The organism is Paenibacillus antarcticus (assembly GCF_001637225.1).
Lineage (GTDB): Bacteria > Bacillota > Bacilli > Paenibacillales > Paenibacillaceae > Paenibacillus_AQ > Paenibacillus_AQ antarcticus.
On the sequence record NZ_LVJI01000015.1, the window covers coordinates 173,014 to 288,356 of the forward strand.

At 39.7% G+C, this 115,343-nt stretch carries 133 protein-coding genes, 4 tRNA genes and 1 pseudogene (2 of these 138 only partly in view); 26 read left to right on the forward strand and 112 right to left on the reverse strand.

Going from position 1 to position 115,343, the window contains the following annotated elements; translation table 11 throughout:
• Together PBAT_RS10790 and PBAT_RS10795 are read right to left on the reverse strand one after the other, a co-directional pair.
• Window positions 1–578: the 5' portion of a hypothetical protein gene (locus PBAT_RS10790; RefSeq protein WP_068649363.1), read on the reverse strand. The gene continues 256 nt to the left of window position 1, outside the view; only the first 578 of its 834 coding nucleotides appear in the window; its start codon is at window positions 576–578; its stop codon lies beyond the left edge, outside the window.
• 136 nt (window positions 579–714) lie between these two features.
• Complete coding sequence (locus PBAT_RS10795; protein WP_068649365.1) at window positions 715–2,721, reverse strand: sensor domain-containing diguanylate cyclase; 2,007 nt, start codon at window positions 2,719–2,721, stop codon at window positions 715–717.
• A gap of 471 nt (window positions 2,722–3,192) precedes the next feature.
• Between PBAT_RS10795 and rpsD the strand changes: the two genes are divergently transcribed.
• Entirely contained in the window at window positions 3,193–3,792 is a 600-nt protein-coding gene (gene rpsD / locus PBAT_RS10800) for a 30S ribosomal protein S4 (protein WP_068649368.1), read from the forward strand.
• Between the two features lie 298 nt (window positions 3,793–4,090).
• Window positions 4,091–7,189, forward strand: coding sequence for a transglycosylase domain-containing protein (locus tag PBAT_RS10805; protein ID WP_068649370.1), 3,099 nt, complete (start codon window positions 4,091–4,093; stop codon window positions 7,187–7,189).
• A gap of 239 nt (window positions 7,190–7,428) precedes the next feature.
• Here PBAT_RS10805 and acsA read toward each other — a convergent pair whose 3' ends face one another.
• Window positions 7,429–9,156, reverse strand: coding sequence for an acetate--CoA ligase (gene acsA / locus PBAT_RS10810; RefSeq protein ID WP_068649372.1), 1,728 nt, complete (start codon window positions 9,154–9,156; stop codon window positions 7,429–7,431).
• 248 nt (window positions 9,157–9,404) lie between these two features.
• On the opposite strand from acsA, the gene PBAT_RS10815 reads away from it, so the two are divergent.
• Window positions 9,405–10,037: a GNAT family N-acetyltransferase gene (locus PBAT_RS10815; RefSeq protein ID WP_068649374.1), complete on the forward strand. Its 633-nt coding sequence runs from the start codon at window positions 9,405–9,407 to the stop codon at window positions 10,035–10,037.
• Between the two features lie 110 nt (window positions 10,038–10,147).
• Here the strand turns inward: PBAT_RS10815 and PBAT_RS10820 are convergent, their stop codons facing one another.
• The 4 genes from PBAT_RS10820 to PBAT_RS10835 all read right to left on the reverse strand — a co-directional run bounded on the left by PBAT_RS10820 (window position 10,148) and on the right by PBAT_RS10835 (window position 13,081).
• Window positions 10,148–10,855: a 5'-methylthioadenosine/adenosylhomocysteine nucleosidase gene (locus tag PBAT_RS10820; RefSeq protein ID WP_420848754.1), complete on the reverse strand. Its 708-nt coding sequence runs from the start codon at window positions 10,853–10,855 to the stop codon at window positions 10,148–10,150.
• A 222-nt stretch (window positions 10,856–11,077) separates the two neighbouring features.
• Complete coding sequence (gene ccpA / locus PBAT_RS10825; RefSeq protein WP_068589558.1) at window positions 11,078–12,091, reverse strand: catabolite control protein A; 1,014 nt, start codon at window positions 12,089–12,091, stop codon at window positions 11,078–11,080.
• 99 nt (window positions 12,092–12,190) lie between these two features.
• Window positions 12,191–12,532, reverse strand: coding sequence for a bacillithiol system redox-active protein YtxJ (gene ytxJ, locus PBAT_RS10830; protein WP_068649376.1), 342 nt, complete (start codon window positions 12,530–12,532; stop codon window positions 12,191–12,193).
• A 90-nt stretch (window positions 12,533–12,622) separates the two neighbouring features.
• Window positions 12,623–13,081, reverse strand: coding sequence for a hypothetical protein (locus PBAT_RS10835; protein ID WP_068649378.1), 459 nt, complete (start codon window positions 13,079–13,081; stop codon window positions 12,623–12,625).
• 253 nt (window positions 13,082–13,334) lie between these two features.
• Between PBAT_RS10835 and PBAT_RS10840 the strand changes: the two genes are divergently transcribed.
• Window positions 13,335–13,859 (forward strand): type 1 glutamine amidotransferase domain-containing protein, encoded by a 525-nt coding sequence (locus PBAT_RS10840; RefSeq protein WP_068649380.1) that lies wholly within the window; start codon window positions 13,335–13,337, stop codon window positions 13,857–13,859.
• 87 nt (window positions 13,860–13,946) lie between these two features.
• On the opposite strand, the gene ptsP is transcribed toward PBAT_RS10840, so the two are convergent.
• From ptsP to PBAT_RS10865, 5 genes are all read right to left on the reverse strand, one after another.
• The gene (gene ptsP / locus PBAT_RS10845) at window positions 13,947–15,701 is read right to left on the reverse strand and encodes a phosphoenolpyruvate--protein phosphotransferase (protein ID WP_068649382.1); all 1,755 of its coding nucleotides are present in this window, start codon (window positions 15,699–15,701) and stop codon (window positions 13,947–13,949) included.
• Window positions 15,698–17,584: a glucose PTS transporter subunit IIA gene (locus tag PBAT_RS10850; RefSeq protein ID WP_068649384.1), complete on the reverse strand. Its 1,887-nt coding sequence runs from the start codon at window positions 17,582–17,584 to the stop codon at window positions 15,698–15,700. Before PBAT_RS10850 ends, ptsP begins: the two co-directional genes overlap by 4 nt.
• Window positions 17,585–17,725: 141 nt before the next feature.
• Window positions 17,726–18,154 carry a CoA-binding protein gene (locus tag PBAT_RS10855; protein WP_068649386.1) on the reverse strand — a complete coding sequence of 143 codons (429 nt, stop codon included), beginning with the start codon at window positions 18,152–18,154 and terminating at the stop codon, window positions 17,726–17,728.
• A gap of 143 nt (window positions 18,155–18,297) precedes the next feature.
• Window positions 18,298–19,596: a 3-phosphoshikimate 1-carboxyvinyltransferase gene (aroA, locus tag PBAT_RS10860; RefSeq protein WP_068649388.1), complete on the reverse strand. Its 1,299-nt coding sequence runs from the start codon at window positions 19,594–19,596 to the stop codon at window positions 18,298–18,300.
• A gap of 58 nt (window positions 19,597–19,654) precedes the next feature.
• The gene (locus tag PBAT_RS10865; RefSeq protein ID WP_246168271.1) at window positions 19,655–20,167 is read right to left on the reverse strand and encodes a shikimate kinase; all 513 of its coding nucleotides are present in this window, start codon (window positions 20,165–20,167) and stop codon (window positions 19,655–19,657) included.
• A gap of 187 nt (window positions 20,168–20,354) precedes the next feature.
• On the opposite strand from PBAT_RS10865, the gene PBAT_RS10870 reads away from it, so the two are divergent.
• A complete protein-coding gene (locus tag PBAT_RS10870) occupies window positions 20,355–20,672 on the forward strand; it encodes a hypothetical protein (protein ID WP_068649390.1) in 318 nt (105 codons plus the stop codon).
• Here PBAT_RS10870 and gndA read toward each other — a convergent pair.
• The 3 genes from gndA to PBAT_RS10885 all read right to left on the reverse strand — a co-directional run bounded on the left by gndA (window position 20,653) and on the right by PBAT_RS10885 (window position 24,792).
• Complete coding sequence (gene gndA / locus PBAT_RS10875; RefSeq protein WP_068649392.1) at window positions 20,653–22,065, reverse strand: NADP-dependent phosphogluconate dehydrogenase; 1,413 nt, start codon at window positions 22,063–22,065, stop codon at window positions 20,653–20,655. The genes PBAT_RS10870 and gndA overlap by 20 nt on opposite strands.
• Window positions 22,066–22,433: 368 nt before the next feature.
• Window positions 22,434–23,030, reverse strand: a complete 597-nt coding sequence (locus tag PBAT_RS10880) for a hypothetical protein (protein WP_068649394.1) — start codon at window positions 23,028–23,030, stop codon at window positions 22,434–22,436.
• A 469-nt stretch (window positions 23,031–23,499) separates the two neighbouring features.
• On the reverse strand, window positions 23,500–24,792 hold the full coding sequence (locus PBAT_RS10885; protein WP_338045645.1) for an MFS transporter: 1,293 nt from the start codon (window positions 24,790–24,792) through the stop codon (window positions 23,500–23,502).
• Window positions 24,793–24,965: 173 nt separating this feature from the next.
• Here PBAT_RS10885 and PBAT_RS10890 point away from each other — a divergent pair, with 173 nt between their 5' ends.
• A complete protein-coding gene (locus PBAT_RS10890; protein ID WP_068649398.1) occupies window positions 24,966–26,441 on the forward strand; it encodes an aminotransferase class I/II-fold pyridoxal phosphate-dependent enzyme in 1,476 nt (491 codons plus the stop codon).
• An 89-nt stretch (window positions 26,442–26,530) separates the two neighbouring features.
• On the opposite strand, the gene PBAT_RS10895 is transcribed toward PBAT_RS10890, so the two are convergent.
• From PBAT_RS10895 to PBAT_RS10905, 3 genes are all read right to left on the reverse strand, one after another.
• Window positions 26,531–26,851, reverse strand: coding sequence for a DUF1292 domain-containing protein (locus tag PBAT_RS10895; protein ID WP_068589520.1), 321 nt, complete (start codon window positions 26,849–26,851; stop codon window positions 26,531–26,533).
• Between the two features lie 107 nt (window positions 26,852–26,958).
• The gene (locus PBAT_RS10900; RefSeq protein WP_068649400.1) at window positions 26,959–27,513 is read right to left on the reverse strand and encodes a copper amine oxidase; all 555 of its coding nucleotides are present in this window, start codon (window positions 27,511–27,513) and stop codon (window positions 26,959–26,961) included.
• Window positions 27,514–27,651: 138 nt separating this feature from the next.
• The gene (locus PBAT_RS10905; RefSeq protein WP_068649402.1) at window positions 27,652–27,843 is read right to left on the reverse strand and encodes a hypothetical protein; all 192 of its coding nucleotides are present in this window, start codon (window positions 27,841–27,843) and stop codon (window positions 27,652–27,654) included.
• Between the two features lie 166 nt (window positions 27,844–28,009).
• Here PBAT_RS10905 and PBAT_RS10910 point away from each other — a divergent pair, with 166 nt between their 5' ends.
• Window positions 28,010–28,747, forward strand: coding sequence for an MBL fold metallo-hydrolase (locus tag PBAT_RS10910; RefSeq protein WP_068649404.1), 738 nt, complete (start codon window positions 28,010–28,012; stop codon window positions 28,745–28,747).
• A 56-nt stretch (window positions 28,748–28,803) separates the two neighbouring features.
• Here PBAT_RS10910 and PBAT_RS10915 read toward each other — a convergent pair whose 3' ends face one another.
• From PBAT_RS10915 to PBAT_RS25255, 3 genes are all read right to left on the reverse strand, one after another.
• Window positions 28,804–29,043, reverse strand: a complete 240-nt coding sequence (locus PBAT_RS10915; protein WP_068537595.1) for a DUF3892 domain-containing protein — start codon at window positions 29,041–29,043, stop codon at window positions 28,804–28,806.
• Between the two features lie 80 nt (window positions 29,044–29,123).
• Window positions 29,124–29,567 carry a GNAT family N-acetyltransferase gene (locus PBAT_RS10920; protein WP_068649406.1) on the reverse strand — a complete coding sequence of 148 codons (444 nt, stop codon included), beginning with the start codon at window positions 29,565–29,567 and terminating at the stop codon, window positions 29,124–29,126.
• Between the two features lie 472 nt (window positions 29,568–30,039).
• Window positions 30,040–30,234: a hypothetical protein gene (locus PBAT_RS25255; RefSeq protein WP_149466372.1), complete on the reverse strand. Its 195-nt coding sequence runs from the start codon at window positions 30,232–30,234 to the stop codon at window positions 30,040–30,042.
• A 340-nt stretch (window positions 30,235–30,574) separates the two neighbouring features.
• Between PBAT_RS25255 and PBAT_RS25575 the strand changes: the two genes are divergently transcribed.
• A complete protein-coding gene (locus PBAT_RS25575) occupies window positions 30,575–30,748 on the forward strand; it encodes a hypothetical protein (protein ID WP_169810104.1) in 174 nt (57 codons plus the stop codon).
• 87 nt (window positions 30,749–30,835) lie between these two features.
• Here the strand turns inward: PBAT_RS25575 and PBAT_RS25580 are convergent, their stop codons facing one another.
• Together PBAT_RS25580 and PBAT_RS24745 are read right to left on the reverse strand one after the other, a co-directional pair.
• Entirely contained in the window at window positions 30,836–31,006 is a 171-nt protein-coding gene (locus PBAT_RS25580; RefSeq protein WP_169810105.1) for a hypothetical protein, read from the reverse strand.
• Between the two features lie 719 nt (window positions 31,007–31,725).
• On the reverse strand, window positions 31,726–31,920 hold the full coding sequence (locus PBAT_RS24745) for a phosphoadenosine phosphosulfate reductase family protein (RefSeq protein WP_276326550.1): 195 nt from the start codon (window positions 31,918–31,920) through the stop codon (window positions 31,726–31,728).
• 341 nt (window positions 31,921–32,261) lie between these two features.
• Between PBAT_RS24745 and PBAT_RS24750 the strand changes: the two genes are divergently transcribed.
• Complete coding sequence (locus PBAT_RS24750; protein WP_169810106.1) at window positions 32,262–32,549, forward strand: tyrosine-type recombinase/integrase; 288 nt, start codon at window positions 32,262–32,264, stop codon at window positions 32,547–32,549.
• A 587-nt stretch (window positions 32,550–33,136) separates the two neighbouring features.
• Here PBAT_RS24750 and PBAT_RS25585 read toward each other — a convergent pair.
• Both PBAT_RS25585 and PBAT_RS10930 read right to left on the reverse strand, forming a co-directional pair.
• Window positions 33,137–33,298 (reverse strand): hypothetical protein, encoded by a 162-nt coding sequence (locus PBAT_RS25585; RefSeq protein ID WP_169810102.1) that lies wholly within the window; start codon window positions 33,296–33,298, stop codon window positions 33,137–33,139.
• A gap of 188 nt (window positions 33,299–33,486) precedes the next feature.
• Window positions 33,487–34,656, reverse strand: a complete 1,170-nt coding sequence (locus PBAT_RS10930) for a hypothetical protein (RefSeq protein ID WP_068649410.1) — start codon at window positions 34,654–34,656, stop codon at window positions 33,487–33,489.
• Between the two features lie 334 nt (window positions 34,657–34,990).
• Here PBAT_RS10930 and PBAT_RS10935 point away from each other — a divergent pair, with 334 nt between their 5' ends.
• The gene (locus PBAT_RS10935) at window positions 34,991–35,386 is read left to right on the forward strand and encodes a YhjD family protein (protein WP_476739346.1); all 396 of its coding nucleotides are present in this window, start codon (window positions 34,991–34,993) and stop codon (window positions 35,384–35,386) included.
• A 624-nt stretch (window positions 35,387–36,010) separates the two neighbouring features.
• On the opposite strand, the gene PBAT_RS25590 is transcribed toward PBAT_RS10935, so the two are convergent.
• Complete coding sequence (locus tag PBAT_RS25590; RefSeq protein WP_169810107.1) at window positions 36,011–36,148, reverse strand: hypothetical protein; 138 nt, start codon at window positions 36,146–36,148, stop codon at window positions 36,011–36,013.
• A 503-nt stretch (window positions 36,149–36,651) separates the two neighbouring features.
• Here PBAT_RS25590 and PBAT_RS10940 point away from each other — a divergent pair.
• Both PBAT_RS10940 and PBAT_RS10945 read left to right on the forward strand, forming a co-directional pair.
• Window positions 36,652–36,855 (forward strand): hypothetical protein, encoded by a 204-nt coding sequence (locus PBAT_RS10940; protein ID WP_068649412.1) that lies wholly within the window; start codon window positions 36,652–36,654, stop codon window positions 36,853–36,855.
• Window positions 36,856–36,926: 71 nt separating this feature from the next.
• Window positions 36,927–37,790 (forward strand): ATP-dependent DNA ligase, encoded by an 864-nt coding sequence (locus PBAT_RS10945; RefSeq protein WP_068649413.1) that lies wholly within the window; start codon window positions 36,927–36,929, stop codon window positions 37,788–37,790.
• 107 nt (window positions 37,791–37,897) lie between these two features.
• Here PBAT_RS10945 and PBAT_RS10950 read toward each other — a convergent pair whose 3' ends face one another.
• Window positions 37,898–38,236: a hypothetical protein gene (locus PBAT_RS10950; protein WP_149466373.1), complete on the reverse strand. Its 339-nt coding sequence runs from the start codon at window positions 38,234–38,236 to the stop codon at window positions 37,898–37,900.
• Between the two features lie 33 nt (window positions 38,237–38,269).
• Complete coding sequence (locus PBAT_RS10955; RefSeq protein WP_068649416.1) at window positions 38,270–38,851, reverse strand: hypothetical protein; 582 nt, start codon at window positions 38,849–38,851, stop codon at window positions 38,270–38,272.
• A gap of 211 nt (window positions 38,852–39,062) precedes the next feature.
• Here PBAT_RS10955 and PBAT_RS25260 point away from each other — a divergent pair, with 211 nt between their 5' ends.
• A complete protein-coding gene (locus tag PBAT_RS25260) occupies window positions 39,063–39,209 on the forward strand; it encodes a hypothetical protein (RefSeq protein WP_157091314.1) in 147 nt (48 codons plus the stop codon).
• Between the two features lie 57 nt (window positions 39,210–39,266).
• Here PBAT_RS25260 and PBAT_RS10960 read toward each other — a convergent pair whose 3' ends face one another.
• The 36 genes from PBAT_RS10960 to PBAT_RS11125 all read right to left on the reverse strand — a co-directional run bounded on the left by PBAT_RS10960 (window position 39,267) and on the right by PBAT_RS11125 (window position 63,047).
• Window positions 39,267–40,055, reverse strand: coding sequence for a peptidoglycan recognition protein family protein (locus tag PBAT_RS10960; protein ID WP_068649418.1), 789 nt, complete (start codon window positions 40,053–40,055; stop codon window positions 39,267–39,269).
• Entirely contained in the window at window positions 40,052–40,459 is a 408-nt protein-coding gene (locus PBAT_RS10965) for a phage holin family protein (RefSeq protein WP_420848755.1), read from the reverse strand. The genes PBAT_RS10960 and PBAT_RS10965 overlap by 4 nt, the downstream gene beginning before the upstream one ends.
• A gap of 104 nt (window positions 40,460–40,563) precedes the next feature.
• A complete protein-coding gene (locus tag PBAT_RS25265) occupies window positions 40,564–40,710 on the reverse strand; it encodes a hypothetical protein (protein ID WP_157091315.1) in 147 nt (48 codons plus the stop codon).
• A gap of 1 nt (window position 40,711) precedes the next feature.
• Complete coding sequence (locus PBAT_RS10970) at window positions 40,712–41,047, reverse strand: hypothetical protein (protein ID WP_068649420.1); 336 nt, start codon at window positions 41,045–41,047, stop codon at window positions 40,712–40,714.
• A gap of 19 nt (window positions 41,048–41,066) precedes the next feature.
• On the reverse strand, window positions 41,067–42,455 hold the full coding sequence (locus PBAT_RS10975; protein ID WP_068649422.1) for a tail fiber protein: 1,389 nt from the start codon (window positions 42,453–42,455) through the stop codon (window positions 41,067–41,069).
• Window positions 42,448–43,002 carry a putative phage tail protein gene (locus PBAT_RS10980; protein WP_068649424.1) on the reverse strand — a complete coding sequence of 185 codons (555 nt, stop codon included), beginning with the start codon at window positions 43,000–43,002 and terminating at the stop codon, window positions 42,448–42,450. Before PBAT_RS10980 ends, PBAT_RS10975 begins: the two co-directional genes overlap by 8 nt.
• A complete protein-coding gene (locus tag PBAT_RS10985; protein ID WP_068649427.1) occupies window positions 42,999–44,057 on the reverse strand; it encodes a baseplate J/gp47 family protein in 1,059 nt (352 codons plus the stop codon). The genes PBAT_RS10980 and PBAT_RS10985 overlap by 4 nt, the downstream gene beginning before the upstream one ends.
• Window positions 44,050–44,463, reverse strand: a complete 414-nt coding sequence (locus tag PBAT_RS10990) for a DUF2634 domain-containing protein (protein ID WP_068649429.1) — start codon at window positions 44,461–44,463, stop codon at window positions 44,050–44,052. The genes PBAT_RS10985 and PBAT_RS10990 overlap by 8 nt, the downstream gene beginning before the upstream one ends.
• Window positions 44,460–44,798, reverse strand: coding sequence for a DUF2577 domain-containing protein (locus tag PBAT_RS10995; RefSeq protein WP_068649431.1), 339 nt, complete (start codon window positions 44,796–44,798; stop codon window positions 44,460–44,462). The genes PBAT_RS10990 and PBAT_RS10995 overlap by 4 nt, the downstream gene beginning before the upstream one ends.
• The gene (locus tag PBAT_RS11000) at window positions 44,798–45,763 is read right to left on the reverse strand and encodes an XkdQ/YqbQ family protein (protein ID WP_068649433.1); all 966 of its coding nucleotides are present in this window, start codon (window positions 45,761–45,763) and stop codon (window positions 44,798–44,800) included. Before PBAT_RS11000 ends, PBAT_RS10995 begins: the two co-directional genes overlap by 1 nt.
• A 4-nt stretch (window positions 45,764–45,767) precedes the next feature.
• Window positions 45,768–46,445, reverse strand: a complete 678-nt coding sequence (locus PBAT_RS11005; protein WP_068649435.1) for a LysM peptidoglycan-binding domain-containing protein — start codon at window positions 46,443–46,445, stop codon at window positions 45,768–45,770.
• Window positions 46,445–48,499 (reverse strand): phage tail tape measure protein, encoded by a 2,055-nt coding sequence (locus PBAT_RS11010; RefSeq protein WP_068649437.1) that lies wholly within the window; start codon window positions 48,497–48,499, stop codon window positions 46,445–46,447. Before PBAT_RS11010 ends, PBAT_RS11005 begins: the two co-directional genes overlap by 1 nt.
• Window positions 48,500–48,572: 73 nt before the next feature.
• Window positions 48,573–48,923, reverse strand: a complete 351-nt coding sequence (locus PBAT_RS11015) for a hypothetical protein (RefSeq protein ID WP_068649439.1) — start codon at window positions 48,921–48,923, stop codon at window positions 48,573–48,575.
• A 249-nt stretch (window positions 48,924–49,172) separates the two neighbouring features.
• Complete coding sequence (locus PBAT_RS11020) at window positions 49,173–49,595, reverse strand: phage tail assembly chaperone (RefSeq protein ID WP_068649441.1); 423 nt, start codon at window positions 49,593–49,595, stop codon at window positions 49,173–49,175.
• 15 nt (window positions 49,596–49,610) lie between these two features.
• Window positions 49,611–50,075, reverse strand: coding sequence for a phage tail tube protein (locus tag PBAT_RS11025; RefSeq protein WP_068601679.1), 465 nt, complete (start codon window positions 50,073–50,075; stop codon window positions 49,611–49,613).
• A 1-nt stretch (window position 50,076) separates the two neighbouring features.
• Window positions 50,077–51,393, reverse strand: a complete 1,317-nt coding sequence (locus PBAT_RS11030) for a phage tail sheath family protein (protein ID WP_068649443.1) — start codon at window positions 51,391–51,393, stop codon at window positions 50,077–50,079.
• A 1-nt stretch (window position 51,394) separates the two neighbouring features.
• The gene (locus PBAT_RS11035; protein ID WP_068649446.1) at window positions 51,395–51,577 is read right to left on the reverse strand and encodes a hypothetical protein; all 183 of its coding nucleotides are present in this window, start codon (window positions 51,575–51,577) and stop codon (window positions 51,395–51,397) included.
• Window positions 51,570–52,004, reverse strand: coding sequence for a phage tail terminator family protein (locus tag PBAT_RS11040; protein WP_246168272.1), 435 nt, complete (start codon window positions 52,002–52,004; stop codon window positions 51,570–51,572). The genes PBAT_RS11035 and PBAT_RS11040 overlap by 8 nt, the downstream gene beginning before the upstream one ends.
• A 4-nt stretch (window positions 52,005–52,008) precedes the next feature.
• A complete protein-coding gene (locus PBAT_RS11045; RefSeq protein WP_246168273.1) occupies window positions 52,009–52,482 on the reverse strand; it encodes an HK97 gp10 family phage protein in 474 nt (157 codons plus the stop codon).
• On the reverse strand, window positions 52,427–52,675 hold the full coding sequence (locus PBAT_RS11050) for a hypothetical protein (RefSeq protein WP_068649450.1): 249 nt from the start codon (window positions 52,673–52,675) through the stop codon (window positions 52,427–52,429). The genes PBAT_RS11045 and PBAT_RS11050 overlap by 56 nt, the downstream gene beginning before the upstream one ends.
• Window positions 52,672–53,028, reverse strand: coding sequence for an ABC transporter ATP-binding protein (locus tag PBAT_RS11055; RefSeq protein ID WP_068649452.1), 357 nt, complete (start codon window positions 53,026–53,028; stop codon window positions 52,672–52,674). Before PBAT_RS11055 ends, PBAT_RS11050 begins: the two co-directional genes overlap by 4 nt.
• 4 nt (window positions 53,029–53,032) lie before the next feature.
• On the reverse strand, window positions 53,033–53,413 hold the full coding sequence (locus PBAT_RS11060; protein ID WP_068649454.1) for a DNA-packaging protein: 381 nt from the start codon (window positions 53,411–53,413) through the stop codon (window positions 53,033–53,035).
• Window positions 53,400–53,612, reverse strand: a complete 213-nt coding sequence (locus tag PBAT_RS11065; protein ID WP_068649456.1) for a hypothetical protein — start codon at window positions 53,610–53,612, stop codon at window positions 53,400–53,402. The genes PBAT_RS11060 and PBAT_RS11065 overlap by 14 nt, the downstream gene beginning before the upstream one ends.
• Before the next feature lie 10 nt (window positions 53,613–53,622).
• A complete protein-coding gene (locus PBAT_RS11070; RefSeq protein WP_068649458.1) occupies window positions 53,623–54,576 on the reverse strand; it encodes a major capsid protein in 954 nt (317 codons plus the stop codon).
• A 27-nt stretch (window positions 54,577–54,603) separates the two neighbouring features.
• On the reverse strand, window positions 54,604–55,242 hold the full coding sequence (locus PBAT_RS11075; protein ID WP_068649460.1) for a phage scaffolding protein: 639 nt from the start codon (window positions 55,240–55,242) through the stop codon (window positions 54,604–54,606).
• Window positions 55,243–55,417: 175 nt separating this feature from the next.
• The gene (locus PBAT_RS11080; protein WP_068649462.1) at window positions 55,418–55,666 is read right to left on the reverse strand and encodes a hypothetical protein; all 249 of its coding nucleotides are present in this window, start codon (window positions 55,664–55,666) and stop codon (window positions 55,418–55,420) included.
• Complete coding sequence (locus PBAT_RS11085; RefSeq protein WP_068649464.1) at window positions 55,659–57,203, reverse strand: minor capsid protein; 1,545 nt, start codon at window positions 57,201–57,203, stop codon at window positions 55,659–55,661. Before PBAT_RS11085 ends, PBAT_RS11080 begins: the two co-directional genes overlap by 8 nt.
• A complete protein-coding gene (locus PBAT_RS11090) occupies window positions 57,200–58,636 on the reverse strand; it encodes a phage portal protein (RefSeq protein ID WP_068649467.1) in 1,437 nt (478 codons plus the stop codon). The genes PBAT_RS11085 and PBAT_RS11090 overlap by 4 nt, the downstream gene beginning before the upstream one ends.
• Before the next feature lie 18 nt (window positions 58,637–58,654).
• Window positions 58,655–59,926: a PBSX family phage terminase large subunit gene (locus tag PBAT_RS11095; RefSeq protein ID WP_068649469.1), complete on the reverse strand. Its 1,272-nt coding sequence runs from the start codon at window positions 59,924–59,926 to the stop codon at window positions 58,655–58,657.
• Window positions 59,926–60,669 (reverse strand): phage terminase small subunit, encoded by a 744-nt coding sequence (terS, locus tag PBAT_RS11100; RefSeq protein ID WP_068649471.1) that lies wholly within the window; start codon window positions 60,667–60,669, stop codon window positions 59,926–59,928. The genes PBAT_RS11095 and terS overlap by 1 nt, the downstream gene beginning before the upstream one ends.
• Window positions 60,670–60,767: 98 nt before the next feature.
• Window positions 60,768–60,902 (reverse strand): hypothetical protein, encoded by a 135-nt coding sequence (locus PBAT_RS26230; RefSeq protein WP_276326553.1) that lies wholly within the window; start codon window positions 60,900–60,902, stop codon window positions 60,768–60,770.
• A 14-nt stretch (window positions 60,903–60,916) separates the two neighbouring features.
• A complete protein-coding gene (locus PBAT_RS11105; protein WP_068649473.1) occupies window positions 60,917–61,561 on the reverse strand; it encodes a DUF4760 domain-containing protein in 645 nt (214 codons plus the stop codon).
• Window positions 61,562–61,867: 306 nt separating this feature from the next.
• The gene (locus PBAT_RS11110; RefSeq protein WP_157091316.1) at window positions 61,868–62,236 is read right to left on the reverse strand and encodes a hypothetical protein; all 369 of its coding nucleotides are present in this window, start codon (window positions 62,234–62,236) and stop codon (window positions 61,868–61,870) included.
• A gap of 13 nt (window positions 62,237–62,249) precedes the next feature.
• Window positions 62,250–62,456: a hypothetical protein gene (locus tag PBAT_RS11115; protein ID WP_068649477.1), complete on the reverse strand. Its 207-nt coding sequence runs from the start codon at window positions 62,454–62,456 to the stop codon at window positions 62,250–62,252.
• Window positions 62,453–62,701, reverse strand: a complete 249-nt coding sequence (locus tag PBAT_RS11120) for a hypothetical protein (RefSeq protein WP_068649479.1) — start codon at window positions 62,699–62,701, stop codon at window positions 62,453–62,455. Before PBAT_RS11120 ends, PBAT_RS11115 begins: the two co-directional genes overlap by 4 nt.
• Window positions 62,694–63,047, reverse strand: coding sequence for a hypothetical protein (locus PBAT_RS11125; RefSeq protein ID WP_068649481.1), 354 nt, complete (start codon window positions 63,045–63,047; stop codon window positions 62,694–62,696). The genes PBAT_RS11120 and PBAT_RS11125 overlap by 8 nt, the downstream gene beginning before the upstream one ends.
• 81 nt (window positions 63,048–63,128) lie before the next feature.
• Between PBAT_RS11125 and PBAT_RS11130 the strand changes: the two genes are divergently transcribed.
• Window positions 63,129–63,332: a DUF6199 family natural product biosynthesis protein gene (locus tag PBAT_RS11130; RefSeq protein WP_068649483.1), complete on the forward strand. Its 204-nt coding sequence runs from the start codon at window positions 63,129–63,131 to the stop codon at window positions 63,330–63,332.
• 383 nt (window positions 63,333–63,715) lie between these two features.
• Here the strand turns inward: PBAT_RS11130 and PBAT_RS11135 are convergent, their stop codons facing one another.
• The 12 genes from PBAT_RS11135 to PBAT_RS11190 form a co-directional block, all read right to left on the reverse strand.
• Window positions 63,716–63,895: a hypothetical protein gene (locus PBAT_RS11135; protein ID WP_068649485.1), complete on the reverse strand. Its 180-nt coding sequence runs from the start codon at window positions 63,893–63,895 to the stop codon at window positions 63,716–63,718.
• Between the two features lies 1 nt (window position 63,896).
• The gene (locus PBAT_RS11140) at window positions 63,897–64,256 is read right to left on the reverse strand and encodes a hypothetical protein (protein WP_068649487.1); all 360 of its coding nucleotides are present in this window, start codon (window positions 64,254–64,256) and stop codon (window positions 63,897–63,899) included.
• 38 nt (window positions 64,257–64,294) lie between these two features.
• Window positions 64,295–65,608: a replicative DNA helicase gene (gene dnaB / locus PBAT_RS11145; RefSeq protein WP_068649489.1), complete on the reverse strand. Its 1,314-nt coding sequence runs from the start codon at window positions 65,606–65,608 to the stop codon at window positions 64,295–64,297.
• The gene (locus PBAT_RS11150) at window positions 65,601–65,915 is read right to left on the reverse strand and encodes a replicative helicase loader/inhibitor (protein WP_084402973.1); all 315 of its coding nucleotides are present in this window, start codon (window positions 65,913–65,915) and stop codon (window positions 65,601–65,603) included. Before PBAT_RS11150 ends, dnaB begins: the two co-directional genes overlap by 8 nt.
• On the reverse strand, window positions 65,845–66,918 hold the full coding sequence (locus tag PBAT_RS11155) for a replication protein (RefSeq protein WP_068649493.1): 1,074 nt from the start codon (window positions 66,916–66,918) through the stop codon (window positions 65,845–65,847). Before PBAT_RS11155 ends, PBAT_RS11150 begins: the two co-directional genes overlap by 71 nt.
• Before the next feature lie 47 nt (window positions 66,919–66,965).
• Complete coding sequence (locus PBAT_RS11160; protein WP_068649495.1) at window positions 66,966–67,280, reverse strand: hypothetical protein; 315 nt, start codon at window positions 67,278–67,280, stop codon at window positions 66,966–66,968.
• On the reverse strand, window positions 67,277–67,591 hold the full coding sequence (locus PBAT_RS11165) for a hypothetical protein (RefSeq protein ID WP_068649497.1): 315 nt from the start codon (window positions 67,589–67,591) through the stop codon (window positions 67,277–67,279). The genes PBAT_RS11160 and PBAT_RS11165 overlap by 4 nt, the downstream gene beginning before the upstream one ends.
• A gap of 96 nt (window positions 67,592–67,687) precedes the next feature.
• A complete protein-coding gene (locus PBAT_RS11170; protein WP_068649499.1) occupies window positions 67,688–68,158 on the reverse strand; it encodes a helix-turn-helix domain-containing protein in 471 nt (156 codons plus the stop codon).
• A 40-nt stretch (window positions 68,159–68,198) separates the two neighbouring features.
• Entirely contained in the window at window positions 68,199–68,852 is a 654-nt protein-coding gene (locus PBAT_RS11175; protein WP_068649501.1) for a hypothetical protein, read from the reverse strand.
• Between the two features lie 102 nt (window positions 68,853–68,954).
• Window positions 68,955–69,734: an ORF6C domain-containing protein gene (locus tag PBAT_RS11180; RefSeq protein WP_068649503.1), complete on the reverse strand. Its 780-nt coding sequence runs from the start codon at window positions 69,732–69,734 to the stop codon at window positions 68,955–68,957.
• A 73-nt stretch (window positions 69,735–69,807) separates the two neighbouring features.
• On the reverse strand, window positions 69,808–69,990 hold the full coding sequence (locus PBAT_RS11185; RefSeq protein ID WP_068649505.1) for a helix-turn-helix domain-containing protein: 183 nt from the start codon (window positions 69,988–69,990) through the stop codon (window positions 69,808–69,810).
• A 273-nt stretch (window positions 69,991–70,263) separates the two neighbouring features.
• A complete protein-coding gene (locus PBAT_RS11190; RefSeq protein WP_068649507.1) occupies window positions 70,264–70,455 on the reverse strand; it encodes a helix-turn-helix transcriptional regulator in 192 nt (63 codons plus the stop codon).
• 120 nt (window positions 70,456–70,575) lie between these two features.
• Here PBAT_RS11190 and PBAT_RS11195 point away from each other — a divergent pair, with 120 nt between their 5' ends.
• From PBAT_RS11195 to PBAT_RS11215, 4 genes are all read left to right on the forward strand, one after another.
• Window positions 70,576–70,953, forward strand: a complete 378-nt coding sequence (locus PBAT_RS11195) for a helix-turn-helix domain-containing protein (RefSeq protein ID WP_068649509.1) — start codon at window positions 70,576–70,578, stop codon at window positions 70,951–70,953.
• A gap of 17 nt (window positions 70,954–70,970) precedes the next feature.
• Window positions 70,971–71,669: an ImmA/IrrE family metallo-endopeptidase gene (locus tag PBAT_RS11200; protein WP_068649511.1), complete on the forward strand. Its 699-nt coding sequence runs from the start codon at window positions 70,971–70,973 to the stop codon at window positions 71,667–71,669.
• 793 nt (window positions 71,670–72,462) lie between these two features.
• Window positions 72,463–73,077, forward strand: coding sequence for a helix-turn-helix domain-containing protein (locus tag PBAT_RS11210; protein ID WP_068649515.1), 615 nt, complete (start codon window positions 72,463–72,465; stop codon window positions 73,075–73,077).
• Between the two features lie 151 nt (window positions 73,078–73,228).
• Window positions 73,229–74,587: a site-specific integrase gene (locus tag PBAT_RS11215; RefSeq protein WP_068649517.1), complete on the forward strand. Its 1,359-nt coding sequence runs from the start codon at window positions 73,229–73,231 to the stop codon at window positions 74,585–74,587.
• 169 nt (window positions 74,588–74,756) lie between these two features.
• On the opposite strand, the gene PBAT_RS11220 is transcribed toward PBAT_RS11215, so the two are convergent.
• Window positions 74,757–74,828: transfer RNA gene (locus PBAT_RS11220), tRNA-Val, on the reverse strand.
• A gap of 400 nt (window positions 74,829–75,228) precedes the next feature.
• Here PBAT_RS11220 and PBAT_RS11225 point away from each other — a divergent pair.
• Window positions 75,229–75,672: pseudogene (locus tag PBAT_RS11225) on the forward strand (carboxymuconolactone decarboxylase family protein).
• Between the two features lie 70 nt (window positions 75,673–75,742).
• On the opposite strand, the gene PBAT_RS11230 reads toward PBAT_RS11225, so the two are convergent.
• The gene (locus PBAT_RS11230) at window positions 75,743–76,153 is read right to left on the reverse strand and encodes a hypothetical protein (protein ID WP_068649519.1); all 411 of its coding nucleotides are present in this window, start codon (window positions 76,151–76,153) and stop codon (window positions 75,743–75,745) included.
• Between the two features lie 150 nt (window positions 76,154–76,303).
• Complete coding sequence (locus PBAT_RS11235) at window positions 76,304–77,239, reverse strand: copper amine oxidase N-terminal domain-containing protein (protein ID WP_068649521.1); 936 nt, start codon at window positions 77,237–77,239, stop codon at window positions 76,304–76,306.
• Window positions 77,240–77,460: 221 nt separating this feature from the next.
• On the opposite strand from PBAT_RS11235, the gene PBAT_RS11240 reads away from it, so the two are divergent.
• Complete coding sequence (locus tag PBAT_RS11240) at window positions 77,461–77,712, forward strand: hypothetical protein (RefSeq protein WP_068649523.1); 252 nt, start codon at window positions 77,461–77,463, stop codon at window positions 77,710–77,712.
• A 382-nt stretch (window positions 77,713–78,094) separates the two neighbouring features.
• Here the strand turns inward: PBAT_RS11240 and PBAT_RS11245 are convergent, their stop codons facing one another.
• Window positions 78,095–78,952: a DMT family transporter gene (locus PBAT_RS11245; RefSeq protein WP_246168274.1), complete on the reverse strand. Its 858-nt coding sequence runs from the start codon at window positions 78,950–78,952 to the stop codon at window positions 78,095–78,097.
• 22 nt (window positions 78,953–78,974) lie between these two features.
• Entirely contained in the window at window positions 78,975–79,937 is a 963-nt protein-coding gene (locus tag PBAT_RS11250; RefSeq protein WP_068649525.1) for a metallophosphoesterase family protein, read from the reverse strand.
• 341 nt (window positions 79,938–80,278) lie between these two features.
• On the opposite strand from PBAT_RS11250, the gene PBAT_RS11255 reads away from it, so the two are divergent.
• Window positions 80,279–81,055: a DeoR/GlpR family DNA-binding transcription regulator gene (locus PBAT_RS11255; RefSeq protein WP_068649527.1), complete on the forward strand. Its 777-nt coding sequence runs from the start codon at window positions 80,279–80,281 to the stop codon at window positions 81,053–81,055.
• A gap of 190 nt (window positions 81,056–81,245) precedes the next feature.
• Window positions 81,246–81,422, forward strand: coding sequence for a YjfB family protein (locus tag PBAT_RS24760; protein ID WP_084402975.1), 177 nt, complete (start codon window positions 81,246–81,248; stop codon window positions 81,420–81,422).
• 151 nt (window positions 81,423–81,573) lie between these two features.
• On the opposite strand, the gene PBAT_RS11260 is transcribed toward PBAT_RS24760, so the two are convergent.
• The 12 genes from PBAT_RS11260 to PBAT_RS24765 form a co-directional block, all read right to left on the reverse strand.
• The gene (locus tag PBAT_RS11260; protein ID WP_068649529.1) at window positions 81,574–81,795 is read right to left on the reverse strand and encodes a DUF5342 family protein; all 222 of its coding nucleotides are present in this window, start codon (window positions 81,793–81,795) and stop codon (window positions 81,574–81,576) included.
• Between the two features lie 364 nt (window positions 81,796–82,159).
• On the reverse strand, window positions 82,160–82,633 hold the full coding sequence (locus PBAT_RS11265) for a NanQ anomerase/TabA/YiaL family protein (RefSeq protein ID WP_068649531.1): 474 nt from the start codon (window positions 82,631–82,633) through the stop codon (window positions 82,160–82,162).
• Between the two features lie 41 nt (window positions 82,634–82,674).
• Window positions 82,675–83,529: a MurR/RpiR family transcriptional regulator gene (locus PBAT_RS11270; protein WP_068649534.1), complete on the reverse strand. Its 855-nt coding sequence runs from the start codon at window positions 83,527–83,529 to the stop codon at window positions 82,675–82,677.
• A gap of 30 nt (window positions 83,530–83,559) precedes the next feature.
• Window positions 83,560–84,435: an ROK family protein gene (locus tag PBAT_RS11275; protein WP_068649536.1), complete on the reverse strand. Its 876-nt coding sequence runs from the start codon at window positions 84,433–84,435 to the stop codon at window positions 83,560–83,562.
• Between the two features lie 51 nt (window positions 84,436–84,486).
• Entirely contained in the window at window positions 84,487–85,176 is a 690-nt protein-coding gene (locus PBAT_RS11280; RefSeq protein ID WP_068649539.1) for an N-acetylmannosamine-6-phosphate 2-epimerase, read from the reverse strand.
• 29 nt (window positions 85,177–85,205) lie between these two features.
• Complete coding sequence (locus PBAT_RS11285; RefSeq protein ID WP_084402977.1) at window positions 85,206–86,048, reverse strand: carbohydrate ABC transporter permease; 843 nt, start codon at window positions 86,046–86,048, stop codon at window positions 85,206–85,208.
• A 12-nt stretch (window positions 86,049–86,060) separates the two neighbouring features.
• Window positions 86,061–86,939 carry a carbohydrate ABC transporter permease gene (locus PBAT_RS11290; RefSeq protein ID WP_068649541.1) on the reverse strand — a complete coding sequence of 293 codons (879 nt, stop codon included), beginning with the start codon at window positions 86,937–86,939 and terminating at the stop codon, window positions 86,061–86,063.
• An 82-nt stretch (window positions 86,940–87,021) separates the two neighbouring features.
• Window positions 87,022–88,431, reverse strand: a complete 1,410-nt coding sequence (locus PBAT_RS11295; protein WP_068649543.1) for an ABC transporter substrate-binding protein — start codon at window positions 88,429–88,431, stop codon at window positions 87,022–87,024.
• Between the two features lie 14 nt (window positions 88,432–88,445).
• Window positions 88,446–89,087 (reverse strand): GDSL-type esterase/lipase family protein, encoded by a 642-nt coding sequence (locus tag PBAT_RS11300; RefSeq protein ID WP_068649647.1) that lies wholly within the window; start codon window positions 89,085–89,087, stop codon window positions 88,446–88,448.
• A 5-nt stretch (window positions 89,088–89,092) separates the two neighbouring features.
• On the reverse strand, window positions 89,093–90,004 hold the full coding sequence (locus tag PBAT_RS11305; protein ID WP_068649546.1) for a dihydrodipicolinate synthase family protein: 912 nt from the start codon (window positions 90,002–90,004) through the stop codon (window positions 89,093–89,095).
• Window positions 90,005–90,497: 493 nt separating this feature from the next.
• Window positions 90,498–90,590, reverse strand: coding sequence for a YjcZ family sporulation protein (locus PBAT_RS25765; RefSeq protein ID WP_246169257.1), 93 nt, complete (start codon window positions 90,588–90,590; stop codon window positions 90,498–90,500).
• A gap of 150 nt (window positions 90,591–90,740) precedes the next feature.
• Complete coding sequence (locus PBAT_RS24765) at window positions 90,741–90,848, reverse strand: sporulation protein YjcZ (protein WP_084402979.1); 108 nt, start codon at window positions 90,846–90,848, stop codon at window positions 90,741–90,743.
• 104 nt (window positions 90,849–90,952) lie between these two features.
• Here PBAT_RS24765 and PBAT_RS11310 point away from each other — a divergent pair, with 104 nt between their 5' ends.
• The gene (locus PBAT_RS11310) at window positions 90,953–91,669 is read left to right on the forward strand and encodes a hypothetical protein (protein ID WP_068649548.1); all 717 of its coding nucleotides are present in this window, start codon (window positions 90,953–90,955) and stop codon (window positions 91,667–91,669) included.
• A 104-nt stretch (window positions 91,670–91,773) separates the two neighbouring features.
• Here the strand turns inward: PBAT_RS11310 and PBAT_RS24770 are convergent, their stop codons facing one another.
• The gene (locus tag PBAT_RS24770) at window positions 91,774–91,869 is read right to left on the reverse strand and encodes a sporulation protein YjcZ (RefSeq protein WP_082867609.1); all 96 of its coding nucleotides are present in this window, start codon (window positions 91,867–91,869) and stop codon (window positions 91,774–91,776) included.
• A gap of 94 nt (window positions 91,870–91,963) precedes the next feature.
• Window positions 91,964–92,410: a NucA/NucB deoxyribonuclease domain-containing protein gene (locus PBAT_RS11315; RefSeq protein WP_276326554.1), complete on the reverse strand. Its 447-nt coding sequence runs from the start codon at window positions 92,408–92,410 to the stop codon at window positions 91,964–91,966.
• A 244-nt stretch (window positions 92,411–92,654) separates the two neighbouring features.
• On the opposite strand from PBAT_RS11315, the gene PBAT_RS11320 reads away from it, so the two are divergent.
• The gene (locus tag PBAT_RS11320; protein ID WP_068649553.1) at window positions 92,655–93,737 is read left to right on the forward strand and encodes an AI-2E family transporter; all 1,083 of its coding nucleotides are present in this window, start codon (window positions 92,655–92,657) and stop codon (window positions 93,735–93,737) included.
• On the opposite strand, the gene PBAT_RS11325 is transcribed toward PBAT_RS11320, so the two are convergent.
• From PBAT_RS11325 to PBAT_RS11335, 3 genes are all read right to left on the reverse strand, one after another.
• Window positions 93,692–94,396 (reverse strand): uracil-DNA glycosylase, encoded by a 705-nt coding sequence (locus tag PBAT_RS11325; protein WP_068649555.1) that lies wholly within the window; start codon window positions 94,394–94,396, stop codon window positions 93,692–93,694. The genes PBAT_RS11320 and PBAT_RS11325 overlap by 46 nt on opposite strands.
• Window positions 94,397–94,645: 249 nt before the next feature.
• Complete coding sequence (locus PBAT_RS11330) at window positions 94,646–95,545, reverse strand: hypothetical protein (RefSeq protein ID WP_068649558.1); 900 nt, start codon at window positions 95,543–95,545, stop codon at window positions 94,646–94,648.
• A gap of 93 nt (window positions 95,546–95,638) precedes the next feature.
• A complete protein-coding gene (locus tag PBAT_RS11335) occupies window positions 95,639–96,463 on the reverse strand; it encodes an AraC family transcriptional regulator (protein ID WP_068649560.1) in 825 nt (274 codons plus the stop codon).
• A gap of 172 nt (window positions 96,464–96,635) precedes the next feature.
• Here PBAT_RS11335 and lacZ point away from each other — a divergent pair, with 172 nt between their 5' ends.
• The gene (gene lacZ / locus PBAT_RS11340; protein WP_068649563.1) at window positions 96,636–99,743 is read left to right on the forward strand and encodes a beta-galactosidase, LacZ type; all 3,108 of its coding nucleotides are present in this window, start codon (window positions 96,636–96,638) and stop codon (window positions 99,741–99,743) included.
• A gap of 241 nt (window positions 99,744–99,984) precedes the next feature.
• On the opposite strand, the gene PBAT_RS11345 is transcribed toward lacZ, so the two are convergent.
• From PBAT_RS11345 to PBAT_RS11370, 6 genes are all read right to left on the reverse strand, one after another.
• Window positions 99,985–100,070, reverse strand: a tRNA-Leu gene (locus PBAT_RS11345).
• A 195-nt stretch (window positions 100,071–100,265) separates the two neighbouring features.
• Window positions 100,266–101,612: a glycoside hydrolase family 30 protein gene (locus PBAT_RS11350; protein WP_068649565.1), complete on the reverse strand. Its 1,347-nt coding sequence runs from the start codon at window positions 101,610–101,612 to the stop codon at window positions 100,266–100,268.
• A gap of 103 nt (window positions 101,613–101,715) precedes the next feature.
• Window positions 101,716–103,362 carry a type 2 periplasmic-binding domain-containing protein gene (locus PBAT_RS11355; RefSeq protein ID WP_068649567.1) on the reverse strand — a complete coding sequence of 549 codons (1,647 nt, stop codon included), beginning with the start codon at window positions 103,360–103,362 and terminating at the stop codon, window positions 101,716–101,718.
• A gap of 222 nt (window positions 103,363–103,584) precedes the next feature.
• The gene (locus PBAT_RS11360) at window positions 103,585–104,472 is read right to left on the reverse strand and encodes a carbohydrate ABC transporter permease (protein ID WP_068649569.1); all 888 of its coding nucleotides are present in this window, start codon (window positions 104,470–104,472) and stop codon (window positions 103,585–103,587) included.
• A gap of 15 nt (window positions 104,473–104,487) precedes the next feature.
• Window positions 104,488–105,411, reverse strand: coding sequence for an ABC transporter permease (locus tag PBAT_RS11365; protein WP_068649649.1), 924 nt, complete (start codon window positions 105,409–105,411; stop codon window positions 104,488–104,490).
• Window positions 105,412–105,580: 169 nt separating this feature from the next.
• A complete protein-coding gene (locus tag PBAT_RS11370) occupies window positions 105,581–106,591 on the reverse strand; it encodes a LacI family DNA-binding transcriptional regulator (protein WP_068649651.1) in 1,011 nt (336 codons plus the stop codon).
• A 198-nt stretch (window positions 106,592–106,789) separates the two neighbouring features.
• Between PBAT_RS11370 and PBAT_RS11375 the strand changes: the two genes are divergently transcribed.
• The gene (locus PBAT_RS11375) at window positions 106,790–107,557 is read left to right on the forward strand and encodes a VCBS repeat-containing protein (protein ID WP_246168275.1); all 768 of its coding nucleotides are present in this window, start codon (window positions 106,790–106,792) and stop codon (window positions 107,555–107,557) included.
• A gap of 71 nt (window positions 107,558–107,628) precedes the next feature.
• On the opposite strand, the gene PBAT_RS11380 is transcribed toward PBAT_RS11375, so the two are convergent.
• The 8 genes from PBAT_RS11380 to carA all read right to left on the reverse strand — a co-directional run.
• Window positions 107,629–109,086, reverse strand: coding sequence for a SulP family inorganic anion transporter (locus PBAT_RS11380; protein WP_068649571.1), 1,458 nt, complete (start codon window positions 109,084–109,086; stop codon window positions 107,629–107,631).
• Window positions 109,087–109,195: 109 nt separating this feature from the next.
• Window positions 109,196–109,269, reverse strand: a tRNA-Ile gene (locus PBAT_RS11385).
• 42 nt (window positions 109,270–109,311) lie between these two features.
• A tRNA-Met gene (locus tag PBAT_RS11390) sits at window positions 109,312–109,388 on the reverse strand.
• A 74-nt stretch (window positions 109,389–109,462) separates the two neighbouring features.
• Window positions 109,463–109,627, reverse strand: a complete 165-nt coding sequence (locus PBAT_RS25600; RefSeq protein WP_169810110.1) for a hypothetical protein — start codon at window positions 109,625–109,627, stop codon at window positions 109,463–109,465.
• Between the two features lie 172 nt (window positions 109,628–109,799).
• On the reverse strand, window positions 109,800–110,441 hold the full coding sequence (gene pyrE / locus PBAT_RS11395) for an orotate phosphoribosyltransferase (RefSeq protein WP_068649573.1): 642 nt from the start codon (window positions 110,439–110,441) through the stop codon (window positions 109,800–109,802).
• Window positions 110,434–111,174, reverse strand: coding sequence for an orotidine-5'-phosphate decarboxylase (pyrF, locus tag PBAT_RS11400; RefSeq protein WP_068649575.1), 741 nt, complete (start codon window positions 111,172–111,174; stop codon window positions 110,434–110,436). The genes pyrE and pyrF overlap by 8 nt, the downstream gene beginning before the upstream one ends.
• Window positions 111,175–111,191: 17 nt before the next feature.
• Window positions 111,192–114,410: a carbamoyl-phosphate synthase large subunit gene (gene carB / locus PBAT_RS11405; protein ID WP_068649577.1), complete on the reverse strand. Its 3,219-nt coding sequence runs from the start codon at window positions 114,408–114,410 to the stop codon at window positions 111,192–111,194.
• Window positions 114,403–115,343 carry the 3' portion of a glutamine-hydrolyzing carbamoyl-phosphate synthase small subunit gene (gene carA / locus PBAT_RS11410; protein ID WP_068649579.1) on the reverse strand. 199 nt of this gene lie beyond the right edge of the window, so 941 of the gene's 1,140 nt are visible here — the last part of the coding sequence; the start codon falls outside the window, past its right edge — the gene reads right to left on this strand; its stop codon occupies window positions 114,403–114,405. The genes carB and carA overlap by 8 nt, the downstream gene beginning before the upstream one ends.

Here is a 115,343-nt window from a genome sequence, read left to right on the forward strand (position 1 = left end):
CGTAAACCATCCATTTCTCTGCTTAGTTGCTTGACTAACCATTTATGTGCATCTTCTGAATTCAGTTCAATTCGAAGAACTCTAGTCCCTCTAGATGCACCCACTTCCTCTGTAATGGTCTTAGTTAATCCGCTAATCTCTTCTAACTGATCTAATGGATTAAACCTGACTAGAGCTTGAACCGCCTGTTTACCGGCATTTGAGGTGTGAATCCAACCCCCATTCATACGTCGGAAATCTGCGGAAATTGGATTTGAACTATTTTTCTCTTTTTTAACCACAGATACACTTGCCTTCGTTGCCGTTTGTACAGGTAATGTACTTTGCATAGCCAATTCATCATGATTTGTTAATTGTCCTTCATACGAGAAATGTTGTTCAAACTGACGCTGTTCATTCCTTCTTAACGCAGCTTTTCCTACAAAGGAAAATGCCTCACTACCAGCTAAACCACTTACTGAGACTTGAAACTGCTCTTCAGGAGACGCATTCGCCGAGAATAAGTTGCATCCAGATAATAAGCAACATAATGCTACAACAGATATCCAAGACCTCAATTTCAAAACACCATATGTCATCTTTATATGCTCCTCATACGTATATTTCCTCAAGTCAGACTTCTCTAAATAATGACCACTTCACTTTCACTTTATCGTTCCCTATCTCATCTGGAATATAAAAAAGATTCTATTAAATCACAAAAAAAAGCACCTTTTATAATCCAGGTGCTTTCGTTATACTTTTATCTTCAATTTGAATTTGATTACGTCCATTGTTCTTAGCTCGATAAAGTGCCATATCTGCCAAGTAAAATAATGAATCAACACTTACTTGATCATCCAACCAGTTCCATTCAGATATACCACAGGACACGGTTACAGAAGGAGATGTTTCTTCTTCCACACGTCTTCGAATTCGTTCTCCAACAACAATCGCTTGCTTCACCCCAAATTGAGGTAAGTAGATAGCAAGTTCCTCTCCACCCCAACGAGCAGCTAGATCACTTTGCCGAATTGACGTTCTGATAATTTCACTGACCTGCTTCAGGATTCTATCTCCTTGCTGATGCCCGTGCATATCATTCACTTGTTTGAATTGGTCGATATCCACCACGATCAACGATCCACAGAAATCATGTGTCTGCCTCTCATGTATCACTTCATCAAGATAACGTCTAACATAAAGATCTGTTAATACATCTCGGTTCGCCATTCGTTTAACCTCGGCGTGTAGCAAGGCATTACTCACTGAAAGTGCAATATGACTAGATAATGTTTGAAGTAATCTGTAATTATCATATGTGAAATAATGTGATTTCCGGTGTGACAATAGTATGGCTCCCATTACTTCTCCTTTTACAGTTAGCGGAGCTGCAATAAGTGATTCCGATCCGGAGTATTCCATAAATTTAGAGGGAATCCTCATGTTCACGGTGTAACCTGATAAAATAACCGGTTCTCCTTTTCCATATACCAAACCACCAAAGCCATAATCCTTCTCAAATACTTCTTTTTCCAAAGCAGGTAGGTTACTAGATACGACCTCTAATCCATCCAGCTTCTTATTAAACTGAAGAATACAACAAAAGTCTGCTTTAAATATATTCAAAAGTTCTTCATTTGAAAATTGATAAATTTCAGATAAACGAAGACTTTGATTCACACGTTGTGTTAGCTCATTGATCAATCGCAACTCTTGTATAAGCAAGTTCGACTGCTCATATAACTTAGATTTCTCAAAGGCGTTACCCGCAGTATCGACTAATGTCGTCACTAATTGTAAATCAACTTCATTCAAGAAATCTTTGTCTGCAAGCAAGTAAAACACGCCATAAACTCCCTGTGTACCTCCAAATGGAAATCCTATTTCTAGCTTGTCCTCACCATTCTCCTGTTTCGTTTCCTGAATCGTCAATTTCCCATCCATAAAGGTACGTACTCTGACATCATCTTTCCACGTTTGTAGAATGAGTGGTTTGACATGTGGATTGTCACTCTGATGATCTTGTGACATGAACAATTGTAGTGATGCGGTAGGGTACAGAAAAGCTATACTATCCAACACTTCCGTTAATATCATATCGACATCAATTTGATCATGCATGCGTTCTACAATTTGAAACAAGATAGCTGTACGAGCTGCCTCATCGTTAGCCTTTTTTTGTTCACTCATCATATCTTCCACAAATATATATTCAAATCTTTTGTAGAAACAATTCTGAAAGAGAATCGACATAGAAGAAGCAATTTCCACGCCTCCGCTTTCAACTTTTTGCCTTGGAAGAACACACACCATAATAGCGTAGAGTTCCTGACATCCCCTTGTGAACAAAGGAAACAAACAAATCGTATGCTTTTCATTATAAGAACTCAGTTCCGAATTCCAATCTGCGATAACTTTTATTTTATCTTTTAAGCATTCGTCCAAAAGCTGTGGAGCTTCATTCTTCAGATAATCCGAAATTGTAACATCCCCTGTAACCCAAGAACCATCAAATCCGAGAATTGTCCACATTGAATATTCCATCGTAGGCAGTGAAGATGATAAATGCTGCCAATCCAAGAAACTTTTTGCCAAAAGATGATAGATATAAGGAAAATCATATGTCGTAATGTCCAAATTGCTCATCCAGAAATTGACTGATTCTAAGGAGTCTTTCTCCGGTTTACTACTCTTAAGAAACTTCTCATGCTTCGAAACGTTACTTTGAAATTCTGACATAAAAATATTGCTCCTTTACACTGTTTTGAAAAGGTCATCTGTATGTCACTTTTATGATCCGCGAATAACAAGCAACCCAACAATAAAATACGTCTAAAGACATAAGTTAAAAGAACTAGTATCAATAACCATATTCTACTCTTTTCACGCTATATTTGCACCTACATTTCATGTTTTCCTCTAATTTCTTAGGTCCTAAGCCCTATCGACAAAATAAGACCTTTTTCGAAACGCATAAGACTTGACTTTCACCCACATTATCATATAGAATCAATTGTTGAACAAGCGATTTTTTGTTCGAGAGAATTTGGGCGTAACGTTGTGTCACCCTCACGTACTTTGTTACTGATTAGACAGCGGCTGAACTCTCTATCAGTTGTGTTTTGGGCCCATGAGCCGCAGCACATTAAACAAAATACGGCACAAATAGAACCCTACTGAAATTTCAATTATAAAGGAGTCTACTATACAATGGCACGTTACACTGGTCCTAAATTTAAACTAAGTCGCCGTCTAGGCATCTCACTAAGTGGTACAGGTAAAGATTTGAAACGCCCTTTCCCTCCGGGACAACATGGCGCTAACCAACGCAGAAAAATCAGCAACTACGGTATGCAGTTGCTTGAGAAGCAAAAATTGCGTCACATGTACGGTTTGGGTGAGAAACAGTTTAAAACACTTTTCAATAAAGCTCAAAAAATGCAAGGTATCGCTGGTGAGAACTTCATGTTCCAACTAGAAAGCCGTTTGGACAACTTGGTTTACCGTCTAGGTTTTGCGAATTCCCGTGCAGGAGCTCGTCAATTGGTATCTCACGGTCATATCACAGTTAACGGTAAGAAAGTTAATATTGCTTCTTACATGTTGAATACTGGTGATGTTATCGGTCTTCGTGAAAGAAGTCGTAGTCTTTCTTCTATCAAGGAAGCTCTTGAGAACCGTAGCCACCTTCAAGCGTACTTGGAATTCAATGATACTGCTTTAGAAGGTAAATTCATTCGTTTCCCTGAACGTTCTGAATTGTCACAAGATATCGATGAGAAGCAAATCGTCGAATTCTACAACCGTTAAGATCTAGTTCAGACAAGCCTGGAACTCATGTTCCAGGCTTTTTTTCTGCGAGAAATAACTGCCATTTCACTTCTTGTCGCTAATACTCCGTATTTCCCCCTATTTCATAAACACATCTAATATTTCGCATAATATTACAACAGTCCCCTTTCACATCATGATATAATATAGAGATGTGTACACTACACACTCTCAAATAAGTCGTACTTTAGCGCTATTATAGGCCTCGTGGGATAAAGCGATTCAAATGTCGCTTTTTATGCTATAATAGTTCCGTTAAAAGGAGGCACTAATACGAATGGTTGATACAAATAAAAAGGCATCCAAAAAAGAGCTCCGTTCGAAAAAATCGATTGGACGTATATTAGGAACTACACTGCTTTGGATAACTGTCTTCATCTTCATGGGAGCACTGTTTGTCACTGGCGCAGGGTTCGGCTATGTTTCTTCTATCGTTCATGATGAACCCATACGAACAAGAGCTGAGATCTTGCAGAAGATGAGTCAGAATTCTATTACCGGATTCGCCTATTTCAATGATGGTCAAGCGATTGGTCAACTACGTACAGATGAGGATCGAAGGCCCGTGGAGTACGACAAAATTCCTGCAATTGTCAAAGAAGCGGTTATCGCTATTGAAGATAACAATTTCTTTACGCACATGGGGGTAGATGTGAGCGGTACACTACGTGCTGTTAAGCAAAGAGTGCTCAACGAATCTGTACAAACAGGTGGAAGTACGCTTACACAGCAGCTTGCCAGACGAGTATTCCTAAATCTTGATAGGACCGATAACCGTAAAATCAAAGAAATACTTCTCTCTTTAAGGCTCGAGCGTATTATGACCAAAGATCAAATATTTGCAGCATATCTAAATAAGGTACCTTTCGGTAACGGCGCAAATGGTTACAATGTCTATGGTATCAAAGCTGCTGCCAAGGGAATATTTAATATTGGCGACTTAAACAAAATAAATATTGCTCAAGCAGCCTATTTAGCAGGCCTGCCGCAACTCCCATCCAAATACTCCGCTTTTAATGGGAAAGGTGAATTCAATCCAACAGCATTCAAACGTGCAATGGATCGACAAAATTTAGTATTACGCCGTATGCTTGAAGAGAATAAAATTACGAACGGTCAATATAATGAAGCTCTTGCGTTCGACATCAAGTCATCTCTAGCACCTCAGACCGCAAAAGCCTATTCCACCTTTCCTTATCTTATGATGGAAACAGAACGAAAAGCGGCAGAAATCCTGATGAAGTTAAATGCACCTTCTTCCGAGGAAATTGATCAAGCTGCGAAAGCGAATGACGAGCTTTTAGAAGAAGCTAGGCTCCAATTGACGACCGGTGGCTATCGAATTTATACTACTATAAATAAGAGTGTGTACAATTCGATGCGTGCGATTGCCGAGAACGACGAAAACTTCAGTCCTGATAGCAAGACTAAAGGGATGGAGCAAACAGCAGCTATAATGTTAGATAACAAAACCGGCGCCATTCTAGGAATGATTGAAGGACGTGACTTCTACGAGGAGCAAATGAACTATGCTACACAAATGATACGCCAACCAGGATCGGCAATGAAACCGATCGCAGCTTATCTACCAGCACTTGATTCAGGAGCTATTCAACCTGCTAGTATCGTGGATGACGCACCCATTATTTTAAAAGATTATGAAAAAGGGTTCCATATTCCTAAGAACTCATCGGGTGGGTACGAAGGTCTCATCACCGCTCGTTATGCACTCAATAAGTCCAAGAATACAATTGCATTGAAATTATTTAATAATGTCATAACTATTGATAAAGCATGGGAATTTACTAAGAAACTTGGAATTACAACACTTGAAAAAGAGGATTATGGTGCAACGACTGGCGTGCTCGGTGGCTTAGCACATGGCGTGTCTGTTGAAGAACTGACGAATGCTTATAGTTCAATTGCTAACCAGGGAACATTTCTTGATGCTTATATGATTGAGAAAATTACGGATTCCAATGGTGTGATCGTCTATCAGCACACACCAGAACCTATCAAAGCTTTCTCTGAACAAACCGCTTATCTCATGACAGACATGTTGCGGACTGTTATTACTGAAGGTACCGCAAGTACTGTTAAGAAGAATTATAAACATTGGAAAGAGGTTCCCATTGTAGGTAAGACAGGTTCGACGCAGAACTATGCTGACGTATGGTTTGTAGGTTATTCTCCAGATATTACTCTTGGAGTCTGGGATGGCTACAAAGTGTCTAAAAACGTGTTAGAAGGCGACCAGCGAAAGAATGCACAAAATATATGGACACTCATCATGAATGAGATGATAACGAAGAAACCAGAGCTATTTGTCACCAACACGTTCGAAAGACCTACAGGAATTACAACAAAAACAGTGTCAGCATACAGTGGTAAACTTCCAACTTCACTAACCAATAAGTTTGTGACGGACTTGTTTAACGCTAAATATGTTCCTAAAGAAAGTGACGATGGGATCGCTAAGGCTAAATATATTACGTACAATGGCGTGAATTATATTCCTCAGGATACTACGCCTGAAGATATGTTAAAAGAAACAGTTGTCATTAAACGCGAACATCCTATTCAAGACTTAATTAAAGAACTTCAAGCCGCATTTACCATTATGAAAAAGCATGAATCCTTAGAATATTATTTACCTAAAGACGCAACAAGTGATATGCCAACACTAATCGATCCAAGAGTAGATGATGGTAACATACCTACATCACCAAGAGATGTTATCTTCTCCCTTGATAATGGATCGGCCAAGATTAACTTTAGTCGTAGTGGTTCACAGGATGTCGTGGGTTATCGTCTTTACCGGTCATTAAATGGTAGTAACTTTGTATATCAAGGAGCTCCTATACTTAGTGATGACCCTAAGGTATTCACAAGTAAAGTCTCCACAAGTGGTATTTATGACTTTTACGTTACAGCAGTTGATGTAGCTGGTAAAGAATCGCCACCGAGTGCGATTGTTGGAACCGGTGGTTACCAACCACCTACTGAACCCGATGGCACCATTACGATCCCTGGAGAAGTGATTCCTCCAGGTGAGACGGATCAAGGTACTCCAATTGATCCACCGGTTGATGAGACTACCCAATCGGCGCCTACAGCCCCTGGGCAGCCCGCTATGTCAGCTACAGAGAATGGTATTCAGTTGAACTGGGCTACTAACAGTAATGATATCGTAGACCAATATAATATCTATTACAGTATGGATCAGAATGGCTATTATGAACAGTTAGGTTCAAGCCAATCAACTTCATATTTATTCAATACCAATGTCCCTATCTCGGGTTGGTTCCGTGTAACAGCTAACAATAATATCGGAGAATCCGCACCCTCTTCATCGACCTATTTCGAGAGAAAATAAACTGCTGATCACTCTATCAGGCAGCACAATTGGACTGTCCCTAGAATAGATTAGTTTTCCGATGAGACACTTATTTCTTCAATGACAATCACTGATCACAACAAATAGCAGGTAAAGGGATTACCCTTTACCTGCTATTTTCATCCAACATAAAAGGGGTATCCCAACCATTTTATCAATGGACTTTTGGGACACCCCTTTTTATTTTTTATTACTTAATCATATAGATGATTGCTAATCTAATCCTCAATCGTAGATAGATCCCCTGTTGGAAGATTAAGCTCCCATGCCTTCAGCACGCGACGCATAATTTTACCAGAACGGGTCTTAGGCAACTTCTCCTTGAATTCAATTTCTCTTGGAGCAGCATGTGCAGATAATCCCTCTTTAACAAAACGATAGATATCTTCTTTCAATTCAGGTGATTCAACATATCCTTCCCGAAGTGAAATGAATGCCTTAATAATTTCTCCTCGTATCGCATCTGGTTTACCAATAACGCCAGCTTCAGCTACAGCAGGATGTTCCAGAAGTTTACTTTCCACTTCAAATGGTCCTATGCGCTCCCCTGAAGAGTTAATCACGTCATCAATTCTTCCTTGGAACCAGAAATAACCTTCATCATCCATATAAGCGGAGTCGCCTGAGATGTACCAGCCCGACACTCGGAAATATTCTTCATATTTATCAGGATTATTCCATATGCGATTCATCATGGATGGCCATGGTGCTTTAATCGCTAAATTACCCATAGTATATGGTGGTACTGTATTTCCTTTGTCATCTTTGATCGTAGCTTCTATCCCAGGAAGAGGCCGCCCCATGGAACCCGGTTTAATTGCCATCCCTGGATAATTACATATCATCTGAGCTCCAGTTTCAGTCATCCACCATGTATCATGAATCCGTTGCCCATAAGTCTTATATCCCCAGCGCACAACTTCAGGATTCAAAGGCTCTCCAACAGAGAGTACATGTCGAAGACTGCTTAGATCATATTGCGATATAACCTCATCTCCTGCACCCATCAGCATTCTAAAGGCAGTTGGAGCACTATACCACACCGTTACTTTATATTTTGCAATGGTTGAGTACCAATCTTGCGGACTGAATCTTCCACCACGAATGACATTCGTCACCCCATGAAGCCATGGAGCAAAAATACCATAACAAGTACCCGTTATCCAACCCGGATCTGCCGTACACCAATAAACATCATCCTCACGTAAATCAAGTACTACTTTGCCTGAAAAGTAATGTTGAATCATAGCATTCTGAACATGATACACACCTTTTGGTTTACCCGTAGAACCTGAAGTATAATGTATGATGAGTCCATCATCACGATCCAACCATTCGAGCTCTAACTCTTCCGACGCTAATTCCATTTCATTATGATAACTAATCAAAGAGTCATCCTGATCCTCTAATTCTCCTACAACAATGATATGCTTTAAATCTGGTGACTCCGATTTGGAAATTCTACTTAATAGCTGCGGAGTGGTAATCAAAGCTACCGCGCTACTATCCACCAAGCGATCCTTAACCGCTGTCTCCATGAAAGCTTCAAATAAAGGACCTACCACCGCGCCTATCTTAAGAATCCCAAGTAAACAAATATATAACTCTGGACTACGAGCCATAAATATGAAAACACGATCCCCTTTGCCAACGCCTTGTTTACGAAGAATATTCCCGAACTGATTTGACTTATCTCTTAATTGTTTAAAAGTATATGACTCTTCTCGCTTAGCGTCACTGTATATAAGCGCAACTTTATCTCCTCGTCCTGCCTCAACATGTTGATCAATAGCTTCGTATGCCATATTACACTTACCTGTTTCATACCATGTAAAGTGACGTTCAACATCTTCCCAATTAAAGTCTTTGTAAGTTTGCTCATAATCATCCATATTGGTTAAACTGTTAACACTAGGTAGTAACTCATTATTATGATTGATTTCCATCCGCCTATATCCCTCCGATAGTTAGCTCTTAAGCTATACTTAAAAAAACGCTTACAATAATCGCTATTTATTGTCGTAAAGGATCGCATATCTAGTAAACTTCTGTCATAATAACAATTATATTAGCAATATTATTTGTGACTAAATTATGTCAAAATGATTATAGCATAGGTTTTAAATCCCTGTCATCACTTTTCATTTAATTATTTATTTGTTATAAGTAGATATATTAGGAAGGAGACACTGCTATGGATCACATTAAACACTACCAAATTCAATCTATCCCCTTTCTTGAGCGTAGCCTCATCATTGAAGGTCCTGTTCCTGCCGAGACTCTATCACAATTCACCCTACACCCTGATCTTGATGCCTTTCGTCGTCCCAAAGAACAACACGAGGCTTTAATTGAAATTGCCGGCCTACCAGAAGGACGGATTATCATCACCCGTGATGAACATACTATTGTTGGATATGTCACATTTCATTATGCAGATGAGCAGGAACGTTGGTCGCAAGAACATATGACTGATTTAATAGAGCTTGGTGCCATTGAAGTAGCTGACGAGTACCGTTCAATAGGTCTTGGTCAAAGAATGATTAAAACCGCCTTTGAGGATAATCAAATGGAACAATATATCGTATTTACTACAGAATATTATTGGCATTGGGACCTCAAGGGCAGCGGTCTTAGTGTGTGGGATTATCGTAAGATGATGGAACGACTGATGAAGATCGTTGACATGGAATGGTATGCTACAGACGATCCAGAAATATGCTCTCATCCAGCCAACTGTCTCATGGTACGAATGGGAAGGGATGTTCCTCTATCTTCAAAAGAACAATTCGATCATATCCGATTTCAACAACGGTTTATGTATTGATCGCCTTGATGTTTTCTGAATAATAAAAAGCCCTCATTCTTCCAACTAGTTCAGCGTTTACTGGCGCTAAATCATAGTCAGAAGAGTAAGGGCTTTTATGAAAAATACTTTTAAATGTGACTAATCATATACTCTAGAATAGCATGTGATCGTTGCGATGATTCAATGGTAAACTCAGCAAAATTGACATGTGCCGATCCATCCGCCTTATCAGACATCGAACGAATAATGACAAACGGAACACCGTTCATGTAGCACACTTGTGCAACCGAAGCACCTTCCATCTCCACACAAGCGCCATCCAGTTCTTCACGTAGCGAAGCAACCATCTCTCTACTTGCAATAAATTGATCTCCAGATAGCACTTTCCCCAGCTTGTAGTTACCATTTCCGACTTCACGACAAGCCAGTTCAGCTAGATCTACTAATTGTTTATTCGCGGGAAATGCGGATATCTCTTGATAGGGAATGACACCACGAGGGTAACCAAGTGCAGACACATCCATATCATGCTGAATACATTCAGTAGAGATGACAATATCACCAATATTCAAATCAGGATGAACAGCTCCCGCTACACCGGTAAACAATACTTTAGAAACTCCGAAATGATCAATTAGGATCTGTGTCGTGACAGCTGCATTTACTTTACCGACACCAGACTTACATACAACGACGGATCTACCTTGAAAAGTCCCTGTAACATAACGTATACCCGTTTTAGTTATTTCCTCACTTTGGTCCATTCCAGCTAGTAACAACTCTATTTCTTCATCCATCGCACCAATCAACCCTATAGTTAATTCATTTGTGATCAATTCTATGAACCTCCCTTTTATGATTATCTTATTTACTCCTACTGTGCTAGAACATTCTTAAATCAAGAAGAAACGGCTACCCCGTCCCTTAAGGGCGAAGTATCCGTCTCTTCGAAAATATAAGAAGTAGCGCGTATCAAGTCAACCACATACTTTTATATATTTTTAAAAAAAGCCCCATATCGGAGCTTTCAATCAAACCAATGATATGATGTTACAATCTTAGTCCTCATTAACATGACTAACGGAGAGTCGGAGAATTGTTTCATGTGGTAGAATAACCCGTGGGTTATCAACATTCTCTTTCTTCATTAGTTTTGTCAAAAGACGCATGGCCACAGCACCCAAATCATACATGGGTTGAGCGACTGTTGTCAGTTGCGGTCGTACCATCGATGCCATATGAATGTTATCTACACTGATAATAGAGAAATCATCTGGCACTTTAAGTCCTTCATCTTGGATACTATGTATCGCCCCAATGGCCATCTCATCTGTTGCAGCAAAGATTGCAGTCGGTTTCTTTCTAAGACCAAGAAAGTACTTCATAGCCTCTACACCAGATTCATAACGGTAATTACCGATGCGAACCCAATCTTCCCGATAATCGATTCCTGCCTTTTCTAACGCACGCTTGTAACCCTGGAAACGGGAAAATCCATTTGCTGGATCCTGTAGTGTTCCACTAATCATCCCAATTTCACGGTGCCCATGTCGAATCAACGTGTTCACAGCATCAAACGCAGCAGCTTCATGGTCAATATCAACTGAAGGATAGTTACCGTTCACATCACTAGTCGCACAGAGTACAACGGGTACTGCAGATGTCTGGAAAGCCTGAATATGTTCTTCTGTTACAGTTCCGCCCATGAACAACAATCCATCGACCTGCTTCTCCAACAATGTATTAATAACACGTATTTCTTTTTCTTTCTTCTTGTCCGCATTACATAGAATGATATTGTAATGGTACATGTTAGCAATATCCTCTATACCTCGAGCAATTTCAGCGAAAATTGAATTAGAAATATCAGGAATTACAACGCCAACCGTTGTAGTCTTCTTACTGGCGAGGCCTCTCGCCACAGCATTAGGACGATATCCTAAACGTTCAATTGCCTCATATACTTTCTTCCGGGTCTGTGGCTTAACGTTGGGGTTGTTATTGACAACCCTAGATACCGTAGCCATAGATACGCCTGCCTCACGTGCCACATCGTAAATGGTTACTGTCAATTTCTTTCGCTCCATTATAAATAAATTTTCATTCGTTCAACCTAATATTATTAATATTACGACAATTTAATGCTTTACGCAATGATGGCGCTTCATCGACTATAATAACTCATCTTTTAGAATACGAGATGTAATATAAGAATGGGATGTATTCCATATCGAATTACGATCACTCACTAGAATAACTTGGGGTGATGCATGTTCGATACCGATCAGTTCAGCAGCTTCAAGTGAAACAGGCCGATCTTCGACGACATAAATCATTCGATAATCTATGGACTCATTAGGCTCATCCTCCAAATAGGATGTTACCTGCTGAAAAGCAGCTGCACTAATAGGACAACGAGTGCTATGTTTGAATAGAAATAGAGGTCTATCATGTGAAGCTTCCAATGCAGCCTTTAACTGTTCAATAGTAGTCAGTCTTGTCATTGTAGCCATTCGATATACATCCTCCTCTAACGTGGTATTCTTTCACTATCGTAACAAAAACAGACGAAAAAAGCCAATATTCTACATGAAATACACTTATTATTCATGGGAATGAACCTTGTCTCGATCAAGTTCTACTAAAAGACTCGAAAGTTGACTTAATCGTTGACGAAGATCCTCTATCCAGATACGATCTTGTATACTCTCCGCATGTTGGAACAAATCAAGTAATAGATTGATCCGATCATTTATAGCAGCTTTCATTGCATTCTCCATATCTACTGAAGAGGAATCACACGTCTCTTGCATGAACACATCGTAGATAATTTGTGATATCTCATTCACTTCTGTGAAAGATCTCTTACTCTTACTCTTACTTGACTCTTTTCCAAGATCTCTCACATAATTCGTCAATACAGATTTAACAGGTGGAAAAAGATGATACGCAGAACACGCTTCACATGCACGCATGGGTACATGAAGAATTTGTACTTTACCTGCTAGAATTGTACGCAACTCTAGTCTCATCCAAGAACCGCAATGACATTGTCTATCCATTATTAACACCTCATATATTTCTATATATATCTTGAGAAAATAATAAATAAGTTGCTATTCATGTATTCGACCATAGATTGATTAAATCCTGCATATAAAGGCAGAACACCCTTGATGCAAATAATTCCAAATGCATGGATGGTTCACTATGATTGAGGGTAACCTTTTTGTTAGAATAGATAAGGGTCCGCCTTAAGTTCATTCTATCTAAGGGTGGAATATTTGAAATACTAAAAAAATGGAGTGATTATACATGAGACTTTCCGGTAAAAAAGTAATTGCTCTGGTTAGCGAGGACTTTGAGGATTTGGAATTATGGTATCCAATCTATCGATTACGCGAAGAAGGAGCCGAAGTACATCTTGTAGCTGAGGAAAAAGAAACGACCTATATCGGCAAATATGGGGTCCCTGCGAAAAGTGACTACTCCTTTGAAGAAGTAAATAGCCAGCACTATGATGGTATTCTTGTTCCAGGAGGCTGGTCTCCTGATAAATTACGCCGTTACACCAAAGTTTTAGAACTTATTCGTGAAATGAATGCAGACCGTAAACCCATAGGACAAATCTGTCATGCGGGTTGGGTTCTCATATCGGCCCGCATACTCAATGGCGTAACTGTAACATCAACGCCAGGTATAAGGGACGATATGGAGAATGCGGGTGCGATTTGGAAAGATGAAGCCGTTGTCGTTGACGGGCATATAATATCTGCTCGTAGACCTCCTGATCTTCCGCCGTATGGCAAAGCATTTTGTGATGCTTTAGCAGGTGAATAGGATTCATTGTATTGAGAAATAAAATTAGAACAGCCTCCTTTTATTCCACATGGGATATAAAAGGAGGCTGTTCTTTTATAAATATAATTATGGCTGTTCTATAGCCATAGAACGACTACTTCTGTGAGAATGATGGTAATCATTCAGCAACTGTTCAATCTCTGTATTCGTATGCATCTTTAGACATTCTTTAGCTATAAGCTTATCTTCTTCAGCAGATGTATTTAGAAGGCGATGTTTGATTCTAAGCAATGATTGTGGCGACATACTGAGTTCATGGACTCCGAGTTCGATCCATAAAGGAATAGACCTCTCGTCACCAGCCATTTCACCACACACACTTACTGGGATTCCTGCATGTCTTGCAGCTTCGACAGTTGACCGAAGCATACGCAAGATCGCTGGATGATAGGGATGGTACATATGAGCAATTTGTTCATTCATCCGATCAACCGCCAACACATATTGCACAAGATCATTGGTACCAATACTAAAGAAGTCACTTTCTTCTGCTAGCAAATCAGCGATCGCTACCGCTGCGGGTACCTCAATCATAATACCAACCTGAATATCACGGTTATAAGGAATTCCTCTTTCGTCTAATTCAGTCATCGCTTCACGAAGAAGTTCATTTGCTCCTCGCACTTCTTCAACCGATGAAATCATAGGATACATAATCTTCACATGACCATAATGACTTGCTCGCAAAATCGCACTCAGCTGAGTTTTGAATAGTTCCTTACGGTCTAGACTAATTCGAATGGCGCGATACCCAAGGAATGGGTTATCTTCTTCAGGAAGAGAGAAATAATCTAAATGCTTGTCCCCTCCGATATCCAATGTACGAATGACAACCGAACCGTCCCCCATCTTCTCTGCAACATGGCGATATACCTCGAACTGCTCATTTTCACTTGGGAACGTGACACGATCCATATATAAGAACTCAGTCCGAAATAGTCCTACCCCTACAGCTCCATATTTCAAAGCCATGTCCATTTCTTTGACAGAGCTGATGTTGGAAGAAAGATTAATTTGGATACCATCTTTAGTCACAGCTTCCACGGAGGCTAGAAGTTGCAGTTGCTCTTTTTTGTGCTGTTGTTTGGTGCGTATCTCACAGTAATGAGCTATCGTTGATTCGTTGGGATGAATGTACACATGACCATTGTCACCATCTACAATGAGCATATCACCTGTCTGAATGGGTGCTTTAAGATTATTCTCTAATCCACATACAAGTGGGATACCCATGGCTCGCGACATAATGGCGGAATGAGAAGTCTTCCCTCCGATAAGTGTGGCGATACCTAGTACATGTGAAGGGTTCAAATGCACAAGCTGAGATGGAGATAACTCCTTAGCAACTAAAATATAGGGTTGTGTATCCACGGGCAACGTAATCTCAGGAGCGCCAAGTAGATGTTTTAACAATCGATTTCCTACATCCTTAATGTCCAAAGCACGCTCTTTCATATACTCATCATCCAGTAGATCGAACATCGTTACAAAGTGGTCAATTGCTTCTTTTACGGCAACCTCAGCTGCTTTATATTGACGTTCGATGATACCTTGAATTTCATTCATAAATACCGGATCTTCCAATATAGCAAGATGGGCATCAAAAATACTTGATTCTTCTTCACCCACAACCTCTTTGAACTCATTTCTTATGAACTCAATTTCATGCTTAGAAGTACGTATTCCTTCGTACAGTCTTTCAAATTCTTTAGCTAGATCTATGGCTTCCAATCGAGATTCAGGCAAATCCCATTCCCAACTTGGAAGAACAAATGCTTTACCTATTGCGACCCCTGCTGCCGCTCCGATGCCTTGTATCATGATTCATGCCCTCCAACGTTCCTGTCGTGTAATACAACAGACATCACGGATGCCTGCCCTTTCTTAACGCCTTTAAAAGGAGCAAAGCTCCATGATTTCACTAGTTGCGGATTGGTAATGACCATCGGAGTGGCCAAAGATGCTGCATGCTTGCGAATATATGCTAAATTAAATTTGATGAGTAACTGACCCGGAACTACTACATCCCCCTCTTTAACTAAGGCTTGGAAATCTCCGCCAGTCAGTTGGGATGTATCAATTCCGATATGAAGAAGAACTTCAAGCCCTTCAGGAGTCGATATCCCAATGGCATGCATCGTCGGATATATGTGAAGAATCGTTCCAAAGACCGGCGAGACTAATTCGTCTTTTTCAAGTATAAAAGCTACACCGTCGCCTACTAGCTTGGCTGCAAATATATGATCTGGCACCTCAGCAATGGGCAACATACGTCCCTGCACTGGCGCACAGAATAACACTTGAGGCAAGTCCCTCTGCATAAGCTTATTAACTTCCTCACGAATTAATTCTGAATACGTTCCAAACACAACTTGAACATTGCCACCGCCCAACTTCATCGAACCTGCGGAACCTAGAAGTTTAAGTGCGCTGGTATCAATAAGCCTATCGTTCTTCACCGTAAGACGAAGACGAGTAACACAAGATTCTAACCGCACAACATTTTCCTTACCCCCAAGAGCTTCCAGTATAAGTGGCGCCTGATAAGGAATATTACCCGCCCAATCTTCTAATGTTGATCCTTCTTCGCGTCCCGGTGTTGGGATCCCAAATCTGTGAATGGCCCATCTAAATAACACGTAATATACCACGCCATACGCTAATCCAATAGGGATCAGCATCCATGCGTTATGTGATAAATGAAAATTGAGGATATAATCAATGACCCCCGCAGAATAAGAAAATCCATGATGAATGTCTAACGCATACGTTATCCACATCGCTAGTCCGGACAATATGACGTGAACAATAAACATATAAGGAGCAACAAACAAAAATGCAAACTCAATTTGCTCTGATACACCTGTGACGAAACACACTAAGGCTGCTGTTAGAAACGTCTTTTTAATTTTAGGCTTAAGGTCCTCACGCGCCTCGTGAATGATAGCTAAAGCAATACCCGGCAATGCAAACATCATGATTGGAAATAACCCTGCCATAAATGAGCCCGCTGTGGGATCGCCTGCGAAATACCTTGGCAAATCTCCTTGCACTATACTTCCATCTGGCGTAGTAAAGGTACCCAATTGGAACCAAAACACGTTATTCAATAAATGATGCAGACCAAATGCGGTAAGAATACGATATATCATCCCATATAAAAAGAGTCCAAACCCACCTAAATGAAGCATCAATTGCGTAAGTTCATCAAGACCACGTTGTAAAAAGGGCGCAATCCCTAGCATAAACCATGAGAATACAGCGGACAATAATCCCATAATTAGCAAAACAAATCGTGATCCACCAAAGAACTGAACCACTTCCGGAAGCTTGATATGTTTAAATCGATTGTATAATCCACCAGCCATCATACCAAAAAGAATTCCGATTAACGTAGATGGCTGAATGCTCCCATCACTAAAATGCCTTGTGACCTGATCGTAAATAAACATGCCGGACAGCGCAGCAAGCCCTGCCGGTCCCGCTTGATTAGCAAGTCCCCAAGCTACTCCTACCGCAAAAAAGTAGGGTAGGAAGTAGAAAATCCCTTGACCTGCCCATGTACTAACATCACCAATGGATGGAAGTCCCCAAACGTCCCAAGGCAGACTACCTACACTAAGCAGAATCGCCGCTGCAGGCAACACCATCGTAGGGAGCATGACCGCTCTTCCGAGCTGCTGTAAAGAACCCAACCAATTCAAGGTGACACTCCCCTTTCTCCACACGATCAACTGCAAATGATTCTTCATTCATCGTTGATCCTATGTACACTAAATCGTAAGCCTTGATTGTCATTTTGTCAAAAACAAAAAGAAGACCTCGAAAGGTCGTCTTATTTCCGATTATGAATTCCTTAAGGAAATAGCATCTTCAACTTTAATACATCGATCCATAATCGCAATCATATCATTCTCTTTAGCGATCAGAGCGGCTTCTTCGCTAATAATCCCCTGTTGAAGCCATAGCACCTCAGCACCAATCTCTGCTGCTTCACGTGCTACCTGAGCACAATACTCACTACGACGAAATACGTTTACAATATCTATTTTGTCTGGAATGTCATGAAGTGACGCATAACATATTTCACCAAGGATTTCAGTCCCACTAGCAGCAGGATTAACTGGAATAATACGATATCCTCTTTGTTGCATCGTATAGGCAACAATATACGAGATACGATCTGACTTATCAGACAGACCAACAATCGCAATATTTCCAGCCTGTTTCAGTATTTGACCTATTTGTTCCTGTGTTGGGTTCATAAATGACATGTTTCATCCCCATTTCTTTAATAGGTTGTTCAAAAAGTCATCATTTGATCACGAAGTATACCAAGAAGCTTATTCGGCCTCATAAGCATGCACCTCGGTGCTGAAAATTTGACTTTTTGAACACGCACTTTAGGCCTATTGGTCTATAAAGAATCTACCCATTCCACCTGTGCTCCAAGTGCCTTCATATGATCAAAAAACTGCGGGTACGATTTAGCTACATGATGAGCATCCTTAATACGAATAGGTTGTTTAGATCTCAATCCCACGATACTCAAAGCCATAATCACGCGATGATCATAGTGTGCATTAATCTCCACACCACCTTCAACTCCTTCAGGACGTCCATGTACAATAATCTCAGCCTGACGTTCCTCTACATTAGCACCCGCTTTACGAAGCTCCGCCAAGTAGTCTGTGATACGGTCACATTCTTTATACCTTAAGTTCTCAACATTATAGAATCGTGATGTTCCTTCAGCAAATACAGCTGCTGCAACCATAGCTAGTACCGCATCCGTTGCTGCATCTCCGTCAAACTCTATAGCTTTTAATGTTCCATTACCTTGTACATGAACGATATCATTCTCATGGGTAAGTGGAACTTCCATCATCTTCAATACATCTACAATTGCACGTTCACCTTGCTTACTTGTAGCAGATAAACGTTCTACAATTACATCAGATTGTGTGACAGCCGCTGCTGCTAGTATTGCTGCTGACCCTGGATAATCGCCTTGGACCGTGTATGTCTTCGCTTCATAAGATTGTCTACCGGGAACCCGGAACACCATATAGTCCTCACTAGCATGAATAACAATTCCTGCCTGTTCAAGAACTTCGAGTGTCTGTCCAACAACTACTTTAGACTTCAAATCGCCTAAAACTTCGATTTCACTGTCTTCTTCCAACAGTGGCGTTAGAAATAGTAACGCACTTAGATATTGAGAGCTAACCTCACCAGATACCTTGATCTTGCCACCGATTGGATGTCCTCCACGAATGGTAATCGGCAATCGTCCATCATTGTGTTCGACCTCAACTCCCAATTGCGACAAGGCTACGATTAGATCATCATGAGGTCTTTTACCTAGAGAATCTGGATATGTATTCACAAAAGTAACATCTGAACAGAGCGATGCAATTCCCATCAAGAAACGTAGAACAGCGCCTGCATTACCAACATTCAATTCTTTAACATCTTTTGGATGTTTGCCAAACCCTGTAATAATAGCTTTCTCATCATCTTCGATAAGTGTCGCACCAAGGTCCTGAATACAGCGTCGCATAGCATCACTATCTTCACTGTGAGCCGGGAAATACACAGTGCTCGTCCCTTCAGCTAAAGCAGCTACAAGTAAGTACCGAGTTGTATAGTTCTTAGAAGACAAAGCCCCAATGTTCCCTTGTAGCTTGGGGGTTGGATTAACGATAACATCCATGATTAAATTTGCTCCTTTACTTTCATATATTCCGAATAGTCCACCATTAGAAACAGGCTTAGACGCGGTAATGTGTTAAAATCATTTCGCTCACTTGTTCCGCAGAAAATAACGATGTGTTCACTGTGTAATCAGCGAAAAGGTAAGCATTCTTCCGTTCTTCAAGAATCGTACGTATTCTTTCTTCTGAATTTCCAGCTAGTAAAGGTCTCAGTCCATCGCCTTGTACCCTTGAAGCAATGTCTTCTGCTTCAGCTGTCAAAGCAACAACCCATCCTCCGCGCTTCATCAACTCGCAATTCTCTTGATTCAGTACAGCTCCCCCACCGGTCGCTATCACCTGACCCGTACCCGAGAGGACTTGCTGTAATATCGCTGTCTCCGCATTGCGAAAGTACGCCTCACCCTGATTGGTGAATATGGATGCGATACTGCTACCTTCGTGTTCCTCCAATGCTGCGTCGAGATCTACCAGATCATATTCTAGATGGTGTGCAAGCCATTTACCTACGGTAGATTTGCCCGTCCCCATCATCCCAATCAGGATTATATTTTGTTGTGATTGGCTCAAAATTTCACCCTCAGTTCTGCCTTATATCTTGTACTAGAAGACTTTCTATTGACTCATTGTTCCAATCATACCACAGCCCTAAAAGTTTCGACAATGATACATATAGAGAAGATTCTATTTCTGCTAGAGTTCCATATACTAGAATAAGAATGAACAGTTAAATAGATGAATAGAGGTGAGTTGAACCATGCATGATTCCCAGAGTCATTCGAGCGCAAGCTTAAGACGAATTGAAGAAATCTGTGATGTGCGCCATATGTTATGTCGCGATGATATCATGTGGGTTCTTCATTATGTACAACAAAAAGTGGCTCAAGGTGATCCAGCACTGCTGGAACTCCCTAAGCCACGTTTACTTCGTAATTTCCAATACTTCGGAGAAGTCAGCCTGTTACTTCTTAAACGACCTGGACTAAATTATCTTGAACAAGATAATATTCGTCAATGTCTCATGGAAGCCATGCATGGCCTAATTCCCGCGAAACCTATTCTTCCATCCAGTTAAAGTGAAAACTACCTTCTTTATCTAAACGTTTGAATGTGTGTGCGCCGAAGTAATCACGTTGTGCCTGAAGAAGATTGGCTGGCAATCTCTCTGTACGATAGCTATCGTAGTAAGCAAGAGCACTTGCAAATCCAGGTACTGGAACGCCTTGATTCACTGCTGCTACTACGGTTTGACGCCATGCACCTTGATAGTTCTCCAAAATATCTTTGAAGAATGGATCAAGCAACAAATTCTTCAACTCAGCGTTGTTCTCGTATGCATCCGTAATGTTCTGCAAGAATCGGGAACGAATGATACATCCACCACGCCAGATTTTTGCAAGGCTACCATACTTCAAGTCCCATCCATACTCATCAGAAGCTGCACGTAATTGTGCGAAACCTTGAGCATAAGATACGATTTTACTCGTAAACAAAGCTTTGCGAACATTCTCGATGAACTCAGCTTTATCCCCTTGGAAAGGTTCAGTTGCAGGTCCGTTTAGAATTTTGCTAGCTTCTACACGTTCTTCTTTCATAGCAGACAAGAAACGTGAGAATACAGATTCAGTAATCATGGACAATGGCACACCAAGATCAAGTGAGCTTTGGCTTGTCCATTTCCCTGTACCCTTTTGTCCAGCAGAATCAAGAATAACATCAACCATTGCCTTACCTGTTTCGGAATCATATTTCGAGAAAATATCAGCAGTGATTTCAATCAAATAACTGTCCAATTCCCCTTTGTTCCATTCCGTGAAGATTTCTTGCAATTCCTTAGCATCAAGATGTAAGACATCTTTCAAGAGCTGGTAAGCTTCACAGATAAGTTGCATGTCACCATACTCAATACCGTTATGCACCATCTTGACATAGTGTCCAGCACCGTCTGGTCCAATATATGTACTACAAGATTCGCCATCTACTTTAGCAGAAATCGCTGTTAGGATCGGTTCAACAAGAAGGTATGCACTCTCTTGTCCACCTGGCATGATTGAAGGACCTTTCAAAGCTCCCTCTTCCCCACCGGATACACCTGCTCCAATGAAACGGAAACCTTTATCTTCAAGGTCTTTACTACGACGAACTGTATCAGGGAAATAAGCATTCCCTCCATCGATGATGATGTCACCTTGATCAAGATATGGTAACAACTGCTCAATCGTTGCGTCAGTAGCTTTACCTGCTTGTACCATGATTAGAATTTTACGAGGCAGTTCAAGTGATGCCACAAATTCCTCAACGGAAAAAGATCCGGTCAAATTTTTACCTTCAGCTTCTTTCAGAAGGTCATGTGTTTTCTCTGGAGAGCGATTATATACTGAGACTGAAAAGCCTCTACTCTCGATGTTTAGAGCCAAATTTTTGCCCATTACAGCAAGGCCAATGACACCTATTTGTTGTTTTGCCATTTGGTTTTTCATCCTTTGCTCCATTTATTTTTAAACAATTTCACTCATACCCACTCTATATATTAACGTGTTTACGCAAAGAAGTGAACCCCTGTTCCTAATTCTCAAGTAGAAACGGCTATGCCATCCTTTTCAAAGACGGTACCCGTTTCAGCGGAAATATAAGGAATAGAGTATCAATATAGAATGAACTAAAGACGATACCCTTTCATGAATTTCTTAAGAAATGATTGAATATGGGAGCACAAACTTTAGTTCAATCTATCAAGTGAAAATTATACTTTCTTATATTTCAACATGATAAAACACCTCGCAACGACCGAGGTGTTCATCTCAGATGTTTTTCTTATTGTAAACAAAAGACGTATTTACCATTCAAGTCTCATAAGTTCACGACTTAATTCACGGAGTCGTTCTTTACAAAGTTCAATTTCTACAGTATCGTTGGCCTCCATCGCCTCATAAAGTTTATCTAATTCTTCATCCACTTCGATTCTTCGCAATTGTATGCGTAAATCCCCTTCCAACGAATAGAACATCTTAGACATTTCTTGTTCGGTAAAATAAGTTCCCTTCTGAAATAGCACCCGTTGTTGAAAGCCCGAAATTTCCACCAATCGGATCACTTCCCCAAATAGTATATTTTCTATGAGAATCTGTCTGTCTTTAAATCGTTTCACAATCGCATGTCCTCTTGTATCTTCAATTAATTTCTCCATCCAATCAGCAAGCTTAGCGTCACGTATGATGTAATCGCCTACCATCTTATATCCGCTTCGCGTTCTTATAAACCTTAGCTTAACTAATTTCCGTCCGGTTCTAACTGAAATAATAAAGAGTGTTTCATTTTCACTCCAATATAAGGAATACCCTTCTTGAATCAACTCTTTGATCAAGTCTTGAATATGTCGCCGATTAAATCGAAGCTCCAGATTACAGTACTCTACTTCATAGCTCTTGTTCAAGGCACTCCCTCCTAAACTGGATATTATAACAAATGGTATTAGAATGATGCCGCGAATACTAAGGGATCATTTGCTTGATATATTTTATACTTTATCTTATGTAACGGTAACTTGGTTTATTGACTATTTTTACCCTTAATAAATTCTGGATAAACCTGTCCAGCACGAAAAAGAGGAAGATCCTGTAACTTGATCCCCAAATAGGTTAGTTATATTATGATATTCTGAAACGAATTGAACGAGCACCTAGTCCTAATAAATTACAGTTTGCTAAGCAATTAAATTCTGATCCTTCAACGATTTAAACTTAGTACCCGATTATTTCTACTGAACTTCGGATCATCTTGATCCTAAAGGAACGCTTAATACCGATACGACCCCAGATGATCCATTCTTTAGAACGCTGAGGATGACTTAAAGTCATCCATACCACATTGGAACAACTCTTACCTGTGTATAAAATGTCCTTTTAGGAAATCACCTTTATCTTTGGCTGTGATTTACGGGTTAATAACAAATGAACGACAAACAGAATAACCATGACCACGCTACTTGCTATGAATGGGGCTTCGTGCCCCATAACATCCCATAACCTTCCCGATACAATTGGCCCTACGACCATCCCAGATCCTTGTAACGTCAGGAAAAACCCCCATACAGCTCCGCGTTCACCCTTAGGTACCAAATGAGATACATACGTATTCCATCCCGGTAAAATAAAAGCATAACTAATCCCAATAAGAGCTACAAATGTAAATACAAGTGGTACGGAGTGTACCATTGAGAATATAGAAATCGATACTGCTGCAAGTAGAAACCCACAATGCAAGAATGGTGCTGTACCGAATCGGTCAATTAATTTCCCACAAGGTATAAGTGCGATCACTGTAATCCCCCCTCCAGCGATCAACAAAAGACTATACATATTCGGTGAGAATCCTAGCTCATTCTGAACATAGAGGGTAATTACGGGGGTTAATATCCCAATGACAAACGACTGTAAAAATAGAGCTGGATAGACGAGCCAACTCACATTCAATGTATGTTTCACTTCATATAATGTTTTCTTCACACTTTTTATTAACAGTACAATCTTAGCCTTGATCAACAAGAATATATTTGCGTGGCGTACCACTTCCACCGTCGTATGCAGATTAGCACTCTTCGCCTTTCCTGGGAGAAGTAACGCAACGAGTACTAGCACGATACCACAACCTATAAGTACTAGAAATGATGTGTGATAATTAGATCCTGTCCGTTGCATAAGAAAATTCATCGCAATAGGACCTGCACCTATCCCCATTAATGAAGCCATCTCAAGTGCTCCTATCGCCGTACCATTGCTGTTATTTGGACCCGATATTTCCGTTACCCCTGTCATCGCACAAGGCCAAAGTGGAGATGTACCAATTCCTAGAATTAAGCAAGCAATAGCGAGCCATACTGGTGCAGAGGTGAAGGCAATAATCACAACGGCGATGACTGTCATCAATAACGCACCTGACATGATCTTCTTATAACCTAAACGTTCTGCTAACCATCCGAAGGGACTTCTAAAGAGGTTATCCCCAACATATTGCAGTGAGAAAGCTACACCCACGCTCCACGCCGTTAATCCAAGTGAGTTCTTCATGTAGATAGGCAATAACGAAACTAACAATGACCCCTTCATGAACTCAACTAAAAAAATAATGAGCATAAGCTCAATAAAAAAAGGTGATCTCAATTGACGATTGGAGACTTCTTTCGAACTTAGTGTCAAGATTATCCCATCCTCTTCTAAATGAAACGTTCAATTATACCCTTCATAATCTAGCTTTATTATAGATTACCCAATTACTTATGCATTTTACCACTTTATCAAAAGCTTGCAATCCCGTCCTGATTTGCTATACTCAACTTTGTATTTTAATACAGGAAGGTTGTGAGTGATTCATGAACCATAGCAACACGCCCCTTTTCACAGCACTTAAGAATCATGCTGCTAGCAATCCCGTACAGTTCCATATTCCTGGACATAAGAAAGGTCGAGGAGCAGATGAAGAGTTTCGGCAATTCATAGGGGATAACGCCCTTTCCATAGACTTAATTAATATTGCTCCATTAGACGACCTACATCAACCCACAGGCGTAATAGAAGAAGCGCAGGCACTTGCTGCCGATGCCTTCGGAGCTGATTATACCTATTTTAGTGTCCAAGGTACAAGCGGTGCTATTATGACCATGATCTTATCTATATGTTCTCCTGGAGACAAGATCATCGTTCCACGAAATGTACATAAATCTATCATGTCTGCTATCATTTTTTCAGGAGCTAAACCTGTATTTGTCTCACCAGCTCGCGATGAGAATCTCGGTATTGACCATGGTATCACAACAACGTCTGTACGCAGAGCTCTTGATCGTCACCCGGATGCCAAGGCTGTCCTTGTGATTAACCCGACTTATTATGGATTATGTGCAGATTTAAAGGAGATTGTTGAACTTGCTCATAGTAGACATGTTCCTGTGCTTGTAGATGAAGCTCATGGTGTTTTGATTCATTTCCATGAGGATCTTCCGATGTCCGCTATGGAAGCTGGTGCTGATATGGCTGCCACAAGTGTGCATAAATTAGGTGGATCCATGACTCAAAGCTCAGTTCTTAATCTGAATATAAAGAATGGATTCGTAAATCCACAGCGCGTTCAGACCATTATCAGCATGTTGACTACAACCTCAACATCCTATATTTTACTGGCATCATTAGATACTTCTAGACGTAATCTTGCACTGCATGGACATGATATCGCGCAGACGGCCATTGATTTAGCACAATATGCACGTGAAGAAATTAATAAGATGGACGGGCTCTACTGTGTCGGCAAAGAAATTCTTGGTGGAGAAGCAACACATAATATTGACCCTACCAAGCTTACGATCCACGTTCGTCATCTCGGAATCACTGGATATGATACGGAGAACTGGTTGCGCGAACATTATAATCTAGAAGTTGAAATGAGCGATATGTACAATATTCTCTGTCTTGTTACACCAGGCGATAAGGAAGATACCATTGAAATTCTTATTAAAGCATTACGTGAATTATCTGACACCTATTTCTTAGTCAATCAAGCTCACGAATTGATTGTTAAAATCCCTGAGATCCCTCAACTATCTCTTACACCTAGAGAAGCATTCTATGGAGATACAGAAGTCGTTCCATTTAGGGAATCTGCTGGACGAATCATCGCAGAATTTATTTATGTCTATCCGCCAGGGATCCCCATTCTTCTTCCCGGAGAAGTAATATCCCAAGATAACATCGATTACATCATTGATCATGTCGAAGTAGGTCTCCCTGTAAAAGGGCCTGAAGATCGTTACATTCACAATGTTAAAGTAATCGTCGAAACCGATGCCATATTCTAAACTAATCATCCATTAAGATCATAAAAAAGCAGCTTCCCTACCTACTTAAGGTATGAAAGCTGCTTTTTCTTTTAAATATCAGATAGAATCTATTCCTGCGATGCTGCGAGCAGCACATTATATACTTCTTCCACAGCTTTCCACTCTTCTTCATCTTCGATATTATAAAGAACCATTTCCTCGTTCTCTTCTTCCATACGCAGAATAATTCCGTCTGCTTCAGGATTTTCGCGTTCGAGTAATAGAGCATAGACCTTCTCGCCTACATCAAAAGTCTCTACAAGAACCATTTCAACGTCGTTGCCTTGCTCGTCAGTCAAAGTCAGGACAAACTCCTCTTCCTCACTACCATTTTCATGATCATGACCGCAGCCGCAATCTTCGCCGTGTACGTGTTTATCTTCGCTCATATAAATACCTCGTTTCCAGTTGAATTTTAATACCTTTGGTATCGTAACATGGAAGGCTTTTTAGGTCAATTTCAGCAATCATATTCAATGTAAATCATACCGTTACATTAATTTAAAGCTGTAATGACTTTTTGAGAGACCAATTCGAATTCCGAATTTTTAGACAATTTAATAAAGAATCCTATCGTATATTTACCTGACGTTTTGAAATCGTATGTAAAATCATCCGTACGGAACCAGAAATTATCCTTCGAATCACTTTCTAATTCCTGGGTCTGAATATCCTTCTGGACACCTGATGGATCAGTGATCGCCACTTTCACTGCTACAACGGAGTCAACTAAATTATCCACTTGACTAAATACGTTGAATTTCAGCTTCCCTTTGTTCACATTGCCAAATATGGTATCGCCCTTGAATAAAAATATATGTACATTCGGTTTCAGGAATTTAACTTGATTATTCGTTGGGATCCAGTTCACAAGTCCTTCAAACGAACGAATCGGTACGTAGGTCTTACCATCTATGATATAACCACCTTCTTGAACTTCGTGCCCATTCACCCAAAGGCGGACTTTCTCATTAACTGAATCGGCAAACAATAAAGATCCTCCCATAAGGGACAAGACAAGTGTACTCATTACAATTTTTTTCCACCTCATAATTATACGCTCCCTCCATACTATTCCATTCATGCTGACTTAAATATATACTACAAATAAATCGGCAAGTTGCGGTCTACCGGGTCCATATGCCAAATAAAACCTGCAGAATGCAATTCCGCAGGTTTTTCTTAATTATTACGCACTCGGCTTGGTTAGAATACAAGGGATTCCCTTTCCACTTGCGCCCGGAACTCTCATTCTTTCTCTGTAATCTATACCGTCTGCACAAGGTGTCTTACACACTTCACATACTTGCGATGTCACAAGTTTCATTTCTCTTCTTACCTTCTCGGTTTTAGGTTGAACGGGTTTTTTAGATTTAACCACCATGTCACCTCATTTGCAGATGTGTATCTTCACAGTATTGTATGAGGATTCCATGCATTGGGAACTCTGGTCTTATATAAATTTAGGGAAAGAAACCTGTTGGTCGATCATAATGAATGATATATTTAAAACCAGAAAGTTAACTTAAGTCAGGAGGTTATTTATCTTGGGCCTACAGCTTCAGATGTTAGGAACCGGAAGTGCATTTGCTAAAAATTACTACAATAATAATGCGTTACTATATGATGGAACTTTTACTCTCTTAATTGATTGTGGCGTAACCGCTCCACATGCACTTCACCGTCTAGGTATGTCTTTTAACGATATAGATGCCGTATTAATAACCCATATTCATGCAGATCATGTTGGTGGACTTGAAGAACTAGCCTTCAAGACCAAATTCACTTTCAAACGAAAAATGATTCTATATATAACAGAAGAACTCGCTCATTCGCTATGGGAACACACGTTAAAGGGTGGATTATATCAAGAAGGTGAAATATCCTCATTAGATGACATATTTGAAGTACGCTTCCTTCAACCGTTGAATCCTCAATCCCTAACGGAACTTATTACAGTAGAGCTATTACCCACAAACCATATCCCAGGTAAAGCAAGCTACTCTTTGTACATAAATGAAAGCATCTTTTATAGTTCTGACATGACATTTGAACCCTCTTTACTGCTAAATCTGGTACAAGAGCGCGGTTGTAGAACTATTTTTCATGAATGCCAATTAAGCGGTCCTGGAGAAGTTCATACCACGCTTCAAGAACTTCTAACACTCCCTGAAGATATCCAGAAGATTACCTATTTGATGCATTACGCGGATGATAAGGACGATTATCTTCATCAGACGGGTGATCTGACTTTCTTAGAACAAAATCTGATCTATGAACTATAAAAAAGCCAGCGGTTGATTCCCATGTGGGGTCAACCGCTGGCTTGTGGAGTCTATATTTATTCAAAAATAGGAAGTTGATCTAAGTTGTTGGATGGATCCCCATCCGCATCTCCACGAATATATGTTTCTCCATCTCTACCTTTAAATGCATTAACGCCGGCAATCGTTCCTGCCTGTACTTCCTGAAGGGCTTGTTCATATGCCAACACACGACCTGATGATGTCTGAAATGCCGTCAGATCACCATCTCCGTTCTTCTGTACTGCAACAAACTGTTCACGTTCTGATGTTCCCATATCGATCGCTCCTTTTGTTTCATATAATGACTTTCGGGGCATTCGAGTAGGTTACCCAGCATGTGATATTTTAATTCAAATTAAAGTTCTTTTTTCATGCGAACGTGTAGAATTCCCGCATCATCGAATGGTTCCTTCGAGATTACTTCATACCCCTGCTTCGCGTAAAAAGGTTCTGCTTGGCATTGCGCATCAAGAATGGAATAACGCAATCCAAGTTCCCTTGCTAGCTTCTCCATCGCAATGAGTAATACTCTACCGAAGCCCTTCGTGCGGTATTCTTTTGTAACGGCAATACGTTGCATTTTGGCGGTCTCTTCATTGTAGTAAATGATTCTACCCGTCGCGACATAATCCCCATTATCATAAATTAACACGTGATGCACATCAGGACTAATCTTATCATATTCGTCAATTTCAAGAGTTTCGGGTACCTGTTGTTCGTTCACAAATACCTTCTTTCGAATATTCAGTCCATACTGCAGCTGTTCCTCTGTGGTGACATGAATGATCTCTGCAGCCATTGTGTTACCTCACTTTCGTATCATCAATCTAGTCTATCTTCTAACCGAATTATTATACAAAAAAAACTTTTTGATGTATAGTTTTGATAATTGCACTGTTGTTCATATTCATCATAAAGGGGCCAAACATTTAATGAAAGCAACGATTATTATTGGTGTTATCATGACCGCTGTCCTCATTTACTCTTTCTTCTATGTCACCAAGAAAGGCTACTCCCGTAAATGGGATGAAGAGGAATAATCCAAGTACATACGAGTTAAGATTCATAAAAAAGCACAACAAAGCCCCTAAGACAAAGACCGTTCGTCAAAGGGGTTATTCAAGCTCTTTTCATTAATATGATGTTCATCGATCGTTTAGGGTGGAGAAATCTCATTCGTTGAGTATACCTGCTCGTTTACATCTTGAGAATATATATCCCGCATAACAGGCGTGGTAGAAGAGTCCATCCTTTGGATTTGATACGTGGACTTATCCTGCTCTATCGAGCACCCCACTAGAAGTACAAGTAGACACACTCCTGCTATCAAGCCAATTGTCTTGTTCCGCATTCGTGCCACTTCCTTTATTGGTTGATACTATATTCTCATTGTAGACGTTTTTACTTATTTTAAACCTGCAATGATTCTGAATGCTGGACAGTTCCTTCTCCGATTCTTTCTTCATTATCGTGGAATAGTTCCATTTCATCCACTGCGCATGCCATGTATTACTCTCAATAACATAAACACTACATCGACAATGTCCTTCCTTCGTCTCGGTGAATGTGTAATAACTTCAAACTCTTCTATTGGAACAATCACTTTTTGGAAACCACATAATTTGTAATTTCGCTACCACCATCATGAAATGTACAAAATCCATGTTACTCTAGCCTTTACACTCGTTTTAGGTAGGGTTTTCTTCGTCATTTCGGCTCCTTATTGTAAGAAATTGTGGGCTGAAATTACTTTATAATCATTCATCCTAGAGGTATAATTATCGTATTAACTGAATGAGGAAAAAAATGAAACAATCAGCTCTCCATCAATGGCATAAAGAACATAATAAACGAATAGCAGAATATCATATAAACCATGGAATGAATATACAACGCGGTGAAAATGGCTCCAGTTTGTTAGCTAGGTGGGAAAGATTTTTTTATAACAATGTCATTTCTCCTTTAAAGAATGTAAAATAATACCCATTGACTGAACTGTCCTCTTGGAACAGTTCATTTTTTTGTTTCGCAATTTGTGTCTACTGCGTTTTATCTTCGTACTGCTCATTAAGCTTTAGTCTTAAAAGTGATAGTGGTAGTAAACTCAACTTGAAATACTTCTCCACATTTTCCGCAATCCATCGGGAATTGACCTTCCATGTCCCCTGTTTCGATATAATCAAGACTATCCTCATGAATAAAATTACAATGCGGACATTCAATTAGTTTATCTTTCATCGTAAAGCCCTCCTTCGTATAATGTGTCTTATGCGTCATTGACCTTGCTATGTCTCGACCGAATATACTTAACGCAAGTGGGGGCCGTATCAGGGTATATCATCACAATGACATTCACACTCTTTGCAAATTTTTCAATTTCACACCCGAGAATCTGATATTTTGGCGTTACCGCATAATCTTTATCACAACTATCACAAGTAACTTGGTGGTCGCCTTCTGAGTTTGCTTGTCTCGGAAACTTAGTTAGGTTAGGCCATGGCCTACTGTGCCTCTGCTAGAGTAGATAAATCACTTGTCTAAGTAGAAGTAGACAGTTGGACTAGCTTAATTAGCTCTTTCATCCGTCATCTCTCCTTATACCCTATAATTTGGTATAATATATCCGAGGTGAAAATGATGAATGGTAAACTATTTGTTACTATAATGGTTATTGTTTTACTGATAATTGGCGCTTGTTCTTTATATATAGCCCAACTTATTAATTCCGTTTAATGCACTCTCCTGTGGTAGGTATGGGTTATATATTCAATACAGGGTGTAACCTACTCGCATAATCCATACTGACTGGAGCATAAAGGCATATCTTCGTACTTAATCACTTTTAATAGGTCCCGTTTCTTTCCATCATATGCAGTCTTTGACCATTCAATTTGGTTATTGATCCAAGCCCATCCTTATTTGCGTAAAATGATACTCCATTACGTTTTGAGACCTATTTAACGATCTCCTCTCAAAGAGCAATTCTTGCAACTTCTTTCCGGATATCTTCGGGCTATTTCAGCATTTTCCGCATTAATAGTGTTGATGCACGTCATACATCCTACATGTCCTTTGGCTTCTTTGTAGAGCGCATTAGATTCAATTCCTCGCTTATCGTACATCGCAAACACCTCTTTAACCTTCCAATTCACTAGCGGTCGCTAGATTCCATATCCCTCTGGAATTACTTCTCTAACAGGTGATTTCGCTCGCATAACTCTCTTGAGCTCTCACGCCTTACTTACTAAAGAAAACTAGGACACAAAGAATTAAGTATCATCAAAATGATACGCTTGGGACTTCTATCAATGATCTCTCAAAAGAGATTATAGTTCTGTATACGATGAACCAAGGAAGTGGAGATTATTAAATTGGGGAGCCATAATAGATGGCTTTAGACGCGACGAGCTTGTTGATCTGTAGTGGCCAGACGTAGAAATAAGTAGGAATAGTAATATGGCAAACCATATTACCATTCCTACCCATATAGATAGTGGAACCGCTACACAGAAAGACACGGTATGAAAAGAAAAAGATACGATTCCATGACTTACGGCATAGTTACGTCACCCTACTCATTGAAGCGAAAGCATCTATGAAAGGAATTCAAAAGAAAATGGGGCATGCCAAGGAGAAAACTACATCTAATATATATGCTCACGTCACAAAAAAACTCAGTAGAGATACTGCTGATAAATTTAATAAGTTCTCCCCGCAAAACATACAACAGCTGGATACTACAAAAAATCCCGTCCCCAATCCGTCCCCAAGTTCAAAATAAAAGGTAACTCAACCGTATTTTAAGACCTACAAAAACAAGAAAAACCCTTGATCTACAAGGGCTTTCGGAGATGATCTGTACTGGATTCGAACCAGTGACCCCTACCCTGTCAAGGTAGGTTTTGTCTTATAACTTATTAGTCCAAAGTCATTTTCATCCTTGTATATATAGGGTTTGTAGATTTTAATTATGTTCTGTTATGATGATTTGTTGTGAATTCGCGGCAAGTTTTGCGGCAGATTCGCGGCAATATTATATAGGGTTATTCGCCGCAAACAGCACGTCTTTTTACCAGTCATTTTGCTTGCAATCAGTTGCAACCTTTTTTGGTTAAAAAGTAACAAGGTCTTTCTTCGCCCTTACCGCCTTGATGTGAACTAAGAATGAAAAATTCCAACGGGCTCAAAGTTGAGCCGGTTAATACTTCCTCTTAACCTTTGATATTCCTCAATAAATTTTTTGATCCTTTCCGATCATCACTGCTACCATACAACTGTCTACCAGTAACCGCCCGCCTTGATTGATAACTTGTAGTTGGTTTTATAATTGCTTTTTTCGTTAATTACGCTTGTCCAACAAGGGAAGGCTTACCCTTCCACTAATTCATATTTGTTGCCTGTCATTATTTCGGTCCAAATAAGTTTGCACCGATCTGGAATATCAGTCTCGCTTAGTACAATTTCTACCTCTTCTCCATCAATAATCCTGAAATGAGAACGAGTTATAAATTTTTGTTCTTTCTTTCTCACCCTCATCCCTCCTAATTAATACGTTGGATTATTCTGCATATCCATAGTACTCGAACCTTAACCAATTTCGTTTAAATAACATTTATTGAACAAACCTTGAATTTTACGATTGGACTGTTAGCAAATTTTCAACTTTTACTCATAAGTAAATTATAATGCTTACCTTTTTAGATCCAGTTACTTAAAATTCAACTATCATTCTCAGATGCAAAAATTTTATTCAACCAATCTGCATGTTTGTATCCAAAAATTCTATCCTCCCCTGCCGTTAATGGGTCTAGCCAATCAGCTTTCTCCTTTGCCCAAGCAATATATGCCTGCAGACTTTGCTTTTCCTCATTATTTGCTGCTAAGTTAGATCTGATCATCTCTTCAATAAATTCCCTAATTATTTTAGCTGATTTATGATCCTGGGCCTTTTCTTCAAGCTCACTAGTTTTATTCAACTCATGCTCCTTGAGTTTCTGCAATTCATATTTTGCAATTCTTTTTTCTTCTCTGATTCTTTCTTGCTTATCGTGGTATTCATTAAATTTTTTTATATTATCAGCAGTTATAAATATCACTCCAATAATTTCGCCGATAATACTTTCTATTTTTCTCTTTGGTGTATCGTTCCACTTCTGCCGCGGTGCATGCCATGTATCTATAAAAAGTGTCAGTTCACCCGAATAAACATAGTCATACTCAGGAATCCAAGAATATCTCCCCTTTTCTGCGTCTAGCAATTCTTTTGCTGTTTTTATATGCTCTATCCTTTTCGTGTTCTCATTAATCTCAAATTTGACTTCTACTTTTTCAATAATCACATTAATAGCACTTTCAGTAATCTTTATTGTTCCCTCCCATTGTTCTACAGTTTTTAATATGGTATCAAGAATTATTAAGGCTCTCCCAAATTGTTCATCCGATGTTTTAATATACGACCTTCTAAATTTCTTCTTTTCTAATTTTTTTTTTGCTAGTATTTCTTGAATTAATAAATGAGGGTTTTCAAGTTTATCCGGAACGACTAAGATTGAACAGTATTCTTCAATATCATTATTTATGTAATCGCAAGATCGAAAATGTGAAAAATCCATTTTTTTATTTAATTTACGAATCCTATTAAAAAAACCATCATCATAAGAAACCACACTCGTATCAGCTCCAGTGTATTCGGGTAAACAAGGCTTATCTATTACTTTTCCTAAACGTAGTTGAAGCCAGTATCCGGGAGATGGAGTAGGAACATTCAATTTTTCGAGTTGTACTTTTATATCTTGATTAGATACACCATATTTTCCAGCAACTTTTGTCATTGGTTCATTCCATACTTCTTCAAACAAAGTAATGCGATTATATTCAATCACTCTCATAACAGATCTCCTCTTAATAATATAAATTATTGATAGAAGGCTTACCTTATATTTTTAGATTTTTTAAAAATAGCTTCACGTATTCTAATATTTCATGGTTAAGAAATCGTTTACCAAATATCCAATAATATTCCCATAAAACATCTCTCCTCATATTTTAATGCTACATAATTATTCGAGAAAAATTAATGATTTCCTGTATGGAATTTTAATTATTTGTCTTAAAATAGTATTTTAGATAACGTAAGCAAGCCTATTGGTGCCTAATGATAGAAGACCCGATTCCATGTTATAAGATTGATAACGTCCGCCGAATACGAAAAAAAGTTCCCGTATCGACGATGATCTAGATCTAATAAAGTCGTACATCGTTCATCCGCTTATCCTAACTACGTTTGAGAGGGATCATAAGATTATTAAAGACTTTGATATATTGAAGACTCCTGACCCTTACCTTGAAGTTATTGAACAAGCCATGGACTCAGTTACGAAAGATTTGGCGGTGATTAGAAAGGGTTTTAAGGATCGTGGAATAAAGGTCTATGATGGACACCAGATGACCAACGGCGTGCATGCAGAGTATCTGTGCAGGGGATATCACGGAAAGATGCATCTACAATGGGGACTAATCAAAGCAGAGGTATTTGTATTAATGAGGAAACACTTAGGGCTTGATGTGACTAAATATATACCTAACCCCGACATGCGAAGTAATTTCGCCGAAAAATGACCACTTTGGCGTTATACCTTTGTGGTATTTTAGTTGTCTTCTGGCTATAGATTCTAATAATAAAAACCAGAAAACGACTCTTTCCCCTCTATACAGTTTGCATGATAATAAATGATGGACAGTCTAATGGCACGTAGAACACCCTGCCATAACCACATCAAAAATACCCGTCAGTCCATTAGACTGACGGGTATAACGAAAGGAGGCATGAGTGAAGTATACCCAGATCGGCTAGAGTTTGTTACCAATAGGACGAACATAACCAAGGTTACTGCAGTAGAGGCTTACCGTAACCTCAGCAGTCTCTCCCGTAGTAATTCCTCAAATTTCAATGGAGTACACCTTACTATATGTGGAACTATAAAATAAAGATTGGGTTTAATGATAAAGAAGATTCAGCCCTTCCTGCCTCAGTGGTCTTTTTGTGCTCAGGAAAAATTTCCTTATCTATAACAAAAAAATACCCCACCTACCTATTAAGGTTGATGGGGTATTTTTACCGAGGTTTTCGGATTGCATAACGATGTTTCCGTATTTGTTAGGAGTAATATAATACACGTAGGGTAATTTGTAAATAGCTACTATCCGGTGCTAAGGAAAAGTTTTCTTACCAATAAAAAGGGCCTACCAACAGAACGCCTTAGTAATTATTACAAGCAAAATGAACAATACTAAAATTGCTCCAGTACTGCCAACTCCGCCAATTCCTCCATATCCTCCAATTCCACCAACTCCACCAATTCCTCCAACGCATCCACTCATAGTAATTCCTCCTTTTAATTAGAATACACCTTACTATATGGGTAAATATAAAATGAAGATTGGGTTTAATGGCAATGAAAATTAATCACCTTAACCCCGCGGTTTTTTAGCTCGGGTGCGAATAAGGAATTGGACCAAACCAAGCAATCTTAGAAGTCCAGTATTTACGGAGTTTATAGTGTAGACAAAAAAAGCCCCACCGTCCAATTATGGTTAGTGGAGTATTCAGCGATCACCCTTACACTTTCGCTGCTATAATTTCCTCGTATCTAATCCACTCATAGTCATCATCAAAACTTAGCTTAACTTGCTTCTCATACGAGTCACCCCATGTCACCATCCCACTTATAACTCGATTTTAGAAAACTCCAAACACATGAATTGTAACTGGCACGTGCTCCCGTATCGATTCGGAGGTTCGTTAATCAATGTAATTATTATCCTATGAAGGCTTTCCAAGCAGTACGAAGAATATGTTAACTAATAAAGAACGGAGGGATTGGATGAATGTGAAGGGTGAATTGCGTTTAGCCGTAGCAAGTAATCAGAAAGTCGCTGTAAGGTTGCATAATGGAGAGATAATTACCGGAGTGGCTGAAGAATTAACAACCTCTAATCGCTTGAAGATCAGAACAGAAGCAGGAACTATATGGATACCCATAGTAGATGTCGAGCATGTATCGAGGGTTATAAGTATGCTTCGTTAAATTAGGTCACGCCATAACTTACCACCTTCATTCAGCCTCGCAAAGAGATATAATTGGATGGAGGTGATTCTATGTTTATTTCCCCTATGTTGTTAGCTACGGCTCCTGAGCCATTCTCACATTCTGATTATATATTCGAACCAAAAATAGATGGACACCGTCTGATATACTCTCAACAATCCGGAGTTGTCCGGCTTTATACACGTCACAACAATGACTGCACACAGCAATATCCAGAGCTACACCTTCCATTTGACGATGACATTATACTTGATGGCGAAGTCGCTTGCGTGGATCCCTTGACTGGAGTATCTGACTTTGAATCAGTGATGAATCGGTTTCAGACGAGGAATAACGATAAGATACATGGACTCACAAACACTTTACCGGCCTATTATGCAATCTTTGATATCTTGCAGTATAAAGGGAAAGACCTTCGTGGACTACCTCTGATTAAGCGTAAGGAGATACTCGCGAGTATAGAAATGCCATCGCGTAGCTTTGGTATGGTCCCACATATTAACGGTGAGGGTAAGGCTCTCTTTGAACAGATCGAGAACCGTGGTATGAAGGGTGTTGTTGGAAAGCGCAAGAACGGCACGTATGAAACCGGACGCCGCTCTGACTCCTGGAAGAAGGTAATCAACTGGACACATGCCGAGGTTTTTATCACTGGTTATCGTAAACAAGAGTTCGGTTGGTTAGCTTCAATTCCGTCTGGGACATCTGGCAAGTTGCGTCCTGCAGGTATAATTGAGTTTGGAGTTAATCCCACTCATAAGAAAGCATTTCATGGGGTTGCCCCTCAACTGGTCACGGGAGAGAATAAGGATTTTGTATTTCTGAATCCTTTATTGAAGGCTAAGGTGCGTATGAGAAACTGGACCAAATCTGGTATGTTGAGGAGTCCGGTTTTTACGAAGTTTATTATATAAATAAAGAGAAAATATTTCTTCCACATAAATAGCAAAGACCACTTTGGCGTTATGCCTCGGTGGTCTTTTTGTATTCCAGGATATCCCCTACTCCAACCTCTAGAAACTCACTTAACATCTTCTTCCTTGATAAAGATATCACCATTCTGAATGATAACTTTGGTTTTCTCAGTAGTTTTCGTAGCGTCAGTAACTATTTCATCCTGACTGTAGTTTGCTTCAAACTGATTTTTTTTTGCAAACAGTCCACCTTGCGTTTGAATGAAATCAGGATGGTTAGAGTCCTCAAGCAATACAGCAGGAAGCCTCTCCCCTGTAGTGTGGCTAGGATCGAAAGAACCTACTTCCACTTCACTATTTTCAACAGAACTTCCTTGAGCATTAGATGTAATTACCCCACTAAATGCAATAGTACTGATTGTCAGAATAGCTACTCCGTAAGTCATTAATTTATTTCCCAAAGTGAATCACTTCCCTTCTTAAAACAATGTATGCCCATTACCACGTATTTTAAGGGCATTAGCTGTCTTATTTACAATAATCAAGTAAATAGGGTCACTTGCTGTGCCTTGAGGGACATTTGTAAATGACATCAGTTGTGCAGTTTCTGTTATATTACCAGGAATTTGAAATACAGTACTCCTTTTTGTTCCTGATTCGTTTGCAAATTGATATGTAACATTAGCTTTGTAAGTAGTACTATCACTGGTTTGGACTACTTGTAGAGGAACATTACCGTAGGTCTGAAGTGGGAGAAAGTCTGTAGTAATAAAATTATACAAATTATTATACGTATAGCTCATATTTCTACCATCGGTAGCTCTTTGTGATACATTAGTATGATTCTTTTGAGAATTGATATAATTAGAAATTGCACCAGATGCAAATAAATCATCGTTTGCATTAGGCCCTAAATCTATTGCAATTGAGGAATGCGACGTAGTCGCCGATGTACTGTTAGCTAACGGGGAAGTTAGATTTCCGCCATCAGCTGAAGCTACACCAGCGATAGATAGTACTAGTACGGATGACATTAGTAGTGAAACGATTTGTTTTTTCATTAAGTATAAGCCTCCAAGTAGATTGTATTTTATGGAACAATATATAAAACACTCCAAAATAGAAAAAGTTACACTATTTTAAAAATAATAATAGAGAACTTAAAAGATTCGGGCTTTTGAAAAACTCAAAGAACAGTTCTCGATTGGCATGGAATGCAATTTGGATTAACACGGGGCATCTGCCCCTATAGTTTCGAAGGAGGTTGTTGGGATGTTAGAACAAATCTTAAGACTGTTTGGTCTCCAAGAAGCTTTAGGAGCAGAACACACGAATCGGATGTTACAACATATGACGATAGATGAAGCATCACTATTTCTTGAGGGAAAGACTGTTAAAACTGAGGAACAAAATGAATAGTTATTTGTTCAAAAAAAAAAAAAATAGCCCTACCGACCGAAGTCAGTAGGGATTGGTTCATCCATTTTGTTTCTTCTGTCCTGAAGCTACTCGCAACTCATCTGCCAATCTACCAATCTCTTGTTTATCTGCGGCTGTCTTAGCTGCCCCCCATGCTGGCTTGAGATACTTATCAATGATTGCATTTGTATCTTCTTTTTTCATCTTTAGTTCTTCCTTTCCTAAACACTCTAATTCATCTTTAATCATAGGTAGAAAACTCTTCTTAGCAGAAGCAATTGTATTTCCATCTCCCCAGAAGTTTGTACCTGGACATGACTTGCTTGATTTACCTTGTGTATAATCATTTAGTCTTACACCCTTACTTGTATACCATGCATGATAGACGATATGATCCGTATCGATGGGTATCTTTAGTCTCTCTACTAAACAAGCGTATAAGTGGATTACCGCTTGCTTCTGTGCCACTGTAATCTTATCTACACCTTTATCAAAGTTTCCTATGATCTCAACACACAACATCCCTGTATTAGCCCCTGCCATACCTGCTGGAACCTTATTCAAGTCTCGATCCAAACTAATTGCAATCTTGCCATCTTCAAATACCGTAATGTTTTGACCGGTTGCAGACCATCCGTTTGTATTAATGTGATAGTCCCTCATACCTTCAAGGCAGGCAAAATGATCTTGTGTTGCAATCCCTTTAAGCATTTTCCTGGTAGTGTAATTTGGACTTGCCGTGTGATGAACCTGAAGTTTATTAATAACCCTCGTGATCTTCTGTTTACTTAACCAACTACGAAATTCAGCACAATCTAGTAATAAGAATTTACCTTTGGTGATCATTTCTGTTCGCCACCTTTTTGCTTGAAAATAGCTATGAACTCCCTGATCCAGTTAGGCAAAGGTAATCCAAGTCGCCCATAGTTTTCCGTGACTGATATAAGCTCGTTAGCAAGATAAAAATAAATAGATCCAATCATGATCACATCAGTGCCCATCAATACGTCTAGCCTGTGTGCCAGGATAACAACAAGAAGCATCAGTCCCTTCTTAGCCAATCCCCAAAACCCAACTTTACTGCTAAGCCCATTACCTTCCTTAATCGATGCAGCTAGACCTGTGACATAATCGATCACGATTGCAAGAAGGAAAACTGAAATTAATTCTGACCATCCCCCTAAAAGATAAGTCCCTACCGATCCTAAAAGAGCTATACCCCACTTCAATACCAAATCCAATCTATCCACTTCTTTTCCCCCTATTCAATATAAATAGCCCCCATATAGTTATGAGGGCAAAATAAAAACACCTTCCAGGTGCTATTGATGCTGCGTATAATCGTCCGAATGTCTTACAATGTGTTACGCTCCGTCCCCATTATTGTATCGGCTTCCTCTCGCGCAAGATGTCCAAGTGTTACGGCTTTTTCGATCTGCTCTACTGTTGCTTGATTGTTTACCCAATTTCGTAAGAATAAATTATATTTTGCTACTGACATATTACATACCTCCTAAGTATAGTTCCATGATTAATTCATCTTGCTCAAGTTGTGACTTTTTTAATGAGTCGTATTCTTCTCGTAACAATTCTATTGGGTCTTGAAGTGTGGGGCGATTCTCTAAATCTGATTTGAATTGTAGATACTCCGCTTCCGTCACTTCAATAATATCTGCATGTACGGGAATATCTTTTTGTAAAGTAATCGTATAGCAATAAGTATAATCCTCATCGTACAAAGCTGACGCACCCTTAAAGAGACTAATATCTAACCCTTTGTAATCACTAGGATAACTCGGATCGGTAGGATTAATGTTATTAATTCTGATGAATTTCACGCTCAACACCCCTTCATTTTTATGAATAATTTAATAGACCATTTACAATTACAGGAAATGCGATATATTTTGGTTGACTTGATGTTTTGATCGGATTTGCCAATGGGATACTATACCCGTACATCACCGCATAAGAAGTGTAACCGGCAACCAAAAAATATAAATAAGAATTAGTTATTTGGTAATTCACAAGCATGTTATTGGTAGCCGCTACAGCGAGATTATGAGCAATAGCCCCGTTTGAATAAATTAAAATACTTCCACTAGTGTAAAGACCAGAAAAAGTGACAAAATTATTATTGTCAAACATAAAGAGTGGCTCATTCGGTACTCCCATTGCTACATCGACTGATTGACTTATTAAGTTACCAGTGTGATCGTATCTAAAAGCCCTTGATACGTACGTAGATTCTTGACATATAATGCTGAATCCAATATTCGAGATAATAAAAAGGGATGCGGACTTATATTTTGTCGCTATAGTAGTGACAAGTAAGTTTGACTGAATAAGTGTGGCATTAAAATCATAAGTATCGCGTCTTACCTCAAAAATACCTGAGGCGTTTTTAGCAAGGTTGAATACATGTATTTTATTGTCTTTTATAAAATACGATCTTGTTTGACTAAGATTTCCAATATAATTAACAACAACGTTCAAATTTTCAATTATAGAACCAATAGGAGTTAACGGTTCAACAACTCCAGTAATTCCATCAACGGTTATGTTCTTTTTTAAATTCTGTGCCGTAAGTTGAGTTAAATCTAATGCGCCTTGAATCACGCCATCTTCTGTGCCAAAAGTTTTTGTACTCCTAACGTCTGCACCAACTGCTGTTCCATACTCACCTCCTTCACCCAATAACTGAAAAGCCGTTCCATCCCAAAACAATGTATAAACACCTATTTTCAATGTCGCATTTGTGCCGCCCGCTTTTTGGACAGCCTTAGCGGTACCGCTAGCGATTGAAGAAACCTTGAGTGTTGCCGCCCCCGTAGATGCCGCATTGATTTTTACAGTGAATTTCTGATTTGTAGCTATGACTTCCGCGGTGGTTATACTGTAAACATTACCAACATTCGTTGTTGTGCCTAAATGCGGAATGTGTTTCGCATTATCCGCCTTATGCGCAATAACAGAATCATTCACAATCTTAACTGCCTTTGGTGTAGCTGCCTCCGTCTCTGATGGGCTATTCACAACGCTGTTTAGTTTTGTGATTCCTTTAACCGTTAGGGAGGCATCGGGAATATCTACGTCAATGTTTTGAATATCTTCTTGCAATTGACCAACCGCAGCATCGACTTTGTCCCAGTTGTCATTCATCATCGTTTTGATATTAAACGTATCATTTCTATCTGCTGTCGGGTCTTTCTTTAACAATCCTAAATTTGGTGTATTACTAGACAATAGGCTCACCTCCTGCAAAATTTGATAATGTTATCCCCTCTACCTCACCTAAGGAAATGAAGTTATGGATTTCACCTATTAATAGGAAGCGAAATTTATAATTAAGCCGCATATGAGCAGGTTTGATGTCCTCTAACGCTTGTTTAAGATCATCAAGGTTTGGCGGTATACCCAAGGAATCAATGAACGTAATTACGATCGTATAATGAGGTACATCAACCCCCACATCAACCGTTCCGCCATCATAGGCTTGAGCGACATTCTTGATCATAGAACCAGACACCTTACCGCTACCACGCCTTTTAGATATGATTACAGACCGTCTTTGATCCACTGGCTTAATGGGCTCTATTGGTATTTGTAGATCACGTTCATATCGATCCAGAGAAATAGTAGATGTCTCAGGATAGGACTCATTCAATAGTGTCTCGATATCAGAATATAACCTATCAAACTCAATACCTTCTGTGGCTGTCAGAGTATCTATCTCTACGATTTCATCATAGTAATCAGGTAAGTGTTTTCTTAATCTCTCAACGGCTGTCATGACACGTTCACCGCGCCTAAGACTGCAACGGAATCCAAAGGAATCTCAATATTCTTTGTCCCACCGTTGACCAATAAATTACTGTAATCAACCACTGGCGGTATCCCTAAGATAATGCTCTGAATTCGTGTGTACCTTAATAGCGGATCGTTAAAGGCTAGGTCTTTTGAATATGCCTTCATCCCATTATCAATCTGTTCTTTGATATCCTCGATAGTTGCTCCGACTGCAAGAACCACTGTGACTGATATGTTAATCGGCACTTCTAAAGCTCCTACAATTGTTATAATTGGTCCTATCGGTGCCGCGCCCTCACCCATTCCATCCTGAGTAGGATCAATATATGTTTGTACAGCATTGACTATAGCTGGCGCAGGAGTGCGCATATCATTGTCTAATATCGCAACTTTCACTGTGTTTTCACCGTTCCACAAAGGGAATGCTCTCGCCCTGCCTACTCCTGGTATTTCTCTTGCCCATGATTCGTACTGGTATCTGTTACCACTTGTGATAGGACGTGAAATCCTTTCCTGATAGTTATCGTAAAGCGCCTCGTCCGTTTCCTTGTCTTCCCCCGCCACAAGTAACTCTGTTATTTCTCCACGGCCAAGATCATTAATGTAATCAATCGGTAAAACCGCCCCGAAATGGCGATTGCCTTCCGATCCAGCAGTCTCGCATTCTATTCGGTAGTTTCCTAACGAAAGCTTCTCGGTAGCTTTGTAGTTTAATGCACCTAAAGTGAATCGACTCCCAATTGGTATATCTAACAAAGCGTTACTGCCGTTATAGAACACAGCTCTTAGTTGAGCTTTACTTGCCTTCTTCCTCACAATGCCTGACCAAGCAATAGAGCGCTCAAGAAACTCATCTGTTGCTGTATCCGGAAAGCGAAGGTTGGCATTAATCTCTAACTCAATGTAGGCTTGTGCAAGTTCTACAGCAGCAGGAGCCAAGGCATCATAGATAATACTTCCTTCCCTTTTATCCACATCACCAGGTACTCTATCCAACATTCGTTCTAATATATTTTCAAAAGTCTGGTCCTCATACACCGTTAGCCAGCTCCTTAGTTTCTTGATATCTTCCAAACTCGGATTCGACTGTAAAGTTAATCAATGCATTATCAAGTTCATAGGCGAATTTAAAGCTTGTTACAGCTGTAATTCGATCATCTTGTGTCAATGCTTCTTCAACCCACCGTTCGACCTCAGATTCGAACACAGAGCGCCCACGATTGGCAGAAAGATCCACCTCATTACCAAAGTCATTACTATAAATAAGATGTTCAAAACGAGTTGTTGAAAGGATTTTGAATACAACTTGTTTGATTGCTTCTAGTCCGTCAATCGTTTGGCTGCTAATTCTTTTGTTCACTAGATCGAGACGATATGTTTTACTTGGTAAGGCAACCGCTTCTAATTCCTCGTCTGCCATTTCTATATCGCTTTGCGGTATCATCCACTCACCACCTTATCCATCACTACGAATTGTTGACCGCCTTGTAAACGCATCAGAATCACCTTGTCGCCACTCTCTAACCCTTTTCTGATCACAATCTTATCTAGTAATGATTCCTTGGTATCTGGTAAACCAATGACTGCGTGAACGTGTTTCAAATCGATTTCAAAGCGTCCCATTGATTCGGGAACAATTAAAAAAGCCTCTGTCAAAATTAGGCGCTGATCCACACTAATTTCTAAAGGGCTTATTGATAAAACCGTTCCAAACATTACAGCTGTTGGGTTACTATTCTTGATCACCTCTAATGCTGCTTGCTTGATAACATCCAACATTATACTAACCTCAATTCTAATGACATCGTGTGATTAGATTCGATATTTTTATGTGAACATTCGTCAACTAGAAAAAACTTATTGATGCCAAAACGTTCAATATAAACATTTACGTACATTCCAGCTCTTAACCTCAAATCTCCGATAGCTTCAATCTTCATTGATCTAGTTTCACGATTTTTGAGAGTCATTAATCTTGTCAAGATGTCGTTGATCTGAGCGTCATTTAATCCCTCGTCTACACTTTGAGTCAGTTGTAGTAATCCCCACTTCTTTATACGGCTGCTGTCTTTGATCTTATATATATCTCTTTTTCCTGACTTCTTGTTGTCTCGATATAAGATGACTTGATTATAGGTGTCATCATCAATCGATTTCGAATAGGTATAATCCGTCATCAAGCTACCATCACCAACAACAAATCCATATTTCATATTCGAAATATTTTTAAGAGTGAGCTTCCCGAAATCATCAAAAAACACGAAATTAGTCGTGTTGGCTATTAATGATTTATCCAATGACTCACAGATCATGTCAAACAAGGACTTATCATCAAACAACTGTGCAGGTATCTTGTACAATGTATCCTCCAAAGCGCCTACGCTCAGTTCAAAGTCCTTCGCAATCTTCTGGATGATCTGCGTTGCACTCATATTTTGGAATGAGTAAGTATGGTTTACATTTAGATAACGCATTTGATCATAAGCTAGGATCTTGGCTTCTCCATTCCTCCCTGTCTCGAATCGGAAGATGTAGCCTAGAAAGACCTTGTTGGCTCCATCCGTAAACCTCACCACATCACCATTTTGATACTTGAATTTCTTATCCTGGTATATACCTTCGTCAATGAGTGAGAATTCCAATGAAGATGCCTTACCAATCCTACTTGTGCGATAACCGATATCTTTAGATATATCCGATACATCCCACACATTCCCGTCCTTGTTATCGATCAGTATTTCCATGTGATCACCCCGGGAGTTTAATTACGGTCCCAATCTTCAACTTCTTGGCCTGTGCATCCGTAATGCCGTTTAATTTCTGAATCTCTTTATACTTCGATCCGTCACCTAGATTCTTTTTTGCAATAATAAACAGTGTGTCACCACTCTTAACTGTGACTGTCTTTGGTTTGGTTCGTTCATCAGCACGCTTCGGTTCTGTTTTGGTTGCTGTTTTCTTTGCACCGGTTGCTGTTACCTTTTTAGCAAAAACCACCTTCTTAGCAGCGTAGAAAACAAACTCCTTCAAAGAAATATCGTATTCCCAATCACCTACAGCACCGCCGACTTCTTTGTAGTTAAAATCCTCTATCGATACTGGAATGTTTATTGACAAAGTCTCACTAACGTATATGAAACGGATTGGACGCTTTTTGTTCATCCAATCCTCGATACGTCGGATAAAATCCGCGGGACCATCAAACCCAGCTGATTGTATTGCGTTAGACATATCAGCTGGGAACACTCCACTAAAGCTAATCTCTTTCAACTTAGGAGCTTTGATAACATTTATTTCACCCAACCCTGCAACGCTATGTGTTTCCCCCTGCCCTGATCCCTCAACCTCGATTTCCTCGCCCAGAACAGGGATCTGAAAGAATACCTCATGATTGTTATAGCTTAGTTCAATACTGTATTCAGCCATTAGGAAAATACCCCCTTGGCAGATGATGCAATGTCATCCTGCAACTTGGTGGTTATTTTAGATACGATAGAGTCAAGGTTGGTTTCGTTGCTGATAGGACCTGTTTTAACTTGCACAGTAGGTGTCAAGGTAACGAAATTCTGAATATTCTTCATCTCTGCAAGATCACGCATCACTTTTAGGTCCTCACTAGAAATGTCTACTTTCCCCTTAATCTTATCTACTGTGCCTATGTTCTTCTTCTTTTTATCATCACCACTAGCCTTTTGTGCAGCGTCTGCTGCTTTGTTCCATTTATCAAAGTTAAATTTGTCTGTACCACTAGACGCTTGGGCCTTTTTCGCTGCGTCTTCAACTGCTCTCTGTTCAGCGCGACCTTTAAGCATATCCAACACTTTTTGTTCACGTGCTTGCGCTTTTCCAGCCGCATTAGCTTGCATTCCAGTGACTTTATTCTGTCCTGATTGACGAATCGCTTCCGATTCTGCCGCAGCTGATGATGCTAGTTCAATTCGAGCAACTGTGTCAAAGGATACCCCCGGAATAGTATTACTTAAAGTGTTAAGTAATTTGTTAATGGTATCTATTACTCCATTAGCCAGTCCATCTATGATCTTCAAAGTTTCAACTTTTGCCCATTGGAACGCGTTAACTATCCCATTTCCTACCTGAACGAAAAATATTGGTACTTGATCGAAAAAATTCATTATTCCATTCCATGCTCTCATAAATCCAGCAGCAAACGCGTCATTGGTATTCCACAGATTAACCAACCAAACGCCTAATGCTATAAGCAAGGAGATCATTAAGATGATTACATTAGCTTTCATAACTGTATTTAATGTTGCCCATGCTGTAGTCAACCCATAGGTAGCGGTCATTTGAGCAAAGGTAACTAAAGTTTGAATAACGGTCGCAGCCGTGGCGGATATTGTAGCAAGCTTAGTTAATAGCATGATTGTGTACAAGGCGGTAACCGCCCCTGCTAATCCCCAAACAATAGGTTCGATCATTGTCCAATTCGTTGAGAAAAAACCGTATATTTGAGTTATCATATTCACTAAATTGACGGCCCCCTGTACAACCCACTCTAAACCAATACTTAAGCCATCAAAAAATGGCTGAAATGCTCCATCTTTAAACGCTTCATTAACTTTCGTTATCAGCGGCAAAAGGGATTGCACTGCTGCGCCCCCGGCATCAGCAAAAGTAGATCTTATATTATTTCCGAGGGTCTCTACTTGCTTGGCTGGACTTGCCATCATAGTATCAAATGCTTTCTGACCCATCTTTTGTTTTTCTAATAGTTTATCAAACGCTTTAATGAATCCTTCCATATCTCCAGCTTTACCTAACTTGTCGATACCGAAGTCTCTAATGTCTGTTTTGGACATATTAAAGCGCTCTGCAAGGGAAACAATATCACCTGACATAGCCTCCTTTAATGCAAATGTCGCTCCTTCTATACCATTTCCAGCACTATCAAATGCGTTCATTCGCTGTGCGAGATTATTTAACTGTTTTAAATGGTCTGTATTCTGTGTGGTGGAGAAGAAAGATAGCGTGCCTTGCAATGATTTATTTACATCTTGCCCAGCAGCTAAAGCATCCTTTTTAAATTGCTCGAACATTGCTGTACCGATTCGAGCATCACCAGTCCGAGCAATGAACATGTCTTCCATCTTCTGTTGTTCCATGGAGCCACCAATTGTAGCACCGAATAAACTCTTTACTCCTTCTAAAGTAAGGTATGTCGCCGCTATTCCTTTTATAGTCCTTAGCAATCCTTCGCCATGGCTCTTGCCTTCTTTAATAGAGCGGTTGAATTTATTCTGACTGCTAGTTGATTGATCTATAGAACTTTTCATAGCCGCTTCTGCAGCTGCAATTTGCTTCTTAGCTGCAATTAGGCTCTTATCAACATTAACATTTCGATTAGTAGCTCGTTGCATCTGTTCCATTGTTGATATCATCATGCTCATGCTTGATGTAATGCCCTTCAACGGACCGCTCATAGCGTCAAATAATTTTAGGCTTGACGATACTGTTGCCATAGATACGATATTCTCCTTTCCAGCAAAACAAAAGACACCCTCTTCATAAAAAGGGTGTCCGCTTTATGCCAACTTAATTAACGTTAGTAAATATCTCTTCTGCTTTATCATCTTTGGTTTCTAAAAGAAATCTACCGTTTGTCTTCCATTCTTGTATTAATTTTTCTTCTGACTGTATCTTTTTTAATTCTTTAGCGGTTTCATATTCATATATAGCAATCTTTTTATCTGAAATAAATACTATACCGTCCTTAGCTTGTATCAATTGTGCCGCAGGTTTTGCTTCTATGTTTACTTCAATCCCTTGCTTTTTATATGCTTCTATAAACCTGTCTAGTGATACTTCATCCTCTTTTGGAGAAGAACACCCTGCAAAAATTGATACAACAAGGACGAGTAAACATAAACTGACTAATTTCTTCACGTATTGCCCCCCTGAATAGGTCATATTTACCACTAACCTTATCAAATCGAGGGTAATTGGTCTATCGTTTTTTACGACTCTTACTCTTTGATTTTGCTTGATTTTTCTTTTCCTTTTCAATCTTTACAGAAATCATAGCATATATTGCAGCCTGTTCCTCTGAACGCATATTCATTAAGACATGCGGTAAGATTTTTAATTCATGGAGAGCGTAGTAAGCTAGATTAGCCTCACTATCGCCCTCCTCTATTAGTTTTTTACTTCTTCTACCATCTCATTCATGTCTCGATCGAATCCGTTCATTGCCTGTACTTTCTCCATAAGGTTACTGAACTCTCCTGGAAGCAACATTTTACGCAGAAGTTTCTCAGCTCCCATTACGCCGTATGTCTTTTGGATCTCAGCATTTTTCAAATCAGGGTAAGCTACACAGGCAACGACCAACTTAGAAAGGTAATCATTTGTATCTAAATCAGAGGTATACAACCCGTTCTTACCCTTCGTTTTCTTAGTTGCCGACTTTCTCAATTCTTGGTTATCATCCTCTGTAATAGAACGTAACTTCCACTTCCCCGCCTTACCGTCTTTATCCTTAAACCGTTCGGATACCACAAATTCCTCCGCTACCTCAACTGCTGCATTTTGTGCAAAAAACATACTTAAATCACTCATATATAATTCCTCCTATTATTGACCCAAAGTTGGGGCTACAAATTGATCTGGCATATCTACATCTTCAAACGTGAAACTAGTCTCTTCTTCAAGTACTTCACTCTCCGTGTCAACCTTCGCCATGATTACACTATCTAAGTTAACACCTCTCAGGATTACAGTTTGCTTTCCAATGGAGGACCCCTCATCCTCATTAACTATCGTAATATCAAAGTAGGTATCTTTACCTGTTTTGATATAATCCAACATCAACTGTCTAAAGAGAGAAGTGACATAATAAATTGTCATGTCCCCTGTACCTGTCCACCCATTAGCTTTATGCTGAGTCCCACGTTTACCTAGTGTCTTCACGTCAGTCTTGTTCTTCTCAACAACGCCCTCTAAGGTTTTAACATAAAACATTTCTTCTACCTTACCCTTGATCGTCGCATACGCTCGTCCCTCTTGACCGGATATCGTATCTCCTGCACTCAAAAACATACTACTTCACCTGCACTCTCATATATATTTTCTCGATTGAATCTACAGGCTGTGGGTAACTTTCCGCATACACTGCATCGGATTCAGTACCTTGGATAAATGAAATATCTTTTTGTGCATCGAAGTTTTGCAAAGCATTAATTTTCTCATATGAAGTAAAAACATTGATCGCTTCACTTTTCAACAGATTGCGGCCATCTGCATTGTTGTCTACTTTGCCGATATAGAACTTCTCGAAAATGCTTTTCAGATCATTTGCTATACCATCTAGCACCCGGATAACACGATTCTTTCGGAACTGCCTACCCTTTTTAACTGTAAATCTATGGAGAGTATTAATATCCTGTTCTACAATCGCCCTACCATTACTAGCCGTGAATAGGAATTCTCCCGCATTCAATGCCGCTATGATCTGTGTATTGGTGTAACGTGGTGTTACATCCACTGCATTGTCATAGGCACTATAGGTAAGTGCTTCATTAACGTTAGCTGCTGCCGTAGCTCCTGCAACCCACGCAACTGCTTGAGCATTAGTGAGAGTTGTTCCATCAGAAAGGACCACGCCATTTTTAACGCTTATTACACCCTCGTAATCAGCAATAGGATAGTTTGGCACAACTGCCTGTACTTTCTTGCCCTCTTCTTCTCTAAGGCGCTTAACAAAGGCTGTGTAGACTGATTTCAGTTGTGCTTCGTCAGTAGTCAATCCAACAGTGTTGAAATCTAGCAATTCAACTGCTGCAAGGAATGCGGTATGATCAGCATTTGTCACAACGCCATCGGTACCGCCTGTAAGCGGAAGACCTGCCGTAACAGTTAAAGCGCCTGTACCGCTAAACGCTATCCAGTTATTAGACACAAACCCCGCAGCGCTTGAAACGATTTGGGTGTTCACAACAGTGCCTGATACGAGTGTATTAACATCAAACTTTGCGGGATCATCTATATTGGTCTGGATGATGACTGAAATATCATTACCGCGTACACCGCCGTATTTAGCTGTCACAGTCAATGTTGTTAATGAAGCGGTAGCTTTAACACCTTCATTTAAGCGGTATAAGAGTAGTGTCTTAGCTCTTTTAAGAGACTCCTTTACTAACAATAGTGAAGCATCTGTAATGTCGTATCCAAGCACATCAAATGTGTCAGCTCCTGCCTCTACAGTAATAACCTGTTTAGATGGACCCCAAGGGAGCGTAAGAGCCAATGCAGTTATGCCACGCTCACCTAAGGTTCCAAGCGGTTTCGGTACTGAGCTAGTTTCGATATATACACCAGGTCTTACTTTGTTTTGAGTTACGAATGTTCCTCCGGCCACGTTACTTCACTTCCTTTCCTAAGAATGTTTTGATGATATTTTCAACCTCTTCAATCGTGTATGTCTTACCATCTTCTAAGAGTCCGTTCAGAACATCTTGATTCTCTGCGAACTTCTTAGATTCCGTAATCTGTGATTTGGTATACCCTTGAGTAACTTCCTGTTTATCTTCAGCTTTAGCCATTTTTAATAAATCCCTCCTTAGTGAGAGTTTGCATCTTCGGATATTCTTTCTTTGGACGCATAACATGAAAATCATATGAAACGGAAAAATGAAGAACACCGTCAATGATTTCATGAGTCATCTTGGATCCATGATGTGAACCCGAACCGATTGATATCCATTCCAGTGCGTCATATAGCTTCTCAGCTACATCATGCATCTCAACATTTGCGTCTTCTTGTGATAGTGGGAAGTAATGCACATCAAATGTGTGATAGCGCTTATAGCGCCTACCAAATTCTTTATCCTGAGCGACGGGAAAAAGCTTAACAAAAAAGCAAGGCTCCACTAAGCCCTGCTTGATCTCTTCTTCATATATGGTTGCGTTGGGGAAGGCTTGGCTTAAGTTTAATATCATGCCATCAAGCACATTGTTTATCGTTACCACGGCTTCACCCCTTACGGCCGTTCATTAATTGATTGAGTAACTCTAGTTGTTTCTTTTCTATATATCTCGGTAACTCGCGTTCCATCTCTTGCATGGATACGGTCATCATGAATCGACCTTCAACCCATCCAGTTAAGTCTTTGCCAGTACGATGTCCGTGTTCTACATAGGAAGCGTAGTCAGTGTTATTGAATATCTCAATGACATAGCCACCACCTAGTTTCTCCACTTTGCCCACTTGCCAATTGCGCCTTAACTCTCCTGTGTCACCTACAGGCGTACGCTTTTTGATCTTCCGATCTGCACGATAGGCCATTTCCAACAGGAACTCACGTATCCAACGATCAATAACACGCTGGTCCGTTGCTGTTTTAAATCTCTTCGCCATTTGTTCCATCTGCCCGAAATCAAAACTACCCCATTTAGCCATCAGATAACCTTTTCTTACAAATGAAACAATCATTGTGTGCATCTTCATGAATGCAATCTCGTTGTATTTCTGTTAGTCCAAGAGCTTCAAGATAGGTGTAGGTATCATAGACCGTGAGAGACGTTCCATCTTTCATAAGTAGCGTAATAACAAATTGATCAATGCTATGGAAATTTTCCTCTATATAATTAATCAATCCGGTTTTACTTTCAGGGTAAATCCGCTTCACTGTTCCACTCACGCCTTCACACTCCTTTGAATGCTTAGTTCTTGATGTGTTTGGTAGGGAAAAGGTTCTCCTGCCGTATACAAGTGTTCTAGAGTCCCACGCGTTACCTTGATTGTGTCCCCTTGTTTAACCTCAATGTCCGGAGAGATAAAAAGCTTTGTTTCATATGAAATGGTATTAGCCGATTCGGTTTGTCCGTTAGCCCCTAGTGACTTTTGAGAGATTCGACAAGGCATATCAGTATACACAACGTACAATTCATGCTTAGTACTCCCGTTCGGCTGTTTAACAGGTCCATATCGACTGATAGTACATTTGTCCTCATATAGCTTCTCAATTGCTCTACGGTACCTTCTAAGGTTCATTACACTACCACCTCAATTTTCTATAGCGAGTTAGATCAATTCGGTAATTCAACACAACCTTATCGATTACTGTCTTGGCTGTGTTTGAAAGTCCCGATGAACCAACAGGAGAGATCGATGTGTCGCCTATCTTGACGTTATCCACTCCCCCTGCTGACTCGTTGATCTCATCCACATTAGGCAGTTCTACACGCACTGCATCCATGACCATACTAGTCCATGTGTCAGTAAGCGCTTCGGGTATTTCTTCGACATTACAAAAATGCTTAATACGCCGACCAATCTCCCTGACATAGGAGTTGATCAGCGCATCCAAAGTGATGCCAGTCAGTTGTAAGCGAAGTTTCACTGTTTCTAATACTTCACTAGGGTCAGCTATCGCCATCTCCACCGCCCCCTGAAGCGGCAAGGATTAATGCTATGATCTCAGGTTTCTTTGTCGCATCTCCTAGATCAATTTCATTCTCTGCTGCATTTTCTTTAAGTTCAGCCACAGACATTTTATCCAATGGTTTTTCTTGAGATTCTTCTAGAGCCTTTTCAGCTGCAAGCCGACGTGCGCGGTTAAACGATGAAAGTCCCATATCGTACCTCCTATGCTAATTTATGAACGAATTTCACAATTCGAATGTTCTTATTCTCGTAAACTCTTGACCAGTTCGCAGCCGTTGCTAGTTCAGCATTTGTAGGTGATACGCCCACAACTGCATCTTCAGTCCATTTCACGCCACGAGGATGCAGAATGAAATGTTGACGGTTAATAAGGATATCGTCACCTTGTAGGCTGTCACGATCTGTCTCTGTTGGAACAGGAGCCGCACCTTGACCAAAACCAACTGCTCCACCGCCAAACAGGTACGTGGTATAAACTCCTGCTGCAACTGGATGTCCATCATCTACAATAACTCGCTTATCCAGGTATGTCGGGAATGATACGCCTGTCACTGGATCAACCTTATACACAATCAGTCGATCTTTTTGAAGTTTAGCGTATACTGCTGAGTGCATTGAGAATGCAGTCAATTTATCAGCAGCATCACCCAATTTAGTCTGTGCATCAATAACTGTAGTTGCGTCGATCACGGCAGCGGCACCAGTACCAGCGGAAATGTCATGTAAGTTCCCCGCCATAGTTGTTGCTGCAAATACACCCTTCAATGTGCTGAATAACATCTTTTGTTGATCTCGCGCCCAATACGATGCCAGTAAGTCACCCACCGCTCTCATTGGATCATCACCAGACAAAGCCTTCGCTAAGTCATTAGCGCCCCATGCGTTACCACGTGTATGCAAACGGGACATGTCTTTATTGGCTACAATTTTCTTCACACTTAGAGGAGTAGAGTCACTTAATACTTCTGATTCTCCTGTTAGGTCATCCCAGAATGGCATATTAAGAATCGTTCCACCGCTTGTTGCTAATGCATTCAATTGTGGGTCATTTACGATGATCCCGGATTGAGTTAGTGCGGAAAGCTCCGCTGTGCGTTGAATCAAATAAGGGTTAAACACCTCAGGAACGATTACATCTGCAATTTTAGTAGCCATTATTAAATCACCTCATAGTTTATTTGTTTACTTCGCCGCAGCTTGTAACTGTTTGGCTAGGTCGGGATTCTCCCGTAAAATCTTGCCTTGCTCGGTATAGTTCAGCGTATCTTTCTTCCATGGGTTCGGCTGACCTCCACCTTTATTACCACCACCCTCAGGAGGTTTAGCGCCTTTGAAACGTGGCTCACCGTCTTGTTTTTCGACAAACAAAAAAGCCTTCGATTCACGAAGACTCTTGATCTGATCGTCCAGCCCTGATTTGACGTTGCCGGATTCATCTAATTCAATTTTTGTTTTGTCTAGCAAACCAGCAACTAGATCAGGATCGTGTGTATCAGTGGCAAGAGCCAACTTTAACGCTGTGTTGATTCGTAATGTCTTTACCTCGGCTTCGTACTTATCTGATGCCGTCTTGTTGTCTGTCTGCAGCTGTGTGATTTGATCTTGAAGCACTTTGTTATCACCAGTAGACTTCTTCAAGTCAGACAACTGATTATCCCGATCCTTCAGATCTGATTCCGCTTGCTTCTTAGCTATATTGACCTCATCAAACTTTTCCTTCGGGAACCAATTACCATCATTCACGACTGCCAGTTTCTTATCTCCAGCCTTTGCAACAATCTGGTTATACAATTCCTCGCCTAACAACTCTTTCAAATCCATCTATTCATCAATCCCTTTATGTTTTATTTACGTGTCCACCTCACGCTAGGAGTGCGTTCAATTTACCCCGAACCTTTAAAGAGGGCAGCGCCTAGTTATATGCCATACGACAGGGCAGAATCTTTAGAAGACATAATAAAAAGCACCCCTACCAGTTATGGTTGAAAGTACTTAGTTACATTCTGTCTATTTTAATGTCTTGCCAAATATCTTTGAGAGGTATTCCGTTAATCTTGTGATTAGTCAACATATCATCTGCATCAATATATACGTCACCCTCATCATCAGGACCAAGAGCTATAAGTAATTCGCCTTGAGGAGCACCGATATAGTAATGATCCCCGTATAAGTAAAATTCGATCTCAAGACCAATCTCTATCGATTCCTTTAGATCTTGTAAATCCTTGAACCGATCGTCACTCATACCCTTTGCTCCTTTCTATGGCTTTCTTATTAGCTATTTTTTCAGCTCTACTAAGTTCTCTCCCTTTGGACTCTCTACTCACATCATCCGTGTTCTCGCCTTTTGATAGCCAACTATGTGAGTGCGGCACGATTGGATGATATTTAGGTCTTTTATGATCGTTAAAGTCAATGTCTAGTCTTGGTTTTCCGGTCGAGCCATAGTAGCGCCTTGCATCAAGTTTACCATCTTTATAGTTATCAAACACACTATTAGGTACGCCTATTCCATCTACCCTATGAACGCTACCCTCTATGATGTTCTTTTGAGCTTTTAGTTGCCAATTAACATTCCGATACAAGTCTTTCGTGGTCAACCATTCTTCAGGCTTATTATACTTCATGTCCTGGAAAGCAGCAAAGGATTTAGGAACATTACTTCCTAAAACTTCCTTGTATTGAGCAAATTGATTTTTATCAGTTGATTCACTATCAACTTTCTTTCTTATAATGTCCGCATTATCTTGCCCGTATTTATCAACTACATGTTTTTGATACCAATCGTCATACTTCATATTCTCAGGAACATAGTAGGTGGTACCATCAGGATCCATTGCTATACGCTCACCAAGACCCTCATCGTCATCAAAGTGTGCAACAGTTGTTGTACGACACCTCGCATGAAATGGTGGGTAGTTAACGTTAACTTCCATTTCGGACAGATTGAACACCTTGCCATCCATTCCCCTGCATACTGAGCTTGTACGAGTATCTAATGTTGCTAATACCTCATATTGCTTAACTACACCGCTTTCCTTGTACCCAGCGGCAGTTGCTTGCCCAGCGAAAAAAGCACTCTCTGTCTGAACCAGTCGTTCAGCGTTGGAGCGCGATACACTCATTCGTTCGACCACGCTTTTTACGGTTCGATCAATGCTGTCTCCACGTATAAAGGATTGCGATAACTTGGTTTGGAGCTCTTGGCGTACCTTAGAACGATCACCCCATATCCGTTGTGACCAGTTACGACCATCCAACTTTGACCCCAATACCTTTTTCAATCCCTCATCATCTACATGAGCAAATGAACCGCCAATTCCAAAACCTTTTTGAATCTCATAAATATTGCGGTAATAGGTATCCGTATAGATGTCGCCTAAAAGCTTCTCTGTGCTTTCCTGCCGACTTCCTGCAAGCATTTCTGAGTGTTGCCCGATCTGAGTTTGTAACGCTTCTAATCGAGTCACACGAGTCTTGTAATACACATTGTTTAACTCTTGTGTCCATCGACCATCTGCATTATCTTTGGCTTTAGAGGTGAATTCCTCTAATGTCATCTTGAATTCTTTTAGTTCGCCTGCCGTGAGCTGTTTACGAGCCTCGGACATTGTGACTTCATTATTAGTTGAATAGCGCTGATAGAATACCTCAATATCCCTTTGCATGCTCTTCATAGCTTTGTCGTATTCTTTACGCTGTGCAACCTCAAAGGCATCTGCCTTGATGAATTGGCGCCGGGCTATCTGCTCACTACGCTTCTTCCAATAGTCTGGCTTCATTCTTCATCAGCTACTTTAGGAATAGACGTTTGATCTACTGGATCCAAGCTAGGGTAATCATCCATGACCGACTCTTTTTCTTTCTTGATGCGATCTAACTCCGCTTGTATATCTTTCGTCCATGGATGATTAGCTGTAATGGTTTCATCTGAAATGATTCCCACGCTGTTCTTGGCATTCGTGATGGCATCCGTTTCATTTACTAGGATATCTCGGTTAAAGATGAATTCAACATCTTCATCAGCAAAATCACCTATACCTGTATTGGCTAAGTGGGTATCAATAAACCACAGCAATTGTTCGAAACTTGCTTGGAATTCTGTTTCAAGGATGTTAGCATCCATATCCAAATCGTTGTATAGCTGTTTCAGTGCTACACCAGTAGCCCCATTGAAGTTCTCTGTCCCTATATCTACGCCACGACCAAACTCATAAATATTCTTTCTCGTCATGTCCTGGTGCGTCTTGAAGGCTTCGGTATCGATGGTTAAATCTAATGTATCCACACCGCCTTCGCCTGTGACCTTAACGGCTCGATAAGCAGCGAGGTTGTATCTGAACTGCCCCAAGTCAGTGCCGTCATAATCTTTCAGCACATAAATACTGTTAGGCAAATCCTGTAGGTTGTTTGAATTGTCCGATGACTTTAGGTCGTAATCATCCACTAACGACTTAATAAGCTCAATCAATGGCTGCTCCTCATCGTTCGCCTTAAATGGTATGAACGGCACTCGCTCCCAGTTCAACGGTTTCTCTTCTCCCTGCCATTCCATCACAAAGTGGTTACCTATAGAATCATCGTCAGGAACGACCCCGCCATCATACGTATATCTCTTAACTCCGTTTGTGTCCCACCACTCAACTTTGACAACTTCCTTCTTAGTGGTAGCTTCGTAAGTCTCGATCGTGTAGCGCCTAATAACCGCCTGTAGCTCCGTATGGTCCTCGTCTAGCCATATCGGAATGATCTCATCAGACCGCATCCGTTTGAAGCTTAGAATGCCTTCTTCGTTATAGTGCACATGTAACCACGCTATACCTTTATTGATGGTTTCTTTACCAAGGTTCTTAATGGTGCGGTTCATGCTTTGGTCAAACAATGTCGCCAAGGCTTCCTGATATATCTTATTTTCCGTTTGGATGCTCATTTCCTTAGATAAGAGATACCCAACCTTCTGATCCACTAGCTTTCGTGTGAAGTTATGCACCAACTTGTTATTAGATAGATTGGTATCTTCAATCATTTCACCGCCAGGGCCTATAATAAGTCGTTTTCTGTTTAATATATCTGTCTTGCCGAGATAATACTGCTGTCCCGCAAGCATCCACCTGTACACCTCACTACTCACCCAATCATCAACCTCTTGCTTGATGATCTGTTCTAGTGACATAGGCGCATTACCTTCTATTATCGCTTGGATATCTGTATTCATCGCCTGCCTCCTTCCTAATCAAAATGAGATGCTACCACCCTTAAGATCCGATACCTCGTATCCATCTAACCCGTACCATATGGCCGAGAAGGTATGAGGATCTATTGAGAATTCATCAGGTATGATGTGACCGTTCTTATCGAGCTTGTACGTTAGATACTTCAGCTCACGCACAACGTCCACGCAATCAGATGAACAAATGATCTTTTTAAATCGCTTGACCTTCTTGGTGTTAGCTAACCTCGAACCTTGAAACTTCTTAGCGCCCTTCATACGAAATCCTTTTTGCTTAAAGTATTGGATTGTCTTAGGCTCAGCACTATCAGCAATGATCAACTCTTCGGATTGCCTGAACTCGTCTATCTCCACGGCTGTGTGGTCGTCAGTCATTTTGTTTTTGTAATACTGCCAGTAGATATAAAGTATCTTTTGTTTGTGATCCACAGCCATACGGACAATAGCGTTATAAGAATCTTCAAAACCAAAGTCCATACCTACACGTTCGATCGGGTCTCTGATAGTTCCTATGGCTTCCATAACCCTCTCGCGCGGCCAGTCCTCGAACTGTGGTAATACTCGTATTCCGTTCACGCCAAAACGACCTTTCCGCGCTATACGGTGAAGGTCTGGGTCGTAATCTTCCATTTCATCTAGCTGCTTAATGTAGCTTTCAGGCAAAAATAAATTATCATCCGCTGTTGAGTGATGATAATAGGTGTCGTTCGTTATGACTGTACGTTTTTCATATAGTTCATTATCATCTAATACAATTCTTCTGTTCTGGTCATCCTTGAAGAAGTGCTTGAACGACCAATTATCTTCACCTACAGGATTTGTTGACAGTAACATATGAAGGTCTAGAGTTGGATGCCGTAAACGCCCTAACAACTCCTTGAACCCTGCATACTTAACCTCTGAACACTCTTCAATCCATACAATAGATACATTGTTGATTGATTTGAGCTTTGCCGGCTTATCCATACCTTTGAATATGATCTTACTACCATTAGGAAAGCGCAGTTGCATAGGTGATGTCATACACTTGATTTTGTGATCTAACTCTAAATCAATTACGATCTCTTCTAATAAGGAGAATGTTGAGTCCCTATGAGTGTCATATACCTCACGAACAACCAAGGCTGTGCGCTTCTCACTTAATAGCTTGAGAATGAGTTTTAATGCAACGTGATAGCTCTTAGACGACCCATAACCACCAACAAGGAACTGAAACTTTGTTGACCAATCGAATAAGAAATCTTCAAAATGTGGGTTTACCTCTTTTTCAATCATTAGGTATCACCCTTACGCCTTATCATGATCTCAATCGGCTTATCATCATCCTTGTTCAACTTCTGCTCAATGATAGATACCTCGCCTTTTAACTTGCTTATCTTAAGCTGTTGCTCTTCGTCTGCATGACCTTGACGACACATATCTTCATACTGCTTAATCATGCTTTGAAGAGTACTCATGGCCCTACTCTGGGCCGTTAAGAACGTTGCATGACGATCCCAAGAGAACTGGAACTCATACTCTTCCTCGGTAACTACTTGCTCCATTTGTGGCTTATCATCACCTATATCATGGACCTCATATTTACGCTTCTTAATTTCCTTAATCATCTCGTCTTTATTCTGGACGAACATGATCTGTTGGGCCCTCAGTATGGCAGCATATTGAATCGTTATCTGATCCCACATCATATCTAATGGGGAACGTGTCTCGATCTCTTCCATGATCTCTAATGTGTCATCTGGTAGAAACTTGCGGAAGAAGCCATGAGTGACAGCATTATCGTTCTTCTTGGGCGCCGCACCACCGCTGTTCCCTTTGGCATTTTGATTACTAGGAGGTGCGCCTCCTTTGTTTGTGTGCATACCATTTGGTTTGTGTGCACCCTTTTGGCGTTCCCATGCATAACGTTGTTTCCAACTCTTTACTGTATTAATGGATACGCCATATTTATCTGCAATCTCTTTATATTTAAGACCATCGACGTAATCTTTCTCGGCTAAAACGTGATTATCAGCCACTACATTATCACCACCCCCGACGTTGTGTTTGTTTTGTAACTTTATAGCTATGAAGGCAAAAGAAAAAGCACCGGTTAGGGTGCTTTTCATCGTTAATTTTAAACGTTAACTTTAAATTCATTTTGTGTTTTTGTGAATTCAATAACCGAAAACCTGAATACGGCTTCTTCCATGTCTTTCTCAAGAATTTTTTTCAATTCCTCATAGGATTTCTCCATCAAATCTTCTTTCATTTCACACATCCTCCTCAAAGTCCAATTGGTGGAGAACTTTTATAATCATTTCCGTATTGCTTTATCTTATGCTCAGTCTCTAATTTTTGCAAATTCAATTTATCAACTTCTATTCTTTTGGACCACTTTATGTATAGTGACACCAGGTTTTTAAATGGTCCTCTTCCCTTTAACCTAAGAAATGATATAAAAATGTACTCCCTTTCAACAAAATTGCAAAAGACCCTCGACAACGGTACATACAATAACTCTTCATTAGTAATTCTGCAATCTATAACCGCACTAAAAAATTCTAGCCGATTCAGAATAGGTAGGATTTCAAATCTTTGTTTCACAATTAACTCAGCATACAATTCTTTAGTCAAATCATCTTCACTAATATGAAAATTAGCATTAACCAAATGCTTAAAATCAGCAGGGTTTTCTATCTCTTTGGACACCTTTTGAAAAAACTCTGAAGTTAATGGTATAATTTCCTTTTCAAAATACGCTAAATACTCCATACTTTTTTCTGCTGCACTTCTTTGATTTCTATCATCAATATCTTTTTTTAGCATACGAAGCTGAACTAGACCTAAAAAAACTCCTAGCACTAATACAATCCCTGATAGTTTATATAGAGCGTCAAGAATTTCCTTCGTTGCATCCCACCAATTCATTTAATCCCCCCCTATTGTCATATTTCGACATCCAGAAGGATTTACCTCTTTCGCACCATTCACTTTGTAAGACCTCTACAGGATTCGAACCTGTATACACCAAAAGGTCATAATATAAATAGAGTAGTCTTAACCCTAGTCCCCCGCACAGCACCCTTGACGATCCACGTCTACGGTCATATAATGACCTACAGCACAGCCGAGTCCTGCCAAGGTAAGGGTTAGCAGGGACACCCGAGCGTTAGCTCTATGTCCCTACTTTAATAGTGTTCAGCCTTCAAATTATCGTCATGATACCGTCATATTTTAGATGATCCCAGCAACTTTCAAAGTGTTCGTTATAGTTATGAGTCCCTTTTCAATTCTTCGGTCAATCGTGCTTTCGGACATCTTACCTTGGAACCTCATAACGGTGTATTTTCTTCTACTAACCTTAAAGTAACGATGTTGTATAATGTCCTTTACTTCTTCATCAATAATAGAACTAACCGCTATGTTAATGGTTTCCACCTTATCTTTATAGCTCGCATACAATAGTTTCTGGGATGGTGAGAGCTCGCCTATACGATCCATTGCTTTCAAAGCGGCCATCATTTCAGGGTATTCTATTAGAAATTGAATCGCTAACTCAATGTCTGACTCTGTCGCCTTCGGGAATAGTTCCAATTGTTCCATCGCCCCCATATATTCACCCCATTAAATCGAATATGCTCATTTGACCTTCCTTGTCCACGTCTCCTGCATCTTGTATCAGTCCTTGGTCTATCATCCATTGTGGAGCGTTGTATAGGTCTTTTTCCCATACTGGTTCTCCTGATCGGCTGTATGCCGGGTTCTTTGCCGCTGCCTTGTCCGTCCATACCCAAAATGTCTTAGCTGTTACAGTATCACTCATGCTCTAGCCCCCGCGGTATTGGCTTCTTGATACCCGTGTACCTTTTTACCACAGATCGGACAGAACTTAGGTGGGATTTCCTTATTTATCGCCGTTTTGGAAAGCCGAGTACCCTTTTTATCATCAAAAGTATAGGGTCTGATTGTGATGTTAATATTCACACTTGTTTGAACCTCTGCATCCCTTCGGTTTTGGCGACTACTCTTGGAATGTTGACTGGCTAGTTCTTGTAGGCATTTACACATTACCGTTCTCCTCCCTATCTAAGGGATAAAGGGCTGTATATTTTGCATGTAGTGACCAATACGCTTCCTTCCATTCTTTATGCAATGCTTCTGCACTCTCTGCCCTCACCCTCAACTCAGCTATCACATTAGACTGAGTAAGATACTTTTGCTCTGCTGCGTTGTATTTACAGATCCAGTATGCGGATTTTTCTTTTTCGACTGACACTTCACCTTTCCAATAGCAAGCTTCATTCGCTTCTTGTTTGTATTGTTGGAGCCAGTATTCAGCGATTTGAACAGATCCGTTCGTTTCATGAAGATTATCGAGATATTCCATATCCTTCTGCCAGTCTCTATTCTCCATTAGGGGTTACCTCCCAGTTGATTTTAGTGATGAAACAAATTTCTAATTTCTGCGTACTTATATAAAAAGGGGTTGAATTAAATGCTCATATTTGCTGGAATTTTAATTATAGCGATTGGTATATTGAATATCTTGAATCCTAACTTCGCTTGGCATCTAAGAGAAGGTTGGAAAGTAGATGGTGATTCAGAGCCAAGCGATACTTATTTAACTCTTACAAAAATTACTGGGGTATTATTAATAGTCGCAGGCATCTTCATTTTTATCGTAGAAATATTAACATAACACTCTCTCATGTCTCTTCTTCTTCTCAGAAATATTTATTGGAATAATTTAGGTTGATTTTGACAAATATCTGATCATATCGTTTGAATCAACGGAATGATGTGGAGAGAGAGGTTACTACCTCTGTCCCCTTAATTTCTTTCAATACATTTGTATGCCTCTTCTCTAATTTTATCGTGCTGCTCAAATTGCTCCTGTAGATCGGTTCTGACTCTAGCTGTATACTTCCGTTTACCTTGAATTTTGCTTATATCTTGTACTGTTTGGTGAAGACGGCTTAACTCTCCCGCCATTCCTTTATGACGGTTCAGATAGTCATACAGTGTTTGTAACCGTTCAATTTCATCCTTAACCTTGCGCCGATGGCGACGGTTTATCTGTAACTAGCGAACTAGCTCATAGCCACCCAAATCGTCCACTTCTAGAAATTCCAATGCATGAGTCAAGTCGAGATATTCATCATTGAAATAGCAAAGTTCCTTCGTATGCTGATCGTAAATATTCCTAATTCCCTTGAAAGAATCTAGCATTTGCAAAGAAGCATCATATGCTGTAATTTCCATCTTACCAACCTCTTTTACTCTCTTTCAGACGTTGACAAAGAGTTTCATATTTTCTTAATGCTGCTGAGTAATGCGGATGTGTAGGTCCGATCAAATCTATATATTCCGCACCTTTAATAATTCGGGCTTGCAATTGTTCTTGATGATAGTTTGCAAGTCTTATAAATAATTGCTGATAATAATCATAAATCTCATCGGACGTTTCAGCATTACAGCGTTCGGATCGAAACTTCCGGTATGTTAACTCGTCCATTTTCTTTGATTCGTACGCCAGTTCAATTTGTCGAATGAACACCTCTTCGTAACGGATCATGATTCTGGTGTTATCTTCCGCTGTTAGACTGTGTGTTATTTTGGTCATGTAATACCCCTTTGTTCCAGCAGGATATATAGTTTGGGTCAGTACTGATATCGTTCATAATCGCAAAACCTGCTAAAATTTTTGAGATATACCATTTCTACTAATCCCGTCCCTGTGTTACGCCCTTTTGCAACGATGATTTCAACAATGTTTTTCTTCTCCGTATCAGCGTTGTAATAGTCATCCCGATAGAGAAAGTCTATTTCGTCAGCATCCTGTTCAATGGATCCTGATTCACGTAAATCACTCATCATAGGACGCTTGTCCTGTCGCTGTTCTACACTCCGACTGAGCTGGGCTAGCGCTTCCACCGGACAGTCATTATCCCGTGCTATTTGTTTGAGTGAGCGACTTATATAGCTGATCTCCTGTTCACGACTTTGAAATTTCCTCCCAGGATTAATCAACTGAAGGTAATCTACTTGGATCAGCAAATCCTTATGAATCTTTTTCAGTTGTTTCACCTTGGAAGCTATCTCTTGAATTGTGATTCCTGGTGTATCGTCGATATATATAGGCAAGGTGCTTAGGATTGAGCGAGCGCATGTATATTTGGGCCAATCATCAGGGCTTAAATGTCCTGTTCTCAGGATGGTTCCATCCAACATCCCGATATTGGCTACCAAGCGTTCTCCCAGTTTTATCGCTGGCATTTCAAGGCTGAATATAGCAACTGCACTTCCATGTTGAGCAGCCGACAAAGCGCCATTTAGCATAAAGGCCGTTTTACCCACAGAAGGGCGAGCTGCAACAATAATTAAATCTTGCTTCTGTCGTCCTCCTGTGAGCTTGTTTAGGTCTGACCCACATGTTGGTATTCCGCTAAGCCCTTTCGCCTCTGCACGGGCTTCCAGTTCGTCCTCATGATCATTCATAACCTTATGGATGCTTACCAAAGTTCGTTCTGACCTAATTTGTCCATTTAACGCTTCCGCATCAAGTTGCATACTCGCAATCACTTTACGAGGATCGTCTTCTGTTTCTAGCGCCTTCTGTTGTTCCTCCAAAGCTTTGCGCGTTTTCTGTTTAAGACCATTCGATTCCAAGATAGAAACATAATGTGGCAAGTTCGCAATAGTGGGTACGGCTTTAGCAAGATCGGATAAATAACTTATCCCTCCGACATCTTCAAGTACTCCTTGATCTTTTAGTGCTGTGCTTAATGTGATTAGATCAATTGGCTTACCTGAGTCATGTAATTCACATACTGTCTCAAAGATGACTCGGTGTTCGGGCGAAAAGGCTTCAGGATACAATCTCTCGGTAATGATATCGCCTGTTTCAGAGCTTCGATCCAGTAGTAAACTACCAAGTACTGCTTGTTCTGCTTCAAGGTGATATTGATCACTCATTTGCTTCACCACCTGGTAGGAGTGGCCGTCCTGCGTTCTTCTCCCATTGCCCCATCAAGAGGAATCGTTCTTGGGTTTCAAGCTTCATCCTCTCAGCGTCTGTCTCTAATGCGTTCCCACGGATCTCCGCAATGGTCGGCGAATATTTAATAGTCTTTATATGATGTTCTAGATTGTAAATCGCATGACCAAATGGGATATCAGAGAGCATGTTTGTCCAAAGGGTAATTGCTTCCTCACTTAGTTGAACCATTGGGTAAGCTGTGCTGATCAGAGAAAGTACCTTGAGTGTTTCCTCCTTGTTCATTGCGTATCGCCTCCATCCGCTTTTGCAGTAGTAATTTATTATTTTCAGAACGAGTGAGATTACGATTTAAGGGACTGGATGGATTACTTGGAGAATAGTCACGCTTTTCTTCATAATCCATATACCGCTCTTTTTTAGCATTTAGAAAAGTAGCTGCGTGAAGAATGTACTCATCTTCCTTAGCAGACGCTTTACAAAAGGCCGCGTAATTTTCAGTACACCGAATCAAAAGCTCGGGATCAACCTTGTTCTTTAATAACCCTTCCCACACTCCCAAAGCGTCTTTCTTTCTCAATTTACGAGGGTAGATAGACCAGAAGGTTTCGAAATCAAAAACACACATATCTTTACTGTCTTTAATTACTTCTTTTTTTAAACCTTTTTTAGCGAGCCTGTAACCCTTGCCCCGTAAGGGTTTAAGAGGTGTCAAAGTTCCCGTTTCAGTAACTCGAAGTTCCCGTTTCAGTAACTTTTCCCCTTCCATAGTTACTGTTTTGGTAACTTTAACTTTTTTGATAAGTTCCTGTTTTGGTAACTTTTCATTATCTAAGAAGTTCCCATTTTGGTAACTTTCCGTTTGTGGTTTTTCATAGTCAGATTCGTCAGATTCAGAGTCTATTTTCCTATCTTTTTTTGATTCTATAAGGTTAAGGTGAATGAGTTCATTGAACCGTTCTTGTTCCCAACCCCGAACGGGCGTTATCGCCCATAAGTCATAGTTTTTGTTTAACTTAAATTCACCTTTTTGCTGACCTGTAGTAATTACTTTGCACTGTTCTAAGAATTTTAGTTCCACGCCTACATGACCCTTTCCACCTAGTCCGCACAAAGTAAAGTCCTGCTGCTTCGGGATAAAGGCAACCTTTCGGTTACATCCGTATGACAAGCGAATAATTAGCATTAGAATATCTTTTTGCCGCTTGGTGAAGTCACGGCGGATGATCTCATCCCAAATTTCATTCGCTATACCGACATACCCGTTTTTCTTTTGAGGACTGACCATCCGCTTTCAACTCCTAGATCCATTCTCCATATGAGTGATTTTCAAAATTAACCCTTACCAAATGCTACCTCTAGAAGATTGCTTATGGCTTGCTCCTTATTTTCGCTATTTAGTAATCTCCAAATATATTGAGAGATAAAGTCTTTTAATTCTTCCATATCCACGTCTTTCAAGACAAACATTAATGCGCTTGTAAACTCTCCTGACATCACTGGATAAGCTCTCCAGTTAAAGGATAGATAATGGTACTTACCTTGATAATCAGAGTCCGCCTTCTTCTCTCTTGGTCTTAGAAAATCAACCAACTCGCTCACGTCTGTATCCATGTAATTACTTTGCATCGAGTTCTCAGCAACGCTCATGAGGTTGCCTCCTTCTTGGTATCAGCAAGAATGTTTCGAACATACTCGGTGTATTCACATTGAGGTCCATTTAACTCAATAAACTTAGCCTGGTAACTCGATTGGCTTCTCAAATGCTCAAAGAAATCATCCTTCTTGACCTTCATATCTTTAAGTTCTTCTAAAGCTTTAGCAGCCTTATATTCTGCTTCCTCAGCCTTAGTTCGTTCTAATCTGATTGAAGTTTCCAAGTGAAATTTATATGCGAATAGGTACTTATTTTGTATAAAATAGCTTCTGATAGACAATACTTTTGATAAAAGATTTTTCATTTCTAGCACTCTCCTATTTGATAGGCAGCCCTTGCGCAAATGAATACCCTTATGTATAATATGCGCAAGGAAACCCATATTAGATTTGTGTTCGTCTTAACGCCCGGCCAAGGTATTGTTAAGGCGATTTTTATTACCCATTTCATTAAGTTTGTCTAAAATCTCGTTTGTCAGGTATTCTTCCTCTACCTCAATTTCAGAAAGTACATCTAAAATACTAGCTACTATATGACGATCTGAAAGCACATCATCATATGCAATAGCTAAGTTAATATCTTTTAATTTAGAACCGATCTTTGCTAAAAATGACATGCTACTTGCTGGCGTATATAGGGAAGAACACTCCTTCTTCACGTTAGGATCTTCTATTGACCCAAAGGTAACGTCATCATGTTTAACCCCATACAATTTACATAACACTAAAGATTCACTAAGCGTAATTTCTCCTGAATTATCTTCATACCATTCGATTTTCTTGACAGATATATCAGTTTCCTCAGCTACTTTCTCCAAAGTGAATCCGCTGTTCCAACGAGCTTGTCTGATTGTTAATTTATTTACCGTCACTTCAATTCCCCCTCGATTTCCTTGGTTAATTTACTCATCCTCAGTCTTTCTCCATTATTGATATTTCTGAACGATAATCATCATTTGCCATTGCAATAAGTTTACTTAGCTCGTCCAACCGTCTAGCGCATTCTATAAATTCAACAGTAAGCTCAGGTCTGGATGCATTACGTGTTCCTCTTACTTTCTCTGCTTCACTGTATAACGCTGCTGTAGCATTAATCGTGTCTCCAAAATCAAGGGTGCGTACGAACTCGATTAATTCATTTTCCTGCTTTGTAACGTCCATAGTTATATCACGAGGCTCACCATGGTAATCCTCAGCTTCTTTATAGTCTTTGGCATCTTCAATACCTTCTGGCAAAATTACATCACTGCTGAACCAAGCTGCGTATTTATCACTAACGATGCAAAGCGTAATTTGACAATCTGTGATATGTTTAGAGACTGATAGATTTAGCTCAAAACAGAATTCTGATCCCCCAAGGTGAACAATCAACGAATCCCCTCTGCCTTCTCCATCGAATGTTTCTAGGTATTCCGCTTTAACAGGTTGAGTAGAAATGCCTACAAATGGATCACATAAGCCGTCTAGCTTTAATTCCAAGCTACAAGGTACATTATATTTTCCCATCACTTCGAAAAGGTGTAGTGCTTCGCTAACATCGGATTTGATCATTTGAGTAGTTGACATGATTAATTTGCTCCTTTAGATTGCTTTTTTATATTTCTAATAATAATTGCATGTTGAAAGGGATGATCGAACCATAGTCGCGCCAGTTCTGGAAGGGTCATATCAAAACAGCGTTTGACCATTTTCTCTCTCGATCTCCCTCATCAAGTTATTTGGTGGGGTCCAGTGCGGTACATATTGCAATCCCTGCTCATAGTCCTTCGTAAATGTATTGCTATAGGAGTTGGTATCGAAATACTCCTGATAGTCGTTCCACATAGCCTGGTAGACCTTGCTACGAACGCTACTATTTTGGTAAGCTGCTGATTTCTTCCCGCCAAGAACGGAAATTGCCTTTGCGTTACCCGCCTTTTTTAATCTTTGTTGCTGGCCATAATCAATAGTTGTCTTGTTTTCCAATGTTTCAATCCGTGTATCCAATTTCTGAACCTTATCATCCATTACGAATATAGCTCTGACTTCTGGACTAAGACCTGAATAAGGATTTGCTTCTCGGTTCAATAAATAGTCTCGTACACCTCTGGCAATTAAACTATCTCTCAATAACATACCGATTCTCAGAATTGCCCGGCGTGGTATGATTGTTAAAGAACGAGTCATTTTCCCAATAATTGCAATGTCCTCGAAGGACTTAGCAAATTTTGTTAATTCCATTCCAGTTAGAACCTTGAGTCCATCAGACTCCAATTCTTCGCGATTATCTTTAATAAGAGAATTAATCGCTTCTTTGCCTACTTCGTAGTAGGCTGTAACCTGATCAATTGAAGCATTCACATCATCAGGTAATAGCGAAAGTTTCTTTACCTTGTCTAAAACCTCACTACGATCAATCACGGATTCTCTCAACGACTTGCTTTCTATCAATGCATCACTTTTACTCATTGCTTCATCCCTTCTCATTCAAGTATTTTTTCAATACCCACCAATAAAATTAGTTGCATTGATCATTTTTGCCTTAGGCCTGATTCCCTTGTGACTCACCGCGTAACCAAGCTTCAATTACTTCCCGATGAAATAAGATACGCCCTCGAATTTTTATATGTGGCACCTGTTTTTCTCTAACCATGGCGTATATAGTGGTGGTGGACACTGAGATCAACTCAGCTACTTCATTTACTGTTAATGTTATTTTCCGCATTTATATCACCTCCTTAAATTTACGTTGGCATCATCTTGAATTGCTTTAAAACATCTACTTCTCCGCCAACAAAATATGATTCAGAGCACCCCTTTAGCTTCCTATAACTTCAACTATCTTGGGAATCAGTTAATCGTGTTCCTTACCGAACTTCTCAGCCACCATCAAAACTCCGGTTATTACCAGTTCGTCCGTTATTTGTATTTCAAGAAAATAACGATAATCATAGTAAAACCTAATAAAAATGTATTGCAAATAATCACTATATGTGATTTAATAGGTATAGAAAAGTTCTTCGATAGATTTATGGTAAAATTTAGATACCTTAATCTTAGTATCATCACTACCTTTTCTTTTTCTTGATTCAAGCATGGCTAGCATTCCATGAGAAATACCTATACTGCTTGCGGCATCTGAAATAGTTAAACCAAGGGTCTTTCTTGCACTCACTAAAGCATCATTCATGTTCTCACCCCCTTATCAAAAAACACTATTTGTGATTTCATAACCCAAGAATAACTCACTATTTGTGATTAGTCAACTGCTAAAACTCACTTTTAGTGATTTTATTTTCGTTAGAATGGAGTGTTCCCAATTAAACCCACTACTTTAGGCAAAAAAATTGCTGAACTTCGAAAAAAACGTAATCTTAAACAATCAGAGCTTGCAGAAGAAATAGGAAAATCAACAAGTTTAGTAGCTATGTGGGAGACAGGGAACAGAGATCCCGACTCCAAAATGGTTGCTACCTTAGCAAATTTTTTTAATGTTACATCTGATTATCTCTTAGGGCTTAATGATGACCATAACGAAGATATTGAGAAAGAGACTCCCTCGAGCATCCGAGCCTGGTTGAGATCCAATAGTAACGACTTAACTCAAAATGAAAAAGAGGCTCTTGCAGAAGATATGGAAGAATACTTCAAGTTCAGAAAAGCGCGCATACTTAAAGACAGAGACTAATTGATCGGAGATCATAAATGAACTCTAATTTTATTGAACCAATCACAATAGCATCCTCGTTATTCAATAAATATTATAAAAACAAAAATCATGATCTCATTACCTACAGATCAGATTACATCCTTATGACTCTCCTAATAGAAAATCAGATTCAATTAGACGCACATCTATTTAGAAATGATTTATTTTGTGGAATGTTAATCCTAGATGAATCAGAGAAAACAATTGTACACAATAGTTCTCACTCAGAGGAAAAGAGAAATTTCACGATCGCTCATGAACTTGGACATTATTATTTGCACAAAGATAAACAATCTCAATTTGTTGATGAAACTACAAATATGCTCGATAACAGTAACTTGATTTTTGAACAACAGGCAAATGCTTTTGCTGCCGAACTATTACTTCCGCAGGATGTGTTAAGCTTAATGTTTAGCTATAGATACAACTTTTTTCGAATTGCAAAAATTACTAGAGTTTCATATGAATGCTTACATTGGAGACTAGTTACTTATTTAAAACAGAAACTTAGTCTTAACAAAAAAGAAAGCCTACTCATAATAGAAAATTACGTAGAATGTTCAAAAACCAAAAGTCAAGAAAAAGCTTCAATTTTCAATATCGTATTTATGTTTGGATATACTCCGGCAGTAAGATCAGAGGTTCTTCGTTTGGAAGAAATAGTAAATTCACAACTTAAAGGTATTCCCCTCTAGACTTTCCTTTCTCGTAACGTGGTTATTACCAAAATCACCTAAAGAATTTGGATTCTAGCGATTTCTAACCTAAGCCAGTTTTACTTGCGTATACTCACCACACACCCTACTTCGATGAAAAATAATGCGTCACAAAACCCTTACATATATGATCTATCATTCACTTCCCGTACTATAGATCGCCGTAGATGATGCGCCGATCAAATTAGCAGTTTCAAATACCCGTTAAAGTGACTTTTTTATTTATTTCACCTCCTTGAAATTGCTGTTAATACGTCCACAAATCAACTAACCTGTAGTAATCCATCGTACAAATAACCTATTACCTCTTCTTTGCCTTTCCATCTTCTCTATAACTCTTGTGTTTAGATATTTTGTAAAATTATGGGTGTATTTAACGTTTGGCAACTTACCATTTACCGAATAAGAGAACGTGTCCACAGTCAATTCCTTGTATGCTCCGAATGGATTAGCTTTCTTATTAATGATCTTCTGAATTACACAGTACATGTTTCACACCTGCCATGCTTAGAGTCAATAATCTGATTTGCAGTATGCTTCTTTGCTCTGTATTGCAGATTGTCCATTGTTTTGTTCACCTTCTTATTACCAAAATCAAAATTACCGATTACAGAGCATAAATATAATCATATACAACAAATTGTTCATATGTCTGAGCAATTCGATTAATTATAAGATAACAAATGATGAATATTGTGTCAATACGTAATATTGAATACTTTAAGCAAATTGTATATACTATAAAGCAAAAGTGATGAAAAGGTGATGAAAAATGATAAAATGTAATTTAGCAGTTCTATTGGCTGAAAGAGGTATTAACGTTTCTGAAATGTCTGAGAGAACGGGGTTATCACGCAATACGCTAAGTGCTTTGCAAAACAATACTGGAAAGGGAATTCAATTCGATACAATGGACGCGATTTGTAAACTATTAGATGTTACCCCATGCCAATTATTTTCATATGCCGATATAGGGGTTAATTTCATATTCACTAATCCTTATAAGAAAAAAATCGAGAGAATGCCTAACGGAGTATTAAATATAGTTCAATATTCCAGTTACTACGAAGTAGAAGTCTTTTATAATGAATCAGTAATAACATTAAAAGGATTATTGAATACAGATCATTATCCCGACCGGATACAAATTATATTTCCTGTTAAAAACAAGTCTAGTCTCGAGAAAATCCCTCTGATCTTTAGACAAGAAATCTTTAATGCGATCAATGAATTTGCAGTTAATGAGTTAAACAACAGCTATGATGTTCCTGTTAAGATAACGAAAAATTCTATGGAAATAAAATTTTTAGATGATCAGTTTATTGAACAGGAAATTATGGATTTTCATCTTTCTCAAGATGATGGATTAGACAACCTTTTTAATTAAATAATCATTTGTTATTTAATTCGCACATTAATACGCAGTTAATGCGCACATCACCAAATGACTGTAACCATTGATACATAAGGGTTTGTAGTAGTTAATTCGCTAATTCGCTTAATTCGCTAGTACATATATTTAAAAAGGAGGAAAAAGCATGGCTAACTTTAGGCAGCGTGGTACAAATACATGGGAGTTTACTGTAAGCCTGGGGAAGGGTCCGAACAATAAATATATAAGACGGTACAAGAGTATTGAAGTGACTGAAAAGATGAGTCCTAAGAAGCTTCAGGAGCATCTTGAGTTTGAATATGCAAAGTTTAAGCAGGAATTAGAAACTGGGGAGTACATAACGCCTGGAAAGATGATATTCAAAGAATTCATTGATATGTGGAAAAACAATTATGCAACTGCTAACCTTTCTCCCACAACTCTTGATGTTTATGAGAGTCATATTGAATCCCGATTGATCCCCACCTTTGGACACTTATATCTTGAGCAAGTTAAGCCTGGTCTGATACTAGACTTCCTGAAAGCCTTAGAGAAGCCAGGAGCACGATTAGGTTACCACAAGTCAAAGATACCTGTGGAATTATCAAGTACACCAGAAGAGACGGAACTCTCAAGTGAGATCGAACCAAAGCCCTTAGATTCCGGTACTATCGGTTACATATATAGAGTGCTTAAAAACATACTATCTCGAGCCGTTGAGTGGAAGATGATTTCATCAAATCCAATGAGCGGAATTAAGAAGCCAACCCCAGATAATGAAACTAAGAAACGAAAACAACTGGAGCAAAAAAATAATCCTCAGTATTACAACGAAGATGAAGCACAAGCTGTGGTTGACGCTTTATACAGCGAATCACGGAAATGGCGGCTATTTATACTCGGATCAATGATTGGTGGGTTTCGTCGCGGAGAACTTGTGGCCCTAGAATGGCCGTCTGTATTCTTTAATGAGAATAGTATGTCGATTGAGAATAACATCCCAATGACTAAGGATGGTAAGGCAGTTGAAAAGGATCCAAAATCATTAAGTTCCATCCGCACCGTTGATATGCCTGAATGGTATATGGAAGAGTTGCAATTGTATTATCAGGAATGGGAAGAAGAAAAAGAAAACCTTAGGGATAAATGGGAAGGTGAAGATCGTAAATTTGTCTTTCATAACGGTACCGGAACGCCATATTACTACAAACACCCTTCTCGTTGGTGGGAAAGATTCTGTAAACGTCGAGGTATAAGGTATATCAAGTTCCACGGACTACGCCACAGCATGGGTACCCTTCTCATTGAGGATGAAGACGAATCACAGATTGACCATATATTAATGGCTATCCAAAAAAGGCTTGGTCATTCAAGACTCTCTACATCTGCTGATATTTACGTTCACTTAACGAAGAAGGTTAAAAAACGGACATCTGGTAAATTTGATAAATTCGCTCGTAAGGATGGAACTCCTCTCGATAGTGAGGATCAATCAAAACCACCACATTTAAAGTTGGTTAAATAGTCAGAAGAATTACCACCTCTAAACGTCTAAATTTGTCTTTAATTTTGTTTATTTATTATACTTTAGCATAAATTTTTGCGGCAGTTTTGCGGCAAACGATTTTTTTTGTGGAGTCACTCTAAATTACGGACAAATAAAAGAGCCCTTGTATATCAAGGGCTCTTAGTGATGATCTGTACTGGATTCGAACCAGTGACCCCTACCCTGTCAAGATAGTGCTCTCCCGCTGAGCTAACAGATCTAAATGGTATTCATTTCTTTTGAGACAATATTTATCATACCAGTAGCCGTAATTACTGTCAATATCATTTTATTGAAATAATCGTTGATATGTCTGGGTTCTTATGTACAATTCCACTGCTTTCTTTAGTTAGAATATGTCGATGTGTTCCTTCGGGCAAGTTCCTAAATACAAGAGCTTACTAATTGTATAATCCCTGCCATCATGGGCAACATGACCCCCAATTTATCCAGTTGCGTATATCTTCTTACTACGAAGCTACTAACTAGTTTTTTACAAGTTATATTTCTCTTAATTTAATTTCCAAACAAAAATATAGTACAAATGTTCGTATAATGGAGTAATAATGGTATAATGCTGTTATAATATTAATAAATTAAACCTTAAGGAGTCTTGCCTAATGAGTCAAAGAGTTCCCTACAATGAAGTTGCACCTGATGGTATGAAAATTATGATGGATATGGAGATGTACACCAAAAAGTCTACAATTCATCGAACTACAAGATAACTTATCAAAATTAGAGTCTCTCAAATTAACGGTTGTGCCTTCTGCATAAATATGCATGCATCCGATGCTCGAAAAATGGGTGAAACTGAACAACGAATTTATTGTTTAAATGTTTGGAATGAATGTACTTTTTATACACCTGAAGAGAAGGTTGCTCTCGAACTATCTGAGCATATTACTCTAATCCCTACCAAAAGAGTTCCAGAAGACCTATATAAGCGAGTACGTGAACAATATGATGAGAAACAATATGTTGATCTTGTTCTAATCATCAATCAAATCAACAGTTGGAATAGAATTTCTATAGCAATGGGTAATACAGCAACTGAAAAATAATTACTCTCAATGAACACCTTTTAATGTTGATTTAATATAAAAGCCGCTCATTTTGAGCGACTTTTTCTTCTTAATTATTTTTTATACCCCCAATTGAATATCCATCAACTGAGCTTATCTTACCTCTCCACCATCCAACATTGCGAACCGCAGCGCCATCTAAAATCTGTGCGTCGTTTAAATGAATCATTTCTGGAGTAATTTGTTCGTCTTCGAGACTTGTATCTCCATATACTTCTTCTCCGAATTCTCGGTAATAACTAGCAATTGTGGTTTCTCCTAGTTCATATAATTCAGAAACTACTCCATTAATATAACTCTTACCGGATATCAATGTCCCTGTTACGACACTGCCACCAATCAATAAGGTTATCCCCAACCTAGAATTAATCTGATTGCAATTTTCTACAAGCCATATTAATATTTCATCTTTTAAAAATGGATCCGTTCCCTCCGAAACCATCTCGGTTTCATCATTCATTTTCTACACCTCCCTGTCATTGTTACATTTCGACATTAGAAAGACATCCCCTCTTAGTACAAACGAATTGGATACCAAAAAGCAGCAGCTATATTCCAATGCTTTAAGTCTCAAAAAGCTAGATCTTAGGCTTGATTGAATATGTTTGAATTACTCTGACATACTCGTTAACACACCATCATAAAAGAAAAGATAATCGGCTAATCCGTCATCATACTCATATACCCACATTGAACTTGTTCCCCATCCATATGTATCAGTAGATTGACGTGTAAACGGTCCCCATGATAAATACACCATTTCTTCAGTCATACCAATACTTATAGTCGTTTGCTTAATTTCGTTCCATTGCTTCTGAGAAAATTTATATCGTTTAAAGGGGCTTTTCACAAAAAAACTTATCTTGGAACCGTCATCTTTGATTATGGCTACAAGATTTCTTCCTTTATGGATCAAATAAACGTTTATGTAATCTGAATCCTCATTTCTTTTCACAGCTGTTACATCTACCTCTGCTAAATTGTCTATACCATCATATATAGGATTTCCTGATAAATCTTCAATATATACATTGGTAGTCCATAGCCACGCCTTACCTACTATTAAATCCTGGAACCTCTCATAAATATCATTAATCATAATCGTTACACTTACTTTGTCCGTATTAACAACGATAGATTCTAAGTATTGCCCACCCAAATAAGTAGTACCGTAGTTAACAGAATAATCTAACTTGAAAGCGCTCTTCACGAGTTGTAAAGGTATCATTAATTTACCATCAATAATTTGAGAAGGTATATTAAAAAACGTCTTAACATTGTTGATTTTTGCATATTTAGAATTGACTTGTATCAGAATATTTGTACTTAAATAACTTAATGTAATTTCTTTCTTTTCATTGATTACTACCTGTCCTCCTATTGCTTTCATAAATTCTGCCGCAGGTATCAAGGTAGTATTTTTGATAATAACCCCACTACCATTGAGTACTGAAGACGTGGTATCTTCTGCTGATACCACTCCGTTAAAGACCAAGCTACTACACACTATTAAAACCCCAATAATACTAAATATAAACTTCTTCATATTTACCTCCACCAATAAATTTTCCTAATCATACCATTACAAGATTAGTAGGTATATAGTCTTGTCTATAAGTCTGATATCTTTATAACTCAATGTAGATCGTGCATCATCATTTTGGAATATTCATAATTATCCAGTGAAAAACTTCGCCTTTTTTAGCACATCTAATATCTGCTTTGCATTTGATAAAGGGTAGCTAAGATAGAAAAGAGGCGATCTGAGTGGCTGTTAAGCAAGATGATTTAGTGTTGATTACATGGACAAGAAACCCTTTGGTTCCCGATTCTGCACGTAGAATTGCATCTGTACGTATTATCGGAAGTGCTAAACCATGTAGGGCTCAATTGGTACCTAAGGGATTGCTTATTAACGCCTTAAATTGTTTGTTGGATCATGATATTGGATTTAAAGTGGTATACAGCAAAAAAACTTCAAATATCAGTGGGTACTTATTGTTACAACGTAATCCGTAATCATTAGGCCAAGTTCTCATAGCAGTATACATGTGGGGAATAAATTTTTTATTTGTAAAGCGATACAGTCAGGAGGAGGAATCGATATTCTTTCTCCTTTTAATAATTCACTAACGCCTATGCCAACTGCATTTCTATGAACAACACCCGTCTTCACAGTTTCATGTCATTACCTTCGATCCATGTTTTACATTCTTGTACCATACATAGGGTATTTATTTTGAAGACACTGTTGTTACTCATGTTTCACTTGTCCATCCTCTGCTTGTTATAGGGTTCCTGTAACTTATATCCTAACCGTACACGCAACCTTTCCTGGACCTAATAAATACCCCGACAATCTTAATAAGATCGACGGGGTATTTGTTTATGTTATTGAATACTACCCCCATATTCCAATGAGTAGGATACCGCAGAATATGAATATAGAACAGGAAATTCGTCTCAATCCCTGCTGTTCCTTCAGGAACAGCACACCAAGGAATGTGGCAAATACAGTTCCTATTTCCCGTAGAGAGCTGATCTGCGCCATTGGCGCACGTTGCATCGCGAAGAGAAACAGCAGATAGGATCCCGGGTTCAAAATGGCTCCGAGCATCATGGTAGATTTGTTGATCCTCCATTCCTCCCATATCTTTCGAGACGTAAGAACAGCTGGGGTCAGACCGACTACAAAACCAATATTGGTTACTTCTAGTAATCCAAGTGGTGAAATATGTTGTAAGTTTAGCTTGTCGACGAATACATAGCAGGTTGTGCATAACCCTACACATAATGCCATCAAAATAGGCTTCATACCATGCATCTGTAGGTTGGCTGGTTTCCTGCGTGATCCCATTCTACTAAGAAGGATGAACCCCCCAAGCATACAGAGAATCCCGAACCATCCAAGCGCAGATAGTGATTCGCTAAGAAAGAGAACACCTATGATCGGTATAAGCAGGGTGCTTGTCCCCCTCATGATCGGATAGATTTGTGATAAATCACCAAGTTCATAGGTTTGTGACAAGAGCCATGAGTATATTGCCTGCAAAGTGAAAGAAAGCAACAATAGACCATAAGAGCCCGCAGTCATTGGGTGCCACCACAACTCTGTAATCAACACTGGCAAGAGTAGGATGGTTGTAACCATTGTAATTGACCACAAGAATACGCTCTTATTACAGCTCCTCTTAGTCAATATGCTCCAGATAGCGTGAGCCATCCCGGAAGCAATAACTAGGATAATAGCAAGAAACAATGGATGTCAGCCCCTTAGAAGATTAACGTTCTGTCTCAATATTTGGATCATGAGTCGGCTGTTCATGTACAACGGAACCATCTTCCAGTCGAAGCCAAGTGTCAAATTCATGCTGTCCCAGCGTCATTTGAATGACACGACTTCCCCGCATAAATCCCTCTTTACCATATGTATTGTATCCGCTAGCCCGTCCATAGCAAAGTTTAATACCATGCAACGTACCGTAATAATCCTTGGTATGATCATGTCCGCAAAAGGTACCCATCACATCTCCCATTTCAAGCATAGCTGTGAACAGTCCCGAGTTGACAGCAGGACAGCAAACCTGCTCGAATTTATGTCCATAACAAACTTCTGTATCCCACATTTCTTGATACTCAGGTATCGGAATATGAAAGAAAGCAAGAGCAGGAAGCTTATTTTCAATGCCATGTGGGTTAAGTCGCGAGGATTCATCTATCATCCAGTTGATTTGATCCCGCTTAATCCAGTCATAGCCTGCTACATGCTCATACGGGGAGTAACTTCCTGAATCTAAAAAATAAAGATTAGCTGCTGGAGTTCCTTGCAAATCTACAAGCTCAACTGTATAATTACCCGAACCTGAAACGTCTACAGGACCGGACTTTGCAATGGTATGCTCATATGTTAATGCCACTTGCATCAGCTCTTCACGGGTAATTCGGCTTTCTGTATCATGATTACCAAACACAAAAGCCCACGGAAAACCACGTCCTTCAACGGTAGCAACAGCATCATGGAAAGCCTGTTGCGGGTCTTCACATTCAACATCTTCGGGTGAGACAGGACCGGTGTATATGATGTCTCCCGTAAATACAACTAGATCCGGTTGCTCCGCATCTAATATAGAATCCATCAATTTACGGGAACGCTGATCCTCGTCCCTTCCGTCCATCCAATGAATATCTGTAAACTGAACCATTTTAAAAGTTCCATCTTTCCGAAAAGATAAACTGCGATTCATCAAAAGTCTCCCCCTAAGTCATATAACTCATATAGTATATTACCCAGTGTTGATTTATGAGTTTTTATGTGGTTTTCAGTTGATTCTATCCCCGGATTTATAATCTGTCAATTCATTTTTCACATTAAGTTAATATATAAAAAAATACAATTGTTATGATATTAATCTTGTGAAACAGGTATAATCAATAGCGAAACCCAAAAGTGATTTTCCAATAATAAATACGAAAGTAACCGAAACCCCGTCTGACTTGACAAGTCTAATACAGGCTAATAAACTAAGTGAAAACAACAACAAAACACACAAAACTATTGAAATAGCTATAACTGGAGGAATCATTCATGTCCTTAACTTATGAAGAACGGCGGCAAACGATTCTCGATCAGCTTGTTACGGACGGAAAGGTGCAGGTTCATGCTCTGGCAAAGTTATTTAATGTATCCACAGAGACCATACGTCGGGACCTAGACCGACTGGAGAAGGAAGGACGACTGAGAAAAGTTTACGGAGGAGCAGTACTGATGCGATCAGAAATGATCGAGCCGACATTTCTGAAGCGTTCCCAGATGCAGCGAAGTGAAAAGCAGGCGATTGGCAAGCTTGCAGTTTCACTTATTCAGCATGGTGAAACAGTGATACTGGACAATGGCACAACAACGCTAGAAATTATGCGTCAGCTTAAAGACCGTGCTGATGTGACCGTTATTACAAACTCTGTACCTATCTTGACTTCTGCTCTGGAAGAATTTCAAGGTAAAGTTATTTTTGTCGGGGGCGAGGTGAATGCTAGCTATCAGGCCGCCACAGGAGCAATCACTCATCAACTGCTGGACCAGTTAAAGGTAAATAAGGCCTTTATTTCAGCAGGAGGGGTCTCTCTCTCTGATGGCATTACCGATTACAATTTGGAAGAGGCTCTGCTATCACGTAAAATGATGCAGCGAACAGAAGAGTCCATTCTTGTAGTAGATCATTCCAAATTCGGAGTTACCACCTTTGCTCAAATTGCTCCTATCGAGCAAATATCCATGATATTATCCGATTCGAAATGTTCTAGGGAGTGGATTGATGCACTTCAACAACTTGATGTTGAGATACTTCTATGTGAGAAAGGTTAGGTTGCACAGGTGCTCTACTAGTCTATTTGAGATGAATCTAATAAAGGCTAACGTCGTATTCAATCGACGTTAGCCTATTTAGCTCATCTTTAAATAAATCTCAGTTTTCCTTACTCTAGTTCTATTAATCTTTCAATAGCAATTAACCGATAATATTAATGTAGTTCATTCAATCGAGGAGGTAGACACCATGGACATCGCTGCACTTTCAATTGGGTTAGCTCAAAGCAACTTAAAACAAGCCGTTGGTATCTCCGTTCTCAAGATGTCAAAGGATCAAGCCAGTGGAGAGTCTCAAGCTTTAGTTAAAATGTTGGAGCAGAGCGTTCAACCCAATTTAGGTGGTAATATCGACATCAAAGCTTAGGAAGTTCTATGGGGAGGTCCTAACCCTCCTCCCTAGTGAGTGATCGATTTCTTACTACCAACCTATTCTTTGCACTACAGTGCTAACCAACTAATCTGTAATAAAAAGCTACATGACCGATACATACGCCATGTAGCCTTTTGACGAACCATTACCTTATTTCACTATCCAATGGTTCACGATGAGCCATGAAATCATGAATAGATTCTTCCATTTGATCTCTATAATGATCTTCCGGTATTGGTCGGAACCAATAGATCTCTCCCCCATCGTAATGGCCATTGAAATCAATACCATCCTTACTTGCAGTAAAATGCCAATGACTGTTTATCGTACCTTCTAATGATATTTTCACCTTGAAATCGTCAATCATAGCAATACCCTCCCCTATAGATACTTTTATATTAGGTAATATCTTCCCCACATTGAGATAAAATAATGTACTACCGACAACAAGTACAAACTGAAGCCTGAATAAGCTACGAAAAATGAATACTAATATACGCAAAAAGGATCTGCTAGCAATATCTAGCAGATCCTTTTTATATATTATTAATAGGGGATGTCTTTATATTAGATGGTGAACCTTAAAGAGAGATTATATTAAGGTTAGGAAACACTAAAAAACGGTGAGACAATTACTGAAATAAAGATGATACGGCATTTCTTCTACCCAAAAAGCCGACGCCATGTGATTAACAGGGTCAGCTTTTGTGTGTAAGGCTTATCAATTGATGTTATGAATTCAATAATAATCCAACATGAATCTTAATAACGATCTTCTTTATTTTCTCCCCGTTGCCCATACTAGGTCTGTGAATATCATGTGGGAAAAAGACGGCGAACATCCCAGTCTTCATGGGTAACAATATTTCATCTGCTTGAGGATCATATAATGCATAATCTCCCTCGCTATCAAAAGGTTTCGTAGGTTCCAAACCTTCTCGCATCGGTGACCAGCCAATGGTTTCTTCACCATCAATAAGATAATGGACATCAATATATGACTCATGCTTCTCAGCAACCTGCTCATCTCGCGATTTGGATTCGAATTCCATAACCGAAGCGTACATTTCATTGCCACGAATCTCAATTTTTCCTACATCAGGATTCTCGTTCACTATTTTCTTCAGTTCCTCAATGGCCTGCACAATAACCGAATGCTCATATTTACAGTGTTCTTCCCACGATGATAATGACCCTACAATCATGTTCTAGTCCCCTATCTGAATATATTCACATCTGTATTAGCTTACAGCAATTTTTCACTCACTGCCGTAGCTGTAATTTCCTTATTCACAATGGATAGCTCATTGGTTCTTTTGAAATATTCAACATACAACACATCCAGCAAGTAAAGTTGAGAAATCTTTGCAGATAATGATCCACCTTGTAGTGGACCTTCATTTGCTCCGCAAAGTAGAGTAAGATCTGAGTAAGATGTTAACGGGGACTTCACAAATCTAGTGATCGATATAACAATGGCCCCGCGTTCCTTCGCCTTTCTAGCCACTTCAATAGAATCCTTCGTTGAACCAGAATAAGAAATAATAACAGCAACATCACGCTTGGTCATAAGCGCCGCGGACATCATCTGGAGATGGGAATCCATGGAGCATTCTGTTTTGTTCGTAATTCGCATAAATTTAATTTTGGCTTCCATTGCGGTTATTAAAGAAGAACCAACGCCAAAGAATTGTACACGTTCCGCTTCGATTAAATAGTCAATTGCCTTATCAATAGATTCTACGTCTAAAAGATTATTTGTCTCGTTCAATGCACTTATATTGGTTGATAATACCTTTGAAGCCACTTGTGCTATCGTATCATTCATTAGAATTTGGTCCGTCAATTGAGGTATTTCATTCTCCACTGCAATACTATGAGCAAGTGCAATCTTGAACTCCTGATATCCCTTATAACTCAATGATTTACAAAATCGAAATATACTTGATTCACCTACGCCACATTCATCCGCAAGGTCAGTAATCGACATGTACACTACGCTTTTAGTATTTTCCAAGACATAGTCTGCTACCTTTTTCTCCGTATTCGTCAAGTTGTTATACTTGGAATGAATGGAAGAAAAAATACTGATCGTACGCACAATATCCCTCCTTTCTTTATCAAAAATTCATTATAAATATAAAGATGCCGCTCCTAGTACACCTGCTTTATTCCCTAAAGAAGCCTTAAGGATCTTCACATTCGAAAAACTTGGCATGATTAATTCTTTGGTTCTTGCCTCTACGAGTTGAACTAAGTGATCTTGTTCCATCACTCCGCCTCCTACGATAATAGCTGCAGGATTAAAGATATGAATGCACGAAGCTAAGCCAGCAGATACTTCATCAACCCACGAATGTAAGATCCGTTCAAGTTCTTTATCTCCATGGCTTAATTTCTCAAATATCACTTTCCCATTTACACATGCCGGATCTATCTCCGTTGCCATTTTCACTAAGGCAGTCGTTGAAGCATATGTTTCATAAAAAGATTTTCTTCCCCCATCCATTGTTTCCGATAACGAATGAGTAAAGATATGGCCGAACTCAGCCGCCACACCATTAGCGCCTTTATATAACTGACGATTGATGACGATAGCACCACCGATCCCCGTACCAAAAGTCAGACATAAGAAATCATTAAATGACTGGGCTGCACCAAAGTATGTTTCCCCTAACGCAGCCGAGTTCACATCATTTTCTACCTTAACAGGTTTATTAAATTGATTAGCAACGATGTCCCTGATCTTCATGCCAGTATACATAGGTATATTTTCATTAGCAAACACGATATATCCTTCTTCTGAGTTCACTTGTCCGGCGGTACTGATGGCAATCACATCAAAGTCATCATACTCACCTATTTTATCAAGTAATCTTTGGATGACATGTGGGCCGCCCTTATTACTCTCTGTTGCGTACTCTTTAAATTGCTCGATATTCCCTAGCTCATCACACATACAAATCTTGGTATTCGTCCCTCCAATATCTGCCGCTACGATCTTCATATCCCCTTCGACCCTTCCTAATATATCAGAGATAAGGACTTATACATATCATTATTGAATAGCCTTCATAAATCTTTGGGTAATCTCCATCGGTCTTGTGATCGCTGATCCGACAACGGATGAATACACGCCTAAATCAAACATTTTCTTCAACTCTTCAGGAGTGGAGACCCCACCTTCTGCGATGATAGGCTTCGAGATGGTATTCACGAGTTTCTCTACCATTTCAAAGTCTGGTAGAATCTTACCACGTGTAGCTTCTGTATAACCACTTAATGTTGTCCCAATGCAATCAAATCCAAGTTCAACAGCCTTAAGCGCTTCCTCATACGTTGAGCAATCTGCCATAAATATCTGATCCGGGTAAGCTTCTCTTAAACGTGGGAATAGTTCGGAAATGGTGGTTCCATCAGGCCTTACTCGGTCTGTCGCATCCATCGCAATGATATCTACACCTTCACGATAAAGCTCATCTACTTCTTTCATGGTTGGTGTAATAAACACATCTGAACCATCATACACACTCTTAATAATTCCTATGATCGGTAGATCAACGGTTGTCTTAATTTCCTTAATATCTTCAACACTATTCGCTCGAATACCCGAAGCACCGCCCAAGTAAGCAGCATAAGCCATTCTCCCCATAATAAATGGACTGTGCAATGGTTCTTCAGGTAATGCCTGACAGGAGACGACCAACTTTCCTTTTATCTTGTTAAGGACATTATTGTCTGTATTCATTAGTACCATCTCCACACTTTTTATTGGATTTACTCTTTAACTGCTCCAGCTGTCATTCCACTGGTGAAAAAGCGTTGGAATAACAAGAAGATAACTAACATCGGAATGGCAGCAACGGTAGCTCCAGCCATCTTATAAGCAAAGTTAGGATTCAGATCCTGCATTAAAGTCGCAGTACCAACCATCAAGGTTTTCATACCTTTCTCTTGCCCTACAACTAGCTGCCATAAGTAATCATTCCAGACTTGAACGAAGTTCAAAATAAACAATGCACCTATACCAGGCTTAATGATGGGTAACATAATGCGGGTGAATATTTTCCATTCACTTGCTCCATCTATTCTAGCTGCTTCTCTTAATGCCGCTGGCGTCGTATCGAAGAATCCTTTTAACAGAAATACCCCAAATGCAGCAGCGACGTTTGGCCAAATCATTCCGTTATACGTGTTAACCATACCGAAATCTTGAATGATCCTAAATAAAGGTACGATCATAATTTCTTTAGGAATCATCAAGCTTGATACAAAAACAATATATATGACATTTCTACCCTTGAATTCGATTTTCGAGAAAGCATATGCAGCCATTGAACCTATCGAAATGACAATGATCGTCGATAGACCTGATACGTACATACTGTTAAATGCCCACTTTAAAGCGGGTTGATCTCTGAATATATCCATGTAATTTGAAAACGTAATTGAGGTTGGCCACCAATCCGGCGGCATCTTCACAACATCCGAACTATTCTTTAGAGAACTTGTAAATAACCAATATAGTGGAAAAAGATTTAATAGAGCGAAGAGGAAGATGAAAATGTTCGATACAATATCAAATTTCTCCAACTTTTTCTTGTTTTTAATTTTAGCCATGATGTTTCCTCCTCACTTATCCTTAACCATGCTTCTCAACTGAGGCACTGACAATAACAAGGTGACGATAAACATAATAACCCCTACAGCAGAAGCTACCCCGAGTTGATTATATTTAAAGGCATTATTATACAGATAATACATCAATGTGACGGATGAGTTGTTTGGTCCACCACCGGTTAATAGCTGAATGACAACAAATATCTTCAGTACCGCAATAATATTAATAATCGTAATATAAGTCGTTGAAGGTCCTACCGAAGGAATAAGTATTTTACGGATGACTTGCCATCTACTAGCACCATCGATCTCAGCTGCTTCGAATAGGTCTTTAGATACACCGATCATTGCAGCAATATATAAGATAATAGCCTGACCCACATTGGTTGCAAATGTCACGAATATAATAACGGGTAGAACTGTCTTTTGATTTCCCAAGAGATTGACGTTACCTAGACCTATATCCCGTGATAAGTAAGATATGAGTCCATTAGCAGGGTTAAGTAAAAAGCTCCACACCATACTCATAACAACCATTGATACCATAACTGGCACATAGTAACTTCCTCTAATAAATGAAACATACTTAGCATTCTTGTCAAACACGGCAGAGGCTACGAATAATGCAAAACCAACCGTAAGAATGACGATAAAGACGACGAACACGATCGTATTGAAGAGTGCTTTAAAAAACACCGGATCATTAAATAATGTTGCATAATTATCTAGACCCACAAACTTCTCACTCTCATAATTAATCCGATATAAGCTAAGTCTTATACCTTCTAAGATGGGGTATACAAGGAAGGCCAAGAAAACGAGCATCTGAGGTAAAATAAACAAATACCCTGTAATATTTTCTTTGACATAACTATTACGCAGTAGTTTCATATCGGTCTACCCTTCTAATTAGCAGTCCTGAGACCCCTTGGGAGCCTCAAGACTGTTCATCGTTTAGTGTGATCTTCTTAGCTTATGGGTTATAAATGACGGAATTTTCTTTGTTTGATTGAATAACTTTGTTACCACCCGCTTGATAATCCTTTATTGCTTGCTCCGGTGTCTTAGCTCCCATATAAAGTGCTTGAAGTTCAGGATAAAGCACTTCTCTTAGTTGACTGTACCCAGGAACATTACCTGTGAAGTTAAACATATATTTGGAATTGGCATCATAAGCCGCAAAGAGTGGATTCTCACTCTTAAGTGCTTCTGCAACCGAACTTCTTACAGGGATACCGTTCTTCGATGATTTAACCATCTCTGGATCACTGGAGAAGAATTTAACAAAATCTTTAGCAACTTCCGTTTTCTTTGCATCTTTGGATTTGAATACGCTTGCCCCTACCACATACGTAAAGGAAAGAGGATCTCCACTTTCAGATGGAATATTTGCAAGTCTTACATCAAATTTAGGTGATGTTCCACTCTCCATATTCGCTTTCCCATTCGTGAACAAGATAGGATTCGTAAAGCTGATTGCTAGCTGCTGATTCTGGAACATAGCATTGGCGTCATTAGATGACACGGATTCAGCACCTGGATTCGTATATCCGCCATCATATAATTTCTTCAACCATGTAGCTGCCTTAACACCATTTGCATCATCCAAAACAATATTTCCCTGATCATCAAAGAATTTATTGCCGAACATTCTCAAATAAGAAAGGTTCCATGTATCCCCTTGGTTATTCATTGCGAATAAGGCCATCGGGTACGCATTAGAATATTTGTCTTTAGGTAAGTTGTTCTTAAGCCCATCCAAAATTTCTTGGTATTCAGCCAAAGTCCATGTCTTAATTTCATTTTCTCCGCCAAGATATTTCTCTAATCCGGCTGCCTTAAACATATCAGCGTTGTACACCAATGTACCCGGATTGTGTTGGAAAGGATAGAAATACACATCATCGCCGAATGTCGCTGCATCCCAGAATGTTTGAGCAATATCACTTTTCGCTGCATCATCAATAATATCGGTCAATGGCTCCAATGCGCCGCGATGAACATAATCCCCCATTGGAAATACGCTTTCAAAAAATACATTCGGAGGAGTCCCGCCACTTAGGTTGACGTTTAGAAGCTGATCACGTTGATCCCCCGCTATTACTTCCACATTTACTTTTGCATCGTATTTATCATATTGGGCTGAAAATTTCTCAGCTGCATTTTTCAAGAAACTATCGTAGTCAGCGCCTGCTTCTGTTGCATCCAGTACACCTTTCCATTGAGGTGTCAGCCATGCCGTGATTTCAACTTTTTCTTTACCTTTACTAGATCCAGACCCATCACTTGTATTTGCTGCCTTATTATTACCTGAGCATCCCGAAATGACAGTAATCATGACCATAAGTGCTGTAATCGATGATAGTAAACGCTTTCTATTCATGTATAAGCCTCCCTTTAATTAGCAATATGTCTGACATGTTGATGAACAAGCTCTGCCATTTGCCGATGCCCGTCCGAGTCCAGATGCATGTAATCTATCTCATTCATACCTACATGTTCTCTCGAATCAACAAAGTGAATGTCTGTTCCTTCAAGTAATGTCGTAAGGTGTTCTGATAATTCCATGGATTTCTGACTGCAATGGATTCCCATAGGTCTGCCGATTGAAGTATGGATATACTTCTCTCCGATCGGAGGTGGAGCGATGACAAGAACTTCTGGTGATTTCCCATCTATTCCTGAAGTACTTCCACGAGCTTTGACCGCGAGTCTAACAATGCCTTGAGCAATATTATAAGAAGTCATTCCAAAGCGATCTTTGGTGTCATTGGTTCCGAGCATGATGACGACCAAGTCTAGAGGCGAATGTGACATTAGACACGGGTAGATATAGGATAGACCCGATAAACCTTCGAATAATGGATCCTCACAAACACTTGTTCTTCCACAAAGCCCTTCTTCTATCACACGGTAAGAGTTACCCAGACTGCTATCTAGTAGACTTGTCCAACGCGTAGATTCATCAAACCTAGCATCAGCCTCCGCGTTGTATCCCCACGTATTGGAGTCCCCAAAACACACAATTGTTTTGGTCATAGCCATTACTCGCAATAACGTTCGATAGCTTGATCAATCAACTTCATAATGTCTTCGATTGGAGCTATATCCTCGCTAGTTATTCCTTCAAGAGGTGCTCTTACACTACCCACATTCACGCCTCTTCTGTTTAATACTTCTTTAATTGCGGCATACATGGAGCCTTGCAACGAACAAAGTGCAATGATGATTTCATTAATATCGCTCTGAATTTGTCTTGCTACATCGAACTTGCCTGACTTAACGAATTCATTTGCCTGCAAGAACAACTCCGGCATAACAGCATATGTGCCACCAATTCCTGCATCCGCACCCATGATTCTTCCTGACACGAACTGTTCATCCGGACCGTTAAAGACAATCACATTGTCTCCACCGACTTTTTTGAAACGCTCAATATCCATCGTTGGCATGGATGAATTCTTAACTCCAATCACTTTTTTATTAGCAAGCAGCTTTTGGAACATCGCTGGCGTTAACGTGTAACCCGTCGTCTGTGGAATATTATAAATAATGAAATCTAGAGGCGTTGCTTCCATAATATCAGTCCAATATTTATAGACAGCGCTTTCAGGCAACTTAAAATAAATAGGTGGAATCGCAGATAAGGCATCATATCCTAATGTTGCTGCATGTTTAGCTAATTCAATACTATCTCTTGTCGATGGTGCTCCTACATGGGCAATCAATGTCATTTTCCCTTTTAACTGATCAGCAACATAACTTAGTACAGCTTTACGTTCTTCTAAGTTTTGATAAATGCACTCACCAGAACTTCCTCCAACATAAACACCTTGAACCCCTTTATCGAACAAATAATTACACAAGTCTTTCGTTCGAGCTTCGGAGATGTTTCCTTGGTCATCATAGCAGGCATAGAAGGCAGGCAAAATTCCGTGAAATTTTTTCAGTGTCATGTTTACTCCCCCAGTTAGTTAATTTTCCTTACGCTTTTTTCCTTACCTATACAAAATATCACGAAATATTGGTTTTGTAAATTATTTCTTTTTTTTTTATTAAAATAAAAATTATTTCCACCAGTATCGACAGTGAATTGCTCAACAAATCTAATGTAAACGCTTTACTTCATTTTAACGGAGAAGTTTGAATATCTCCCGCTCCATTTCATGGAATTAGTTCCGCCGATGTTTTCATTATGAACTTTAATGGTTAATAAGAAGCAAGGCAAAGAAATGAATACAAGGAGTTGATATTATGAGTACACTACTATGGGTAATAATTATTCTTTTGATTCTTGGAGGCGGAGGTTACGGATTCTTCGGACGTCGTCGTTAAGATTCGCAATCGAATCTTCTCTCAATATATTTAAAGTCATAAAAAATATTTAAAGTCATAAAAAAAAAGGCTCTGCCATTGGCAGAGCCTTTTCATAAACCCATTATTTTTAAATTACACCCAAAGTGCTTTAGTGATAATAACCAACAATATAAACAAGACTAGAATGGCGCCTGTAGATCCACCTAGACCACAACCTACACCGATTGGTCCAACGATTGGCCCAACGTTTGGTCCGATGTTATTGCCACAACCATATCCTCCTAATACTTCACCCATGATTAATTCCTCCTTTATTTGTGTACACCGTAGTCTATGTTTAAAACTAAAAATAGGATGGGCTTTCTGGTAAAGAAATTAAATCCATAACGCTTTAGTTATGATAACTAACAATATAAACAAGACTAAAATGGCACCTGTGTTATTGAACACGCCAACACCATATCCTCCTAATACTTCACCCATGTGTAACGCCTCCTTTTTATATAAGGTATATGCCATATTATGTATAATAGGAAATAAGGTAAGGGCTATTTGGCAATGAATAAAATGAGAGAGGACTACATTAAATGAAAAAACTAGTTGTCATCACTGGCTTGTCAGTAGTTATATTAGGCGCTTCAATAGGTGCATATGCAGCTTCCAACTTGCAAGAAATTAAGGCATATCTAAGTCATACAACAAAAGTTAAATTGGACAATGGTGATATACGAGTTAGCCTAAGTCAACCTATACAGACAATTATCTACAAAGGAAGTCTTTATATTCCTCTCAAGACGGCAGAACAGTACACCGACGTATCTGCAACTTGGAATTCAAAAGATCAGACTGTATCCTTTGTTACTAGTCCTTATAGAACATTCTCGAAAGAGGAAACGTTATCGATGAATAGGTATGGATATTCGTTAAAAGTACCCAAGTCCTTGGATCTTATCGAATATACCGTGCAATCTGATGATATTGTTCAGTCCTCCATCCAGAAAGGCGTAAGAGACAATCGCGTGAGATCCGTTATTAACATTCGATATTACGCTCAAGAAGAAGCTATTCATGTACGACATGATGATATTGCTTCGATTGAAATCTTCAAGTTAACAGATTGGAATGAACTGAAGCATACAAATTATCCGGGTATACTTTTAGCGCAGAATAAGAATTGGGCTTTCATTGTGAACACTCCTTCTGAATCTGTTCTTCCTAAAGGTACACTAGATCATTCTGATTACACCGCTTACGCTCAAATCATCAAGAATCATCGTTATTATTTATATCCGTCCACCAAGTAAAGCAATGTACAATAGACAAGGTATTCTACATTAAATCGAAAAAAACAGGCTCCCCTTATGGTGGGTGGCCTGTTTTGCTTAATTCTTAAGATAAGAACTATCCCTTAAAGAATAAATGTTTTAGAAATGATAACTAATAAGATAAACAATACTAAAATTGCAGCAGTTGATGTTCCAATTCCTCCAACAAAACCTCCCATTTGCAATTCCTCCTTTGCCTGATTATACATTAGCTTATGTTTGGAATTAATTATGGCAAGGGCGTTATGGTAAACAAATGAGTTTTTTAACTTGTTAGGGAAATATGAATTCAACTCGACTTCCATCTGGATAATCCTCAAGCTGATTCCCAACCCAGCTTCCTGCTCCCCTGTTATCTTTTGGACTTATGTATTCGATATCTGCATCAGCTCCACCTTCGGCACACATCGCCATCGGCCACTCATCCCGGTCTAACCCTTTTTTTGTTGGAATTCCCTTTAAAGATTCACTACGATTATCCTCAGCTCCTGCTCGATCAATCGTACAAATAGCAGAGTGTCCGCTTTTGATCGCATTTTGAATATGCGTTGCCGTTTCTGGATAACGATCCGTAGGGAATACTAACGAATAATCAGCCTTTGTACTAGATTCCATATGATCATCTGTCTGGCCAGATAAATCAATGTCAAAATAATACGCTCCTAATGCTACTATCACTACCAGAATTAGACTAAGAATGGATCGTTTGAGCTTTTTCAACTTACAATCTCCCCCTATGTTAAAAGCCATTATGTAGTGTTGAAATATATCATATTTTGCGAAATCTTGCTATTGAAAAGAAAAAAAGACACTAACATTAAAATAACCTCCAACACCACGCTAGTGTGGAATTGAAAGTTATCGTAATGAATAGAATTTTAGATGAATCACTAACCTCTATTTTGGTTAAAAAGAAATGATAGGCGTTAACGTTTGCGTTTATACATAGGTTGGAGGGATCACCATGAATCAAAGTAAATATTTTCGAACCTGTTTAAGTATTATTGCTACCATGCTTATCATTTATTTAGCCTGCAAATTAAGCTTTATTCTACTTCCCGTACTTTATGTCTTAAATCTGTTGCTCATTCCGTTCGTACTCTCTGGGTTTTTATTCTATTTATTACGTCCCATTATTAATTTTTTACAGAAAAAAAATATCCATCGAGGCTTATCCGTTATTCTTATTTACTTGGCGTTTGCAGGGTTATTAGCGGTGTTCTCCATCCTTGTATGGCCTACACTTCGAGATCAAGTACTTGCATTCGTTGATAATGCGCCTCATTTAGTAACAGATCTACAGAAACAACTACAGCAATATCAGCAGAACAGCTTTATGTCCAAGATCATTCCTTCAGAATCTGAACTCTATTCTCGAATAACAGAGTACTTGAACCGTCTAATTTCCTTGATTACGAATTCTATATCTAACTTTATCGGAGTAATCTCTAATGTCGTGATCATCCTTGCAACAATCCCTATCATTCTATACTACATGCTCAAAGAAGGAAGTAAGATTCCACACAAGTTCCTTCATTTCATTCCAAGACAATATCGCAGGGAAGGCAAAGAGATGATAGATGAGATTGATAACGCTCTTAGTCAATTTATTGTGGGGCGTGTGCTCCTCAATCTCATATTAGGTGTCCTGATGTATATCGGTTTCTTAATCATTGACCTTCCTTATGCCTTATTGCTGTCTTTAATCTCTGCTGTACTGAATCTCATTCCATATGTGGGTGCCTTAATTGCAACCATTCCCGTTGTGATTGTTGCCCTTACCGTTTCTCCATCTATGGCTATATGGTCCGTCATTATCATAGTCATTGCCCAACAAATTCAAGATAATATATTGTCACCTATTATTTATGGCAAACAGCTTGATATTCATCCATTAACGACGGTCATTCTGTTACTAATCGGTGCCGAGTTTTTTGGAATTATGGGTGTCATTCTAGCTATACCCGCATACATGATTATGAAGATCATCCTTGTTCACATCTATAGACTGTTTTTCTCAGATAAGGTCGAGGATATTATCGAGTGAGGAATAGTCCAGTCAATCGGCTTCCTCCCAATTGATTTTAAAAAGGCATTTGTTTGCGAGAATGGCTTACTTCCAAGGAATCCACGATACGCAGCTAATGGGCTTGGATGACTGGATTGAATAACTTTGTGTTTATCCATATCTATAAGAGAGGTTTTCTTCTGAGCGTGACTTCCCCATAGGATAAATACAAGTGGATTATCCCGTTCATTTAATTTCTGTATGATGGTATTTGTGAATGCTTCCCATCCCAACCCTTCATGGGAAGCAGGAAGAGCCTCACGCACGGTAAGTACTGTATTAAGCATAAGCACGCCTTGCCTAGCCCAATGCTCTAGAGAGCCATGATTCGGGATATCTATCGATAGATCCTCGTTTAATTCTTTATATATACTCCTAAGTGAAGGGGGTATTCGTACTCCCTGAGCAACGGAGAAACTGAGTCCTTCCGCTTGCCCCGATCCGTGGTAAGGATCTTGACCCAGTATTACAGCCTTCGTTTCAGTGAATGACGTGAGTTGGAGTGCTTTATAAATATACTCTTTAGGAGGAAATATACTGTGCTGCTCATATTCATGATCCACTCTTTGCTGTAACTCGAGAAAATATGGTTTACTCATCTCGTTATGTAATTGTTCATCCCAGTCATTACCAAACATTCTATTCAACCTTTCTACCGCCAAAATAGTTACAAAAATAAGCCGACTCCATAATTCGGAGCCAGCTCATTCTCATCCATACTTCAATCATGCTGCCAAAGACGAAAAGTCTACTCCATACGGTAGTCACCTACTCATGAGTATAGTCGCTTTCGCTATTATATCAATAGCAGTAAATAAGTCAAGGAAAGAGAGATTCTAGAACCCCCGACACCCCATAGAATTTCAGTAACTTCTCAGGTGTACAATCTATTGGACCGCCGTTTCGCTAAGTACGTGTACGATAAACTCCATCGCCTTTTGCATCTTCTCATCGCCCTCCAAGACACCGACTATCATCTTTAGAGAATTAATAGGCAGACCCGAAGCGAATGATGTGTCCGTAATGTCTATGCCAACGACCACTTCCTGTCCACTCTCCTCGTCCTTCATACTTTTAAGGCGTATATCATCAGAAGCAAGTTTCCCCTCCACAACAACCTCCTCCAGATTCTGGAGTCCCTTCTGTTGCCCGATCCAAGCCAGAGTAACTTCATCCATAATGAGAATGTCCGGCTTATTAGCCGCCAGTTCCACTACCGCCCGTTGGACATAAGTCATGTCCAGTGTATCCACACTATTGCCTGTCGATGGAAGGCTCACAATACTCGCTTCTACCCTTTTCCAAGCTGGATACTGCTTAACAATCGCTTTATTTAGCTCATCATTATCGCTTTTCGGATCCTTCATTGCAAAATTACCTAGAAACATGATCCTCGCATCCACTGGAGGTAAAGAAGCTAAATATTTCTGTTCCTGACCATTTTTGTAAAGAGCATTCCCACCAACAACGAGAACAATCAATACGATGATAGAAATCACGGTATGTATTTTATACAATCTAAAAAAATTCTCTACTCTACGCGCAGCGTTGGCTTGTCTACCCCATTTCGCGAACCTTCGGTCCTCTGCTTCCATAATCTCTCGCTGGTCTAATTCATCAAGGATGAATTTGAAAGCACGAAATTCCTCTTCATATGTTGTATCACCATCATCGGAACTCGAGCGCTGCCGTTTCAGGAGCAGGTTAAACCTCCTGTCCAGTTCTTCACGTGTAATATCTTCAGGCAAATCCAAATACTCATATGCATGCGTCAGCTTCTCATTCAAATTTAAACCTATCCTTTCTGATGCTCGTCGTTGTTTTAATTATAGATGAGAACTACAAAGGAATATATATAAATATCATTATATTAATATAATCTACCTCCCCCAACCATGCAGCTGCTTAAATTCTTCCGGTTTCAATCCAGTAACTCGTTTAAATACTGCGCAAAAATAACTTGCATTATCAAAGCCAACCAATTGAGCGATTTCATACATTTTCTTCTCCCGATCATCAAACATCAATTGCTTACTCCGATTAATCCTCTGCTTATTAATATAGGTTACAGGCCGATCATGAAGCGTTCTTTGAAAAAGACGGCATAAATACTGCGGAGATACGGAAGCTACCTCAGCCAACTCCTTTAATGGCAACGCACGATGTAGGTTCCGTTCAATATGTTGCAGAACAGATTTAATGCGCTCCATTTCAAAATCCTCATTTAAGGGAGATACAAGATTTAGTCTCATATCCAGAAGCAGCGCGTATAGCAATTTGGATAGCTCAAGATTAGTACCTAGTTCATTGTGATTCATCATAGTAAGCATTTTCCTTAAAGGACTCAACCATTTACCTTCTCTCAATCTTGAGGGGCCTGATTTACGGATTCCTGCGTACTGCAACATATAACCGGCTTCTCTTCCATTGAATGAAATCCATGATAACTTCCACTCACGGCTGATCGGCGTGTACGAATGAGGAACATCTGGATATAAAAAGAATACATCTCCTGGACCTACAATATAACGTTCCTCGTTAACTATCAATTCGCCCTTACCTTCGAGAACCTGATGGAGTTGATAATCCGGAAATCCGGCAGGACGCACCGTTTCGTTCTGATGCTCCCAGTATCCGATTGTTGTTGCGTAAAGTGGTAATACAATTGTTTCTTCCGTCTGGCAAAAAATCATTTTACTCTTCATGCTGGTTCACCTATTTCATATTTTTTATGATTGTAAGAGTTCAACATATCAATGTTCTAATTTTGTTTCATATTTTGTTATATAGAGAGAAAATTCTATTATATCACGTAGTATCTTCATAAATTATAATATGAATATAGTAATACCATTAACTCATGAAGGAGATATACTCATGCGACCAAAGTTTGTCTATCAGCCACCTGCAAACGGCTATCCAGAATGGAATAACAATCCTGAAATTTTCCAACTAAACCGGATGGATGCTCATGCCTCCATGATTCCTTATACTACCGTATCACAAGCACTTAATGGAGATAAGGAAGCGTCCCCCTACTACCAGACCCTTAACGGCTCCTGGAATTTCAGTTTCTCCGAAACCCCGGCTCAACGTTGCATGGATTTCCATAAAGTAGATTTCGATTACAGTAATTGGGATCAAATTCCCGTTCCATCCCATTGGCAGTTCCATGGTTACGATTACCCACAATATACAAATGTGCGTTACCCTTGGTCAGAGTCTGAGCCTGAGCTGAAACCTCCCTTTGCTCCAACTACCTATAATCCGGTAGGATCTTACATACGAACGTTCACTGTACCTGAATCTTGGAATGGCCAACCTGTATATCTTAGCTTTCAGGGCGTTGAATCTGCTTTCTATGTATGGCTGAATGGAGAACTTGTTGGATATAGCGAAGACACTTTCACGCCCTCAGAATTCGATATCACCGCTTACTTACGCCAAGGAGAGAACAAGATCGCTGTTGAGGTATATCGTTGGTGCGATGCTAGTTGGCTTGAAGATCAAGATTTCTGGCGCCTTAGCGGCATTTTTCGTGAGGTTTATCTGTATACAACCCCTTGCGTTCATATAGCCGATTTTTTCGTGCGCACCGATCTGGATGAAAATTTCGTAAATGCTGAATTACATGTAGATATACAAGTAGAAAATTACTTTGACCGAAAGTTAAACATGGGTTCATTGCAAATGGAGCTCTACGATAACAAAGGTCAGGCCATTTGGGAGACCCCTATATCCGCGATTACTCGCTTTGAAGAAGCAGGTATTCAACGTTTCAACCTTTCGGCATATGTCGATCAACCTTATAAATGGAGTGCCGAGACGCCTTATCTTTATACGTTGATCCTCTCCATAAAAGACGATCACAATATTACCCAAGAAACCGTCAGCTGTAAGGTTGGATTTCGTTCATTCGAAATTAATAATGGACTCATGAAAATCAATGGTAAGAGAGTCGTACTCAAAGGCGTAAATCGGCACGAATTCTCTTGTGACACAGGTCGCGCGCTGGCCAAAGTCGATATGATAAGTGACATTCAACTGATGAAAGCCCATAATATCAATGCTGTTCGGACATCCCATTACCCGAATCAATCCATTTGGTATGAGCTATGCGACGAATATGGAATATATGTCATAGATGAAACAAATTTAGAGACACACGGTACATGGCAGTATGGGCAGAAAGGATTACATGAAGGGAACATACCTGGTAGTAAACCGGAATGGCGAGCCAATGTGATCGACCGCTGTAATTCCATGCTACAACGAGATAAGAATCATCCATCTGTAGTCATATGGTCATTGGGTAATGAATCATACGGCGGAGATAACTTTATCGCGATGCATGACTACCTTAGGCAAGCTGATTCAACGAGACCGGTTCATTACGAAGGAGTCTTTCACAGTAGAGATTCGGAAGCTGCAAGCGATATAGAGTCTACCATGTATGTGAAACCGGCCGATATTGAACATTATGCACGAAGCCATCCACAAAAGCCTTATATCATCTGTGAATTCAGTCACGCCATGGGTAATTCCTGCGGTGGACTGCACTTGTACTGCGACTTATTCGATAAGTACGATGTTTTTCAAGGAGCATTCATTTGGGATTGGATTGATCAGGCCATCCGCACTACAACATCAGATGGTATTGAATACCTAGCTTATGGCGGTGACTTTGGTGAGTCACCACATGACGGGAACTTCAGTGGCAATGGACTACTATTTGCTGACCGTACGGTTACTCCCAAGTTATTTGAGGTCAAAAAATGTTATCAAAATATAAAAATAACCGCCGTAAATATTCGTAAGGGCCTTTTTCTAATTCGAAATCATTTCTTATTTACAAATTTAGAAGAGTATGGTCTTAAATGGGAGATATGTTTAGATGGTGAAAAGTCGCAAGAAGGGTTGTTGCAGGTCTCTGTTGAGCCATGCGAAAGCCTTGAATGTGAAGTTCCATACGAATTGGATTCCTTAATTAGTGACAAAGAAGTCGTACTGACTCTTTCATTTATTCAGCTTTCAGAAACATCTTGGTCTGATGCCAACCACGAGATCGCATGGGAACAGTTCATTCTATCCCCTCGCACTCTTAAGCGTGTGCCCGTTGTCTTAGAATCTCTACACGTAGCTGAACTTGAGAGCACATTAACCATACAGAGCGGAGATTTCAGCACGACTTTTAACACTACAACTGGAGATCTAATTTCTTACTGCTCTTCTGGTAAAGAGCGTCTGTTGGAACCCGTAAGACCCAACTTCTGGAGAGCGGTTACGGACAATGATCTTGGTAATGGATTACAGAAACGTTGTGCAGTATGGAAGGAATCTTCTAATGAACGGAGTCTACTCAACTTCTCATATAGAACTGAAAGGAATCTTTGTTTCGTATCCACTACCTACCTTCTTACTACGAATCCAGATTCAACCTTGCAGGTTAATTATGAGATTCGCTCCGACGGTTCCATAGAGATCCTGCAAGAACTGAACCCAGGTGATAGCGGCCTACCGGAAATTCCCGAGTTCGGGATGATGTTCGTACTTGATGGAAATCTAGATACCATCTCATGGTACGGTCGTGGACCGCATGAGAATTATTGGGACAGACACACAGGTGCGCCTCTCGGACGCTATACTGGCAAGGTTAGTGAGCAATTCATTCCTTATCTGAGACCTCAGGAGTGTGGAAATAAGACGGATGTAAGAAACGCTTCTATTACAGACGTATCCGGTTCGGGACTCTGCTTGGAAAGTTCCTTACCAATGGAGATTAATGCCCTACCTTGGACGCCTGCTGAACTGGAAGCGAGCGATCATGTATATAAATTGCCAGCTTCAGACAAAAGCGTACTGAGAGTAAACTATAAGCAAATGGGCGTTGGTGGAGATGACAGCTGGGGAGCAAGAACGCACGAACAATATACGCTGCTAGCTAACCGTCCATACTCATTCCGATTCACTCTCTCTTCACTCTAATTTCATATCATGATAGACAATGCTGTCATAACAATACGGCTGCGCCATCCTGTTGAGGATAGGCGCAGCCGTTTACTTTAATATATACCGCGAACGGTAAGGCGCTTTGCGAATATTCTAAATCCTTAACATTTACACTGCAGAATTCCTTGTTTTCACGTTCGAATTTCGACGATTACAAGCGTATATAGCAAGAGCCCAACGTTTTATGAACGTTGGGCTCTTGCTATTGTTTCTATGATGCCGAGGACGGGGGTCGAACCCGTACGGTAGTCACCTACCGCAGGATTTTAAGTCCTGTGCGTCTGCCTGTTCCGCCACCCCGGCATAATGTTTCGCTAAATCTTTATTAGCGTCATTTGCAGTTACTAAAGTCCTGCCTGATTGATTATACGCAGGTATCCGAATAGAGTCAAGCTTTTTTTATTAAATAATGTAACAGTAAAGAATTCTGCGTGGTGTGATAGTGAATCTATATACTACGCAGAATCGCTCTCTACCACCTACTAAGCTTTCCTAATTCTAATTATTTATCTTAATAGATATGGCACCCTTAGACGCTAATCGGAAAGTTAACAGTTCTTCTCCTTGCAATTTCACAGCAACGTTCTTAGCTTCTTCACTATCGTTGAACAAGACTACCGCGAACGAATCATCCGTATTCCTAAAGGCAACTGAACGAATGATCTCACAGCTTGATGAAGAGTCAATACGTAAGGAATTGGGGCGTATAAACTTGCTGAAATGCGCCAAAGCATAATAGTCCAATGTATAGTTAAGTTCCCGTGTCTCCTGGTTGACAGTCACAATTCCCCGACAAGTGCTAGTACCAAAGCCCGGTACTGTTGGACCAATCTTTTCATCTAAAGCCATATTCCATAACACAAAAGATTTACTATGATTTCTGAGAATATCAATCCCTGTTCTCATCACGTTCGAGAAGGCTTGTTCAAAAGGAGGAATCCATTCTCCACCGGAGCCCTCAGTAAAATGCACTTCTTTATCAGCAAAAGCCTCCAGAACCTCCGATTGGGCTGAAGCATCTCCCCCATACCAATGCCATGCCACACCGTCTACTTCATCTTTTGCGTGCTCTAGCACCGTTAGTGGATAATCTGGACGATCCCAGTTGTGATCGTAGCAAAGAATTTTTGTATCCATATTATGCTTCACAAAACTAGGTTTTAGATAATCTTTAATAAATACCATCTGAGACTCCGGTAGCATCAACATACTTGGGTAGTGCTTTGGTTCATACAGAGGCTCATTTTGCGGAGTTACAGCATACGTAAGTAGCCCATGTCTTTCAAAAGCTTGTATGTATCGAACAAAATAATCGGCATAAACCTGGTAATATTCTCTTTTTAATTCTCCGGCAATCATCGATCCGCTCGTCTTCATCCAACCAGGTGCGCTCCAAGGCGAAGCCATCAGCTTTATCTCAGGATTTATTTCCAGAGCTTTTTGTAATAAAGGTATAATATCCACCTCATCATGTGAGATCGTAAAGTGGGTTAATTCCGTATCGATTTCCAGTTCAGGCATATCGTCATAGCTATAAATATCTCTCGCATAATCAGATGCTCCCATTGGGTTTCTTAATACAGATAGACCTATTCCATCTTGCGGATGAAACAGCTTGATCATTACTTCCGTTCTCTGTTCATTATCGAGTACTTGGTTAATCAAATATGCGGATGAATCTGTAAACGATGCCCCAAAACCATCCATTACCTGAAATGTTTGATTCTCATCAAGCGTTACAGTAGTTACCGCCTCATCTGAAGTAATCGGAGTTAATTGTTGCAGAGATTGCTCTACGAACAATTCATTTTCCCCTTTGGACTGAAAAATCTTTAGTTCTAACATGTTGTTCCCCTCCATGTTTCTATAAATAATCTATCTTGCGGCATCTTGAACATTTATGATTTTGGGGGCCCCTGTGTTATAGGGGCCCCTTCAACAATCCAACTTATTTAATATCTAACTTTTCTTTATTCTTCTTCATTTTCTCTGTGCGAATTTCTACGATTTTATCCCAGCTATTATCATTCAAAAATGCTTTATATGCTTCTAATGTACTATCAAATGATGCAACATTCTTAGCGCGGATCATACTTACTAGAGTTGTATTCCAAGTCGTATCAATTGCAGTTAGACCTCTTGCTTCAGGGGTTCCTTGAGCAGGGTTAATATTCTCAAGAATAAAGTGTGGTGTAAGCTTCCCTTTGCCCCACTCTTGCATTTGTTTAATAGACTCCGCGAATGCATCATTACTCAAAGCTTTATCACGATCATGTCCGAAGAACATAAATTCGCCCATCCGGTAATCTTTTTTAAATTTATCTGCATTATTTAATTGAAGATCTTTGATGGCAGGCAAGAATTCAATCTTACCGCTATCATTTACTTTATAGGTTTCACCCTCTATACCGTAATTCATTAGTCTTTGACCTTCATCACTTAATAAATAAGTGAATAATTGAATAGCTTTCGCAGGGTCCTTAGCCTTTTTAGTAACGTAGCTGATCATCCAGCCTGTAATACCTGACTGATTCAATGTCGGTTGATTTCCCACTGTGCTTTGAGGTCCATCAATAGCGATATATTCCTTACCTGGATTTTCAGTCATGAATATTTGTAAATGACCACTTTGTTGAGGTGTTCCATCGAGCAGCATAGTAGCATATTTACCTGATTTCACTTTTTCTTCAAATGCTGTACCATCATCGGCAAAGCTGTCATCACTAATATTCCCATCTCTGTAGACTTCGTTTAACGTTCTCATCCAAGTAAGATAATCCTCATCCAGATTACGGTTATAGAATCCACCATCTTTTGTTTCCATCGGTACACCGATAAAGTCCTGAAGGACATCCCCTAATGAACCTGTTCCTGAACCAATAGAGTTAAAACCAAAAGGAATCATTTCCGGGAACTGTTTCTTGATTTGTTGCATGACGCTCTTGAATTCTTCTGGTGTTCCAAAGCTTGGTTTTCCAATACCCTCGTAAACATCCTTACGAATGACAAATGCTGTTTTAGCAGGAATGTTACCACTATCGAAATCATTTTGGGTATTAGAATAGTTAGGGTAACCGTATGTTTTTCCGTCCGCTAACTGGAACCAATTCATAGTATCTTTAGCTGCAACTTCGTTGAAATAAGGATCATACTTATCCGCTAGATCATTTAAAGGTAGCGCCCAATTAGCGGCTTTTTGCACCACCGGAGAGTTCGAATCAAATATAGTTAATAAGTCCGGCATATCGCCACCAGCGAATATGGTATTTAATTTCGTATCATCCCCTGTAAGGAATTTAATATTGATGTTTAAATCTTCTTTAATTTTCTTGGTAACGACATCCTTACCGAAATCTTTGTTCCACCAATCCGCATTTACATACCATGTCAAATCTGTCGTCTCTTCCTTTTTGTCTAGCTTCCATGCTGGCGTTGCTGCATCAACAGTATAGCGACCATCCACAGAGCTCAATTCCTTACTCGATTTATTTGAATCGCCGCTCGAGCCACAACCCGTAGCAATCAATACGACGGCCATTAGCGCAGTACAAAGTTTGAGTCCTTTATTCCCGAATGATTTATTTAGTTTATTCATTTTTCTTTCCCCCTAAAAGTTTTGTTAGCCTATACTTCTTGATATTTCTTCGTACAAAAATAACTTCGAAAGCGGTTACTTAAGTTTTGTTAGCTTATACTTCTTGATATTTCTTCGTACAAAACTATCTTCGAAAGCGGATTCTTAAGTCTTGTTAGCTAATTAAATCGCTTTCACAAATGAGATTCTCTTGGCAACTTCACCCTTACTTTCACTTCGATCCTACTCTTTCACCGCCCCTAGCATCATGCCTGAGATAAAGTATCTCTGAAGTATTGGATAAATCACAACAATCGGCAAAGTGGTAATGACAATCGTTGCTAATTGAACCCCTTTAGTCGTTGTTTCAATAATTGCTGATCCCCCGATATTTTGCATGGATTGCGTTTGCGACTGTACGATAATTTCATACAATTTCATCTGTAGAGGATAGAGGGCTTGATCTGTGATATATAATTTAGTTGTCATGAAATCATTCCATTGCCCAACACCGTTGAATAACGCGATTGTCGCCATAGCCGGCATGGAGAGAGGAATGAATATCTTTAGGAACACACGCCAATCACCTGCGCCGTCTATTTTAGCTGACTCTTCAAGTGAATCTGGTACATTCCTGAAGAAATTCATTAGAATAACAACATCATAAAAGCTGTAAAGGGCCGGAATAATATAAACCCAAAAGCTATCTAATAGACCCATGGATTTGATTAATAAATAGGTCGGAATCATTCCACCGGAGAAAAACATCGTGATAACTCCCATTGAGATATATAGCTTACGACCACGTATGTATTTCTTGCTCAAACCGTACCCAACCATTGCGCAGAAAAACACATGGGTAATCACTCCGATGAGAGTTTTGGAAATCGAGATAAAGAATGACTGCCAAATCGTTTCGTCACGAAACACCGCACGATAGTTTTCAAGTGAAAACTCCTTAGGCCAGAATATAAATCCGCCTTCTGCTAGTGCCTTACCTGAGCTAAAGGAAGAAATGATTACATTCCACACAGGGACAATAATAATTACCATAAAGATAAACAGCATAATAATATTCAAGGTATCAAAGACTCGACTATCGATATCTTCTTTAGCCACCTTCCGATTCACGGCAAATGCCCCCTTCTATAGAACTGATTGATTATCATTTAATTTACTGGACACTTTATTAGCAGTAACCAGCAGAATGACAGAAACAATGGAAACACCTAAACCAACTGCGGTAGCATAAGAGAAGTCACCTTGTGTCATCCCCATGCGATACACATATGAATTTATTACTTCTGCTTTGACACGGTTTTGAGAATTCATTAAGACCAAGGTTTGATCCAAATTCGATCCCAATAAACCGCTTACAGTAAGAATCAAATTTAAACTGATAATCGACTTCATGTTGGGAATGGTAATATTCCAAATTTGTCTAATCCGACTTGCGCCGTCAATCTTAGCTGCTTCATAATATGTAGGATCAATTTTCGACATAATGGCTAGATACAAAATAGTTCCCCAACCTACTTCTTTCCAGATATCAGATAACGTTGCTATCCACCAATACTTTCCTGCATCTAACAAAATATTTTGTGGTTTCGAAATCACTCCTAAACTCAGCAGTAACTCGTTAAACAATCCTGTGGTCGAGAACCAAGTAATCAACATGCCTCCCAAAACGATCCACGACAAGAAATGAGGCAAATAAGAAATAGTTTGAACAAATTTCTTGAAGCGTCCTCCGTTTAATTCGTAAATCATAATCGCTAAAATAATTGGAATTATAAATCCAATCCCTAATTTCAGAAAGCTAATCCCTAGCGTATTCACTACGGCATCCCAAAAATATTTGTCAGATAAAATAATTCTGAAATTATCTAACCCAACCCATGGAGCAGATTCTAACGTATCAATGACCGTATAATTTTTAAAAGCAATCAGCAATCCATAGATGGGGATAAAACAAAAGATAATCATAAAAATAATTCCCGGAATGACCATGGACTGAATTTCCCATTGTCTCTTAAAATCAACTAAGAACTCTTTGATCCTTTGCTTCATCGGTTTTTTTCCATTTAACGGCCGCACAGCTGGTGCTACGACTAATTTATTATCCACGTTATTTTCTCCTCCCAATTCGTAATCACAAAAATATAAAAACGTTTTTATTTTATGTGAAAAATCGCCTCCAGCATCAATATCATTAAAAGAACGGTATCATGTATAATCATCATTTAGAATAAATCTTCACATGACTCGAACCTCGCACAACAAGTTCACTCGTCAATTTATGAACAGTACCTTGTTCTTTCTTTTGAATCAAGCGAACCAAGTGATTAATCGCTTGAATACCCTGTTTAGCGATTTGATTTCTCACAGTAGTTAGTGGTGGTGTATAATACTGGGCGATATCTATATCATCAAACCCCATAACGCTAATATCGAGTGGTACTTCATAACCATGTGTTTTTAAAGCCTGAATACATCCAATTGCACTCAAATCATTTCCTGCTAAGAAAGCATCAGGTACTTTGTCAGGATGTAAGTGTAGAAAGGATTTCACAGCATTATAGGTACTCTCTTCCTCAAAATAACCTTGTATAATATAATCTTCATTTATCGGAAGCTGATAATGACGCAGTGCTGCTAGGTATCCTTCTTTGCGCTCCACACTATCAAACATCGTATCTACACCAGATATATAGACGATTTTCTTGTGTCCCAAACTTATTAAATACTTGGTTGCTTCGTAACTAGCCACATAGGAATCAAATATCACACTCCCCATGGTTTCATTCTGAAGGACCCTATCTAGGAAAACGGCCTTAATCTTCTCCTGTTGCATGGCACTAATGTCTTCTTCATCTATTCTCAGCTCTTCGTATATAATTGCGCCATCTACACGCCGACCTAGAATATTACTCATAATGACCTGTCTATCTTTCGTAATAAATACATTCAGTCCATAACCTAATCGATCACACTCACGTGACATGGATTCAACTAGCTTATAAAAATATGGACCCGATACACTGGTTGTGAAAAAACCTAGCATTTTGGTTTTACCGGACCTTAACTGCTTGCCGTTTAAATTTGGAACGTAATTTAATTGTTTTGCAACCTTCAGAACATGTGATTTTGTCACTGGGCTCAATACATCCACGTCATTTAATGCGTTAGAGACCGTAGAAATGGAGACACCTGCTGCTCTAGCCACATCTTTAATTGTTATTTTTGTCATATTTAGTAGTCCTTTGCTAATGAATACGTTTTCATAAATTAAAAATAACATAAAAACGTTTTTAATACAATGCCTTTTCAATTTATGTTTTATATATCCTTCTTAAAAGAAACATCAGATTAATTATTAAATACATCACGTAATGACTTATCAAATCATAAAGTATGGGTAACTACCTATTTCGAAGGAGAAGATTTCATGAACCAACATACGTATGTCACCCTCCCCAATTATATAAGTCGATCAGAACATACAGTCAACAAAGAACTGATTATCGATCATGCAAGTGCGGATGTAACTGGTGATCGTATCCCTGATCAAGTATGGCTAACAGGGTATAAACAAGATAATGATAGTCCTTATATTACTGGGATATCCCTCGCCATCAAAGATGGTGCCACCTCCAACTTTTATCGCATTAAGCTACACGAGAACTCCGGGTATAATCCACGTCTGTTTCTAGGAGACTTTACAGGGGACGGGACTGCAGATATATTAGTAACGATCGACAGTGGAGGATCAGGAGCCACTACGTTTGATTATTTGTATAGCTTTGTTCAAGGAAAACCACAACTCCTGTTCAGTTCCGACGTATATAATGACTATTGGAAGTATAACGTATCCTATTTAGATGGCTATCGACTGCAATTAACCAACAGCAATACTGAACAAGTATATACGCTAGACATCACTTCTCGTGGTAAAGCCTATTTGGATGAGATCTATAACCCTGATGGGACGTTGAAGGCGCCTATTGAGGGGTGGGTAGACCCACTCAGCGGCCTATATCCAGTTGATTTCGACCAAGACGGGGTTTATGAGTTAATGGCATTTCAAGGCGTAAGCGGACTGTATCATGCGGACAGATTTGGATATGTTCAGAATGTTCTGAAATGGCAGAACAATGGATGGTCGCTAATGAATCAATGGTTTGCAGTCTACGGCGCTCCCATTCAACCCTCGTAAGAAATCATAAACTCATCCAATAATAAGAAATGAGGAACCTTAATTCCAAGGTTCCTCATTTTCTCTTTGTTTTAATAGTCTATTGTTACGGGCAAGCCCATTTTATCTATAATGATCTGACTTTCCTTATTCAGACCCACGATTTTGACTTTCTTACCTAACTGCTCATATTTAGCAATTACTTTCAATATCCCTGCTACAGCTGATTGATCCCATATCTGTGAATTACTGAAATCAATCTTAATGTTATCAGGATCACTAACATAGTTAAATAAACCGATAAAGTGAGTCGTCGTTCCAAAGAACATCTGTCCTCTTACCTTATATTCTTTATGCCCATCTTGTCCGATCCATTCTTCCGACCTGATCTTTCCCATCTTCCAAGCGAAGAATAGAGCACTCAACAACACGCCCGCTATAACACCATAAGAAAGATTATGTGTCCAGACCACAATAATTACCGTTATGATCATAACCAAAGCGTCCGTACGGGGAATCTGATTTAGCTCTCTTATTGAATCCCAATTAAAAGTACCTATACAAACCATGATCATCACTCCAACAAGTGCAGCCATTGGAATCTTTGTAACGATAGGTCCCAGAACAATGATAAGAAATAATAAGAATACACCCGATACTAATGTTGATAAGCGTTTTCTACCACCTGATCTAACGTTAATGACAGATTGTCCTATCATAGCACACCCCGCCATCCCTCCGAAGAATCCATTTACAACATTAGCAATACCCTGCCCTCTAACTTCTTTATTCTTATCGCTCCCCGTATTGGTCATCTCATCTAAAACTGTTGCGGTTAATAGCGATTCAAGTATCCCTACAACGGCTAATGAGAAGGAATACGGCAAGATGATAAGTAAAGTATCGATTGAGAATAACACTTGTGGAATGTGTAGAAATGGCAATGTACTCGTAATGGCCCCCATATCCCCTACTGTATTAATGTTCAGCCCCATCGTAATGGAAATTATGGAAACCACGATAATAGCAACTAGCGCTGAAGGGATAGCATTTGTGAATAGAGGGAGAACATAAATAATAGCAAGTGTCAGAGCTACCATTGCATACATCACCCATGACTGACCTTTGAATTGTGTCCATTGAGCTATAAACACAAGAATCGCTAACGCATTCACGAAACCATTCATGACTGAATGCGGTATGAAGCTAATCAATTGTCCTATTTTTAATATGCCCATGACATATTGTATGATGCCTGTAAGTATCGTTGCAGCAAACAAATACTCTATTCCATGCTCTTTGACCAACGTCACCATGAGTAGAGCCATTGCACCCGTAGCTGCCGAGATCATAGCAGGTCTTCCACCCACAATCGAAATAATAACAGCCATACAGAACGAAGCATACAGACCTACCATGGGACTCACACCTGCAATAATTGAGAACGCAATTGATTCCGGAATCAGCGCCAAAGCAACCGTCATTCCCGATAATATATCGCGTCGAGTATTACCAAGCCAAGTAGATCTATTCAATTGTAAACTTTCCAAATTTGTGTCCTCCCAGATCTATGTTAAAAGTATAACTTCCATTATATTTAACTTTTGTTCATATTTAGACAAATAAAAAAACCCTTGATGCACAAGGGTTTTTTTGAAGTGGGCCCTGAGGGACTCGAACCCCCGACCAATCGGTTATGAGCCGACCGCTCTAACCAACTGAGCTAAGGGCCCTAAATAATTATGTAAACCACATTTGAATAATGGCAGTTTAATTGGTTGCGGGGGCAGGATTTGAACCTGCGGCCTTCGGGTTATGAGCCCGACGAGCTACCGGGCTGCTCCACCCCGCGTCAGTAAAATATTTTTTTAACAGCGACAAGATATAATATACAACACTTACTGCCCTCACGTCAAGCTTTTTTATTCAAGGAATAAATCGGACGCCATATCGCCCTTTACGAGAACGGAAAATTTCTACTGAATGAGGTTCTTTATAACCATAAATCCATCCATCCTGCTCTAGTCTTTTCGCAAGACTGCCCGCTTGAAATTCACTTCTATAAAGTTTGCCAAAGTACACCCACTTCATTGCACTTCCCTCTCTTCCATGAGCTATAAATGATGACGAAGGTATTATTACCTACTTCATCTGGAAGCATACACCTTCTAGTATAATGAACACATACGACGAACAAAAAGAACTTGCCACCTCATATGAGGAGAACAAGTTCTACTGCCATAATTGTAATGAATAATAATATTTATACTCCGAAGGCTGAAGGATCTTCTCTCCATGCCTTCAAAGACGCCATATCACTTGATTCAATCTTCCCCTGTTCAAGAGCCACTTCCATCAATGTACCATAGTTAGATAAGCTCTGAAGCGGAATACCAGCCTCTGCAAATGCATTGACTGCCTTGTCCAACTGATAACTAAATATTGCAAGAACAGCTAGAGGCTGTCCCCCTGCTTCCTTAACAGCTAATGCAGCCTTCAGTGAACTTCCTCCAGTAGAGATCAAATCCTCAATGACAACGACTTTCTGACCAGGCTTAATCAGACCTTCGATCTGATTCTGTTTACCATGCCCCTTAGCCTTGTCACGAATGTATGCCATAGGTAAATTTAACTTCTGTGCTACCCAAGCAGCATGTGGGATACCTGCTGTTGCTGTACCAGCTATAACTTCAGCATCTGGATAAGTCTCACGAATAACAGCTGCAAACGACTCAGCGATATATTCACGAACTTCTGGATATGACATCGTTAAGCGATTGTCACAGTAAATAGGTGACTTTATACCTGATGTCCAGGTAAAAGGTTGTTTCGGACTTAAAGCTACCGCTTCAATTTGAAGCAAATAACTTGCAATGGCTCCTGGAATTTCTGTCAATTTACTCAACGTTCATCATCTCCTCAATTATCTGTTCTGCTATTTCTCTTGGGTTGCTAGCCGCAGTAATCGGACGTCCTACAACAATATAGTGACTCCCCTGTTGAATAGCTTCTCCTGGTGTCAATACTCTAGATTGATCTCCGATCTGACTGCCCGTTGGACGAATTCCTGGTGTTACCGTTATAAAGTCTCTACCGCATGCCGCACCAATCGAAGGTACCTCTTGTGCAGAGGCTACAACACCATCAAGACCAGCTGAAGCAGCTAACTTCGCATATCTGACTACCGCGTCTTCAATGTTACCTTGTACACCAATCTGCTCATTTAAAACAGACTGACTTGTACTTGTTAACTGTGTAACAGCAATGATAATAGGTTTTGATAATGATGTATCGCTAGCTAATGCATTATTCATACCTTCATAAGCTGCCTGCATCATTTGTGTACCACCTGCAGCATGAACATTAAACATATCCACGCCCAGACGAGTGATACTCTCTGCACCACCCTTAACGGTATTGGGAATATCATGCATTTTCAAATCTAGGAATACCGAGTAACCCTTAGCCTTTAAATCCCGCACAAAGTCCGGGCCTGCAGCATAAAAGAGCTGCATCCCGACCTTCAAATAACAAGGTATTCCTTGCAATTGTTCCACTAAGTCGGATGCCTGAGTAGCATCTGGATAATCCAGCGCTACGATCAGACGACCTGCCATGTTCTTATATTCTATATTCATATTCCCTAGCCCCCTAATTACTCCATAAATGCCGGCATCGCTTGGGATGAGAAATTAATGGTATCTAACATGATGAGTAATGCTCTTACCGTATCGAGAGACGTCATACATACGATACCGTTCTCTACAGCTTCACGGCGAATTCTGAATCCATCACGTTGTGGCATTTTACCCTTGGTGAGCGTGTTAAATACAAACTGTGCTTCTCCATTACGGATCAGATCAAGGATATTTGGTGTTCCTTCACTCAGCTTTGAAACGGTTGTTACATCAAGACCCGCTTCATTCAGAGCTTCTGCCGTTCCACCTGTTGCATATATTTTATAGCCTAATCTCTTAAATCCAGTTAGAAGCTCTACCGCTTCGGCCTTATCTTTATCAGCGACTGTTGCAATGATTGCACCCGTTGAAGGTATTTTCATACCCGCTCCGATCAATCCTTTGAATAGTGCCTTAGCATATTGAAGATCACGGCCCATAACTTCACCTGTTGATTTCATCTCAGGTCCAAGCGTCGTATCTACACTACGTAGTTTAGCAAAGGAGAATACCGGTACTTTAACCGATACATACTTGCTTTCAGGCCATAGACCCTCTTGATAACCAAGATCTTTCAGTTTCTTACCTAGAATCGCTTGCATCGCTAGGTTTGCCATCGGGATCGTCGTTACTTTACTCAAGAAAGGTACTGTGCGTGATGAACGTGGGTTAACTTCAATGACATAGACTTCGTCTTTGTAGATAACAAACTGAATATTCACTAGACCGATTGTCTTAAGCTCTTTGGCTACCTTAATGGTGATGTTAACAATTTTCTCTTTAAGATGATCTGCTAGATGTTGCGGAGGATACACTGCGATCGAATCCCCTGAGTGAACACCAGCGCGTTCAATATGTTCCATGATACCCGGGATGATGACTGTCTCCCCGTCACAGATAGCATCGACTTCCACTTCTTTACCAAGCATATAGCTATCAATCAGTACTGGATGTTCTGGATTAATCTCCACAGCATATTTCATATAGTTAAGTAACTCTTCATCTGAATATACAATTTCCATTGCACGTCCACCCAAGACATAAGAAGGGCGTACCAATACCGGATAACCGATTTTTTGAGCCGTCTCAACCGCATCATCAACAGAAGTAACTGTTTTACCGTTTGGTTGCGGAATGTTAAGACGGGATAATAGCGCTTCGAACTTCTTACGATCTTCCGCTTCATCAATACTTGCTAGACTCGTACCCAAGATATTAACACCTTGTGCACTTAGAGGACCTGCTAGATTAATAGCCGTCTGGCCTCCGAATTGAACGATAACACCAATTGGTTTCTCCTGTTCAATAACATTCATAACATCTTCGAAGAATAGAGGTTCGAAGTACAAGCGATCTGAAATACTAAAGTCAGTGGATACTGTTTCTGGGTTGTTATTAATGATAACAGCCTCATAGCCAGCCTTCTGTATAGCCCATACCGCATGAACAGTTGAATAATCGAACTCAATACCCTGTCCAATTCGAATTGGACCTGATCCTAATACAAGAATCTTTTCCTTCGTGGTCTGAATAACTTCATTTTCTGTTTCGTAAGTCGAGTAATAGTATGGTGTCACAGCTTCAAATTCTGCTGCACATGTATCAACCATTTTGTATACCGGACGAAGATTATGATTCAATCTGAATTCACGCACTTCTGCCTCAGATGTATGAGTGTTTGTTAATACATTCTGTTTGCGAATTTCCGCAATGGATCTATCCGTAAACCCTAGTCTCTTCGCTTGATACAACATTTCATAAGAAAGTGTTTCTTCTTCTTGAATACGTGTCTCGAACTTAATGATACCTTCAAGTTTATCAAGGAACCACCAATCGACTTGAGTTAGATCTTGAATTTGTTGTAATGTGTACCCGCGACGGAAAGCCTCAGCAATCAAGAAGATACGCTCATCATCCGGTTTCACAAGACGCTCATTAAGAACCTCTTCACTTAATAGTTCTGCCCCTTTAAGTTCGAAACGGTGAACACCGATTTCTAGTGAACGGATCGCTTTATGCATGGATTCTTCAAAGGTACGACCGATAGCCATAACTTCTCCAGTTGCTTTCATTTGCGTTCCTAACTTACGGTTAGCATGTATGAATTTATCAAAAGGCCAGCGTGGAATTTTACTTACGATATAATCTAATGCTGGTTCGAAACAAGCATATGTTTGTCCTGTTACAGGATTCGTAATTTCATCTAGCGTGTAACCCATAGCGATCTTAGCTGCCATTTTAGCAATAGGATAACCTGTCGCTTTGGAAGCAAGTGCAGATGAACGACTTACACGAGGATTTACTTCAATAACATAATATTGATAACTTTGTGGGTCCAGTGCATACTGCACGTTACAGCCACCTTCAATATTCAATGCACGGATTATTTTGAGAGAAGCTGATCTAAGCATTTGATATTCACGATCTGACAACGTCTGGCTAGGTGCAACAACGATACTGTCACCTGTATGTACGCCTACAGGATCAAAGTTCTCCATGTTACACACAACGATACAGTTATCGTTTGCGTCACGCATAACTTCGTACTCAACTTCCTTGAGTCCAGCAATACTCTTCTCGATAAGACATTGACCAATCGGACTATAACGAATTCCGGATACAACAGTCTCACGAAGTTCCTCTTCTGTTGCACAGATTCCTCCACCTGTTCCCCCAAGTGTATAAGCCGGACGTACAATCAATGGATAACCAACCTCATTAGCGAACGCGAGCGCTCCTTCTAATGATGTCACAATATCGCTATCTGGCACGGGTTGATCAAGCTCACGCATTAAATCTCTAAATAGATCACGATCTTCCGCCTTCTCGATAGAATCAAGTTGTGTTCCAAGCAGCTTCACATTCTCCTGTTCAAGAATTCCTGCACGTGCAAGTTCCACAGCCATGTTCAGACCTGTCTGTCCACCTAGCGTTGGAAGTAGTCCATCTGGACGTTCCTGACGAATGATTTGTGTTACAAACTCCAAAGTGATTGGTTCAATGTATACTTTATCTGCGATATTCGTATCGGTCATGATCGTAGCAGGGTTACTATTGATTAGGATGACCTCAATACCTTCCTCTTTCAAAGCCTGGCATGCTTGTGTACCTGCATAGTCAAATTCAGCTGCTTGACCGATAACGATCGGACCGGATCCGATAACTAGTATTTTCTTTAATTCAGTATTTTTAGGCATTTTGTAGTGCTCCTTTCACAGCTGCGGCTAATTCGGCTTGACGCGGTTTAGCAGGGTGTTTGATTTTGTGATCCGCAATCATTTGTAGAAATTGATCGAATAAGTAGCTGCTATCCTGAGGTCCAGGTGCTGCTTCTGGATGGTATTGTACTGAGAATGCTGGGTAATTCTTATGTTTCAAACCTTCAACGGTTTTATCATTGTTGTTAATATGTGTTACTTCTAAATCAGTATTTCGGATAGAGTCCTCATTTACTGTGTAACCATGATTCTGAGATGTAATATAGCAACGATTGGTTGCTAACTCTTTCACTGGATGGTTTCCACCGCGGTGTCCGAATTTCAGTCTCTCTGAATCTGCACCACATGCTAAAGCGAACAGTTGATGTCCAAGGCAAATACCGAACATCGGATACTCCCCGAGCAATTCTGAGACCATAGATACTGCGTGTGGAACATCTTTCGGGTCCCCAGGGCCATTGGACAACAGAATGCCATCTGGACGTAAGTGACGGATTTGTTCAGCCGTTGTATCTTGTGGTACAACAACGACATCGCATCCACGATTAGAAAGTTCACGTAGAATTCCACTCTTCGCGCCGAAATCTACAAGTACGATCCGTTCCTTTGAACCAGGACTATTATACGTATATTTCGTAGAAGTGCGAGCAACTTGATCTCTCATCATTTCGCTAACCACTAATCTTTCTTGCAACTCTTCTACAGATGCCGCTGAAGTCGTTAGAATCCCCTTCATCGTTCCATGGTGGCGAATAATGCGAGTTAACATACGTGTGTCGATCTCACTAATACCAACGATACCATGTTCTTTCAACAACTGATCAAGACTGTACTCGGCACGCCAGTTACTTGGAACTGGTTCATGACGACGAACAACAAACCCATGTATAAATGGAGCAACAGATTCGAAAT

Bases quoted from the DNA above. Each gene is read 5' to 3' on its own strand.
- PBAT_RS10795 (WP_068649365.1), bottom strand. From the start codon at position 2,721: ATGTCAGAATTTCAAAGTAACGTTTCGAAGCATGAGAAGTTTCTTAAG.
- rpsD (WP_068649368.1), top strand. From the start codon at position 3,193: ATGGCACGTTACACTGGTCCTAAATTTAAACTAAGTCGCCGTCTAGGC.
- PBAT_RS10805 (WP_068649370.1), top strand. From the start codon at position 4,091: ATGGTTGATACAAATAAAAAGGCATCCAAAAAAGAGCTCCGTTCGAAA.
- acsA (WP_068649372.1), bottom strand. From the start codon at position 9,156: ATGGAAATCAATCATAATAATGAGTTACTACCTAGTGTTAACAGTTTA.
- PBAT_RS10815 (WP_068649374.1), top strand. From the start codon at position 9,405: ATGGATCACATTAAACACTACCAAATTCAATCTATCCCCTTTCTTGAG.
- ytxJ (WP_068649376.1), bottom strand. From the start codon at position 12,532: ATGGCTACAATGACAAGACTGACTACTATTGAACAGTTAAAGGCTGCA.
- PBAT_RS10835 (WP_068649378.1), bottom strand. From the start codon at position 13,081: ATGGATAGACAATGTCATTGCGGTTCTTGGATGAGACTAGAGTTGCGT.
- PBAT_RS10840 (WP_068649380.1), top strand. From the start codon at position 13,335: ATGAGACTTTCCGGTAAAAAAGTAATTGCTCTGGTTAGCGAGGACTTT.
- ptsP (WP_068649382.1), bottom strand. From the start codon at position 15,701: ATGATACAAGGCATCGGAGCGGCAGCAGGGGTCGCAATAGGTAAAGCA.
- PBAT_RS10855 (WP_068649386.1), bottom strand. From the start codon at position 18,154: ATGTCATTTATGAACCCAACACAGGAACAAATAGGTCAAATACTGAAA.
- aroA (WP_068649388.1), bottom strand. From the start codon at position 19,596: ATGGATGTTATCGTTAATCCAACCCCCAAGCTACAAGGGAACATTGGG.
- PBAT_RS10870 (WP_068649390.1), top strand. From the start codon at position 20,355: ATGCATGATTCCCAGAGTCATTCGAGCGCAAGCTTAAGACGAATTGAA.
- gndA (WP_068649392.1), bottom strand. From the start codon at position 22,065: ATGGCAAAACAACAAATAGGTGTCATTGGCCTTGCTGTAATGGGCAAA.
- PBAT_RS10890 (WP_068649398.1), top strand. From the start codon at position 24,966: ATGAACCATAGCAACACGCCCCTTTTCACAGCACTTAAGAATCATGCT.
- PBAT_RS10895 (WP_068589520.1), bottom strand. From the start codon at position 26,851: ATGAGCGAAGATAAACACGTACACGGCGAAGATTGCGGCTGCGGTCAT.
- PBAT_RS10900 (WP_068649400.1), bottom strand. From the start codon at position 27,513: ATGAGGTGGAAAAAAATTGTAATGAGTACACTTGTCTTGTCCCTTATG.
- PBAT_RS10915 (WP_068537595.1), bottom strand. From the start codon at position 29,043: ATGGGAACATCAGAACGTGAACAGTTTGTTGCAGTACAGAAGAACGGA.
- PBAT_RS10920 (WP_068649406.1), bottom strand. From the start codon at position 29,567: ATGGCTGCAGAGATCATTCATGTCACCACAGAGGAACAGCTGCAGTAT.
- PBAT_RS25255 (WP_149466372.1), bottom strand. From the start codon at position 30,234: ATGAAGAAAGAATCGGAGAAGGAACTGTCCAGCATTCAGAATCATTGC.
- PBAT_RS25575 (WP_169810104.1), top strand. From the start codon at position 30,575: ATGAAACAATCAGCTCTCCATCAATGGCATAAAGAACATAATAAACGA.
- PBAT_RS25580 (WP_169810105.1), bottom strand. From the start codon at position 31,006: ATGAAAGATAAACTAATTGAATGTCCGCATTGTAATTTTATTCATGAG.
- PBAT_RS10930 (WP_068649410.1), bottom strand. From the start codon at position 34,656: ATGAGAGTGATTGAATATAATCGCATTACTTTGTTTGAAGAAGTATGG.
- PBAT_RS25590 (WP_169810107.1), bottom strand. From the start codon at position 36,148: ATGAGTGGATGCGTTGGAGGAATTGGTGGAGTTGGTGGAATTGGAGGA.
- PBAT_RS10940 (WP_068649412.1), top strand. From the start codon at position 36,652: ATGAATGTGAAGGGTGAATTGCGTTTAGCCGTAGCAAGTAATCAGAAA.
- PBAT_RS10945 (WP_068649413.1), top strand. From the start codon at position 36,927: ATGTTTATTTCCCCTATGTTGTTAGCTACGGCTCCTGAGCCATTCTCA.
- PBAT_RS10950 (WP_149466373.1), bottom strand. From the start codon at position 38,236: ATGACTTACGGAGTAGCTATTCTGACAATCAGTACTATTGCATTTAGT.
- PBAT_RS10955 (WP_068649416.1), bottom strand. From the start codon at position 38,851: ATGAAAAAACAAATCGTTTCACTACTAATGTCATCCGTACTAGTACTA.
- PBAT_RS25260 (WP_157091314.1), top strand. From the start codon at position 39,063: ATGTTAGAACAAATCTTAAGACTGTTTGGTCTCCAAGAAGCTTTAGGA.
- PBAT_RS10960 (WP_068649418.1), bottom strand. From the start codon at position 40,055: ATGATCACCAAAGGTAAATTCTTATTACTAGATTGTGCTGAATTTCGT.
- PBAT_RS25265 (WP_157091315.1), bottom strand. From the start codon at position 40,710: ATGTCAGTAGCAAAATATAATTTATTCTTACGAAATTGGGTAAACAAT.
- PBAT_RS10980 (WP_068649424.1), bottom strand. From the start codon at position 43,002: ATGACAGCCGTTGAGAGATTAAGAAAACACTTACCTGATTACTATGAT.
- PBAT_RS10990 (WP_068649429.1), bottom strand. From the start codon at position 44,463: ATGATACCGCAAAGCGATATAGAAATGGCAGACGAGGAATTAGAAGCG.
- PBAT_RS10995 (WP_068649431.1), bottom strand. From the start codon at position 44,798: ATGTTGGATGTTATCAAGCAAGCAGCATTAGAGGTGATCAAGAATAGT.
- PBAT_RS11000 (WP_068649433.1), bottom strand. From the start codon at position 45,763: ATGGAAATACTGATCGATAACAAGGACGGGAATGTGTGGGATGTATCG.
- PBAT_RS11005 (WP_068649435.1), bottom strand. From the start codon at position 46,445: ATGGCTGAATACAGTATTGAACTAAGCTATAACAATCATGAGGTATTC.
- PBAT_RS11010 (WP_068649437.1), bottom strand. From the start codon at position 48,499: ATGGCAACAGTATCGTCAAGCCTAAAATTATTTGACGCTATGAGCGGT.
- PBAT_RS11020 (WP_068649441.1), bottom strand. From the start codon at position 49,595: ATGAGTGATTTAAGTATGTTTTTTGCACAAAATGCAGCAGTTGAGGTA.
- PBAT_RS11025 (WP_068601679.1), bottom strand. From the start codon at position 50,075: ATGTTTTTGAGTGCAGGAGATACGATATCCGGTCAAGAGGGACGAGCG.
- PBAT_RS11035 (WP_068649446.1), bottom strand. From the start codon at position 51,577: ATGGCTAAAGCTGAAGATAAACAGGAAGTTACTCAAGGGTATACCAAA.
- PBAT_RS11045 (WP_246168273.1), bottom strand. From the start codon at position 52,482: ATGAAGATGCACACAATGATTGTTTCATTTGTAAGAAAAGGTTATCTG.
- PBAT_RS11055 (WP_068649452.1), bottom strand. From the start codon at position 53,028: ATGAACCTTAGAAGGTACCGTAGAGCAATTGAGAAGCTATATGAGGAC.
- PBAT_RS11060 (WP_068649454.1), bottom strand. From the start codon at position 53,413: ATGGCGATAGCTGACCCTAGTGAAGTATTAGAAACAGTGAAACTTCGC.
- PBAT_RS11065 (WP_068649456.1), bottom strand. From the start codon at position 53,612: ATGGGACTTTCATCGTTTAACCGCGCACGTCGGCTTGCAGCTGAAAAG.
- PBAT_RS11070 (WP_068649458.1), bottom strand. From the start codon at position 54,576: ATGGCTACTAAAATTGCAGATGTAATCGTTCCTGAGGTGTTTAACCCT.
- PBAT_RS11075 (WP_068649460.1), bottom strand. From the start codon at position 55,242: ATGGATTTGAAAGAGTTGTTAGGCGAGGAATTGTATAACCAGATTGTT.
- PBAT_RS11080 (WP_068649462.1), bottom strand. From the start codon at position 55,666: ATGAGTGACGATCGGTTCAAGGATTTACAAGATCTAAAGGAATCGATA.
- PBAT_RS11085 (WP_068649464.1), bottom strand. From the start codon at position 57,203: ATGAAGCCAGACTATTGGAAGAAGCGTAGTGAGCAGATAGCCCGGCGC.
- PBAT_RS11090 (WP_068649467.1), bottom strand. From the start codon at position 58,636: ATGAATACAGATATCCAAGCGATAATAGAAGGTAATGCGCCTATGTCA.
- PBAT_RS11095 (WP_068649469.1), bottom strand. From the start codon at position 59,926: ATGATTGAAAAAGAGGTAAACCCACATTTTGAAGATTTCTTATTCGAT.
- PBAT_RS26230 (WP_276326553.1), bottom strand. From the start codon at position 60,902: ATGAAAGAAGATTTGATGGAGAAATCCTATGAGGAATTGAAAAAAATT.
- PBAT_RS11105 (WP_068649473.1), bottom strand. From the start codon at position 61,561: ATGAATTGGTGGGATGCAACGAAGGAAATTCTTGACGCTCTATATAAA.
- PBAT_RS11110 (WP_157091316.1), bottom strand. From the start codon at position 62,236: ATGGAACAATTGGAACTATTCCCGAAGGCGACAGAGTCAGACATTGAG.
- PBAT_RS11115 (WP_068649477.1), bottom strand. From the start codon at position 62,456: ATGAGTGATACTGTAACAGCTAAGACATTTTGGGTATGGACGGACAAG.
- PBAT_RS11120 (WP_068649479.1), bottom strand. From the start codon at position 62,701: ATGTGTAAATGCCTACAAGAACTAGCCAGTCAACATTCCAAGAGTAGT.
- PBAT_RS11125 (WP_068649481.1), bottom strand. From the start codon at position 63,047: ATGGAGAATAGAGACTGGCAGAAGGATATGGAATATCTCGATAATCTT.
- PBAT_RS11130 (WP_068649483.1), top strand. From the start codon at position 63,129: ATGCTCATATTTGCTGGAATTTTAATTATAGCGATTGGTATATTGAAT.
- PBAT_RS11135 (WP_068649485.1), bottom strand. From the start codon at position 63,895: ATGGAAATTACAGCATATGATGCTTCTTTGCAAATGCTAGATTCTTTC.
- PBAT_RS11140 (WP_068649487.1), bottom strand. From the start codon at position 64,256: ATGACCAAAATAACACACAGTCTAACAGCGGAAGATAACACCAGAATC.
- dnaB (WP_068649489.1), bottom strand. From the start codon at position 65,608: ATGAGTGATCAATATCACCTTGAAGCAGAACAAGCAGTACTTGGTAGT.
- PBAT_RS11150 (WP_084402973.1), bottom strand. From the start codon at position 65,915: ATGAACAAGGAGGAAACACTCAAGGTACTTTCTCTGATCAGCACAGCT.
- PBAT_RS11155 (WP_068649493.1), bottom strand. From the start codon at position 66,918: ATGGTCAGTCCTCAAAAGAAAAACGGGTATGTCGGTATAGCGAATGAA.
- PBAT_RS11160 (WP_068649495.1), bottom strand. From the start codon at position 67,280: ATGAGCGTTGCTGAGAACTCGATGCAAAGTAATTACATGGATACAGAC.
- PBAT_RS11165 (WP_068649497.1), bottom strand. From the start codon at position 67,591: ATGAAAAATCTTTTATCAAAAGTATTGTCTATCAGAAGCTATTTTATA.
- PBAT_RS11175 (WP_068649501.1), bottom strand. From the start codon at position 68,852: ATGTCAACTACTCAAATGATCAAATCCGATGTTAGCGAAGCACTACAC.
- PBAT_RS11180 (WP_068649503.1), bottom strand. From the start codon at position 69,734: ATGAGTAAAAGTGATGCATTGATAGAAAGCAAGTCGTTGAGAGAATCC.
- PBAT_RS11185 (WP_068649505.1), bottom strand. From the start codon at position 69,990: ATGCGGAAAATAACATTAACAGTAAATGAAGTAGCTGAGTTGATCTCA.
- PBAT_RS11190 (WP_068649507.1), bottom strand. From the start codon at position 70,455: ATGAATGATGCTTTAGTGAGTGCAAGAAAGACCCTTGGTTTAACTATT.
- PBAT_RS11200 (WP_068649511.1), top strand. From the start codon at position 70,971: ATGAACTCTAATTTTATTGAACCAATCACAATAGCATCCTCGTTATTC.
- PBAT_RS11210 (WP_068649515.1), top strand. From the start codon at position 72,463: ATGATAAAATGTAATTTAGCAGTTCTATTGGCTGAAAGAGGTATTAAC.
- PBAT_RS11215 (WP_068649517.1), top strand. From the start codon at position 73,229: ATGGCTAACTTTAGGCAGCGTGGTACAAATACATGGGAGTTTACTGTA.
- PBAT_RS11230 (WP_068649519.1), bottom strand. From the start codon at position 76,153: ATGAATGATGAAACCGAGATGGTTTCGGAGGGAACGGATCCATTTTTA.
- PBAT_RS11235 (WP_068649521.1), bottom strand. From the start codon at position 77,239: ATGAAGAAGTTTATATTTAGTATTATTGGGGTTTTAATAGTGTGTAGT.
- PBAT_RS11250 (WP_068649525.1), bottom strand. From the start codon at position 79,937: ATGAATCGCAGTTTATCTTTTCGGAAAGATGGAACTTTTAAAATGGTT.
- PBAT_RS11255 (WP_068649527.1), top strand. From the start codon at position 80,279: ATGTCCTTAACTTATGAAGAACGGCGGCAAACGATTCTCGATCAGCTT.
- PBAT_RS24760 (WP_084402975.1), top strand. From the start codon at position 81,246: ATGGACATCGCTGCACTTTCAATTGGGTTAGCTCAAAGCAACTTAAAA.
- PBAT_RS11260 (WP_068649529.1), bottom strand. From the start codon at position 81,795: ATGATTGACGATTTCAAGGTGAAAATATCATTAGAAGGTACGATAAAC.
- PBAT_RS11265 (WP_068649531.1), bottom strand. From the start codon at position 82,633: ATGATTGTAGGGTCATTATCATCGTGGGAAGAACACTGTAAATATGAG.
- PBAT_RS11275 (WP_068649536.1), bottom strand. From the start codon at position 84,435: ATGAAGATCGTAGCGGCAGATATTGGAGGGACGAATACCAAGATTTGT.
- PBAT_RS11280 (WP_068649539.1), bottom strand. From the start codon at position 85,176: ATGAATACAGACAATAATGTCCTTAACAAGATAAAAGGAAAGTTGGTC.
- PBAT_RS11285 (WP_084402977.1), bottom strand. From the start codon at position 86,048: ATGGCTAAAATTAAAAACAAGAAAAAGTTGGAGAAATTTGATATTGTA.
- PBAT_RS11290 (WP_068649541.1), bottom strand. From the start codon at position 86,939: ATGAAACTACTGCGTAATAGTTATGTCAAAGAAAATATTACAGGGTAT.
- PBAT_RS11295 (WP_068649543.1), bottom strand. From the start codon at position 88,431: ATGAATAGAAAGCGTTTACTATCATCGATTACAGCACTTATGGTCATG.
- PBAT_RS11300 (WP_068649647.1), bottom strand. From the start codon at position 89,087: ATGACCAAAACAATTGTGTGTTTTGGGGACTCCAATACGTGGGGATAC.
- PBAT_RS11305 (WP_068649546.1), bottom strand. From the start codon at position 90,004: ATGACACTGAAAAAATTTCACGGAATTTTGCCTGCCTTCTATGCCTGC.
- PBAT_RS24765 (WP_084402979.1), bottom strand. From the start codon at position 90,848: ATGGGTGAAGTATTAGGAGGATATGGTGTTGGCGTGTTCAATAACACA.
- PBAT_RS11310 (WP_068649548.1), top strand. From the start codon at position 90,953: ATGAAAAAACTAGTTGTCATCACTGGCTTGTCAGTAGTTATATTAGGC.
- PBAT_RS24770 (WP_082867609.1), bottom strand. From the start codon at position 91,869: ATGGGAGGTTTTGTTGGAGGAATTGGAACATCAACTGCTGCAATTTTA.
- PBAT_RS11320 (WP_068649553.1), top strand. From the start codon at position 92,655: ATGAATCAAAGTAAATATTTTCGAACCTGTTTAAGTATTATTGCTACC.
- PBAT_RS11325 (WP_068649555.1), bottom strand. From the start codon at position 94,396: ATGTTTGGTAATGACTGGGATGAACAATTACATAACGAGATGAGTAAA.
- PBAT_RS11335 (WP_068649560.1), bottom strand. From the start codon at position 96,463: ATGAAGAGTAAAATGATTTTTTGCCAGACGGAAGAAACAATTGTATTA.
- lacZ (WP_068649563.1), top strand. From the start codon at position 96,636: ATGCGACCAAAGTTTGTCTATCAGCCACCTGCAAACGGCTATCCAGAA.
- PBAT_RS11350 (WP_068649565.1), bottom strand. From the start codon at position 101,612: ATGTTAGAACTAAAGATTTTTCAGTCCAAAGGGGAAAATGAATTGTTC.
- PBAT_RS11355 (WP_068649567.1), bottom strand. From the start codon at position 103,362: ATGAATAAACTAAATAAATCATTCGGGAATAAAGGACTCAAACTTTGT.
- PBAT_RS11365 (WP_068649649.1), bottom strand. From the start codon at position 105,411: ATGAAGCAAAGGATCAAAGAGTTCTTAGTTGATTTTAAGAGACAATGG.
- PBAT_RS11370 (WP_068649651.1), bottom strand. From the start codon at position 106,591: ATGACAAAAATAACAATTAAAGATGTGGCTAGAGCAGCAGGTGTCTCC.
- PBAT_RS11375 (WP_246168275.1), top strand. From the start codon at position 106,790: ATGAACCAACATACGTATGTCACCCTCCCCAATTATATAAGTCGATCA.
- PBAT_RS25600 (WP_169810110.1), bottom strand. From the start codon at position 109,627: ATGAAGTGGGTGTACTTTGGCAAACTTTATAGAAGTGAATTTCAAGCG.
- pyrF (WP_068649575.1), bottom strand. From the start codon at position 111,174: ATGAATATAGAATATAAGAACATGGCAGGTCGTCTGATCGTAGCGCTG.
- carB (WP_068649577.1), bottom strand. From the start codon at position 114,410: ATGCCTAAAAATACTGAATTAAAGAAAATACTAGTTATCGGATCCGGT.